This is a genomic window from Mesorhizobium sp. WSM4808 (assembly GCF_055811675.1).
The window spans coordinates 56,447-171,358 of record NZ_JBVVQX010000008.1 but is presented as its reverse complement, the minus strand read 5'-3'; the positions used below and the strand labels follow the sequence as shown (position 1 = coordinate 171,358).

General features: G+C 62.2%; 97 protein-coding genes and 3 pseudogenes (2 of these 100 only partly in view). 36 read left to right on the top strand and 64 right to left on the bottom strand.

The features are described from left to right. Together AC0L2U_RS16630 and AC0L2U_RS16625 are read right to left on the bottom strand one after the other, a co-directional pair. Positions 1 to 51: the 5' end (the start) of a DUF4142 domain-containing protein gene (locus AC0L2U_RS16630; RefSeq protein WP_473602235.1), read on the bottom strand. It extends 693 nt beyond the left edge of the window; 51 of the gene's 744 nt are visible here — the first part of the coding sequence; its start codon is at positions 49 to 51; its stop codon lies off the left edge, out of view. A gap of 803 nt (positions 52 to 854) precedes the next feature. Further along, positions 855 to 1,232: a low affinity iron permease family protein gene (locus AC0L2U_RS16625; protein WP_127320400.1), complete on the bottom strand. Its 378-nt coding sequence runs from the start codon at positions 1,230 to 1,232 to the stop codon at positions 855 to 857. Between the two features lie 510 nt (positions 1,233 to 1,742). Between AC0L2U_RS16625 and AC0L2U_RS16620 the strand changes: the two genes are divergently transcribed. Further along, complete coding sequence (locus AC0L2U_RS16620; RefSeq protein ID WP_127266845.1) at positions 1,743 to 2,042, top strand: DUF1236 domain-containing protein; 300 nt, start codon at positions 1,743 to 1,745, stop codon at positions 2,040 to 2,042. 189 nt (positions 2,043 to 2,231) lie between these two features. Here the strand turns inward: AC0L2U_RS16620 and AC0L2U_RS16615 are convergent, their stop codons facing one another. Both AC0L2U_RS16615 and AC0L2U_RS16610 read right to left on the bottom strand, forming a co-directional pair. Next, positions 2,232 to 2,549: an ArsR/SmtB family transcription factor gene (locus AC0L2U_RS16615; RefSeq protein ID WP_473602234.1), complete on the bottom strand. Its 318-nt coding sequence runs from the start codon at positions 2,547 to 2,549 to the stop codon at positions 2,232 to 2,234. 797 nt (positions 2,550 to 3,346) lie between these two features. Beyond that, positions 3,347 to 3,928, bottom strand: a complete 582-nt coding sequence (locus tag AC0L2U_RS16610) for an amino acid synthesis family protein (RefSeq protein ID WP_127332298.1) — start codon at positions 3,926 to 3,928, stop codon at positions 3,347 to 3,349. A gap of 163 nt (positions 3,929 to 4,091) precedes the next feature. Here AC0L2U_RS16610 and AC0L2U_RS16605 point away from each other — a divergent pair, with 163 nt between their 5' ends. The 10 genes and pseudogenes from AC0L2U_RS16605 to AC0L2U_RS16560 all read left to right on the top strand — a co-directional run bounded on the left by AC0L2U_RS16605 (position 4,092) and on the right by AC0L2U_RS16560 (position 16,193). Further along, a complete protein-coding gene (locus AC0L2U_RS16605; protein WP_473602232.1) occupies positions 4,092 to 5,885 on the top strand; it encodes a helix-turn-helix domain-containing protein in 1,794 nt (597 codons plus the stop codon). 176 nt (positions 5,886 to 6,061) lie between these two features. After that, positions 6,062 to 7,039 carry a flavin reductase family protein gene (locus AC0L2U_RS16600; protein WP_127322470.1) on the top strand — a complete coding sequence of 326 codons (978 nt, stop codon included), beginning with the start codon at positions 6,062 to 6,064 and terminating at the stop codon, positions 7,037 to 7,039. 22 nt (positions 7,040 to 7,061) lie between these two features. Then, complete coding sequence (locus AC0L2U_RS16595; protein WP_473602231.1) at positions 7,062 to 8,573, top strand: aldehyde dehydrogenase; 1,512 nt, start codon at positions 7,062 to 7,064, stop codon at positions 8,571 to 8,573. Positions 8,574 to 8,600: 27 nt separating this feature from the next. Further along, positions 8,601 to 9,677, top strand: coding sequence for an LLM class flavin-dependent oxidoreductase (locus AC0L2U_RS16590; protein WP_127332290.1), 1,077 nt, complete (start codon positions 8,601 to 8,603; stop codon positions 9,675 to 9,677). Between the two features lie 2 nt (positions 9,678 to 9,679). Next, positions 9,680 to 10,507, top strand: a complete 828-nt coding sequence (locus AC0L2U_RS16585; RefSeq protein WP_473602309.1) for an alpha/beta fold hydrolase — start codon at positions 9,680 to 9,682, stop codon at positions 10,505 to 10,507. 265 nt (positions 10,508 to 10,772) lie between these two features. Further along, positions 10,773 to 11,611 (top strand): annotated as a pseudogene (locus AC0L2U_RS16580) (transporter substrate-binding domain-containing protein). Between the two features lie 56 nt (positions 11,612 to 11,667). Next, the gene (locus AC0L2U_RS16575; RefSeq protein ID WP_127332355.1) at positions 11,668 to 12,642 is read left to right on the top strand and encodes an amino acid ABC transporter permease; all 975 of its coding nucleotides are present in this window, start codon (positions 11,668 to 11,670) and stop codon (positions 12,640 to 12,642) included. Then, complete coding sequence (locus AC0L2U_RS16570; RefSeq protein ID WP_127807823.1) at positions 12,639 to 13,382, top strand: amino acid ABC transporter ATP-binding protein; 744 nt, start codon at positions 12,639 to 12,641, stop codon at positions 13,380 to 13,382. Before AC0L2U_RS16575 ends, AC0L2U_RS16570 begins: the two co-directional genes overlap by 4 nt. A gap of 286 nt (positions 13,383 to 13,668) precedes the next feature. After that, complete coding sequence (locus AC0L2U_RS16565) at positions 13,669 to 15,156, top strand: ATPase domain-containing protein (RefSeq protein ID WP_127329067.1); 1,488 nt, start codon at positions 13,669 to 13,671, stop codon at positions 15,154 to 15,156. Then, positions 15,156 to 16,193: a sensor histidine kinase gene (locus tag AC0L2U_RS16560; RefSeq protein WP_473602229.1), complete on the top strand. Its 1,038-nt coding sequence runs from the start codon at positions 15,156 to 15,158 to the stop codon at positions 16,191 to 16,193. Before AC0L2U_RS16565 ends, AC0L2U_RS16560 begins: the two co-directional genes overlap by 1 nt. 86 nt (positions 16,194 to 16,279) lie before the next feature. Here AC0L2U_RS16560 and AC0L2U_RS16555 read toward each other — a convergent pair whose 3' ends face one another. After that, a complete protein-coding gene (locus AC0L2U_RS16555; protein WP_473602228.1) occupies positions 16,280 to 17,671 on the bottom strand; it encodes a phospholipase D-like domain-containing protein in 1,392 nt (463 codons plus the stop codon). A gap of 1,189 nt (positions 17,672 to 18,860) precedes the next feature. On the opposite strand from AC0L2U_RS16555, the gene AC0L2U_RS16550 reads away from it, so the two are divergent. The 3 genes from AC0L2U_RS16550 (at position 18,861) to AC0L2U_RS16540 (ending at position 24,366) form a co-directional block, all read left to right on the top strand. Beyond that, positions 18,861 to 21,410 (top strand): caspase family protein, encoded by a 2,550-nt coding sequence (locus tag AC0L2U_RS16550; RefSeq protein ID WP_473602227.1) that lies wholly within the window; start codon positions 18,861 to 18,863, stop codon positions 21,408 to 21,410. Between the two features lie 597 nt (positions 21,411 to 22,007). Further along, on the top strand, positions 22,008 to 23,114 hold the full coding sequence (locus tag AC0L2U_RS16545; protein WP_128287430.1) for an OmpA family protein: 1,107 nt from the start codon (positions 22,008 to 22,010) through the stop codon (positions 23,112 to 23,114). 7 nt (positions 23,115 to 23,121) lie between these two features. Continuing rightward, positions 23,122 to 24,366 (top strand): caspase family protein, encoded by a 1,245-nt coding sequence (locus tag AC0L2U_RS16540; protein ID WP_128287431.1) that lies wholly within the window; start codon positions 23,122 to 23,124, stop codon positions 24,364 to 24,366. Here the strand turns inward: AC0L2U_RS16540 and AC0L2U_RS16535 are convergent. Next, positions 24,348 to 24,980 carry a DUF6931 family protein gene (locus tag AC0L2U_RS16535; RefSeq protein ID WP_245486493.1) on the bottom strand — a complete coding sequence of 211 codons (633 nt, stop codon included), beginning with the start codon at positions 24,978 to 24,980 and terminating at the stop codon, positions 24,348 to 24,350. The genes AC0L2U_RS16540 and AC0L2U_RS16535 overlap by 19 nt on opposite strands. 161 nt (positions 24,981 to 25,141) lie before the next feature. Between AC0L2U_RS16535 and AC0L2U_RS16530 the strand changes: the two genes are divergently transcribed. Beyond that, positions 25,142 to 25,678 (top strand): OmpA family protein, encoded by a 537-nt coding sequence (locus AC0L2U_RS16530; protein WP_473602226.1) that lies wholly within the window; start codon positions 25,142 to 25,144, stop codon positions 25,676 to 25,678. A 37-nt stretch (positions 25,679 to 25,715) separates the two neighbouring features. Here AC0L2U_RS16530 and AC0L2U_RS16525 read toward each other — a convergent pair whose 3' ends face one another. The 8 genes from AC0L2U_RS16525 to tagH (AC0L2U_RS16490) form a co-directional block, all read right to left on the bottom strand. Further along, positions 25,716 to 27,329, bottom strand: a complete 1,614-nt coding sequence (locus AC0L2U_RS16525) for a caspase family protein (protein WP_127321071.1) — start codon at positions 27,327 to 27,329, stop codon at positions 25,716 to 25,718. 213 nt (positions 27,330 to 27,542) lie between these two features. Then, positions 27,543 to 29,900, bottom strand: coding sequence for a M23 family metallopeptidase (locus AC0L2U_RS16520; RefSeq protein ID WP_473602225.1), 2,358 nt, complete (start codon positions 29,898 to 29,900; stop codon positions 27,543 to 27,545). After that, complete coding sequence (locus tag AC0L2U_RS16515; RefSeq protein ID WP_164895545.1) at positions 29,897 to 30,307, bottom strand: DUF1036 domain-containing protein; 411 nt, start codon at positions 30,305 to 30,307, stop codon at positions 29,897 to 29,899. Before AC0L2U_RS16515 ends, AC0L2U_RS16520 begins: the two co-directional genes overlap by 4 nt. Positions 30,308 to 30,412: 105 nt before the next feature. Further along, complete coding sequence (locus AC0L2U_RS16510; RefSeq protein ID WP_128287433.1) at positions 30,413 to 32,890, bottom strand: serine/threonine-protein kinase; 2,478 nt, start codon at positions 32,888 to 32,890, stop codon at positions 30,413 to 30,415. After that, complete coding sequence (locus AC0L2U_RS16505; protein WP_128287434.1) at positions 32,887 to 33,669, bottom strand: PP2C family protein-serine/threonine phosphatase; 783 nt, start codon at positions 33,667 to 33,669, stop codon at positions 32,887 to 32,889. The genes AC0L2U_RS16510 and AC0L2U_RS16505 overlap by 4 nt, the downstream gene beginning before the upstream one ends. Before the next feature lie 159 nt (positions 33,670 to 33,828). Then, positions 33,829 to 37,344, bottom strand: coding sequence for a type VI secretion system membrane subunit TssM (gene tssM / locus AC0L2U_RS16500; RefSeq protein ID WP_473602223.1), 3,516 nt, complete (start codon positions 37,342 to 37,344; stop codon positions 33,829 to 33,831). Positions 37,345 to 37,366: 22 nt separating this feature from the next. After that, positions 37,367 to 38,860, bottom strand: coding sequence for a type VI secretion system protein TssL, long form (tssL, locus tag AC0L2U_RS16495; RefSeq protein WP_473602222.1), 1,494 nt, complete (start codon positions 38,858 to 38,860; stop codon positions 37,367 to 37,369). 303 nt (positions 38,861 to 39,163) lie between these two features. Next, positions 39,164 to 40,210: a type VI secretion system-associated FHA domain protein TagH gene (gene tagH, locus AC0L2U_RS16490; RefSeq protein ID WP_473602220.1), complete on the bottom strand. Its 1,047-nt coding sequence runs from the start codon at positions 40,208 to 40,210 to the stop codon at positions 39,164 to 39,166. 247 nt (positions 40,211 to 40,457) lie between these two features. Between tagH (AC0L2U_RS16490) and AC0L2U_RS16485 the strand changes: the two genes are divergently transcribed. Genes AC0L2U_RS16485 through AC0L2U_RS16475 form a run of 3 tightly spaced genes read left to right on the top strand, consistent with a single transcriptional unit; the run spans position 40,458 to position 44,392 of the window. Further along, a complete protein-coding gene (locus AC0L2U_RS16485; protein WP_128287438.1) occupies positions 40,458 to 42,785 on the top strand; it encodes a type VI secretion system Vgr family protein in 2,328 nt (775 codons plus the stop codon). Between the two features lie 7 nt (positions 42,786 to 42,792). Next, on the top strand, positions 42,793 to 43,218 hold the full coding sequence (locus AC0L2U_RS16480; protein ID WP_127383510.1) for a DUF6484 domain-containing protein: 426 nt from the start codon (positions 42,793 to 42,795) through the stop codon (positions 43,216 to 43,218). Positions 43,219 to 43,228: 10 nt separating this feature from the next. Then, positions 43,229 to 44,392 (top strand): hypothetical protein, encoded by a 1,164-nt coding sequence (locus AC0L2U_RS16475; protein ID WP_473602219.1) that lies wholly within the window; start codon positions 43,229 to 43,231, stop codon positions 44,390 to 44,392. 56 nt (positions 44,393 to 44,448) lie between these two features. Here the strand turns inward: AC0L2U_RS16475 and AC0L2U_RS16470 are convergent, their stop codons facing one another. The 18 genes from AC0L2U_RS16470 to tssA are packed head-to-tail and all read right to left on the bottom strand — an operon-like array spanning position 44,449 to position 64,500. Then, positions 44,449 to 45,501, bottom strand: a complete 1,053-nt coding sequence (locus AC0L2U_RS16470) for a hypothetical protein (RefSeq protein WP_128287440.1) — start codon at positions 45,499 to 45,501, stop codon at positions 44,449 to 44,451. Then, positions 45,489 to 46,577 (bottom strand): DUF2169 family type VI secretion system accessory protein, encoded by a 1,089-nt coding sequence (locus tag AC0L2U_RS16465; protein WP_128287441.1) that lies wholly within the window; start codon positions 46,575 to 46,577, stop codon positions 45,489 to 45,491. The genes AC0L2U_RS16470 and AC0L2U_RS16465 overlap by 13 nt, the downstream gene beginning before the upstream one ends. 3 nt (positions 46,578 to 46,580) lie before the next feature. Then, complete coding sequence (locus tag AC0L2U_RS16460) at positions 46,581 to 47,072, bottom strand: hypothetical protein (RefSeq protein WP_128287442.1); 492 nt, start codon at positions 47,070 to 47,072, stop codon at positions 46,581 to 46,583. After that, on the bottom strand, positions 47,073 to 47,501 hold the full coding sequence (locus AC0L2U_RS16455; protein ID WP_128287443.1) for a hypothetical protein: 429 nt from the start codon (positions 47,499 to 47,501) through the stop codon (positions 47,073 to 47,075). It lies immediately after the preceding gene. A gap of 25 nt (positions 47,502 to 47,526) precedes the next feature. After that, on the bottom strand, positions 47,527 to 48,426 hold the full coding sequence (locus AC0L2U_RS16450; RefSeq protein WP_128287444.1) for a DUF4150 domain-containing protein: 900 nt from the start codon (positions 48,424 to 48,426) through the stop codon (positions 47,527 to 47,529). Positions 48,427 to 48,429: 3 nt separating this feature from the next. Continuing rightward, the gene (gene tagF, locus AC0L2U_RS16445) at positions 48,430 to 48,954 is read right to left on the bottom strand and encodes a type VI secretion system-associated protein TagF (RefSeq protein WP_473602218.1); all 525 of its coding nucleotides are present in this window, start codon (positions 48,952 to 48,954) and stop codon (positions 48,430 to 48,432) included. Further along, on the bottom strand, positions 48,951 to 52,487 hold the full coding sequence (tssM, locus tag AC0L2U_RS16440) for a type VI secretion system membrane subunit TssM (RefSeq protein WP_473602216.1): 3,537 nt from the start codon (positions 52,485 to 52,487) through the stop codon (positions 48,951 to 48,953). Before tssM (AC0L2U_RS16440) ends, tagF begins: the two co-directional genes overlap by 4 nt. A 1-nt stretch (position 52,488) precedes the next feature. Next, entirely contained in the window at positions 52,489 to 53,811 is a 1,323-nt protein-coding gene (gene icmH, locus AC0L2U_RS16435; protein WP_128287447.1) for a type IVB secretion system protein IcmH/DotU, read from the bottom strand. Between the two features lie 4 nt (positions 53,812 to 53,815). Beyond that, a complete protein-coding gene (tssK, locus tag AC0L2U_RS16430; protein ID WP_023809148.1) occupies positions 53,816 to 55,150 on the bottom strand; it encodes a type VI secretion system baseplate subunit TssK in 1,335 nt (444 codons plus the stop codon). Between the two features lie 39 nt (positions 55,151 to 55,189). After that, positions 55,190 to 55,642 carry a type VI secretion system lipoprotein TssJ gene (gene tssJ, locus AC0L2U_RS16425; RefSeq protein ID WP_023809147.1) on the bottom strand — a complete coding sequence of 151 codons (453 nt, stop codon included), beginning with the start codon at positions 55,640 to 55,642 and terminating at the stop codon, positions 55,190 to 55,192. 3 nt (positions 55,643 to 55,645) lie between these two features. Beyond that, positions 55,646 to 57,118 carry a type VI secretion system-associated FHA domain protein TagH gene (gene tagH / locus AC0L2U_RS16420; RefSeq protein ID WP_473602215.1) on the bottom strand — a complete coding sequence of 491 codons (1,473 nt, stop codon included), beginning with the start codon at positions 57,116 to 57,118 and terminating at the stop codon, positions 55,646 to 55,648. After that, positions 57,115 to 58,182, bottom strand: coding sequence for a type VI secretion system baseplate subunit TssG (gene tssG / locus AC0L2U_RS16415; protein WP_127380217.1), 1,068 nt, complete (start codon positions 58,180 to 58,182; stop codon positions 57,115 to 57,117). The genes tagH (AC0L2U_RS16420) and tssG overlap by 4 nt, the downstream gene beginning before the upstream one ends. After that, positions 58,146 to 60,020 carry a type VI secretion system baseplate subunit TssF gene (gene tssF, locus AC0L2U_RS16410; protein WP_473602214.1) on the bottom strand — a complete coding sequence of 625 codons (1,875 nt, stop codon included), beginning with the start codon at positions 60,018 to 60,020 and terminating at the stop codon, positions 58,146 to 58,148. The genes tssG and tssF overlap by 37 nt, the downstream gene beginning before the upstream one ends. A 1-nt stretch (position 60,021) precedes the next feature. Then, positions 60,022 to 60,777, bottom strand: a complete 756-nt coding sequence (gene tssE / locus AC0L2U_RS16405) for a type VI secretion system baseplate subunit TssE (protein ID WP_128287450.1) — start codon at positions 60,775 to 60,777, stop codon at positions 60,022 to 60,024. Continuing rightward, positions 60,764 to 61,225, bottom strand: coding sequence for an Hcp family type VI secretion system effector (locus AC0L2U_RS16400; RefSeq protein WP_027035516.1), 462 nt, complete (start codon positions 61,223 to 61,225; stop codon positions 60,764 to 60,766). The genes tssE and AC0L2U_RS16400 overlap by 14 nt, the downstream gene beginning before the upstream one ends. Positions 61,226 to 61,272: 47 nt before the next feature. Next, complete coding sequence (gene tssC / locus AC0L2U_RS16395) at positions 61,273 to 62,778, bottom strand: type VI secretion system contractile sheath large subunit (RefSeq protein WP_023809141.1); 1,506 nt, start codon at positions 62,776 to 62,778, stop codon at positions 61,273 to 61,275. A 3-nt stretch (positions 62,779 to 62,781) separates the two neighbouring features. Continuing rightward, on the bottom strand, positions 62,782 to 63,321 hold the full coding sequence (gene tssB / locus AC0L2U_RS16390; RefSeq protein WP_128287451.1) for a type VI secretion system contractile sheath small subunit: 540 nt from the start codon (positions 63,319 to 63,321) through the stop codon (positions 62,782 to 62,784). Positions 63,322 to 63,327: 6 nt separating this feature from the next. Continuing rightward, positions 63,328 to 64,500 carry a type VI secretion system protein TssA gene (tssA, locus tag AC0L2U_RS16385; protein ID WP_128287452.1) on the bottom strand — a complete coding sequence of 391 codons (1,173 nt, stop codon included), beginning with the start codon at positions 64,498 to 64,500 and terminating at the stop codon, positions 63,328 to 63,330. Between the two features lie 312 nt (positions 64,501 to 64,812). Here tssA and tssH point away from each other — a divergent pair, with 312 nt between their 5' ends. Next, positions 64,813 to 67,593 (top strand): type VI secretion system ATPase TssH, encoded by a 2,781-nt coding sequence (gene tssH, locus AC0L2U_RS16380; RefSeq protein WP_128287453.1) that lies wholly within the window; start codon positions 64,813 to 64,815, stop codon positions 67,591 to 67,593. A 228-nt stretch (positions 67,594 to 67,821) separates the two neighbouring features. Here tssH and AC0L2U_RS16375 read toward each other — a convergent pair whose 3' ends face one another. Further along, positions 67,822 to 68,124 carry a hypothetical protein gene (locus tag AC0L2U_RS16375; RefSeq protein ID WP_128287454.1) on the bottom strand — a complete coding sequence of 101 codons (303 nt, stop codon included), beginning with the start codon at positions 68,122 to 68,124 and terminating at the stop codon, positions 67,822 to 67,824. 175 nt (positions 68,125 to 68,299) lie between these two features. Between AC0L2U_RS16375 and AC0L2U_RS16370 the strand changes: the two genes are divergently transcribed. After that, positions 68,300 to 69,646 carry an NAD(P)/FAD-dependent oxidoreductase gene (locus AC0L2U_RS16370; protein WP_128287455.1) on the top strand — a complete coding sequence of 449 codons (1,347 nt, stop codon included), beginning with the start codon at positions 68,300 to 68,302 and terminating at the stop codon, positions 69,644 to 69,646. A 57-nt stretch (positions 69,647 to 69,703) separates the two neighbouring features. Here the strand turns inward: AC0L2U_RS16370 and AC0L2U_RS16365 are convergent, their stop codons facing one another. From AC0L2U_RS16365 to AC0L2U_RS16340, 6 genes are all read right to left on the bottom strand, one after another. After that, the gene (locus AC0L2U_RS16365) at positions 69,704 to 70,972 is read right to left on the bottom strand and encodes a D-tagatose-bisphosphate aldolase, class II, non-catalytic subunit (RefSeq protein WP_128287456.1); all 1,269 of its coding nucleotides are present in this window, start codon (positions 70,970 to 70,972) and stop codon (positions 69,704 to 69,706) included. Next, complete coding sequence (locus AC0L2U_RS16360; RefSeq protein ID WP_127395308.1) at positions 70,972 to 71,958, bottom strand: tagatose kinase; 987 nt, start codon at positions 71,956 to 71,958, stop codon at positions 70,972 to 70,974. Before AC0L2U_RS16360 ends, AC0L2U_RS16365 begins: the two co-directional genes overlap by 1 nt. Positions 71,959 to 72,112: 154 nt before the next feature. After that, positions 72,113 to 72,742, bottom strand: coding sequence for an HAD family hydrolase (locus AC0L2U_RS16355; protein ID WP_128287457.1), 630 nt, complete (start codon positions 72,740 to 72,742; stop codon positions 72,113 to 72,115). Next, on the bottom strand, positions 72,742 to 74,262 hold the full coding sequence (locus AC0L2U_RS16350; protein WP_128287458.1) for an FGGY-family carbohydrate kinase: 1,521 nt from the start codon (positions 74,260 to 74,262) through the stop codon (positions 72,742 to 72,744). Before AC0L2U_RS16350 ends, AC0L2U_RS16355 begins: the two co-directional genes overlap by 1 nt. Before the next feature lie 162 nt (positions 74,263 to 74,424). After that, positions 74,425 to 75,225, bottom strand: a complete 801-nt coding sequence (locus AC0L2U_RS16345; RefSeq protein WP_023809131.1) for a BtpA/SgcQ family protein — start codon at positions 75,223 to 75,225, stop codon at positions 74,425 to 74,427. A gap of 39 nt (positions 75,226 to 75,264) precedes the next feature. Continuing rightward, positions 75,265 to 76,125 (bottom strand): DeoR/GlpR family DNA-binding transcription regulator, encoded by an 861-nt coding sequence (locus AC0L2U_RS16340; protein ID WP_127329125.1) that lies wholly within the window; start codon positions 76,123 to 76,125, stop codon positions 75,265 to 75,267. Positions 76,126 to 76,290: 165 nt separating this feature from the next. Between AC0L2U_RS16340 and AC0L2U_RS16335 the strand changes: the two genes are divergently transcribed. From AC0L2U_RS16335 to AC0L2U_RS16310, 6 genes are all read left to right on the top strand, one after another. Further along, positions 76,291 to 77,091 (top strand): SDR family NAD(P)-dependent oxidoreductase, encoded by an 801-nt coding sequence (locus tag AC0L2U_RS16335; protein WP_127318852.1) that lies wholly within the window; start codon positions 76,291 to 76,293, stop codon positions 77,089 to 77,091. Positions 77,092 to 77,265: 174 nt separating this feature from the next. Beyond that, complete coding sequence (locus tag AC0L2U_RS16330; RefSeq protein ID WP_128287460.1) at positions 77,266 to 78,441, top strand: ABC transporter ATP-binding protein; 1,176 nt, start codon at positions 77,266 to 77,268, stop codon at positions 78,439 to 78,441. Next, positions 78,438 to 79,268: a carbohydrate ABC transporter permease gene (locus AC0L2U_RS16325; protein WP_013530271.1), complete on the top strand. Its 831-nt coding sequence runs from the start codon at positions 78,438 to 78,440 to the stop codon at positions 79,266 to 79,268. The genes AC0L2U_RS16330 and AC0L2U_RS16325 overlap by 4 nt, the downstream gene beginning before the upstream one ends. A gap of 95 nt (positions 79,269 to 79,363) precedes the next feature. After that, entirely contained in the window at positions 79,364 to 80,659 is a 1,296-nt protein-coding gene (locus AC0L2U_RS16320; RefSeq protein ID WP_473602211.1) for an ABC transporter substrate-binding protein, read from the top strand. A gap of 113 nt (positions 80,660 to 80,772) precedes the next feature. Then, positions 80,773 to 81,687 carry a carbohydrate ABC transporter permease gene (locus AC0L2U_RS16315; protein WP_023809125.1) on the top strand — a complete coding sequence of 305 codons (915 nt, stop codon included), beginning with the start codon at positions 80,773 to 80,775 and terminating at the stop codon, positions 81,685 to 81,687. A 60-nt stretch (positions 81,688 to 81,747) separates the two neighbouring features. Further along, a complete protein-coding gene (locus AC0L2U_RS16310; protein WP_473602210.1) occupies positions 81,748 to 82,281 on the top strand; it encodes a hypothetical protein in 534 nt (177 codons plus the stop codon). 11 nt (positions 82,282 to 82,292) lie between these two features. Here the strand turns inward: AC0L2U_RS16310 and AC0L2U_RS16305 are convergent, their stop codons facing one another. From AC0L2U_RS16305 to AC0L2U_RS16260, 10 genes are all read right to left on the bottom strand, one after another. Next, positions 82,293 to 82,880 carry a hypothetical protein gene (locus AC0L2U_RS16305; RefSeq protein ID WP_473602209.1) on the bottom strand — a complete coding sequence of 196 codons (588 nt, stop codon included), beginning with the start codon at positions 82,878 to 82,880 and terminating at the stop codon, positions 82,293 to 82,295. Then, positions 82,877 to 83,467, bottom strand: a complete 591-nt coding sequence (locus AC0L2U_RS16300) for a L,D-transpeptidase (RefSeq protein ID WP_473602207.1) — start codon at positions 83,465 to 83,467, stop codon at positions 82,877 to 82,879. The genes AC0L2U_RS16305 and AC0L2U_RS16300 overlap by 4 nt, the downstream gene beginning before the upstream one ends. Continuing rightward, entirely contained in the window at positions 83,451 to 84,614 is a 1,164-nt protein-coding gene (locus tag AC0L2U_RS16295; RefSeq protein ID WP_473602206.1) for a CpaE/TadZ family protein, read from the bottom strand. The genes AC0L2U_RS16300 and AC0L2U_RS16295 overlap by 17 nt, the downstream gene beginning before the upstream one ends. Continuing rightward, positions 84,611 to 85,258: a TadE/TadG family type IV pilus assembly protein gene (locus tag AC0L2U_RS16290; RefSeq protein ID WP_473602204.1), complete on the bottom strand. Its 648-nt coding sequence runs from the start codon at positions 85,256 to 85,258 to the stop codon at positions 84,611 to 84,613. Before AC0L2U_RS16290 ends, AC0L2U_RS16295 begins: the two co-directional genes overlap by 4 nt. A gap of 2 nt (positions 85,259 to 85,260) precedes the next feature. After that, entirely contained in the window at positions 85,261 to 85,785 is a 525-nt protein-coding gene (locus tag AC0L2U_RS16285; RefSeq protein WP_473602203.1) for a TadE/TadG family type IV pilus assembly protein, read from the bottom strand. Positions 85,786 to 85,790: 5 nt separating this feature from the next. After that, the gene (locus tag AC0L2U_RS16280; RefSeq protein ID WP_473602202.1) at positions 85,791 to 87,335 is read right to left on the bottom strand and encodes a TadE/TadG family type IV pilus assembly protein; all 1,545 of its coding nucleotides are present in this window, start codon (positions 87,333 to 87,335) and stop codon (positions 85,791 to 85,793) included. A gap of 66 nt (positions 87,336 to 87,401) precedes the next feature. Then, on the bottom strand, positions 87,402 to 87,683 hold the full coding sequence (locus AC0L2U_RS16275; protein ID WP_473602201.1) for a hypothetical protein: 282 nt from the start codon (positions 87,681 to 87,683) through the stop codon (positions 87,402 to 87,404). Then, positions 87,670 to 89,115 (bottom strand): type II and III secretion system protein family protein, encoded by a 1,446-nt coding sequence (locus tag AC0L2U_RS16270; RefSeq protein ID WP_473602199.1) that lies wholly within the window; start codon positions 89,113 to 89,115, stop codon positions 87,670 to 87,672. Before AC0L2U_RS16270 ends, AC0L2U_RS16275 begins: the two co-directional genes overlap by 14 nt. A 48-nt stretch (positions 89,116 to 89,163) precedes the next feature. Beyond that, on the bottom strand, positions 89,164 to 90,186 hold the full coding sequence (gene cpaB, locus AC0L2U_RS16265) for a Flp pilus assembly protein CpaB (RefSeq protein WP_473602198.1): 1,023 nt from the start codon (positions 90,184 to 90,186) through the stop codon (positions 89,164 to 89,166). A gap of 93 nt (positions 90,187 to 90,279) precedes the next feature. Then, on the bottom strand, positions 90,280 to 90,507 hold the full coding sequence (locus tag AC0L2U_RS16260) for a Flp family type IVb pilin (RefSeq protein ID WP_473602196.1): 228 nt from the start codon (positions 90,505 to 90,507) through the stop codon (positions 90,280 to 90,282). Between the two features lie 532 nt (positions 90,508 to 91,039). Here AC0L2U_RS16260 and AC0L2U_RS16255 point away from each other — a divergent pair. From AC0L2U_RS16255 to AC0L2U_RS16235, 5 genes are read left to right on the top strand one after another with little or no spacing between them, the layout of a single operon-like run. Next, entirely contained in the window at positions 91,040 to 92,428 is a 1,389-nt protein-coding gene (locus tag AC0L2U_RS16255) for a CpaF family protein (protein ID WP_473602195.1), read from the top strand. Then, on the top strand, positions 92,428 to 93,399 hold the full coding sequence (locus AC0L2U_RS16250) for a type II secretion system F family protein (protein WP_473602194.1): 972 nt from the start codon (positions 92,428 to 92,430) through the stop codon (positions 93,397 to 93,399). The genes AC0L2U_RS16255 and AC0L2U_RS16250 overlap by 1 nt, the downstream gene beginning before the upstream one ends. An 18-nt stretch (positions 93,400 to 93,417) precedes the next feature. Then, a complete protein-coding gene (locus AC0L2U_RS16245; RefSeq protein ID WP_473602193.1) occupies positions 93,418 to 94,368 on the top strand; it encodes a type II secretion system F family protein in 951 nt (316 codons plus the stop codon). A gap of 52 nt (positions 94,369 to 94,420) precedes the next feature. Beyond that, positions 94,421 to 94,963: a tetratricopeptide repeat protein gene (locus AC0L2U_RS16240; RefSeq protein ID WP_473602192.1), complete on the top strand. Its 543-nt coding sequence runs from the start codon at positions 94,421 to 94,423 to the stop codon at positions 94,961 to 94,963. Between the two features lies 1 nt (position 94,964). Continuing rightward, entirely contained in the window at positions 94,965 to 95,504 is a 540-nt protein-coding gene (locus AC0L2U_RS16235) for a prepilin peptidase (RefSeq protein WP_473602190.1), read from the top strand. A gap of 183 nt (positions 95,505 to 95,687) precedes the next feature. Here AC0L2U_RS16235 and AC0L2U_RS16230 read toward each other — a convergent pair whose 3' ends face one another. The 6 genes and pseudogenes from AC0L2U_RS16230 to AC0L2U_RS16205 form a co-directional block, all read right to left on the bottom strand. Then, complete coding sequence (locus AC0L2U_RS16230; RefSeq protein ID WP_473602189.1) at positions 95,688 to 96,623, bottom strand: nucleoside hydrolase; 936 nt, start codon at positions 96,621 to 96,623, stop codon at positions 95,688 to 95,690. An 8-nt stretch (positions 96,624 to 96,631) separates the two neighbouring features. Next, a pseudogene (locus AC0L2U_RS16225) lies at positions 96,632 to 97,647 on the bottom strand (nucleoside hydrolase). A gap of 11 nt (positions 97,648 to 97,658) precedes the next feature. Then, positions 97,659 to 98,645 carry an ABC transporter permease gene (locus AC0L2U_RS16220; protein WP_473602188.1) on the bottom strand — a complete coding sequence of 329 codons (987 nt, stop codon included), beginning with the start codon at positions 98,643 to 98,645 and terminating at the stop codon, positions 97,659 to 97,661. Next, positions 98,633 to 99,673 carry an ABC transporter permease gene (locus tag AC0L2U_RS16215; RefSeq protein WP_127319584.1) on the bottom strand — a complete coding sequence of 347 codons (1,041 nt, stop codon included), beginning with the start codon at positions 99,671 to 99,673 and terminating at the stop codon, positions 98,633 to 98,635. Before AC0L2U_RS16215 ends, AC0L2U_RS16220 begins: the two co-directional genes overlap by 13 nt. After that, on the bottom strand, positions 99,670 to 101,199 hold the full coding sequence (locus AC0L2U_RS16210) for an ABC transporter ATP-binding protein (RefSeq protein WP_127811243.1): 1,530 nt from the start codon (positions 101,197 to 101,199) through the stop codon (positions 99,670 to 99,672). The genes AC0L2U_RS16215 and AC0L2U_RS16210 overlap by 4 nt, the downstream gene beginning before the upstream one ends. A gap of 136 nt (positions 101,200 to 101,335) precedes the next feature. Further along, positions 101,336 to 102,340, bottom strand: coding sequence for a BMP family lipoprotein (locus AC0L2U_RS16205; RefSeq protein WP_127267638.1), 1,005 nt, complete (start codon positions 102,338 to 102,340; stop codon positions 101,336 to 101,338). A gap of 255 nt (positions 102,341 to 102,595) precedes the next feature. Between AC0L2U_RS16205 and AC0L2U_RS16200 the strand changes: the two genes are divergently transcribed. Continuing rightward, the gene (locus AC0L2U_RS16200; protein ID WP_023809103.1) at positions 102,596 to 103,180 is read left to right on the top strand and encodes an amino acid synthesis family protein; all 585 of its coding nucleotides are present in this window, start codon (positions 102,596 to 102,598) and stop codon (positions 103,178 to 103,180) included. After that, positions 103,177 to 103,761 (top strand): amino acid synthesis family protein, encoded by a 585-nt coding sequence (locus tag AC0L2U_RS16195; protein WP_127329177.1) that lies wholly within the window; start codon positions 103,177 to 103,179, stop codon positions 103,759 to 103,761. The genes AC0L2U_RS16200 and AC0L2U_RS16195 overlap by 4 nt, the downstream gene beginning before the upstream one ends. A 3-nt stretch (positions 103,762 to 103,764) precedes the next feature. On the opposite strand, the gene AC0L2U_RS16190 is transcribed toward AC0L2U_RS16195, so the two are convergent. Genes AC0L2U_RS16190 through AC0L2U_RS16180 form a run of 3 tightly spaced genes read right to left on the bottom strand, consistent with a single transcriptional unit; the run spans position 103,765 to position 106,238 of the window. Continuing rightward, positions 103,765 to 104,958, bottom strand: a complete 1,194-nt coding sequence (locus AC0L2U_RS16190) for an amidohydrolase family protein (RefSeq protein ID WP_127399212.1) — start codon at positions 104,956 to 104,958, stop codon at positions 103,765 to 103,767. Positions 104,959 to 105,002: 44 nt separating this feature from the next. Next, the gene (locus AC0L2U_RS16185; RefSeq protein WP_127807798.1) at positions 105,003 to 105,545 is read right to left on the bottom strand and encodes a MarR family winged helix-turn-helix transcriptional regulator; all 543 of its coding nucleotides are present in this window, start codon (positions 105,543 to 105,545) and stop codon (positions 105,003 to 105,005) included. 48 nt (positions 105,546 to 105,593) lie between these two features. Further along, positions 105,594 to 106,238, bottom strand: coding sequence for a cysteine hydrolase family protein (locus AC0L2U_RS16180; RefSeq protein ID WP_127399136.1), 645 nt, complete (start codon positions 106,236 to 106,238; stop codon positions 105,594 to 105,596). A 232-nt stretch (positions 106,239 to 106,470) separates the two neighbouring features. Between AC0L2U_RS16180 and AC0L2U_RS16175 the strand changes: the two genes are divergently transcribed. Together AC0L2U_RS16175 and AC0L2U_RS16170 are read left to right on the top strand one after the other, a co-directional pair. After that, positions 106,471 to 107,325 carry an NAD-dependent epimerase/dehydratase family protein gene (locus AC0L2U_RS16175; protein WP_292701817.1) on the top strand — a complete coding sequence of 285 codons (855 nt, stop codon included), beginning with the start codon at positions 106,471 to 106,473 and terminating at the stop codon, positions 107,323 to 107,325. Then, entirely contained in the window at positions 107,322 to 108,128 is an 807-nt protein-coding gene (locus AC0L2U_RS16170) for an SDR family NAD(P)-dependent oxidoreductase (protein WP_127397087.1), read from the top strand. Before AC0L2U_RS16175 ends, AC0L2U_RS16170 begins: the two co-directional genes overlap by 4 nt. On the opposite strand, the gene AC0L2U_RS16165 is transcribed toward AC0L2U_RS16170, so the two are convergent. The 6 genes and pseudogenes from AC0L2U_RS16165 to AC0L2U_RS16140 all read right to left on the bottom strand — a co-directional run bounded on the left by AC0L2U_RS16165 (position 108,125) and on the right by AC0L2U_RS16140 (position 114,479). Continuing rightward, complete coding sequence (locus AC0L2U_RS16165; RefSeq protein ID WP_127807796.1) at positions 108,125 to 109,195, bottom strand: Gfo/Idh/MocA family oxidoreductase; 1,071 nt, start codon at positions 109,193 to 109,195, stop codon at positions 108,125 to 108,127. The genes AC0L2U_RS16170 and AC0L2U_RS16165 overlap by 4 nt on opposite strands. A gap of 1 nt (position 109,196) precedes the next feature. Beyond that, positions 109,197 to 110,105, bottom strand: a complete 909-nt coding sequence (locus tag AC0L2U_RS16160; RefSeq protein ID WP_473602187.1) for a carbohydrate ABC transporter permease — start codon at positions 110,103 to 110,105, stop codon at positions 109,197 to 109,199. Further along, positions 110,105 to 111,040: a carbohydrate ABC transporter permease gene (locus AC0L2U_RS16155; RefSeq protein WP_473602186.1), complete on the bottom strand. Its 936-nt coding sequence runs from the start codon at positions 111,038 to 111,040 to the stop codon at positions 110,105 to 110,107. Before AC0L2U_RS16155 ends, AC0L2U_RS16160 begins: the two co-directional genes overlap by 1 nt. Further along, a complete protein-coding gene (locus tag AC0L2U_RS16150; RefSeq protein ID WP_473602185.1) occupies positions 111,037 to 111,975 on the bottom strand; it encodes a sugar phosphate isomerase/epimerase family protein in 939 nt (312 codons plus the stop codon). The genes AC0L2U_RS16155 and AC0L2U_RS16150 overlap by 4 nt, the downstream gene beginning before the upstream one ends. Positions 111,976 to 112,085: 110 nt before the next feature. After that, entirely contained in the window at positions 112,086 to 113,438 is a 1,353-nt protein-coding gene (locus tag AC0L2U_RS16145; RefSeq protein ID WP_292701822.1) for an extracellular solute-binding protein, read from the bottom strand. A gap of 256 nt (positions 113,439 to 113,694) precedes the next feature. Beyond that, a pseudogene (locus tag AC0L2U_RS16140) lies at positions 113,695 to 114,479 on the bottom strand (SDR family NAD(P)-dependent oxidoreductase). Positions 114,480 to 114,577: 98 nt separating this feature from the next. On the opposite strand from AC0L2U_RS16140, the gene uxuA reads away from it, so the two are divergent. Beyond that, positions 114,578 to 114,912 carry the 5' portion of a mannonate dehydratase gene (gene uxuA / locus AC0L2U_RS16135; RefSeq protein ID WP_127396133.1) on the top strand. The gene runs 850 nt beyond the window's last position, so the window shows 335 of its 1,185 coding nt (coding positions 1–335); it begins with the start codon at positions 114,578 to 114,580; its stop codon lies off the right edge, out of view.

The following is a 114,912-nucleotide window of genomic DNA, read 5'->3' as shown; positions in this document are numbered from 1 at the left end:
GGTCATTACGGTCGCGATCGAGAGCGATGCCATGCGTAGTTTGGTTCTCATGCTGAGGTTCCTTGGTTGAGGAGGACGATGAACCCCAATCTCCTGGCGCTACCTTTGTTCCGGACGTTGACAAATGTCGGACATTTCGGGGCGCCGTTCCCGTCGTCGTGAAGCTGGCGGAGCGTCACCGATCCCATTGTCCGGGACCTCAGACCGATCGAAGAGTTGCCATTGCGCGCAGAGGGAGCCTGATGGCGAAAAATCCAACGGTGAAAAGTTCGGTGTGCGATCCGGCAAGAGCCTGAAGCAGACGCGCCCGGTCAGAAAAGCACCACAAAGGCGGAAAGACGTCGGTCGCGCCGCAGACTCCGCCTAACCGGCATGCCGGCGGGTAGGCAGGTCGACATGCGTGACCTCCGCCAAGTGATCGCGCGAACGGCCAAGGCACCCGCCGCTGCTCGTTTCTGATTATGAAAGCCCGCCGCCCCATTTGCGAAGCGGCGGGCTTCATCCGCCCCAACTTGTCAATGCAACTTTGATGCCAAACCTTTTTGGCTCTCTATAGGACAATGGGCCTGCCCGACAGCGATCAAACAGACATCCAAAATGCCAGCAGCAGGGCGCATATGGATGAGACGAAAGCAGCGGTGGCAAAAAGCACGCCCTGCCAATCTGGCGGTGGATCGGACACCAACTTGTCGGGGGGCGGATGATTGTCATTCATGATAAGCAATTTTGCGATGCCAAGTTTGGTCCCGCTAATCCTTCAGGTTGTCGGCGGAAATGGCCGCCCTACCGAAGGCCAAAGAAACTCAAAATCGCCAAGACGACGACCACCGCACCGACGAGCCAAATGATATTGTTCATGATCTCTCTCCTGTTGCTTTCGAAAGTTCGCGCCTGGCAGCGCCGATCGTTCGGGACGCCTCTGCTTCGAGTTCTACAAGCTTGTCCCTGATCTCCTCCGGCTCGGCGTGCTCCAATCCGACAACGTCATTTCTGGTTTCATTCAGTGAAACGATGATCTCATCGAGTTTGGCGTGAATGGCGGCGGTGTCGCGATAGCCTTGTAGAAGGACAACACCAGTGATCACGATGGCGGCAACCGACAGGGCGTAGGTAACCGCACTTGTCAGACCAAACGGCACCAGGGCGGTGCACAAAACCATTGCTATGAGAATGACATAGAAGCCCGGCGGCCGAGATAGGAAGTCGGAGGCCGCGAAAAGGAACCGATTCATATCCGGGCCAAAGTCATCAAGGCGACCAGTGCGGTAATGGCCACACAGATAGGCACTGCTGCCAGTAAGCCTGCCTCTAAGATCCGACTCTCTTTGTCGCGCAACATCAGGTCACCTACTCCAAGTTAAAGATATAGGGTTCGCGAGCAGCTGGGCGGCTCGCGAACCCTGCTATCGGCGTCGGAAGGGACGTTGCTGCGCCGATCCACCACATGTCAGCCAAGCACGAGTGCCATCACGAGAAAGGGGACAGCTGCGAATAACAGCGTGCTTGGCCAGCACTTTTATCCATCTGCTTTCTCCCAAATTCGAGAGACAACAGCCGCGGGGGGGCAGGCGTTCCAGTCGCTGTCTCTGACAGGACCAATGCGTGTTCTAGGACCAGACTTAGGCCCCAAAGGGACTAGACCTAAGTGCCTAAGGCGGAACGTTTAGGGCGGCTCCATGTTCAAGTTGCCGGGCGGCGCGGGACGATGATCGTGTTGCGCCCGTCCCCACGGGAGTGCAGATATGAACATGCTTCTAAAGAACACCGCAGCAGCGATGTTGCTCTTGGCTGGGATCGGCTCAGCCGCCGCGGACGACATCATTATCCAGCCGGAACAAGACACCGTCATCCGCGAATATGTGAAGCAGCAGCCCCTGGCGTCGGTCAAGCTCCCCGGCGTGGAACTGAATGTCGGGACAGCTCTGCCAGACACGGTTGAGATCCATGAGGTCCCCAACGTCAAATACCGCTATGTGGTGGTCGACAACCGCACGGTGCTGGTGGACCCGGGCACCCGAAAAATCATCAAGGTTTACGACTGAACGAACCAATCCAACCCCGCCGCCATCGCTGGCGGCGGGGCTGAAGCGTATAAATCTCCACGTCCGGACGAAGATGATGAGCCTTAAAGTCGCGACATCGCAAGCGCTCTTGGCACGCCTCTCCGGCACGAATGCGGGAAGCACGTTAGAACGAAGGCCGAGAGGAAACCCCTCCAAAGGTCTCGGGCTTTATGGATGATGGTCGCGGCCAGCCAGAGTTTTCCGCTCAGCAAGCCAGTCCAGGAGTTCAAGGACCTTCAGGGCACGATCTGTGCACGAGTAATACGCTTTTTGACGCTCCTGCTTCCGGGTGACCAGCCCAAATTCTCGCATTATGCTAAGGTGTTGGGAGAGTGCGGAGTTGCCAAGCCCTAATCGCGACGCCAGATCAGAAACGGATATTTCTCCGTCGGCAAGAATGATTAGAGCGAGAAGGCGCTTTTCATTAGCCATGGCAGCGAGCAGCTCGGCGGACGGCGCATAAATGCTGTGGTTTTCGGGATCCATGATGTCTCCCTCACTCACGCGTCGAGCGGGCCTTGCGCAGGCCAAATGTAAAGAACTCTGAACTCGCCTCCCATTTACCGCAGCGGCGGGCCAAGGATGACGTGCCGGGATCGTCGGGCGCTCCGGCGCGTTACAACTATTAGCGTAGCGTAATGTTCCATCAGAAGGGCGTCGCTGTCTGACGGCCGGCGTCGGCGGCTAAGCGCCTTAGCTCCTGGATCGCCCCTTCTTCGAAGCCTGGGAACCTCTGGCTTCGGCAGCAAGGCGTTGTTCTCGAAGTCGCGCAGTTTTTAAAAAACGCGCCTCTCTCTCGGCCGCGTTAGCAACTTTTGCCTCGCGGTCTGCGCGATCCAATCGGTCTTTGTCGATGCTTCGCTGGGACACTTTGGCCTCCTACCAGAAGACCGTTGAATTTACTTTTCGCTAAATTGTTCCCGTCAATTCGGCGACTGCCTTCCTGACGCTTGCGGCACCAACAAAGCAAAACACCGCCACCGGCGTAGCGGGCTCTTGAAGAGGCAGGCAATTGGAGGGTACTGACAAACTAGGTACCGCCACAGTGCTTCCGGCATCAAAGGTGCCGGATGCAACGCCGCATGCCGACAGCATCGATGGGCCGGAGATGAACGGCAAGGACGCCTGTGCAGTTCGCCAAGCACCTTCGGGTCCGGAGAGCCTGCACTGCAGCCTAGCAAGCTCTTCGAAACAGGCCGCGAGATCGTCATCAGCATTCGCCGGCTCTGAACATTGGTGATGTTGTGGAACCCACGGTGATGTTGTGGAACCCAGCGCAAGCCTCACATCGCTGCTTCCTGCTCCATCTCTTTCATGTCCTGAAAGCGGTCCGCAATCCGTGGGTGAACCCGGCCGCCGTCCGCAGCACCGATGGCAACGACAATCTCGTCGGCAGCCGGGCCGTCGGCGATCTGGAAGTTGGCGGTGATGAAATGCGAGCGGCGACCGTTCTCGCTCTTGTGCATCATCGGCAGCGATAGCAGCGCGCCCGGCGCGTTGCGGGTGTTACAGAATTCGAGATAGGTCGTGCCGCCGACGGCGTCGCGGAAGACATTGCCGAAGCGCAGCGTATGGATCATGGCGGAGGCATGCTCGATCTCGCCGGCGGTTCCGACGGCGGCCGCCTTGCCGTAGCTTTCGATGCGTTCCGCCTGCATCAATCCAATCAGGCGGCTCGTGAGTTCCTGCCCCAGCCGGGGCGCTATGGCGACAATCTCCGGCTGCAAATCCTCGACGAAGCCGCGCCCGGCCCATGGGTTGCGCAGGACGGCTGCCACCACGATCGACGTTACCGGCCTTGCACCCGCTTTGCCGCCTTCGATGTGCACTTCCTCGATGAAGGTGCTGACTTTTCGCAATTCCATGATTTGGCCTCTCCAGGTGGAAGCTCAAGCTAATGCACGCCAACCATCGGGTATTCCTCCGGTTCGTAGGAAGAAACGGCGTGCGTCCCGCTTGGAAGCGGTGTAGCGTTCGTATATCCGCGACGGCTTAAATTCGCCCTTCGCGAGCGGCGGAAGATCAGGCGTGGACCACGAGTCGCAAATTCTCTCCTTGCGGGATGCCGCCAGCCTCATCAATTCGGGCGGCGATCTCCAGTCCGTGCTGCGCCATCTCGTGCTGGCGGCCTGTCGTCATGCCCAATGGACTCTAGGCTCGATCATGGGCATCGACGCCCCCCACGGCCACGCCTATGTCATCGTGCGCCACGACCCGACGCTCATTCACCGCACGTTGCCGGACCGTTGGGAGCTGGCCACCAGTCCCTCGATCGTCGCGCTCAACCGCAACGAGCCGGTCTACATCAGGGACGCGCGCGTATCGGAGGAGTTCCCGGGCTACCGCCGAGAAGCCTTCGAGCGCGACTACCGCAGTGTTCTGGTCATGCCGATGAACTGCGTCGACGAAGACGGCCGGCCGATGGTGCTGACCGTCGTTTCGCGCGAGATCACCGAAGTGACGGCGCAGGATATCGCCTTCATCGGCATGATCGTGCATCTGGGTGAGATCGCGGTCGAGAAGCAGCATCGGCTGCGCCAGGAGAAGCAGGCCGGCGAGCGTCTGCAGCGCGCCCTCTCGGCGCACACCTCGCTTCTGCAGCAAGCCTTGTCGGACGGATCGGTGGCCTCGCTCGCCGAAAAAGTCAGCGAGCTGCTACCCAATCCTGTGGTGGTGATCGATTTCCATGCCAATCTGGTTGTCGCCGGCCGTTCCCCGAGCGAGGCGCATTTCGACACCGCCTCCTGGCAGCAGGCGGTGAGCGGAACGCTCAGCCGGCAAATCTTCAAGATAGCTCGCGGCGCGTCCGACGGGCGTCACACCGAGACGCTGTTCGTCGATGACGGCAAGCGACAACTCAAGCTTTCGGTGCGCATCGAGCCGCTTAGCATCGACGCCGAAGCGGTTGGCGCACTGATGATTTTCCCGACGCCTCACGAGTCTGGTCAACTCGATCAGATGCTGCTCGACAGCACCAAATTCGCCCTCAGTGTGCAGATGATGCGCAGCTTCGTGCGCTTCCGTTTCGAGACGCGCTCGCTGACCGAGCTTTTCCTGGAGGTGGCGGAGCGCCGCTGGCGCGACGAGGCCGATATCGTCAATCGCGCCCGCCGGCTGGGGCTCGACTTGACCGTTGCACAGAAGATGATCGTCGTCGACCTCGCCGAACAGGACGGTGCCATCGGCCTTGCCGATCCGCATCATGAGGTCATGCGTCTGCTGCAGCAGGCCGGCATTGCCGGCACGGCAATCGCGGTGGAGGATGGGCTTGTCTGTCTTGTCCCGGCCGATACCGGGCAGGATGGCGCGCGCTTCGCGAAATTGCCGCACAAGATTGCGGCCGGGCTTGGCCGCTATTTCGAAGGTGAGCCGGTGGTTGTGCTTTCCGAGGCCTGTGCCGCGCTGGTCGATTATCCCATCGCCTGGGAGCGGTGCCGCCGCATGATCCGGATCGGCCGTTCCTTCGGACGCACCGGCGTTTTTGCCGGCCAGGATTTCGGTCCGTTGCCGATATTGGTCGCCGCTGCCGACGCTCCGGACGTGCGCGGCTTCGTCGACGAAAGTGTCGGCGCCCTGATCGCGCATGACCGCGAGCACGGCACGCCCTATCTGGAGACGTTATTTGCCTATCTGCGCGAGGGCTGCCGCAGCCAGGCCTGCGCCGACGCCATCGGCCTGCATGTCACCACCTTACGCTATCGCCTGTCGCGCATGGAGGACCTGTTCGGCATCCGTCTCGACACGCCCGAACAGCGCTTCGCGGTTGAACTCGCGATCCGTCTCAGCGGCATCATCGACAGCCGCACGCCGACAGCCCGTTAGACTCTGTTGACCTCGCCACCACTGTTTCGACGCGGCAGCCGCCGCAAGTGCAGGCGCGCTGCGCCTGCACTTGCTCGGGATGGCAGCAGCACGCCCCGACATCTTTCCTATAGACCGGAGGAAGAAGCCCGGCCTTCTCTTGCCTAGCTTTCATCCGACACTATGGGAGGAAAGCAATGGCGGACGCGGTGGTACACAGGACGATCGACCCGATCGCCTTGCGTCGTGCCTTCGGCACCTTCGTCACCGGCGTGACCGTCATCACCACGCGCGACTGCGACGGCAATCCGCGCGGCATGACCGCGAACTCCTTTACCTCGGTCTCGCTTGACCCGCCGTTGCTCCTGGTCTGCGTCGCCAAGGCGGCGGCGAGCTTTCCCGCATTCAACGAAACACGGTCCTTCGCGGTCAATTTCCTCCATGAAGGCCAGGTCGATGTTTCTTCGGTGTTCGCATCCAAAGCGGCGGACAAATTCCAGTCGGTCAACTATGACCGCGCCCACACCGGCGCGCCGATCCTCACCGACAGCCTGACATGGTTCGACTGCACCGTTCACAACCGCATCGAGGCCGGCGACCACATCATCCTAATCGGCCAGGTCCAGGCTTTCGGAACCAGCCCATCGGCGCCGCTCGGGTTTTGCCGCGGCCGTTACGCCAGCGTAAAGGATCCGCTGCCTGCCGGCTGGCTGGCCTCGCAGGACATGATCATCGGCTATCTTGTCGAAGCCGGCGACCGCATCCTCTTGCGCACCGATGGCAAGGGAAGTTGGGTGCTGCCGACGGCGCGGCGCCGCAAGGCCGACAGTCAGCTCGTCCTCGATGGCGGCGAGGCGCTGACCCTCGTCCCTGAAAACACCTTCCTCTATTCGGTCTTCGACGTCGCCGACAGCGACCCGGGCTATCTCATCTACCGCGCCGAACTGAGCCGTGAGAGCGCTGAAGCAGCACTTCCGGATGGCCACGCCTTCTTTTCCGTCGACGCGCTGCCCTATGAGCGGGTCGCCACGCATGAACTGCGCGCCATGCTGCGCCGCTATGCCCGCGAGCGCCAGGACAAACGCTTCGGCATCTATATCGACACCGGCGATGGCGGCCGTGTCGCCATGATCGACGGCCAGTCGCAATCGTGGACGCAAGCCGCATCCGAATGATGCTTCACCCAGGACAGACAGCATGAAAACGACGGTCAAATCGCTCGAAGGCTCACGCCAGAACCTGTTCATCAACGGCGCGTTCGTGGCGCCGAAAGGTGGCCAATACATCGACAGTTTCGATCCGACCACCGGCAAGCCCTGGTACCAATTCGCAGAGGCCAATGCCGAGGATGTCGGCGCGGCCGTGGAGGCGGCGCGCCTAGCTTTTGCCAATCCAGTCTGGCGACGCATGACCCAGACCGACCGCGGCACGCTGGTGCGCCGTTTGGGGGAACTGGTGCTGGAGCACGCCGACGAGTTGGCGCTGATCGAGACCCGTGACAACGGCAAGCTGCTCAAGGAAATGCGGGCGCAGATGCGCGCCATGCCCGACAGCTACACCTATTTCGCAGGGATGGCCGACAAGCTGCTCGGCGACACCATTCCGGTCAACAAGCTCGACATGCTCAATTTCAACCTGCGCGAGCCGATCGGCGTCGTCGGCATGATCACGCCATGGAACTCGCCGCTGATGCTGCTCACCGGCACGCTGGCGCCATGCCTGGCGCTCGGCAACACGGTGGTCGTCAAGCCGTCCGAGCATGCCAGTGCCTCCACGCTCGCGCTGGCCGAGCTGATCATGGAGGCCGGCTTCCCGGCCGGCGTCGTCAATGTCGTGACCGGCACCGGCGCCGTGGCGGGGGACGCGCTGACCCGGCACCCTGGCATCGCGAAATTCGTCTTCACCGGTTCGACGGCGACGGGCCGGCGGATTGCCGCCAATGCGGCTGAGAACCTCATCCCCTGTTCGATGGAACTCGGCGGCAAGTCGCCACATGTCGTCTTCGACGACGTCGACATCGACCATGCCGTCAACGGCGTCGTGTCCGGTGTGTTCGCGGCGGCTGGGCAGACCTGCGTCGCCGGTTCGCGCTGTTTCGTCGAGGCCAGCGTCTACGATCGGTTCGTCGAGGCGCTGGTCGAACGCACGCGGCGCGTGCGGGTCGGGCTGCCGATGCTGGAGGAAACCGACGTCGGACCGCTGGCGCTGTCGGTGCAACTCGCCAAGGTGGAAGGCTACGTCGCCTCGGGCGTGCGCCAGGGCGCGCGGATTGCGGCCGGCGGCAAGCGGCCGCAGGCGGATGAGCTTGCAGGCGGCTGGTACTTCGAGCCGACCGTGATGACCGATGCCGACAACGGCATGGACTTCATGCAGGAGGAGCTGTTCGGTCCTGTCGTCGGCGTCATCCCGTTCTCGTCGGAAGACCAGATGATCCGTCTCGCCAACGACACCCGCTATGGCCTCGCCTCCGGCATCTGGACCCGGGACATCAACCGCGCGCTGCGTTTCGCCAGGAATGTCGAAGCCGGCACCGTCTGGATCAACACCTACCGCGCCTCGTCCTTCATGTCCGCCAATGGCGGCTTCAAGGAGAGCGGCTACGGGCGGCGCGGCGGCTTCGACGCCATGGAGGAGTTCTCGCGCCTGAAGAACGTCGTCATCGACTACTCGGGCGCCATGCAGGACCCCTTCATTATCCGCCTTCGCTGACCAACCCGACGCACTGGGGAGACCGACATGAAATTCGCCGTTTCGCTGACCATGGAACGCTTCTCGCCCGACATGCCAATGTCGAAGGTGAAGAGCAATCTCCTCGAGTTGGCGCGCCTGGCCGACGAGGGTGGCTTCGAGACGCTGTGGACGGCGGAGCATCACACGATCGAATGCACGATCTCGCCCAACCCCCTGATGACGCTGACCTGGCTTGCCCAGCATACCGAGCAGATCCGCCTCGGCACCTCGACGCTGGTCGCGCCCTACTGGAGCCCGATCCGGTTGGCAGGGGAGGCGGCACTTTGTGATCACCTGACCGGCGGGCGGCTGGAGTTCGGCATCGCGCGCGGTTCGTACCAATATGAGTTCGACCGCATGGCCGGCGGCATGCCGCAGCAGGAAGGCGTTGCCTATCTGAAGGAGCTGGTGCCGGCGGTGAAGAAGCTGTGGGCACAGGATTATGCCCATGACGGCGATTACTGGAAGTTCCCGCTCGCCGCCGGCGTGCCGAAGCCGCTGCAGACGCCGCATCCGCCGATCTGGGTGGCCGCGCGGGACCCGGGAACCTTCGACTGGGCGGTCGGCATCGGCGCTTCGATCCTGTCGACGCCCTTGTCGGCGCCGGCGGCCGAGATCGCCGTGCTCGGCGAGAAATTCCGCAAGGCCGTCGCCGATCATCCGGAGGTGCCGCGCCCGCGCCTGATGATGCAGCGGCGCACCTGCGTCTACGAACGAGCGCAGGACTGGGAGATCGCGGTCGGGCATGCCATTGACTATGGCCGCGCGTTCGAGAACCTGTTCCAGAACATCGGCACCGTGCAAAACGGCTTTCCCGAAGCTATCCCCTACGAGAGCGTCAAGGGCAAAGACAATTACAATCCCGAGAACATCCGTCGCAACCTGATGTTCGGCACGCCCGACGAGGTGATCGAGAAGCTGCTCGACTATGAAGCCGCGGGCGTTGACCAGTATTGCCTCGGCCTGACGTTCAACCTGCCGTTCGAGCTGCAGAAGAAGACGATCAAGCTGTGGGTCGACGAGGTGATGCCGGTCTTCGCCGCGCGCGAGCGCGACAGGGCGCGCCAGGCGGCGAGGGCGTGACCATGGCGCGCTCCGGCCAGCTCGATGTCGAGGGCGTGCTGCTCAACTGGCGCCTTGAGGGTGAGGGTGGGTTGCCGCTGGTCTGCATCCATGGAGTCGGCTCCTATCTCGAAGCCTGGAGTGGCGTGGCGGGCCAAATGAAAGATCGCTTCTCGGTTCTCACCTTCGACCTGCGCGGCCATGGCCGCTCCAGCCGGATCAAGGGCCGTTACGAGATCGATGATTTCGTCAAGGAAACGCTGGCGCTGGCCGACCATGTCGGGTTTGCCACCTTCCATCTGGCCGGGTTTTCACTAGGTGGCCTGATCGCACAGCGCCTGTCGCTGACGCATGCCGAGCGCCTGAAAAAACTGGTGTTGCTGTCGACGGTCGCCGGCCGCACGCCCGAGGAACGGCACGCGGTGCGTGGCCGGCTGGCGGCGCTGATGGCGAGCGATGCCTCAGTGCATCATGCAGCCTCGCTGTCGCGCTGGCTGACGGAGGATTTTCAGGACAGCAACCCGGAGGTCATCGCCGAGTTGCGCCGGCGTGACGCTGAAAACGACCGCGACTGCTATGCGGCCGCCTATCGCGTTCTGGCCGAGACCGATTTCGGCGGCATTCTCGACCGCATCACCTGCCCGACGCTGATCGTGACCGGGGAGGACGATCAGGGCTCCAGCCCGCGGATGGCACGGCTGATGCACGAACAGGTGCAAGGGTCGCAACTCGCCATCCTGCCCGGACTTCGTCATTCGATCCTGATCGAGGCGCCGGCTCGGGTTGCCACCCTGATGGGCGATTTCCTGATGGACGCTGACCGCGGGAAAGGGGGCGGCGCCGATGAATAGCAGCCTTCGCGATGCGAAAGCGAACGCCGGACACCACTGGCTGCACGACACCTCGCAGGGAGCGGGCCGAGACCTTCCCTGTGATCGGGGGAATGGCGACGGCTAACATCCTCCGCGACATCGGAAGACCGGACCGGCCACGACGTCGCTAAATCGGCGGGCCTTTGGGAGAGGACGCCGACCAGGTCGGCACGAAATTGGGACGTCACGACCGGCTGAACGGAAGTGACTGCAAGGAACTGAACAACAACAGGGGAATACGGATATGACATTCTGGAACAGACCACAGCTGACGTTGGCCGCGATGGCGCTTGCGCTTGGCGCATATCCTGCTCACGCAGGCGCGGTGCTCGACCGCGTTTTGGCGGCCGGCACGCTCAAGGTGGCGACCGATGCCAACTGGGCGCCGCAGTCCTTCGTGAATTCCAGCAACGAGCTGGACGGCTTCGATGTCGACGTCGCCTCGCCAAGGCCATCGGCAAGCACCTCGGCGTCAAGGTCGAGTTCATCACGCCCGGCTGGGACATCATCACCGCCGGCCATTGGGCGGGGCGCTGGGACATGCATGCCGGCTCGATGACGCCGACCAAGAAACGCGCCGAGATCTTCGATTTTCCGGCGGTCTACTATTACACGCCGGCGGCCGTTGCCGTGCACAAGGACAGCAAGGCCAAGACGCTGGCAGATCTCGACGGCAAGGTGGTCGGCGCCACCAGCACCTCCACTTTCGAGGCCTATGCCAAGAAGGATCTGACGCTCGACGCCGCCGGCGCGCCGCCATTCGAGTACAAGCTCAACCCGGAGGAGGTCCGCTCCTACGGGAATTCGACGACCGCCTTTGACGACCTCCGCCTCGGCGACGGCGTGCGCCTGGACGCGGTGGTCTCTTCGCTACCGTCGATCCTCGACGCCGAGAAGGCCGGCTACCCGATCAAGCAACTAGGCGATCCGGTGTTTTACGAGCCGCTGGCGATTGCCATCGAACGCGGCGATCCCGAACTCTCCGCCAAGATCGGCGACGCCGTGAAAGCGATGAAGGAGGATGGCACGCTGAGCAAGCTCTCCGAAAAGTGGTACGGGCAGGATTATTCGAAGACCAACTAGCCCCTTTCAAAGGCGGCCTGCCCCCCGGCAGGCCGCCGAACAGCCGGTGCTCAAAGATGCTCTATCCCGATACCGTCGAAGCCGAAATCCTCGTCCACAAACCCTGGTTCGTGGCTACGATGTTCGGCGTCGTTCTGCTTCTCTTCATGGCTTTCAACATGTCGAGCACCAGCTTTGCCGAACTGATGCGCCCCGTGATCGGCGAACCGTCGGTGAGTGGCTTCTACGGCCGCTTTGCCATTGCTTTCGCCATAGCGGTGATCTTCACCTTGAACGTCGTGCTGATCGGCTTCGCGCCGCTCAAGTTCCAGATCGGCATCGTCTGGCTCGAACTGCTGCTCCTGTTCATCGCCTTCTTCGAAACGTTCCATCTCAGCCTGCCCTTTATCAGGGAGAAGCTGCCGTTCCTGATTAGCCAGGGCGTTGTCACCACACTCTACGTCTCGGCCATTTCGATCGTTATCGCTTCCGTCATCGCCGTCGCCGGTGCGGTGGCCAAGCTTTCCAGCAATGGCTTCGCCTACGCCATCGCCAGCTTCTACACCTCCTTCTTCCGCGGCCTGCCGCTACTCATGCAGGTCTATCTGATCTATCTCGGGCTGCCGCAGCTCGGCTTTGTCATTGATGCGGTTCCGGCCGGCATCCTGGCGCTATCGCTCTGCTACGGCGCCTACATGACCGAGATCTTCCGCTCCGGCATACAGAGCATCGATCGCGGCCAGTGGGAGGCGTCGCGCTCCATGGGCTTCGGCTTCACGCTGACCATGCGTCGCATCATTCTGCCGCAGGCATTGCCGGTCATCATTCCGCCAACGGGCAACCAGTTCATCTCGATGCTGAAGGATTCCTCGCTGGTCTCGGTCATCGGCGTGTGGGAGCTGATGTTCCTGGCGCGCACCCTCGGACAGAAGACCTTCCAGCACATGGAGATGCTGATCTCGGCAGCCATGATCTACTGGATGCTGTCGATCTGCCTCGAACTGGTCCAATCGCGGATCGAACGGCATTACCACAGGAGCAAGGTGCGATGAGCGCTCCGGCCATCATTGAAGCCAAGTCCGTTTCCAAATGGTACGGCAAATTCCAGGCGCTGAAGAACATCAACCTGATCGTCCACAAGGGCGAGCGGATCGTGATCTGCGGGCCCTCGGGTTCCGGCAAATCAACGCTCATCCGCTGCTTCAATCGCCTGGAGGCGCATCAAGAGGGCGACATCGTCGTCAACGGCGTTGCCTTACATGGCAAGATGACCAACGTTGCCGCCGTGCGCTCCAACGTCGGCATGGTCTTCCAGCACTTCAACCTGTTTCCGCACATGACGGTGCTGATGAACTGCATGGCCGGCCCAATGTGGGTGAAGGGCGTATCGGAAAAGCAGGCGCGCAAGACCGCACTGAAGTTCCTTGAGCGGGTCCGCATTCCCGAGCAGGCGAACAAGTTCCCCATCCAGCTGTCCGGCGGACAGCAGCAGCGCGTGGCGATTGCCCGCAGCCTGTGCATGGAACCGGCTGTCATGCTGTTCGATGAGCCGACCTCCGCCCTCGATCCGGAAATGGTCTCCGAGGTGCTAGAGACGATGACGGGATTGGCTCGGGACGGCATGACCATGGTGTGTGTGACGCATGAGATGGGTTTTGCGCGTGCGGTTGCCGACCGGGTGATCTTCATGGACGCTGGGCAGATCGTCGAGGAGGGCACGCCCGACGGGTTTTTCGGCCACCCGCGCCATGATCGAACCAAGTTGTTCCTCAGCCAGATACTGAAGCATTAAACTTCCAGAAAAAAGCTGCGTGGATGCGCTGGACGAACGGCCCGTGCCTTTCCTCAACCAGCAGCGCGCGGGTGCCGCCGATCCTTGCGGATCGTGTCTGCCAGCGCGACGCTGACGTCGGACGCTTTGCTAGCCTCAATGCCAATCACCAAGCTGCTCAACAATATCGATGCGGTAGGCGCCGGATTTTGCGTACCCACAGTGTTGCCGATGCCTTGCAAGTCAGCCGGGGAACCATTGAAAATCCTGGCCGTTACGGTGGTCCTGGTCCGCGCGAGAGGGCACTTTGGAAACAGATGATGCATCACCGATCACTTCTGGCGTCGAGGGTCTCGATTACATCCTGAGAGGTGGTTATGCCAAATATCGGTCACACCTGATCGAGGGCAGGCCTGGATCCGGCAAGACGACGCTCGGGCTGCAGTTTCTGATCAACGGCGCGCAGAACGGAGACAGGTGCCTTTACATCACACTTTCCGAGAGCAAGCGTGAACTTCTGTCGGTCGCCAATCGTCATGGGATGTCACTAGACGGCGTAGACATTCTGGAACTGGTACCCCCGGAGCTCAGCCTCGATCCGTCTCAACGCCAGACACTGGTGCACTCCTCCGACCTTGAACTGGGTGAAACGGTCCAATCCGCACTGGATGAAATAGGCCGTCTTAAGCCGGATCGTGTCGTTTTCGACTCCCTGTCGGAGATACGCCTCCTATCCCAGGGCTCCTTGCGCTACCGGCGGCAGGTGCTGGCGTTGAAGAGCTTCTTCCTTCTTAACGACGCAACGGTTCTGCTCCTTGACGACCTGACCGCCGAATTTGACGATTTGAACCTGCATTCTATCAGCCATGGGGTCATTCGCATGGAGCAGCTGTCACCCGTGTATGGGGGGGAACGCCGCCGCTTGCGGGTCATCAAGATGAGAGGTGTGGAAATTCGTGGCGGATACCATGACTTTGTCATCCGGCCAGGTGGGGTATCGGTCTTCCCCCGGCTCGTGGCCGGCGAACACGACGAAGGGAAGCAGGGCCCGCCAGCCCTAAGTGGCACTTCCCTCGACAATCTATTGGGCGGCGGGCTGTCACGAGGCACCAGCACCTTGTTGATCGGGCCATCAGGTGTAGGCAAGTCTACGATTGCTTCAACATTCTGCCACGCAGCGCTTTTGCGCGGCGAGACGGTGCTGGTGCTTCTTTTCGATGAAACGAAGCGTATCTTCCTGGCGCGCGCAGCCGGGCTTGGATTGGACCTGGAACCGTTCATCAAGAGTGACATGCTTCTCCTGGAGAAAGTCGAGCCTGCTGAACTGTCACCCGGAGAGCTGTCGTCTCGGATCCAAGCCGCCGTGGACCATTCGAATGCGCGGCTTGTGGTGATCGACAGCCTAACCGGCTACTTGAATGCGATGTCCGAGGAACAGCATCTGGTGTTGCAAATGCACGAGATCCTTACCTACCTCAATCAAAAAGGCGTCGTCACAATCCTTCTGCTCGCCAACCACGGATTGCTCGGGCAAATGGTGGCGCCCGTGGACATGACATACCTCTGCGATTCGGTCATGTTGTTGCGCTTCTTTGAGAATGATGGGAGGTTGAGGCGCGCGATCTCAGTAGTGAAAAAGCGCGTCGGCGCCCACGAAGACACCATTCGCGAATTCAAGATCAGCCCCGCCGGCCTCGCCGTGGGGGAACCTCTTGAACAGTTCCGAGGCATCCTGACGGGGGTGCCCTCCTATCAGGGCAAGCAGGGCGATCTTCTCAAAGATAAATCATCGTGATGGCAACGGATCCCGGAGTGCTCATCCTCTCACCGACCGGCCGTGATGCAAAAATCGCGGCATCAATCCTCGCGTCGAAGGGCATTGTAACGCATATCTGCAGCACTCTTGCTGAGACGTTGCCGCTGCTGGATATGGCACAGTGCCTAGTCGTTGCAGAAGAAGCATTGCTCACTTCGGATCGCAATCCATTCGCCGCCTGGCTTGAAAGCCAGCCGGCCTGGTCTGATTTTCCGATCGTTCTTCTCACGATGCGTGGCGCTGAGTTCGACGAGCGGCTGAGATTTCTCGACCGCTATCTCATCGTTCTGGAGCGGCCGTTTCTGGCATCAAGTCTAGCCAACTCCGTGCGTTCCGCGCTGCGCGCCCGCACGCGGCAGCTCGAAGTCAAATCCTTGCTCGAGCACAAAGAGGAAGTGGCGCATCGTCAGAAGCTGTTGATCCGGGAGCTTCATCACCGCGTCAAGAATACTCTCGCTAATGTGAGAGCGATGATGGGGGCAACAGCCCGCTCAAGCAGCAATGTGGATGATTTCGTGCGCAATTTCTCGGCCAGGCTGGTATCTCTGGCTGACACCCATTCGATGCTGACAGATGATTATTGGCAGACCGCATTTCTGCACAAATTGCTGGAAACCGAGCTTCGGCATTACGACACGACGGACAGGTCACGCATTCTCTTGGAAGGGCCTGATGTCGCGCTTGTCGCGGATCTCGCAATACCCGTGGGCATGGCTTTCCATGAGCTGGCGTCGAATTCGTCGAAATTCGGAGCGTTGTCCTGGCCTCGGGGACGGCTTGAGGTACGCTGGTCGGTGGCGCAATTCAAAAATGCTCAAGTGGTTCATCTTGACTGGCGTGAACGCGATGGCCCTGAGGTGCACCCGCCCCAGCGAAGTGGTTTTGGCACAACCTTGCTAGAGAGGGTTGTCGCCGTGCAGTGCGACGCAAAGGTTGAGCTGCAATACCACCCCAAGGGGTTAAGATTTGCAATGGACTTGCCCCTTCGGGACACCAGGCTTGTCCCTGCCTACTAGTCTGCGCGGGCCGTTTCGGGGGCGCCCTATTGGCGGCAAAAGGCCTATCTGGCGAGCAATCGCGGGGACTTTGCATCTCCACACTATTAGAGCTGGGAGCGTAGCCCGCTGGCAAAGTAGTCGGTGACCTTTTCGCTCACCGGACGTGCTTGCCACTCTTCCAGCCTGACTTGCCTTGATCGTTTCAGGTCCTCGTTGAAGATGTCTATTTGCGTTCGCGCGAATTCCATGCCGTAGACGTTCAGACTGGCCTCATCGTTGAGGCGCAAGGAACGCTCATCCAGATTGGCCGAGCCAACGCTCACCCAGACATCGTCGACGATCAAAAGCTTGGGGTGGTACATTGTGGGTTGAAACTCAAAAATGCGCACACCGGCTTTGAGCAATTCGCCCCAGAAATAACGTGAACCCTTTCGCACTATGGGCACATCCGTCAGCCAATTGGGAACGATGACATCGACCGAGACGCCTCGCTTCCTTGCATCAAGAATCTGCTGCAGGGCTATGTCGTCGGGCACGAAGTAGGCCATGCCGATGCGCAGATGATCCTTGGCCGCGGCTATTGCTGCCAACATCATCAACTCCATGTTCTCCGAGCCGTTTGGCTGCGAAGAAAGTATCAACTGGGCATCGAGCCCACCAGCGGGCGCAACTGCAGGGTAGAACTTTCCGCCCTGCAATGTCTCGCCGGTCGTCTCGAGCCAGTTTTCCGCGAACGCCGCTTGGAATGCGGACACGGCGGGTCCTTCGATCCGGTAGTGCGTGTCGCGCCATTCATTTGAGTTGCGTGCGTTCCCGCGCCAATTATCGGCAATGCCGGCGCCGCCAGTGAATGCTATCCGGCCATCGACGATCAGCAGCTTGCGATGAGTTCGGTTGTTTACACGGTCCAACGTATACCAGCGTAAAGGCCGATAGCGTTCGAACCTCACACCGGCAGTGGTCATGATGTGGATCAAGTCCTCGTCGAAGGGAAGGCTGCCAACCCAGTCGACGTTCACACGGACTTCGACGCCTTCGCTGGCTTTCGCCGCCAATGCGATCGCGAACTCGTAGCCGATGGCTCCTGACCAATAAATATATGTCTCCATGTCGACGCTGGATCGAGCCGCCCCGATTGCTTGCAGCATTGAGGGAAATATTTCGTCTCCGTTGATGAGAGTTTGGACCGCGTTGGAATCGAACATCTGCCCTTGCGAATAGCTGCTCATCGTCTCGGAAAATTGGGGATCCGTAGCGTCGAACCGATGGGGGACGATTGATCGTAGAACGCGCGGCTCTGGAGTAAGATTTATGATCAACACCGTGAGCAGGCTGGCCATGGTGGCGATGGCCAGATAGATGAGCACCTTTCGCCAAAGCTCAATGCCGGAGGTCTTCTTGCGGGCGCCTGACGCGACGGAACCGAAAGGCTGCACGTCAATCGCCCCGCTGCTGGCGATGGCGATGCTTTTCGATCTCCTCGGGCTCTTCATCATCGATCCGCGTGATTGCGGCTCCGTGCCAATCCAAGCTCTGTCGCTCGAAGATCATCCAAAGAATTGCGTAAGCCAACAAGATCAGGAACGCAGCGGGACGAGAGGTCAATGTGCCAATTGAGTTAAGCACGCTTGTGACCGTATGATTTGCCATTCCAAAGAACTCGCGGCAGTGCCCCTGGTTCCCATGAGGCATCATACCGCCCCGCCGTGCCTACAGTGGCTTATGGGTAGGCCACTTGAGTACATCGCCTCTGGCCAGTCGTTACTTTCGATCGAGCACCTTTCGGACCTTCTCGGCCAACTTGTCGATCGTGTAGGGTTTCGTCAAAAGCTCCGTTCCAAAATCGAGCGTGCCATTGTGACAGCGATACATTGTCCTGCCCATTCGTTCGAGCATCAAAAATCCCGGAGCATTCTGGCAGCCTGGAAAATGCGAAAATGAATTCGTGGTCCAATGCCGTCGGTATTTAACTTGGGCGATGCAGCTATGTTCCTGCTTTTGCAAAAATTGCGCAGCCTCGTACGCGATGCAAGGTGCGTCTGTCCGTGTCGCCGGCGGAATATCCGCTGCCGAGATCGTGTTACCTATTGTGATACAAACGACACCCCGCAAGATGGAAAATGTAACAAAAACAGCTAGTGACGGGCTGAGTGATCCCAGCCAACGGTGCCATCGGTTTTCCAGTAAGTAATTGAATTTATTGTGAAAGTTTACCCTTGGCGACAAAATTTGTATCACAGTAGGTCTCACAATATTTATCATAAATAGTAATTGGGCGCGCTCGGAACGCGACGCGAAGTGATTGATACCAAAAAGTTTTTTGCGACACGCGATGATCATTGTCGGAAACCGCCAGTCTTGGCGAAGAAATCGCACCGGAAAGGCTTCGATGGGCCGCTTCCCGTCTACCGTGGGAGCCGATGGATGGCATCAGGCGCACCCGTCGCTGGATTGGGACTTGGCGGGTGCGTCCCATCCAGACAGCCATGCCGGTGCCGTTTGACACTCATTGCGGATGGCTCGGCTCTGAGGTAATTTAGATCCTGATCGGATGGGAAAGTGCCTGCTGTCGCGACGGTTTTTTGTTTTCTGTTCCTGTCTCGGCTGATTGTGAGCTCTTTAACAGCCTTGATACCGCAACCTTGGGGGCTTGTGGTCATCAGGTAGCGACGGTGGAAACAGGCCATGCTCCGACTTTGCGGATTCATCGCGGTCTTCTTCGTAGCGGCCCTTACGACCTTCGATGCGTCGGCCGATCGACGGGTCGCCCTGGTGATCGGCAATTCCGACTACCGGCAATTCCCGGCGCTGAAGAACCCGGTCAAGGATGCCGAGGACGTCTCCAAGACGTTTCGACTGGCAGGGTTCGAAGTTTTCGTTGCAAGCAATCTCACCAAGCTGCAGTTCGAAGAGCAGTTCCGCAATTATCTTGCCGCGATCGATGGCGCCGACCTCGCCGTCGTCTACTATTCCGGTCACGGTTTCCAGATCGGCGGCGAAAACTTCCTGATTCCCGTCGATGCCTCGTTGAAGCAGGCTGCGGACATCGAGGTCCAGGCCATCAAGCTCAACGATGTCCTGGAACAGATGCGTTCGAAATCGAAGATCCAGGTGATCGTCCTCGATGCCTGCCGCAACAATCCGTTCCCGCGCAAGAATTACTGGCTGAGAGACCAGCTTATCACCGGAGGCAACGCCGGGCTCGCGCAGGTCAGAAGCTCGCTGAACACACTCATTGCCTTTGCCACCGAGCCTGGGGCGGCGGCCTATGACGGCAGCGGCGACCTCAGTCCGTTTTCGGCGGCGTTTTCCCGTCGCGCGCTGGCCCCGAACCAGGAGATCCGCACGGTCATGGCGGCGGTGCGCCGGGATGTGGTGGAGGCAACAAAAGGCCTGCAGGTTCCCTGGGAGAACTCGTCGCTGATCGACGAAGTGGTGCTGATGCGCCGCAGCAACCGCCCCTCGCTGCCGCCGGTGCTTGAAAAGGTCGTGTTGTCGGGGGTCGGCCCGGTCGATTTAGGCCTGCCGGAACCGGTCGATGTCGACGGCGGAACGATCACCGTGAGCATCGAGAGACCACCTGCTCTCGGCCGCCTCATGCTGGACGGGAATCCTGTCGAGGTTGGCGAACCGATCCAGGGCAAGGACCTGCCGCGTTTGCAGATGGATGTGCCCAAGGGGGTCGACGCGCAGGACGAGGTGGATATGCTGGCCTACGCCACGCATGACAATTGGGGCGGTCAAAGCCAGGGCATCCTGGTGTTCCGGGTCAAAAGCGGCGAAGGGGCCCATGGCGAACAGGTCATGGCCTCGCTCGCGGCCGAGCAAAAGCAACAGGTGGTGGAGCGCGGCATTCATATCACAGGTGCCGCCGAGGCGATCGAAAACCGCGACATTGATGTTCCCGTTGGCGTGGGCCCGGTTGCGCTTAACCTGGATTTCCCGACCGACGATCCCGCGGTCAGTCTCAAAGTTTCGGCATATCCCGCGACAGGAACCCTTTCGCTCCCCGACAGAACCCTGTCACCTCAGTCCAGCCTGATGGCCGCTGAAGTCGAACGGCTGCGCTACGAACCTCAGATCGGAGTCGTCGCGCCGGTCGAGGTCGGCTTCGAAATCCGTGCGGACAGCGCTTCGTCCAAGCCCGCCACGATGAAGCTGTCGCCAAGCGTCGATCCGTGCGACTCCGCCGCCGGCGAGCCTCTGGACCTGCAAGGCGTCGTTCCCGGCCTGCTGCCGAACGAAATCGGCGCCAGCGCCGTGGAGGTTTGCGAAGCCGCTGTGAAGGCTTACCCCGATGTCCCACGCTTCCGCTACGAACTGGGGCGCGCGCTGCTTGCAGCCGGCAAGGTCGAGGAAGCGAAGACAGCCATCGAGGAGGCCGCCAAGAAGGGACATGTGCGCGCCGTGTTCGAGCTCGGCTACATGTATGCGACGGGAACCGGTATGGCCATCGACCGCACGCAAGCCAACGCTCTTTACGCAGCAGCATCCGACAAGGGCGATCCCTACGGCATGACGTCCTGGGGCCGTATCTTGTTCAACGGCAGGGGCGTCAAGCCCGATACCGCCAAGGGCCTGGACCTGCTGCTCAAGGCGGCGGCGATGGGGCACACCTATGCCATGAACGATCTCGCCGCGATCTTCACCGAGGGCCGCAACGGCGTGCCCGCCGATGCGACCCGGGCCGTTGCTTTCCTCGAGGCCGGCGTGCAGCGGCAGGACATGTATTCGATGAACCTGCTCGGGCGCAATTATCTCAACGGTCAGGGCGTTGAGAAGGATCCGAAGACGGCGCTGGGGCTCTTCCAGAAGGCCATGGACCTCGGCCAGCCCTACGCTCCGGGCAGCCTTGCGCGCATGTACCGGGACGGCGTCGGGGTCGAGCAGAACGTCGCCGAAGCGCAAAGGCTGTTCGAACTGGCGACCGCGCGGGGCGACCAGTCGAGTGCCTATGACCGCGCGGCCCTCGAAATGCAAAAGGCCGACAAGGCCGACCAGGCCGTCGCCGTGCGTTTCCTTGCATTCGCGGTCGCGCTCGATTTTCGCAAGGAACTGCCGGACGCCCAGAAGATACTGGCACAATTCGGGGCGAAGCCGAAAACGGCGGCGTTGAAAGCGCTGCGCCAAGAACTCAAGTCGAAGCTTCCCGCGTCCGGTTCGCTGGACGCACAACTGGTCAGCGTGGCCAGGCGAGTCTGGGAAGAAGCCAATCCGCGTCGGGACTTGTTCTGATCAACTGGGAGGCAAAGATGGGCAGGATATCGAAGCAAGCAATCATCGGAACAATTCTGTCCGGCGTCCTGGCGGGGCTCATGGGCTGCACGTCCTTGGTGCCCCAGCTTGAACCTACGCCGCTTGTGGCGAAGCCCCAGCCGAAGGTCGTTCGCACGGCGCCGCCGCGAAAGGTCGTCAAGAAGAAGATCGTCAAGAAAGTGGTCCAACCGGTTGAGGAGGTCCAGCCGGTTGAAGGGGTCCCTGTAAAGCCGCCTGTCTTTCCCACTGCGGGTGGAGGCGGAAGCGGAGGGGGAAGCAGCGGCGGTGGCGGCGGCTGGGGAGGAGGTTAACCAGTAGGTGTAAAGGGGGAGGCGTTTCCGCCGCAATCAGTAAATCCAGACGCCAAATCACACCGATCCGCCAACAAGCGCTGCTACCCCGGATGCAGCCTCCGCATCCCTGTACCCGCCTTAGCGCACCATCCCGCAACTTGAGCGCGAGCGACATTTTCACGCTTTCGCGACGACCGGCGCACCTGCTCGCCAAGCGGGTGCAAGTACTCTATGCTCCTGCCAGGTGTCGTGTCGATACGGTGGTCCTGGGCAGGGGCATTCCATGTTCGAAGTCGTCGCATTCTGGTGGAAGACGAGGCTGAAAGACCCCGCCACACGAGGTCTAGGCCTGATCGTCGCGCTTTCCGGCTTGCTGCTGCTCGGATCGCAAACCGCCAACGCCGCGCCGAACTGGACGCTTGATCCCACAGCATCAGTCATCACCTACCAGTCGGTTAAGAAGAACACGATCGTCGAGACCAACAAGATCAGGAACATCACCGGCACACTTAATTCGGCGGGTGATGCCAAGGTCACATTCGACCTCAATTCGGTCGATACCGGCGTCGACTTGCGCAACGTCCGCATGCGCTTCCTGTTCTTCGAGACATTCAAGTACCCGACGGCCGAGCTGACGGCCAAGGTGGATCCCGCCGCATTCGCCGATCTCGCGACAAAGCGCAGGGTGAAGTCGACGCTGCCTTTCCGTCTCAATCTGCACGGCGTCGACAAGGACCTCGAGGCCAGCATCGTCGTCACCATGATCAGTGACAACATGGTCTCCGTCGCTTCGGAGGCTCCGGTCGCGGTTCATGTGGAGGATTTCGGCCTGCTGCCGAATGTCGACAAGCTTCAGCAGGCGGCCAATGTGACCAACATCGTTCCGACCGCGTCGGTGTCCTTCGATTTCGTCTTCACCGCTGACGGCAGCAAGCCCGCCGCCGCCCAGACCGTCGCTGCAAGCACAGCCGACGTCGGCCCCGTTGCCACCGATGCCGCGAAGGCGAATTTCAGCGATGAGGAATGCCTGAACAGGTTTACCGTGCTCTCGCGCACTGGTGCGATCTACTTCCGTCCCGCCAGCGCGCGGCTCGATGCGAAAAGCCGGCCGTTGCTGACGGAGGTCGAAGGTGTCGTCGGCAAATGCCCAAGCTTGAAGGTCGAGGTCTCCGGTTACACCGATTCCGACGGGTCGCCGGACGCGAACAAGCTGCTCTCGGAGCGGCGAGCCCAGGCGGTTGCCGACGCCCTGATTGCCGAGGGCATTCCGCGCAATCAGATCAGCGCCGCCGGCTATGGCGAAGATCGGCCGGTTGCCGCCAACGATACGCCGAAGAACAAGGCGCTCAATCGGCGGATCGAGTTTTCCGCCTCCAAGCTCGTGAACTGAGGTTCCGGTGAGGTCCGATCTGATCGCCTGTTGCGGTGGCCTCTTTCGTGCCGCCGGGCTTGCCGCGCTTGCCTTGCTTTTGACTGTAACAGCCGCCAGTGCCGAGCGCCGGATCGCGCTGGTTCTGGGCAATTCCCAGTACCAGCACGCGGCGCCGCTCGCCAATCCGGTGCGCGACGCCCAGGCCATGGCCGAACGCTTGAAGAAACTCGACTTCGAGGTCTTTTCCGGCTTCGACCTGCCCAAGCTGCAAACACAGGCAACGATCGCCCAGTTCGCAAAGCAGGGGCGCGGTGCCGACATCGCCCTGTTCTTTTACGCCGGCCACGGCTTGCAGGTTTCGGGCAAGAACTACCTACTTCCAGTCGACGCCACGCTTGAGGACGAAACCTCCCTCGACTTCGAGGCCGTGTCGGTTGACCTCATTTTGCACCAGATGTCGCGAGAGACCAGCATCAGGCTGGTATTTCTCGACGCTTGCCGCGACAATTCCCTCGCGGAGATGCTGGCCAAGACCGCTGGCGGCAAAGGCGCAAGCAGCGGCCTTGCCGAAATCCCGATAGAGAAGGGCGGCGCCGGCACGCTCGTCGCTTTCGCCGCCAGTCCCAATCAACTCGCCTACGACGGGTCGGGCGAACATTCGCCTTTCACCTCGGCGCTGCTCAAGCATATCGGCGCACCGAACGTCCCCATCACCGAGGCCATGAACGGGGTCACCAGCGACGTCTTGAAGGCAACCACCGGCAAGCAACATCCCTGGATCAGCGTCTCGCTGACCACGGAGGTCGTTCTGCACAAGGTCGATCTCAATGCGCCATTGATCGTGGGCGAGGCGAGCGCGCCTCAGGCCGAAGGCGGATCCGACGCGCGCAACACCGGCGCTGCAAGCGCATCAGGCCAAAGCGACGACCAGCTTGCGCTCGATGTGCTGCGTCAGAAGATCCCTAGGCTGGGGTCGGACGCCCCGATCTTTTTCGACCATCCGATCGATTTCGGCGATCCGGCAATCGACGGCAAGAGCATCGCCCAGCTAATCAAGGGCAAACCCCTGTTCAGCCCGGTGGAGGGATTGGACAAGTCGGTATGGGAGGACAAACGCTGCGACGGCTGCCATGAATGGGACGAGGCACGGCTATGCGAACAGGCGAAAAATTTCGCCACCAACGATGCTTCCGTTTTGCGCCTGCAACATCCACTTGGAACGCGCTTCAAGGTGGCGCTTGCCAAATGGGCTCAAGGTGGCTGCAAGTAAGCATCCGCCGATTGGCGCAGCGCCTCGATCTCGGCCATCTGGATGCCCATTTCGACAAACGCGGAAAGAACGGCAAAGCGGTCCACCAGTGCGACACGCGCCAGCCCGGCCAGAACACCGGCATTGACTGCATGGGCGGCAGGAAACGTTAAGGCCGATGGTGCTTCTGCGCCGACAACAGATCCGACAATAAAGGAACCGTTGTCACGCCATCCCGCCGCCCGGGCAATCCAGGCTCCCGGGGTTGTTGGCGGCGTTGCCTCTGCCTGGCTCACTGCGGCGCGATGGTGGGGGCTGTCCGGTTCACCAACCCAGTCGCGAACATAGGCGAGCAACTCGTGATCAGTCCCATCGAGCAACTCGCTCAGATGGCTCAGGCATTCATGCGCCCACCAGACCGCAGCCCGATCGGGAAGCAGGTAGGCACAGAACGTGATCGCCTCTTCGGGAACGCGCCCGGCGAGCAGGTCGCGGCAAAATTCGATCGATTGCTGTTCGGTTGGAAGGGCTCTCATGTCCCGGGCAATAGCGGGACAAGCCATGAAGAGATCCTGTGCCGTTTTGAATCGGAGCTCATTGGCCATGACCGCCACGCCTTCATCGAGAAGCTCCAACCACTCAAGCCCCAGGCGCGGCGCGGGTCAAGTCTCAACCGGTGACGCTGCAACAACTGCCGGCACCGCCGCATCCCCTGGCGTTTATCGACAGACAATTGCCCCGGAATTTGGTATGATCACCACCATCGAAATCGGATGCTCAAGCAGGAGTAACCGCTATGCAGTGGGGCAGTTCAGCCTTGGTGTTGGCAGTCGTGTTTTTCTCGACTCACGCTTCCGCCGACCCTGTTCAGAAATCAGAAGACATCGTGAAGTTTTTTGCCGGCGCCGCCGACCTCGGTAAGTCGCGAGGAATTTGTGTAGGAACCGAGGAAGAGTGCAAGAGCAAGACCAAGGCAAAAGACGCGCCGGCCGAAAAATCCAGCCTCGATATGCTGATCAATTTCGGGTTGGATTCGGCCGAACTCGACGCGACAGCGCGCAGTGAACTCGACGAGTTCGCCAAGGCCTTGAAGGACAGGCGGCTGAGCACATTCAACTTCGTTGTCGAAGGCTACACCGATGCCACCGGCACGGTCCACTACAACGAAGGCCTGTCGCAACGGCGAGCGCAATCGGTGGCAGCCTTCCTGACGGCCAATGGTGTCGAGGCCCCCCGCATCAACCCGATCGGCATGGGCGAAAAGAATCCGCGCAGCCCCAACCCGTACGATCCGGCTAACCGCCGCGTGGAAATGCGGATAAAGACGCAATAGCACCTACCGCGTGCCACTGTTCCAGGAACGCCGGCGGTCAGTTCTTGAGCACGCCGCCCACAGCCACACCGGTGCCGAAGATCAGCGCCTTGGTGAGGAAGTCGTTGTTATCCCGGGGCGGCGGAAGATCATCATCCTGCCGCACCACTGTGTCCCGGTTGCGCCGCTTCTGAACGACCTGCTGTTGTTTGCGGGGTTTCTGTGCCACCGGTCTCTGCGTGCGGACCTTCTTTACCACCTGTTTTTTCGGCTGCGTCGCACGGGCCTGATCGGCAGCATATCTGGCGCGCACGGTTTCCATCATCGGATCAGTCTGGATCACCAGGAATGCAAGTTGCTCGCGTGTCAGATAGCTGGTCTGCGGCAGGCCGTTCTCCACCTGCCAAATACCGATCGCCTGGCGGGTCTGTGGGCCTATGTTTCCGTCGACGCGGCCAAGCTCGTTGCCCAACGCTTCGATGCGCAATTGCAAGTCGATGCGACCCTGGCGGTCGAGGCCAATGGCATTTTCCGTCAACTCGGTGCCCGGTGTTTGCTTCACCTCGTCGGGGACGCCGACCGAGGTGCGCACTGCGGAGCCGGAACTGGCGTTCGCCTGGTCCGTATCGAGTGCCGCGACCTGCCGGTTCTGGGCTTCCGGGTCGTTCAATTCGTCGATGTTCAGCCGCGCCACCGTGGCGAAGCGGCCGTTTGGGAACTGCTCGAGATAGGCCTCGTAGAACGGCACCGAGTTGCGCTTGGAGGCTTCATCCCAGAGCCGCTGCTCGACTTCCCAGGAAGGCGGGTCACCAACCACCAGCGTGGGGGCGGTTGCCGCCCCGGCATTGGCAGGCTGTGCTTCAGGCGCCGCCACGACAACGGGTTTTCCAATGAAGACCTCGCGCCCCAGCGACGCGTTGTGCCAAGGCCTCTGGCGACCTTGCGTCGTCTCGGTCACTTCGCCGCGCACGCGCGTCAGCGCGCTCTGGATCTCAATGCCGGGTTCGGTCAGGTGCCTGGCGAGCGCCGTGGAGTAAGGGCTGTTGACGCCGTTGCCGTCGAAAGCGATGGCGCCCGGATCGGTTGCATAGGCGATCAGGATGCCGCCCGTGCCTACGCCGTCCGATCTTGCTTCGATCGGTGCCAGACCGGACCCCAACGAACGCGACTTCGGCAGCGAGGCGGCCAGCGTCCTGGCGAGCGGATTGTCGCGGCAGGCATCGAGTATGATCACGCCGACCGCCGGATCGGGCGGCAGCGCCGCCAAGAAGTCGTCGACCTGAATGGTGCGGGTCTTGAGATAGGCCGGCGACGTCAACTCGGCGTCGACCGGTATCACGAAATTCTTGCCGTCGACCTGCATGCCGTGCCCGGCATAAAAGATGACGGCGAGGTCGGCATCGTAAGACTGCTCTGTGAACCGGCTGATGAGGCTGTGCATGCCGGCATTGTCCTGATCCATCCCCTCGATCACCTCGAAGCCGGCATTGCGCAGCGTGGAGGCGATGAGGTGCGCGTCGTTGGCGGGGTTGGGCAAAGCGACAGCATGAATGTATTTGCTGTTGCCGATGACCAGCGCAACGCGCTTGGCGTCGGGCGTGGCTGCCTCGGCGCTGAACGCGGCAAGGACAAAAAGGAAAAATCCCCTCAGAAATACGGTCAACGCTTTCATGGACCAGCCCTCCGCCCACCAGGGCGCACTGTTGATGTCTGCGCATGCTAAATTTCGTCAGCGACAAGGTCGCTTATGCCAAAATGGCTCTTGGGCTTTTGTGATCCTGACCACAGTCTTGGTTCACAAAGGACCCGAAAAAGTTTGCTATTGTAACACTTGGCAGCAGGAACACCAATGGTCTGGAGCGAAACGCGCGCCGCGCGGGGCGGGTCAAATCGAGCCTATTAGAGTCGTAATCGCCTGCTTGTATTTTTCGAACTCCGGCGATGTCTGGCGGACTTCCGTCGTGGTCGATACCGGTTGGCCTGCGCCGGTCCCCGCGGGGCTGAGCTTTCGGCCCATTTTCCTTTCGGCCCAGTCCACGACATAGCCGGCGGTCTTGCCGGTGAGGAACGGGTTGGCCTGAATGACGGCCGACCCGAGCACGGCGCTCAATTGCGCCGAACCCGACGCCGACAGCACCTGATGCGCGCCTTCCATGCCCAGGAAATGGCAGAGATAGAGCCGGCCGGCTGTGATCTGGTGGCCTCGCGCCCGAAGATAGGCCTCACCCTCGCGCGCAAGATTGCGCACCATCTCGCGCGAGATCGTGTAGTCGTAGCGCAGAGCAAGGAGATCCGCATTTGAAAGTGTGCGCGCCAGTTCGGGACGGTAGGTGTTCATCATCCTGATCCAGGTCTTCGATATGAATTGGCCGGCACCGGTTGCTGAAGAAAGCGGGTTCTTGGCGCGGGCGCTGCCACCACTTTCGACATGAACGATACGGTCGGTCAGTGTTTCGACAGCAGGATCGCTCGTTGCGACCGCGGCGGTCACCGTGCCCAGCGGGTCGATCGCCCCGCCATTCTGATAGAGCTCGAAATGCAGATGCGGCCCGGTCGACAGGCCGGTGGTGCCGATATAGCCAATGATGTCGCCGGCCTTCACCTTTGTGCCGACACCGCTTGCGATTGCGAATTTCTGCATATGCGCGTAGCGCGTCTCGCGTCCGGTGGCATGCGCAATCTTCACCAGGTTGCCGTAACCACCGCCGTCGCCCTGGAAGGCGATCTCGCCGTCGAAGGCGGCTGCGATCGGCGTACCCGAGGGGGCTGCCCAATCGACGCCCTTGTGGATGCGAACCACGCCCAGAATTGGGTGCTTGCGCGGACCGAAGGTGGACGTCATGACCCCGTTGACCGGCGTGACCATGCCGTTGGTGACCGTCAGCGAGCGAACCTGATCGTCGCCGGTAACGCACGCAAACTGACTGTCGCTCTGCTGGAAGACGAAGCATTCGAGGCTCTTTTCAGTACCCTGCACACCGACATACAGCACGCGTCCGTCGGTCTCGCCCTTGCCGCGGGGCGTTTGCGAATAGAGCAGGACAAGGCGCTGGTCCTCGCTGGCGAAGGCGTCCAGATCCTGTCCTCTCGACAGGTACATGATCGCTTCGCCGATCACGCCGGTCGGAACTTTGTTGCGCGCAGCCGTCGAATAGATTGCGTCGAGCAGGCGATATTGCCGCTTGTGCGTGCCTTCTTCCGGTGCACCCGAATAGTTGAACAGATCTTCGCGGACCCAGGGATCGACACCCGATACGAATGCACCCGCGGCGTTGCGCGTCAGCGTGCCGACAAAGACGTTCTTGGCGTAGATCGACACCTGCATGAGCGACATTGTTGTCGTCTCGCGCGTCGGCCTGAAACCACGCATGGCGACGACATAACCCGGTTCCAGGCCTTCGCGGTTGAAAAGCGCCTTCAGCGCTTCGCCCGCCCGCCTGGCGTCCTCGACGGAGAAATGCGCATCGAGCGCAACGCTGTCCAGGCTGCGGTCGTTGAGGATTTTCACGAACGTGTCTTCGGTCGCCTCGAACCGCTGATACTCATTCGTGACGGTTGCGACACTCGTGTTGTTTTCGATCTGTGTCTTCTGGAATGCGGGCAGGGCTGCTTCGCCTGCATCGATTGTTTCACCCCAGCCGGCTTCGGGATCGTCGGTGCCCATCTGCTGCCCCGAAGCAGCCGGAGCCTCGTTGGGGGCAGGCGAGGGCTGAAGATCGTTCTGCAGATCCCCCGCCGGCGGCTGAAGATCGTCCTGCAGATCGTTGGACGGCGGCGGGGCGGTCTGCCGTTGCGCCTGGAAGAATGCGAAGTCTTCCTGCGTCGACGGTATCGTCGTCATGAATTTTTCGCTGGCGCTGAGCATCACATCCGACAGGATTTCGATCTGCGGAGAAATCCCGGCCTGATCGAGATCCGCCGGCTTCGCGATCGAACGGCCCCTCGACGTGGCGTCGGCGTCGGGGGCAGGGGTGATCCACATCGGGTCCCCGGCAAGGTCGATAATGGCAGGCACATAGACCGATGCATCGGCCGGCACGTCGTCCACCCCTTCGACCGCGTGAAGCTCTTCGTCTTCGTCGCCGAACGACCAATAATCGGCGGTGAGGTAGAAGCCCACGGCGATCGACAGCATGATGATCGCGGCAAGACCGGCAAGCAGCCGGCGCCAGAGCTTGCGTCTGCGAAGCGCAAGGCGCTCCTGCTTCTTCTGTCTGAAGCTCATGTCGATACTGTGCGTCACGGGCTGCTTCCGGTCAGGAAGAACGTCCACCGCACCTGTTCGAGCGTATCGACTTCGAGAAATTGCGCCGCGATATGGCCGCGCTGCCAGCATTCGTCGATGCCGCGGACCGAGAAACGCCGCCGCTCGATGCACATTTCGGTCGATCCGGTGAGGATCGCATGGCCAAACACGTCCGTGGCATAGATGTAGATGTAGCGGTTCGTCAGTTCCTCGCGGATGACGTTCACGCATTGATTTGCGCCGATGGTCCACCAGCCGTCGGTCTGGTCCGCATTGTCGATCTTCTGGCCGACTGCGAGATTGACGACGTCGAGTGTCTGATTGCAGACCGTGAATTCGGCTCGCGCTTCGCCCGATGACAGCACGGCCAGCAGCGCGGCGCCCGCGATGACCGCAAGCTTCATGCGGCCCGTGAGCGCAAGCAGGGCTCGAACCGGATCACACTGCTTTATGGGCAGGTCGGCGGACGAGTGGGGCAAACACGAGCAGCGTTCCATCGGGCGCCCATGCTATCCGCCGAGCCGGAAATACTTGGCAGTGGCTGAGAACTGAGATCCGTCGGTCTCGATTTCCTCGAGAATCTTGGGCAGCAGCACTGAGGCCGACGTCGGCGTGGAGAACGCAGCCGCCTGAATATCCTGGGGCCCCGTGATCACCATTATGATCTGCGGCACAGCCTTTCCGGCGGCCTTGTCGGCGGCGCCGAGGCCGATCGGGATGCTGAAGGTAGCCTTGTCCGATTGTGCGACGATGCGGTCGTCGAGATTGAACACCATGCCTTTGTGATCGATCAGCAACACGCTGGAAATGAGCCCGCCACGCGTCACCAGCGTGCCGCTGATCGGCGTACCGTTCGGCACCGATGTCCGGTCGAGAACAAGCTGCGGCTTGTCGGCCGCGGTCTGCCCCAGAAAGCGCAGAAAATTGGTGACTTCGCATTGGCTCGGCTCAATGAGGCGGACGCTGATGTCCGGCTCGACATGGAATTTTGCCTGGAAATCGCCCAGCATGCGTTCGAATGGCTGGACCGCCGTTCCAAAGCCTTCGATCGCGGCGGCCGTGTCGGTTGCCGAATTCATGCTCGCATAGAAACAGTCGCCGCCGCCGAAGTCGCGAACCCAGGAGATTCGTTGCGCGATGTCGTCGACGGCCGGGGGAACCGTCGGTTTGGGCACGTTCAACACGACGACAGGTTGGTCCGGCTGTTTGGCCGCCGGTGGCACGGTCTTTTGGCTCTCGGCGTCCGCGATATCCGTCTGGCTTGCAGTGGGTTTGGGGGCCGGCGCGGCCACCTGGGGCGCTGCCGGCTGGCTGATCTTTGGCTCGGGCTTTTGGCTCTCCACAACCTCCGGCTGGGCCGGCGGCGCCTTTTCGGACGGCTGCTGCGCGTCCGTTGCCGATGACTTCGGGGGGGCCTCGACCTGCGAGGGGACAGTGGGCTTCGCCGGCTCCGGCGTTTGCACTGCCCTGGCATCAGCCTGGCTTCCAGCCGGCGGCAGGCTCGCCTCTGTTTGCGGTTGCGCTTCCATTGCCGGTGGCTTCGCGGGTTCCTCGGTCTGCGAAGGGAGTTCGGCCGGCTTGGCCGGTTGCGGCTTTTGAGCCGCCGCGGCATCTGGCTGGTTTTCAGCCGGCGGTACGCCGACCTCCGGCTGCACGGGCGGAACTGGCTTTGCCGGCTCAGGGGCGTTCGCGACTTTGTCGGCGGAGGTCGGCTTTGACGTTTCCGGTGCAGGCTTTGATGGTTCGGGCGCGGAAAGCGATGTCTCGCCGGCAGTCGGCGTCGCCGGCGTCATGAACCCGCTCAGATACAGGCCCGCGCCTGAGGCGACAGCCAGCGTCGCCAAGGCAGCGATCGCGATGGTTCGGGTCTTTGTGGATTTCTTGGGCATATCCGCCGTGACCGCGCGTGGCGGGCCGGCGACCGGCGAAGGCTGCGGTTCGGACAAATGCGCGGGCCGGACATGCGGGACGAAGCGCTGCTCGCCCGGGCTCGTTGCCGTCGGCGCGTTATGTCCCGCGACATTGGATGGCTGGGGCTGGCCCTTGGGATCAGTAGCAAGGGTTTGCCCGGCTGGCGGCAAAGCCGGCCGGTTGCGGGGTGTGATGGACGTCGGCGGCTTTGTTTCTTCGTCTTCGCCACGCGTCATCCTGGCGATATCAGCCATGCTGACCGGCCGGTCTCGCGGATCCGGTTGCAGCATGGCTTCGACAATGTCACGAAAATCGTCGTCGATGTCGGAGAGGTCAGGCACGGCCCGGCGCTTTTCGATGATCTCGAGCTGCGATCCGCTCATGTCGATCGGCTTCCCGCGCAGAGCGGCAGCCAGCACCAGTCCAAGGCTGTAGATGTCGGACTGTTCACTGACGTCGCCGCTGTACAGCCCGAGCTGTTCGGGTGAAACGTAGTTGTACTTTCCCGCGAACTTCCCGCCGATCAGCGTCTCCCCGCCTACGGTCGCTGATCGCGCTATGCCAAAATCGATGATCTTTGCGCGGTCGACCCGGCCCCCTGGCAGGATGATATTGTCCGGCGAGAGGTCGCGATGGATTGCTCCCGCTTGATGCACGGCGCTCAGGCCGGATGCGAGGCGATGGCAGAGCTTGCGCACCTCTTCCGTCGGCATCGGGCCACGTCGCATGATGTCGTACAGCGACGCGCCGTCGACGAATTCCATGGCAAGGTAGGGACGGCCGATCCCGGGATCGATGGTGAAGACGTGGTATCGCACGACTGCGTCATGCGACAGGTGGTTGAGGATCGAGGCCTCCTTGCGGAACAAGGACAAGATCGTCTGGTCACGGGCAAACTCGGGCAGGACGATCTTGATCGCGACGTGGTCTCCGGTCTGGATGTTGTGGCCACGGTAGACCTCGCCCATGCCGCCGAATGCGATCCGCTCGTCAAGTTCATAGATGCCGCTGAGCTGCGTGCCTACGGCGGTATTGGCCACCTGCGGCGATATTCGCGTCTTGTCGTCGGCGCTCATCGGCCTCGGCCCTCCGCTCCGGACAAATCAGGGTGGAGCGATTGTCCGTTGCGCCCTTTTTTGATCTTCACCAGCACGATGGTGACATTGTCTGTTCCGCCCCGCGTCAGCACCGTTTCGAGCAGATTTTCGCACGCCGCCTGAGGGGGCGCCGATACGACCGCGGCCTCGATTTCAGCGTCGGTGACATGCGCCGTCAGCCCATCGGTGCTCAACACAAAAATGTCCCCTGGCATCAGTTCGCCTTGTTGGAAATCGATGACGAATTCCTCGCTGACGCCGACAGCATGCGTGATGACATTGCGGCGTGGCCAGGTGAGCGCCTCGGCTGCACTGATCATGCCTCGATCGAGGAGTTCCTGCACTTCGGTGTGGTCTTTCGAAATCTGCGAGATCGAGGCGTTGCGGATCAGATAGATCCGGCTGTCGCCCGCCCACAGGCAGGCAAACCGTCCGTCCATCGCCAACAGGGCGGCGACCGTGGAACCGATGGTTATGCCGCGAGATTCCGATATGCCGCGGATCTCTGCATTGGCGCGGCTCAGCCGGTCCTCGAAGCGCGCCCTCAGATCCGGAGCGGAGCTTGCGATGCCGATCGTGGCCAGATGGTCGACAATGCTGGCTGAGGCGACCTCTCCGGCCTCATGCCCGCCCATTCCGTCGGCCACCGCCCAAAGGCCGGTTCGTGGCTCGAGCAGATAGCTGTCCTCATTGAGCTCGCGGACACAGCCTTTGTGGCTCACGCCGAAGCTCTCGAAGAGAAGGGCGACATCGTTCAATTTGCCACCAAGCGCTTCTCAAGCGCCCTCCACGGCGCACCGCCGGGTGCCCGCTCGAGCCACTTTGCCACAGGCACGAACATTAGAGTATCGAAATTAAGGTCCGGGCGCCTGTGGCTCATGCAGGGTGTCACCGCATTGAAAAACTCGAAGCCCATCTCAAAATGCCTTCGGACAGCTGAATCCGGAAAGTGCGGAAAGGAAGAAGGGGCCTGAGCCACTCTGGATCGTATAGGTGACGTCGCGCCCGCCGATCACGAAGCGCGCTTCGACATTGGTGTCGGTGCCGGTGATGGTCGCCTTGTCCATGAGCCGCTTCAGCGCCCATGGCCCTTCGAACTTGATGGTGGATTCGCGGCCTGGCATTTCCGGCGTCAGGCTCAGGCTGGCGGAGCCGGAGGCCGAGCCGCTCGGCCAGGTCACGGTGCTTGGCGCGTTGCCCGCCTGGTTGCTCTGGACGGTCTGACCGTCGACATCGAGCACCGCCGCATCGGCATCGCCATGCAGCGAGAACGGCGTGAAGGTCACGCTGACCGAGGGCACCGAACCGCCCTTGGGAAAAAAGGCGCTGCGGATTTCGGCCGCCAGCTGGAAGTTTTTCAGCGTCGACTTCGACAGGTCGCGGCCGAAGCGCGCATCCTGTTTCCAGCTCCAGTCCTGACCGGTCATATCGATCAACGATGCGAGGTTCTGTGCGAAGAACCGGTCCATCAGCCCGCCCGGAGCGAACAGTTTGGCAAAATCCGCCATCGCGATGTCCTCGGTGCCATTGCCGGCGAAAGGATAACGGCCGTTGACCGCCGCCTCGCAGGGCTGTGTGACCGTCTGGTCGAGCATCTGGTTCAAATTTGCCACCGAGGTCTCGGTGACGTTGCCTTCAAACTCGTCCGCCGTCGCATTGACCATCCGACCGAGCTGCTTGGGTAGTCGCGAGACATTGGCGCGAAGGGTGGCTATCTGGAGCTGCAGGTTTGCGTTGACGCGTTCCGTCTGGGAGGGAACGTCGGTCGCCAGTTGCAGGCTCTGGTAGATATCGCGGAAATTCTGGGTCAAGGCATCGATCGGGCGGTGTCCGGCAGGACCGCTCACCAAGGCCTGGAATGACCTGAATTGTGCTTCGATGTTGGCCCCGGGATTCTGGTTTTCCGCGTTTGCGGATCCTGCGCCGGCACGGCTTTGCGATTTTCCGGTGGCGATTTGAATGCCGATGCGAGCCAGACCCTTGGCCATGTTTGCGGCGTCTTGTGACTGGCCTTGAACAGCGTCCCGCGTCAGAGCTGTTTCGTCGGCGATCGCCGTAAACAGCTGTTCGATCGGCGAGGTTGGCGAGGCGACGGCGGAAAGCGCGATATAGTGCGGCTTGTCCTTCAGCATCGCCTTGAATTTCAACCCGTCGAGAACGCTGTTCCACGCCGTTGCGAACTCCTTGCCATAGCGATCGAGAAGTTCGGGACCGAGCTTGGGCAACTCCTGATCGATGCCGCCTTGCTCGCCGCCGCCACCGAGGACCCACTGGTCGTCGACGAGCGTCTGGGCAATGCGGGAGAGTTGCCCGAGATAGAAGGTATTGAAGCCGGCATAGGTATAGAGGCCGGGAACACGAAGGCTCGACAGATCGCCGCCATCGACACGCTCGAACAGCAGCTGCGCTTCCGGGCCGCTTTTCAGGGAAACAGAAAAATCATCCAGCGCTGCCGCGTATACTGCGGACTTGACCAAAGCGGAGGCACGGTCGGCAAGGCTCATGCGCCCGAGCGACCGTTGGGCGGCTTCGACGAGCGGCTGGTTGAGTTCGAAAACCGGATCGTAGGCATCGTCCAAGGCAAGCATGGCGCGCAGGTGCTTTTCGAGCTGCTCGCGTCCTTCGCGGTTGTTTTCACCTGGATACCGGTTCTGCTCCCAATCCTGCTTCATCCAGGAGATGATCAACGCGTCGTCGACCTTCGGCGCCTTGCCGCCAAGCATCAGATAGATTTTCAACGGTTCGTAGAGCGCGGCGGGATCAGCCATCCTGGCCTGGATCGTCCGCTCGGCCTGGATCAGCAGGCGCGATCGGAACATTCGTTCCAGCGCTTCCCGGTAAGCCGTCTTGGATGCCGAAAGAAGTCTCTCCCGCTGGCTGAGGCCGAACGTCTCCTCGATCGTTGTCGGCGCGTCGCCGGTTTCGAACCCAGCCGGCAGATTGCGCAACTGGTCGAGCGGGCCAATAACGTTTTCGAGGTCGACATCGGTGACCTCGGTGCTTTTGAGCAGCGCGTCCGCCGTCTGGCGATACTGGCTCACGGCCTGCGTGGTGGAGGCGATCAGCGACCTGTTGGCTGTGAAGCTCAGGGCCAGGGTACCGAGGGCCGCCGCAGCGATCAACGCGATGGCGCCAAGGCCAGCGAACCTGGCGATCGTTGCACGTCTTACGGCTGATTTGTCATACGAAACCCCTCCGGATTCGGCAAAAATGACGTCCGTCAGCAGATCGTGCAAAAAGAAGCTCTTGCCGGTTCCGGAAAGATGGGCGCGGGGATTGCTGCCAAAATTGCGGCCGATCGCGCCCAACACCTGATCGATTGGCGTTCCCTCTTGCGTGCCTGAAGAAAAATAGAGTCCACGCAGGCTGACATTCACCTGGCTGCGGGTCGGATCGAACAGGCTGGCGATGAAATTCGTAATTCGCTCCTTCAGTGCGCCAAACTGCGCCGGAAAGCCAAAGACGGATATGCGCGCGACCGGATCAGCCTCTTCCTGAAGGCGGTCAGGTATCTCCTCTGCCAGGCGTCTTGCCAGTGTATCGAATTCGGCCGGAGCCTCGGCGGCCATATTCTTGTTGCGATCCGTGGTCTGGAATGTCGCACCCCAGACCTTGCGTCGGCGGGGCTCGTCGAAGCCGCCGAAGTAATCCATGAACCCTGAAACCAGGTCGGCCTTGGTGAACAGCAGGTACACCGGAAACTGGATTTTCAGCGTCTCGTGGATTTCCCGCAGACGACTGCGTATCTCGACGACGTGAGCGTCAAGCTGCTGATCGTCGAGGCTGACGAGGTCGGCGAGGCTGATGGCCAGGATGACGCCGTTTATCGGTTGCCGCGTGCGGGCTCTCTTGAGCAGTGACAAGAAGGCAAGCCAGCTCTTTTTGTCGGTCTCGGCATTGGAATCCTGCGTCGTGTAGCGTCCTGCTGTGTCGATCAGGACGGCCTGGTCGGTAAACCACCAGTCGCAGGAGCGTGTTCCGCCAACGCCCGCAACTGGCTGGGCATCACCCGAACCGGCCAGCGGAAAATTCAGACCCGAATTGACCAGCGCCGTTGTCTTGCCGGCGCCGGGCGGGCCGATGACGATGTACCAGGGGATCTCATAAAGGAAATTGCGTTTGCCGCTCGACCGCTTGAGCGCCGCCACGGCCTCATTCATGCGGGCTTCGAGCACACGCGAGTCGTCATCGCGGTCGTCATTGCGCGCGACCACGGTTTCCAGCTCTTTTTGCGCTTTTCTCGCTTGCCAGAAACGCAGGCCGTAGAAAAGCGCGAGCGCTGCCACGATCACCCCGATGATAGTCGCGCGCAGCCAGGCTGGCCCGAGAGGACGGGTATCGGCGAAGCGGATCAAGGGTCCGGCAAACCACACTGCCGCCGCAAAGCCGGCCAGCGCGATCATGCTGAATATCCGCAGCAGCCAACGCGTCATGGCCGCTCCCGACTGGCCGTGCTCACAATGTTTCCTCCTTGGCGATCATCACATCGACACGGCGGTTTTTGGTGCGGCCTTCCGGCGTCGCATTGTCGGCGATTGGCTCGTCCTCGCCCTTGCCGTCCACCGTTAGTCGCGAAGGATCGCTGAACTTCGGTGCCATCAATGTTTCGACGGCCTTCGCCCTGGCGACGGAAAGATCGAAGTTGGACTTGAACGGGCTCGATTTTCGCGGCTTCACATTGTCCGTATGGCCGACGATCCTGATTGGTCCGCGCTCGGGCTCCAGGGCCGCGGCGATATCGGCGGCAATGGGCTGGAACTCTGGCTTCGCCTCGGCCCTGCCGGACTGGAACAGCAGGAGATTGTTGATTTCCACAACAATGAATTCGCCCTTCGTGCCGATTGTCAGCCCGCCGCCTTCGACTTCCTTGGCCAGTGCCGAACGGATGCGATCGATCTGCGTGGTTGTGGCGACGGGTGGGACGACTTTCGCCGGCTCCGCCAACGGCGCCACGCTGGCCCGTTCGATGGCGATCGGCGTCGATGGGGTGAGCGCCAGCAATTCACCAGCGGTGGCGTCGCCTTCGTTGGTAATGAAGACCCGCAGTGCGAAGAATGCAGCAGTCACCAGCGCCGACGCAGCTGCCGCGACGACCCAGAGCGGCACGCGTGTCGACGATTGCGTCATGGTCGACGCCAGGCCCTGCCAGCGGGGCGAGATGTCCGCGTCCGCACGTGCCTTGAAGTAGCGAAGCGTTTCGTAGACGTCGCGCCGGACGCGTTCGAGATTGCTGTCTTCGCGTGTCAGGCCCCGGTACTGGCCCTCGAAGCCCAGCGACAGGCAGGCATGCATCAGTTCGAGCAGATCGTAGTGTGCCTCGGGACTGGCCAGGATCTTGTTCAGCGCTTCGAAAAAGCCCGTGCCGCGGGGCTCGACGTGAAAGAACTGCGACAGCATGCTGTGCTGCGCCCAAGCGTCTTTCTGTGGCCAAGGCAGGTTGCCGATGAGATCGTCGGTGGCTTCGCAGAGGACGAATTTCGCAATCCGCGCATCCTCTTCGGCAACGCCTGATTTCTCCAGTGCCCTGTCGCATCTATCAATCGCCTCGGTGACATGTTCGGCCAACGGCTCGGCTTGTCTCTCGATGGCAATAAGCCTGAACTGGCCGAACAGCATCAGCAACGGTGCGGCCGCGGCAAGGATCGGGTTTGTCGTGGAATATCTGACACGGTCCATGACATTGAGCAGGGTCTCCTGCCGCAGAGCTGACGCCGGTGCCGCCGCGGGTGCGGAAGGAACTCCCGGATAGATCACGGTCCCGGATGTCCAGCCCGGCGGTGTGTGCCGGCCGACGCCGGGATCGAATACGGTCGAATTCTTAATCAGCGAGGTTTGCCCGTCATCCGCGACGGGCACTTGAGGGACCGGCGCCGGTTTTCGCTCACGCCGTGGAGGGGCGCGAATGACGGTCTTGCCCGCCGGGCCGAAAGGATCGTCCTTCGAACTCATGGACGATCGTCCGTGCAGGCGGTGTGCCCGCGACTGGGTGAGACAGGCGCAAAACGGTTTCTCGTCAGGTGAAGGAAACGCAACCCCTGCCGACCCTGACCGTGTCCGGAGGAAGGTAGGCCATATCTTACTATCCCGCCGAAAGATGACATTTGCCGCAGACCCCCAGGTCGATCAGCCTTAGCCGCTTAGCGAATTGTCGTATGCGATCGTAATCTCACAAACTCGCGATTGGAACCGGATGCCGCGCACCAAAGAGGTTTTCTTCGTCGACTTCAGCCTCGCATCCCCCTTTGGGCCTGTCTATTTCTGCTTGTCGGCCTTGGCATAGGCCTCGCTGAAATAGGCCAGGAATATGTCCAGCATGCCGTTCTCGTGGGCTTCCTCCATGGTTCGCCAGGTCGCGACAAAAGCGTCCCAGGCCTGGCTTTTCTTCGACGAGAACGATGTGGGGGGGAGTTTCTTTCCGATCGCCTCGGGCGACAGATCGTCGAGCAGCCGCGACAGCGCAGCTTGCATGGCGGCATAGGTGGCGAATTCGTGCGTTTTGAGATCGCGGAATGCATCTTCGATGCTGCGCCTGGCATCCAGATAGCCGGCCCTGCGGCGGGCGAACATGATTTCGAGGATGTCGTCGGTTCCCGGGACGAACTTCAGGGGGTTGTTGTCGGCGGCGCTGATCATCGTCCGTTGTGTGCTCTTGGCCAGTATTTTCGCGGCCGCGCGCGCTTTCAAAAGCATGGTCAGTTCCTCGACCACAGTCCGCAGGACCGTGCCGATTTCGGCGGCAACTTCATGCGGATCGCGCGATTGAAGCAATTCCGGCGAGATGCCGGCCGCGATCGCGATTTCCCGCAGCACTTCGTCTCTGGTCGAGGGGAGAGGCGGTTGCGACGAGAACGCCGGAGCCGGAACCCGCTGCCCGGACTGTTGCTCCGAAGGAGTGAAGAACGGCTCGGCGGCGAATTCGAGCGGCCGGCCTGTCGCGGCCGGCATTTCTCGTTGTGTCGAACTGATATGGCCTGTCGTGGCGCGCTCATCGTCGATCGATACAAAGATGACATAGCGGCCGATCAGCACCCGGTCGCCATGGCTCAGCCGATGCGGGCCGGTCATGCGCTGGCTCGATCCGTTGATGTAGGTTCCGTTGCGCGAGACATCGTGCAGCCAGAAAGCGCCTGCCTCGTAGCGAACCTCGCAATGCCGGCCGGAGATGAACTTGTCGGGGTCCGGCAAGGTCCAATCACAAGCCTCACGACCGATTTCGAAGCTGCGATCGCGCGCCGCGTAACCGGTCGAGATGCCCGCAGGCAGGGCGTCGACATTGTTGATTTGCAGACTGATATACATCGAGGATCGCCGTCGAACGCTGATCGATACTCCACATTCTAGCAGTTTGCACATCCCACAGGACAGCGGCGTTTCGAGCCGATGCATCGATAGGGCAAGGTTTTCCGCTGTGCATCCTCTTTGGTCGGCCGGACAACATGTGGTAGGCTCAACATAGTCTGGTGCGGCGGGCCTAGAAAGTTCCTGGACGGATGTGGGAACTTCAAATCCACCGCGCCGGCGGCCGCGTCCAGGAGGGGCACGACCCATGCCGAACGAACGTGCCACGCTTGTGCAGACACCGGTTGGCGCCGATCTGTTGACCTTCACGCATCTTGTCGGTCGCGATGAGATCAGCCGTTGTTTGGCTTATACGGTCGGGTTCGTCAGCCCCAGCCCCGATGTCGATCCGTTGAAGATGCTGGGGGGCGTCGTTTCGGTCGAAGGTGAATCCGATCCGAAACGTTGGTTCAGCGGCCTCGTGTCCGAGTTTCGCCTGACCCGCATCGAGGATCGGCTGGCCTACTACGAAGCGGTCGTCAGGCCATGGCTCTGGTTTCTCGGCAACACCACCGATTGCCGTATTTTCCAGAACAAGAGCGTCGTCGACATCGTCAAGGACGTTTTCAAGAAATACAGCACGGCGGAATTCGATCTGCGTCTGCAGGGATCCTACCCTCCGCGCGAATACTGTGTGCAATATGACGAGACCGATCTGGATTTCGTCCAACGGCTGCTTGAGCATGAAGGCATCCTGTATTTTTTCGAGCATGACGAGGGCAAACACACGCTTGTGCTGACCGATGCGATAAGCAAGCTGAAGCCCGCGCCGGGCTACGAGAAAGTACCCTATCATTTTGAAGGGCAGGGCTCCCGGCGCGATGTCGAATACATCACCGAATGGATCCCGGGCAGTTCGGTGCGCCCGGGCGCCTATGCCCACACCGACTATGACTTCAAGAAGCCGGGCGCCGACCTTATGGCCAAATCGGCCCAGCCGTTCAGCCACAAACTGGCCGCCGGCGAAAACTATCGCCAGCCCGGCGCGCATCTCGAAGTCGGCCGGGGCGACAACCTGGCCGCGATCCGGCGCGAGGAAATCCAGGCCGTCCACCAGCGCATCGCCGCGGTCGGCACCGTGCGCGGCCTGTTTTCGGGCTGTACGTTCAAGCTGGATGGCTTTCCGCGCGAGGACCAGAACCAGGAGTATCTGGTGGTCAGTGCCGAATACAGGCTGTTCGATCCGGGATACAGAAGCCATGCCGACGTCGACAGCGAGAACTTCAAGGTGATTCTCGGCGTGGCCCCGACCGCCTTGCCCTATCGTCCGCCGCGGATCACGCCACGGCCGATCATGCGTGGGCCGCAGACGGCAACGGTGGTCGGTCCGTCAGGCCAGGAAATATTCACCGACAAATACGCCCGGGTGAAGGTGCAATTCCACTGGGATCGCCTGGGCAAGAAGGACGAGAACAGCTCCTGTTTCGTGCGGGTCTCACAGACCTGGGCCGGCAGCGGCTGGGGCTTCATCCAGATACCGCGCATTGGCCAGGAGGTGATCGTCGACTTCATCGAAGGCGACCCTGACCTGCCGATCATCACCGGCCGGGTCTACAATGCCTCGCAGATGCCGCCATACGGGTTGCCGGCGAATGCCACGCAATCCGGCTGGAAGTCGAACTCCTCGCTCGGCGGCGGTGGCTACAACGAGCTGATGTTCGAGGACAAGGCCGGCTCCGAACTGGTCAATTTCCAGGCGCAGAAGGATCACAACCTTCTGATCAAGCATGACCGCACCAAGCTGGTGCAGCACGATCAGTCGGACCGCATCGACCACGACGCCAAGCATTCCGTCGGCCACAACCTCGACGAGGACGTCGGCAACAACAAGACGGTCAAGGTCGGCGTCGACCAGACCACCGACATCGGCAAGAACGATACCGAGACGGTGGGCGTCAACCGCTCGCTGACGGTCGGCTCGAACGAAACGATCGGCATCGGGGCGAACTCGACGGAGACGATCGGGTCCAATCACACGCAGACCGTCGGGTTGATCCAGACGATCACCGTGGGCGCGGCGCGAGTGGATTCAGTGGGCGCGGCGGAAACCCGAAGCGTTGGCGCCGTTCAGACGAATCAGATCGGCGCATCGCGCTCGGTGACAGTGGGGGCCGGACAGACTCACACCATCGGAGCGGCGGACAATTGGACAATCGCCGCCGCGCAGAGCGTGAAAGTCGGGGCGGACCAGAGTTTCGCCATCGGCGGCGCGCAGTCGTCGCAAATCGGCAAAGGCAGGTCGGCAAAAATCGGCGCTGACGACGCAACCGATGTCGGAGGCGGGCACGCGCTCAAGGTCGGCAAGGGCAGCGGAATCCAGATTGCGGACGACAGCTCGATCAAGGTCGGCAAGAACCTGGTGATCGAGGCGGGTGACTCGATCACACTCAAATGCGGCTCGGCGTCGATCACGATGAAAAAGGACGGCACCATTGTTGCCGACGGCAAGGACATAACGCTCAAGGGCAGCGGCAAGATTACCGTCAAGGCCGACGGCGACGTGATCGTCAAGGGAAGCACCATCAACAACAACTGAGGGCGTCATCATGGAAGTGCTGGATCGTATCGACGGCGTCGTGATCGGCCTGCTGATCGGTTTCGAGGGCGGGGCGCCGCTTGTTGTCTTCGTAGGCAATCCGCACGAGACGGCGATTGCGGCGCGCAGCCTGACCGAACTGGACATTTCGGCGATCGGGTCAGAACTGGCCCTTCTGTTCGAGGAGGGTGATCCCACGCGACCGTTGGTCGTTGGACGCATCGTCGATCCGGCGCACAAGAACAAGGAGCTGAAAGTCGCTCGCGAAGGCGACCGTGTCGTCATCACCGGAGACGAGCGCATAGAACTGCGCTGCGGCCTTGCGTCGATCATTCTGGAAAAGAATGGCCGCGTGACCATTCGCGGCAGCCAGTTGACGAGCCAGGCCAGCGGGACCAACCGTATTCGCGGCGGGGCCGTGCATCTCAATTGAGGCATTGCCGATGCACAGCATCGCGACCATTGCGGCGATCGTGGATCAGCATGCCGAAGATGCCGCTTTCCTCTGGCTTCGCCGCCGCCGGGAAATCGATGGTTCAATTCTCGATGAGACGGACATCGGCCGCATTGACCAGCGTCTCGACGCGAACATCGAAGGGCTCATGGCTGCCGGCAAGGCCGGCTGGGATGCGGCCCAGGCCCGTTTCACAGACTATGCCGAGCCGGGGGAGCTTTTCGCGCTTGGCACGCTGGCATTGCATTGGGGCGATGCTGATCTGGTAGCGATCGCGATCGACGCCGCGGCGAGCCTCGGTGAGGCCGGCCTGTCGAGCCTGTCCGCCGCAGTCGCGCGCACACCGCGTGAAAAACTGCGGCCGTTTGTGGCGAAATGGCTGGACACCCACGATGCGCCACGGCGTTGCCTTGGGCTCTCTGCGCTCTGGCACCATCGCGTCGATCCGGGGCCGCGTCTTCATGATTTAGCGAACCATTCCGATGCAAGAGTGCGCAGTCGAGCCGTCAGGCTCGCCGGCGCGCTCAAGCGACGCGACCTTCTTCCCGCGGTGCTGGCCGGCCTGGATGGCGAGACGCCCAAGGAGCGTTTGACGGCGGCCCTGGCATGTTGCCTGCTTGGCGAGACGCGGTCCGCCCACCCCGTGGTCGACAAGATCGTACTGACGGAACCGGGGCTTGCCGAGGCAGCGATCGAGATACGCTTGCTGACGACTGCGACGAAGGCCGGCAAGGGCTGGCTGCAGAAGCATTTGGAACAGCCGGCGCTTCGCGGTCTGGCAACAGCTTCGGTCGGTCTGTTCAGCGACCGCGCGGTGATGCCCTGGCTGATCGAGAAAATGCGTGAACCGGAACTTGCCGGCGCTGCCGGTGCGGCACTTCGCGATCTGTTCGAGGTCGATTTCGGTGACACCGACCTTTTTGTCGTCGACCCGGCTGTTATCGGCAAGGACTTCGCGCATCTGGACGACAGTTCGCTGCCAGTGGCCGAACGCGTCGAGGCATGGTGGGACGCGGGGCGGGGCGGGCGCAGTCACCGTCCTTTCCGGTCGATGCGCCGATTGCGGCTCGACGCAGTGCGCGCGGCATTCACGACGGCCGACGCGCCACTCGCCGACTGGCGTGTCACGCGCCGCTTTCCGGCTTGGATTTAAATTCGGAAGCATCGGATCCAAAAGCGGCGACCGGTTCAACTGGAGGGCTTGACACTCTATCGCCGGGTCATGCGGGCCATCACGGCAGCCGCGCGTAGGCCGTTTTCGGAGGCGAGTTCACATATGGCGGTCGGGCCAGGTGCATAGCCCTTGAGAAAACTGTCGGTTGCCAGCATCAGCGCAAGTGCCCCACCGGCCGCTCCGACATCGCCGATCGTCATGGCGGGATAGGCGGTGGGCAGGATTTCCCGGCGCGTGCGATAGAAGCGCGGCCGTGCGATCAGCTGCTCCCAGCCGCTGTAGCGTTCGCCATTGCCGTTGCTGACGACGAAATCGATATCGGGTTCGGACGGACCCGATCCGTTCACTGCATCGCGCAGGGCGCCGAGCAGGGCGCGGCCTTGGCTGTAGCGGTCCGACAGCACGCTGTCCTTTTCCTGGGCCAATCCCACACCATGGATGGCCGCATGGACATGTGCTTTCCCTTCCGGGCCGCGGGTCAGCCGGACAAAGGCTGCCGCCTCGCCCGGAACAAGTCCTTGCGCGTTGTCTGCTCCCTTGAGGCGCCCCGCCTGCCCCAGTCGAGCGAAGTCCGTGTCATTGACGAGACTGTCGACCCCTCCGAGCAGAACCTGTTCGACGCCCTCCTGTTCCATCAGCTCCAGCGCGCGCTCCAGCATGGAAATACTTGCAGCCGCGCCGCCGTCGATCGCTCGCGATGTGGCATGGAATTTCTGGCCGGTCGCCTTGATCACCGCGGCGAGGAAGTCCGGTGGCGCGATGTCGCGATAGGCCGGGTGATTGCGAAAGCTTTCGGGCGGGGTGAGCAGTATCGCGCTGGCCTCGGCAGAGACCGTTCCTGTCCGGAGCGCCTCGCCGATGGCACGCGCCGCCATGTTGATCAGCCATTCGCCGTCGTTGCGGCGCAACTGGTAGTGCGTAGGAATGCGCGCGACAATCTGAACGGCACCAAAGGGCTCGGTCAGGATCTTCTCCTCGAAAGCCGAAAGACCCGCCCTGATCGCCGCGATGGTTTGCGGCGCGTTGAGCCCGGCAGGTGTCACCGCGCCGGCGCCGGCGACATAGAGCGGCCGCCTCACGGCTGCCACACGGGCAGGTCCTGCAAGGTGCCGTCGCCGCCTCTTTGACTGAAATAGTCCTTGCGTTTGCGCCTTGCGACCAGAAGGGCCGGCGAAACATGGCCGAAAACGATCTCGCGCAGAGCCGGCGCATTGCGCCTGGTCACGAAGGAAAGGCGCGCCTTGAGCGTGATGCGCCAGATATCGGGCTCGATGATCACGGTATCTGCCCGAAACGCGCGATCCTCAATGCGATCCTCGTAGATCAGCCGCAACGGCGCAACGACATGTGGCAGCCGAAAATCCCAACGTCCGGTCGGAGTGAGGCCGACCAGGGATACGTCTTCACGACCGCTGAACTGTGCCAATTGTTGGTCTGCCGGGGTACAAAGACGATATCGCGGATCGAAATCCTTTGGTGGCAACGGCCACTGCGTGTCAATCCACGCTTGATCGTAGGTGCCGGCAAAGCCGATGCGCGGCTGCCAGCCGCGACCGAGCACGCCAAACCCGGCAGGCTTCGGTCGGTCGGAGGGACTCAGGAAAGGTTCTCCCGGATAGGTGATGTTGGGTGCCTGCGTCTTGACAGTCGGATCGGCCGAACGGGCATGGTGGAACCCGACGCCGACCGGGTTTCGCTGATCCATCTTGCCGTCCGCTGCAGTTCCGCCATAGGCGCGCTCGTAGACGATCGGCATGGTCCTGAAAGGATGCGGCGCGCTGTAGCTGCCGGCGTCATAGATACGGTCGCCGGCGACGTTGAGCACTTTGCGAATGCCGCCGATGCTCAGCCCCACCTGCATTTCGCGGACCGGCTTGCCGTTTGGCGCATAGGCGGTGCCGTTGACGATCACTTCGGCGACTGGTTTCTCAGCAACGATGTCGGCTTCGTAGCGGTTCGACGACAAAGCCGGATCGCCGAAAGGCACGTCGCCAAAGGTTACCGGCAGCTGTTCATCGGCAGGACACAACTCGGCGCTCTGTTTCGGCGCCTCGAAGCTCGCCGAAAACATTGCGACGAGCACCTCCTGCCCCTCCGCGTCCGGCTGCACATGCGTGGCAGCAGCGAAAGGAGTACGGTTTTCGACCCAGACGTTGAATGCCATCGCTCAGCACCAATTGCCGTTCTCGTCGAGCCCGACAGGCCAATAAGGCATGCACGCGATCAAACGGACAAGTTCGGTCTCGCCGGCATCGATCAGCCATTGAAGCAGGAGATATTCTGGCCGAATTTTCTCCGTGTCGGGCATCATCGCATTGCGGTTGGCACATTCCAGCCAGATGACGCGAACGATCCACACAACGCGCGGGTCGGATGCGGGGCCGGCCATCCGATTGTTGAAGGCCGCTTCCAGCGCATCCTCCTCCGAGAGACCCTTGTTGCGCTCGGCCTCGACTGTCCCCTCCCACCACGGGGCGGCTTCGTTGTATGCCTGCTGAATGAGCTGGCGATAAGCGTCGAACAACTGCTGATAGTCTGCTGCGGCTTCGTCATGCGACTTGTCCGTTGTGTGCCAGCCAGAATGACCGTCCACATCGAACATCGCGGTGAGCAGGCGCTTGATGCCGGCCTGGGTATCATGAAGCGTGAGGAGAGCCATCTACACCGCCTCCTCGAACTGATTGAGGCCAACAGGGATATAGACGATGCCGGAGACCAATTTATGCAGGTCGGGGGCCTTCGTCTTAATGTCCAGGATCAGCAGATCGACCGGGCGGCGATAGTCGACCGGCTCGCCATTGTCATTGGTTCCCCAAAGCTCTTCCGGATGCTTTTCGGGCGGCGGCTCTCCGGCGACTTGAAGAGCGTCGTGGTTAAGATCGTCGATTTCCAGATAGTAGTTTCGAAAGACGGCCAGGACGCGCGGATGGCCCGAATAGCCGGTTGGCCACCGGTTGGAGATCTCGGCCGGAACCGGATCGCCCAATTTCTTGATGCCTGCCAGCTTCTTCCACCATTCCATCAGTTCCGGTTGCAGAAGCCTGAGCTCATCGATGTAAGCCTGCTGGATCTCCTCAAACGAACGCATCACATCTCCCTCTCAACAGGCTTGGCTATGCTCCAGGATATTTTGACCGGGCATATGCGTCGGCTTGGCTGCCCTGGCTTTGCGCATGCTTGCGACAATGCGGTTTAACGCGATCCGTCTCGCCCATGTGTTTGAGAAACGCATCCGGCGACTTTTCCATATGGCATCCGCCCATTGCCCAGGCGACGGACAATGGAGGCTGGTGATCAGGTGTGAAGGCTTCTTGCTCCACGCTGCCATCTTCGGCGAATTTCGATTCCTGGTGCACCCTGCCGCGTTTGCGGTCGACGACAATCAAAGTGCCATTGGAGTACTGGTTCGCGCCATTCACCTTTGAGATCAACGTGTCCCAGACACCGGGATTGGTCGGAAGCTTCGCGCACTCCCAGCAAGGCCCGCCCATCGTCTTATCATAGTGCGGTTTGTTCAGCGGCGCCCGGTGTTTTTCTTGATCGTAGGGTACCGTACAAGGTACTCCGGCCTTGTCTCCCAGAACCTTGTTGAAATCCACGATTGCCTGCGCATCGACGCAGTTGGGCGGGTCGCTCATCTCGTTCTGACCCATGGTATCGCCATGGCGCGCGACACCCTTGCCTTCGACCTTTACGACAAACGACCAAAGCTTGAACGTACCCTTTCCTTTGGTCTTGTGGGTGATAACGCCACCACCTTGAGTGCCGGCTTCGTCGCCGGTGCTGGTAGCGACTTCGGACGCATTCTCGAGCGCTGTCGGATTGCCTTGTATCTTGACGCTCTTGCTGCCTTTGGTCAGGTCGCTGGCGGAAAGCATGTTGACATAAGGCACAGGCACTGGACCGGTTGGCGGCGGTGGCGGACTGAGACAAACGTCGCCGGGCGCGACGCCTTGACCGCCGCTTCCCTTGTGGAAAAATCCCATGCCTTCCGCGTAGACGCTGTTGCCCATGGCCTAGCGCGCCTCTGTCTCGCGTCTTGGGGCGCGCATCGCGAGCAACCCGCTCGCCGCCAGATCGTGAATATCGGTGAACCTGAATTCGTTGACTTCCCAATCCTCGCACCAGAAGACGGTTTCGCACGGAGCGGACCCGGTGCCCGGCTGCGGCACTTCGGCAAGACGCTCAAGCAGCCGCGCTTGAAGCCAGTGCTTTTCCACGCAACCGTCGATGAGATTGACCACCGCATCGAACCACGGATCGCTGAGATCTGGCGGCGGGCCCAGCCGCACAATGGCGAACGGATAACGGCGGCCGACGCGATCCTCGCTCATGCGCCAGACGCCGGCACAGGGCTGGTCGCCGAAAATGCCGCCCTTGACGATGAAGCGCCAGACACGCGAATCCAATTCCCCCTCGTCTGGCCTCTCGCGCAGTTCCATCGACATCCACCGGTCCCAGCGGTCGATGAACGCTCGCGGCAAGTTCGCGGCGACAAAATCTCCGGTCGCCGGAATCTTGCCGAAGAAGCCGGTGCTCATATCTGCGGCGGACATGAGAATTTCTTGAACATTTGCAGGTTGTAGGGATTTTCGACGCTGGCGGCCTTGAGCTCGAAATCGGCGTACATGCCTTTCGTCCCCAGGCGCAGGCTGTAGACATCCGACAGCGAAGTGCCGGTGAATCGGCCGCTGCGCAGCATCCTCAGCCACGCCCAGCTGCCGGTCTCGTTGAGCATGATTTCGGGCGAACCATCGATGGGCTGGAAGGCGAGCGAGATGACCCCGGTGCCGTCCTTGCCGGGCCAGGTCATCGGTTGCGGCCGCGTCGCGTTGTTGAAGTAGACGAGGGTCTGGCCATCGAGATTGAGCGTTACGCGCGTGACGTTCGGAGACAGGTCCTTGGGTTCCAGCGTGAAGCTCATCACCGGTCCTGTACCGCCGGGAAAGAGATCGTCGCGTATCCGCCTGGCCTGCTCGAAAGCCGCCAGCGCCGAAGGGTCGAGGCCGAAATCGGCACGCCATTTCCACGGCTGGCTGGCGGTGTCGACATAGCTGATCAAATGGTCGTTGGTGAACGCGTCGATCAGGCCCGCCGGTCCGAACAGGCGGGCGAAGTCGCGGACATTGACGTCCACCGCGCTTTCGGGACTGAACGGATAGCGGTCGTTGAGCGCCGCCTGGCAGAAGGGCAGGATGTCGGCGCGCCAGATGGCGTTGAGCTCCGAGGTGACCGCCTTTTGCGTCAACCCGCTGGTGTCGCCGGCGACACCGCCGAGCCAGTCGTCGACCGGGTCGGGCAGGATTTGCGCTTGCCTGGCGACCGCCCCCGTCAGTTCGGCGAGGCCGCCTTGCTTCTTGATGGCATCCTGGGGATCGGGATTGGCCGTGACCGTCTGCAAAACGTTGGACAGCGCCGTCAGAGCCACCACCGCGGCGTCGAGTGCTGGCGGCTGGCCGTCGACCTCGGCAATAGCACCTTTGAGCGGCTTGAAGTGTTCGGCCACCAGGTTGCCGGTAAGATCCACCTCGTCAGCTGAGCCCGCGCGTGGAAGCAGCTTTGCCCCCGTTTTGACGATCTTGCCGAGCTTGCCGAGTTTGCCGAGCAGTTTCGAGCCGCCCTTGGCCGCCGCCTTGTCGTCGGCCGGCGCTTCATCGGACCGGGTAAGCTCGGTCTCCTGAACGACCGCCGTGAGCAGGCGTTTCAGCGCTGAATCGGCGCTGGAAAGATCCTTCAGATTCTCACTGGCGATATTGAGGTCGCTCAACGGCGCCAGCCTCATATCGCGCAGGAAGCTGTCCCACTGTGCGATATAGTCGTCGTAGTAGAGCTTCAGGATGTCCTCGGACAGCGCCGACACGGACGTTTCGGAGTTCTCGGAGCAGCCCCCGGCGAAGACCGCCCGATCCAGCGCCGCTTGTGCTGCCACATCCTCGATCCGGTCGAGAACGGCGTCATGGAAGCCTGCATAGGTGAATGCTCCCGAAATGCCGACGCGAAGCGTCTTGCCGGAGCGACGCGCAAAAACTTTGGCGCCGTTGGGACCGGCGAAATTCGCCGGAATCCATTCTTTGAGCCCGGCTACTACCGGATCGGCCAGCAATTGCTTGTAGGCACGCGCCGGCAATGAAATCGTGCATACCGTTTTCAGCGCTTCGGCAACCAGCGCCTGGTCGGGCTCGATATAGCTTTCGTCGACCGTCATCCGGCGGATGGCCGCAAGCTGATGCTCTTCGGCATCGGCGGTTGGAAATGGTGCTGCGGCCGCGAATTCGGGAAGGCTGTTGACCCACCAGTCCTGGGTGTAGTCGGGATCCATCTGCGACAGACCCGTCATCATACGATAGGTCTTGAGAGCGCCGAGCATGAAATCCGGATCGCGGATCTGCCGCCACATGGTGGCCTCGAGAAGGGCCACCATGTGCGGCTCAAGCACGTTGCGCAAGGCGTGATCGTAGGTGTCGGCCTGAGCCCGCACCAGTTCCGCCGAGGCCGATGGCCCCAGCAGATCCTGGACAGCGGCCGGCGGTGCTGTCCGGGCATTTGAGACCGCGTCCATTGCCTCGAGCGCGCCGTCGATGGCAGGCTGCTGCACCGATGCCGGGTTTGCGGCAGCCGAGGTCAACGGCGTCTGCAGCGCTTCGAACTGGCTTGCCTGGGCCGAGATCGCATTGCGGTTGTCGTAGTAGGACCAGGCAAACACCGCACTGGCCAGCAAGCCCGCTGTGGCACAGGCAGCCGCCGCGCCCCGCCAGATCCAGGCGCGGCGGCGTTGCGCCAGCGGGTCGAACGTACCCAGGCCTGCTTCCTTGAAGATGACTTCGGTGAGCAGGTTCTTCAGGAAGAAGCTGCGTTTCTCGACCCTTGGTGCGGGCAGGACCCGCCGTGGCGGAAGACCGAAAGACGACGACAGCGCCGCGGTCAGTCGGTCGATAGGCGCCCCCTCCTGAGTCGCCGATGTCAGGTAGAGGCCGCGCAGCCATGCAGCCTCTTCATACCGGCTTTCGCCGAACATCGCCTCGACCAGCACCTGGATCGGTTCGGACAGGCTTGCGAGTTGGGCAGGAAACCGGAAGATCTCTGCACGGGCGGCGAGTTTTTCCTCATCCTCCAGGCGCGGCACCAGCCGCCGCTCGAGTTCCGTCGCCAGCGTCGAAATTTCGCGTTCGATGGTCTTGGCATCCACGCGCGCATCCAGCGCGAAGGTCGTTCCCCACACCTGCTCGCGCGAGGCGGTGGACAGACCGCCGAAGAAGGCTTCGAAACCCTTGATCAGATCGGCCTTTGTCAGCATCAGATAGACCGGAAGGCGGATTTCGAGCCGGTCGTTGAGCTCGGCCAACCGGCGGCGGATCTTGCGGCCGTGCGCCTTGATGGCTTCGTCGCCCTCCGAAAGCACGTCGATCGAAAGCGCCACGATGACGCCGTTGAGCGCGCGGCGGCCGCGATGCTTCTTCAAAAGGTCGAGGAAGCCCAGCCATTCCGCCGCGTCCACATCGGGCTGGCTCTCCTGCTGCACATAGCGGCCGGCGGTATCGATCAGAACCGCGTTTTCGGAAAAGAACCAGTCGCAGTTGCGGGTGCCGCCGACCCCTTGCAGGTCGTCGGTGAGGTCGATCGGAAAATTCAGTCCGGACTGCCGCAGAGCCGTGGTCTTGCCGGTGGCCGGCGGCCCGACGATCACATACCACGGCATGTCGCGCAGAAACTTGCGGCCGCCCAGCTTGCGGCGCTTCAGTTCGGCCATCACCTCGGTGAACTTGGCACCCACGGCGGCGACGTTCTCTTCGCCGGGGCTCAGCGGCTTTTCCACCGCAGGGGCGGCAATCTCAGCGACGAACAGGCGGTTGGCGCGGATCGCCCGGCGCTGGGCGACGATCAGCCAGATCAGCCAGAAGATGACCAGCAGCGCGATGATGACGATGCGCACATTTTCAGAGACAAACGGTTCGTAGGCACCGACCCTGACGATCGGACCGAACACCCAGATGACCAGGGAAAGCAGCGTGATGCCGATCAGCGTCCACAGCCAGCGCGATGTCAGAACCGCCCAGAGGAAGCGCAGGATGAACATCTCACAGCCTCTTTTCGACAAGCACCTCGGCGCGGCGGTTCAAGGCTCGCCCCTGGCGCGTGTTGTCGCTGGCCACTGGATCGGTGGCCGCGCGGCCCTCGGAATGGACGCGGTCCCGTGGCACTCCGTTCTGGACCAGCATGTCGGCAATCGTCTGGGCGCGAGCCTCGGACAGCCGCTGGTTGGTCGACAGCGGATTGGTCTTTTGCAGAGGAACGCCGTCCGTATGACCGATCACCGTGATGTTTCCGATCAGCTCCTGATTGGCGAGGATCACCTTGGCGATCGAACCGATCAGGGGCTCGAAACCTTCGGTCAGTTGTGGCCGCGACGACTGGAACAGTTCGGGGTTGGAGGCCTGGATGATCAGCTTGGCCAGCGAAACGCTCTCGGTGCCGCTGAGGGCGGAACTGAGGTCGGCCGGCGCTCCGGCCTGAAATTCCGGCAACAGCGCAAAATCCACCTTCTCCGGCGGCGGGGCATCGACCTTGGGCGACGTACGGCTGATGTCGCCGCGTGCAGGCGGCGGCAACGTGCGCACAAGTGCGGAAAGCTCGACCGCCTGGCTGCTCAGTCCCATCGAGAGTCCGATATGGATGGCAGTGGCAACAACCGCCGCACCGAGCGCCATAACCCAGATCGGAACGATGAAGCGCTGCGGTTCGTCGGATGCGATCACGCCCTGCCAGTTTGGTGACAGTGGCGCGCCTTCAGCGTCGGCATCGCGCAGGAAGCGTGCCGCCGCCACTCGTACGGCATTGAGTGATCGGTCGCCTGACCGCCCAGGCACGCGATATTTGCCGCGGAAGCCGAGCGCCATGCAGTCATATTGCAGTTCCAGCAATTCGCGATCACGGTTGGGATGGCGTTCCAGTTCGTCGAGACGCGTGAAGAACTGCGTGCCGGCATCGACGTCGCCGTGCAGCATGACCACGAGCGGCTGCCGCGGCCAGGCGCTGGCCCCGCCCCATGGCGTATTCAAAGCCAGATCGTCGAGCAACGCCGCCACGCTCCAGGCTGCCTGGTCGGCCCTCTCCATCGAGGATCCCGTCGACATTGCCATGTCGCGTGCCCGAACCAGTTCTTCGAGCAATCGGGTGCGCAACGTTTCCGGATTCTCCGGCGGCAGCGCGCTTTCAAGCTCGGGAGCGAACTCGAGCAAGGGCGCGAATGCGTTGACAAGCGCGTTCGGGTGGGTGCGAGACCGCTTTACCACTGCGCCCGGCAAGAGCGGCGCCATCGGTCGTGGCGTTGGCGCGCCGGTCAGTCGTATGCGGGTGCGTTCGCGATCATCCGACAGTCCGAACGGATCATCGCGGCTCATGATCTCACCTGTTCACCGAATAGCAGTCCACCTGCGGCTCGCTTGGCAACACGCCCGAAACGCCGATGACAAAGCCGGGAGCATCGAGCAGCGAGGCCCAATGCTCGCTTTTCTGGTCCAGCTCGAGGCACAGCCGATCGCCATCGTAGGGGATCTCGCGCGGCTGGGAATGAAGCGGTTTCAGCGGAATGCCGGGCAAACGCGATTTCCACAGGCCCTCGAACTGGTCGGCCGAGCCGACAGTCGCCTGATTGACGAAGATCTTGCGCAGCGCGTCCTCCGACAGCTCCGAGCCGACCCGGATGACGATCCGGCTGGCCACCAGCAGCTTGGGGTTGTCGATGCGGATTTTCCAGACATTGGTCGAATGCCGCATGACAGGCAGCGCACGCGATTTAGGCTCGATGTAACGCAGGCTGAGGATGAGCGAGCGCAGCGCATCCGCCAGCGCCGAATAGGCGGGGCCTGGCGCCATGTGATCGTAAGCGGGTAATTCGCCCAGGCGCCGCGCGCTCGATCCGTAGGTCGCCATCGAACCAGCGAGCCCGGCAAGTTCCAGGTAAAGCTCGGCCGGATGGAAGACATCCTGCGCCAGCATGTGGGCGAGCCGCGGACGCGCCGCATTGGCGAGATTGAGCATCAGCAGATCTTCGACGCTGCGCCCAGGCCCGCCCATGACCATCTTGCCATGCGCCTCGGCGATCTGCTCGAGGCCTGTGACAACTTCCAGAAGCAATTGCCGATACCAGGCCACCGCGCCGGTAATCAGTGTCGGCGGCAGGAAGGTCTCGTCCAGAGAGACGCCACCATCGGCTCGAACCCCCTTGAGGTCGGCTATCGGCAAGGCTGTGTAGCCACCGACCGACTTGCCGGGTGCAAGCAGCAGCGCCTGCGGACGGGCGATCTCGATTTCTTCAGGATCTGAACCGCCCTGGACGGCGTCACGCACCGAAACAACCCGCCCGTGATAGCGTGCTCCCGAGGCGGCTGCGTGTGCCGGATCGAAGCCGACACCTCCCGGAGGCTCCAGAGGCAAGGCCACCAGCACCGGCCCGGCGCTCGTGTCCGGGGTGACCGGCAATGGTCGCGGCGCGTCCATCATGTCTGGAATGGAGAAAGGTGTTCCGTCCGGAAAGATGCCCCGTGCGGACAGGATCGAGATTTGGCCGGCCTCCAGCAATGCCTGATCCAGCGTCAGCTGCTGGAAGCCGAACGTATGCAACTGCCCGGCCTGCAACGCGCCGCGCACCGTCGCCTCGAAAAAGCGATCCTGCTGCTGGAAATGCTGGGTCCGGAGAAACAGACCTTCGGACCACAGCACCCTGTTTGCATCGCTCATGCCGCTACTCTCTGCATCGAGCTCCCCTTGCCCTGGCCGTTAGGCGGAAATGCCGCCGCTGCCAAGCGAGACGTTGACCGTAAATTGTGATCCCGCCGACACTGACTTGGTCGTCCGCCAGTTCCGGCCGCCGGGCTCGCGGATCAGTGCAACGAAGCCCAGCGCCGTCGCGTCCGGCTCGACCGTGATGGTCTTGGACGCGGTCTTTCCCGGCCCGACGGCTATCTGGTCGGATCCGATGAGGTCGCCTGCGAGTGCCGAACCGGCATCCCCCTGCAAGGCAAAGTAGTCGGCGGAATTGAATTTGCCGGTGCTGCGCAGCCGCATGACGAGGACCGTCACCGGCCGGTCGCCGCCGCCCGGTCCCGGGTTCATACCGGCCCCGCCGGTCAGTTTGACGGTGATCACCGATGGTTTCGGCGGCCCGCTCTGGCAAGCCGTAAGCAGCCCGGTTGCGCCCAAGGCGACAATGAATTCGCGTCGATCGATCATGTCTCACTCCTCCTCATATGCATCCCGAAAATCAGCGCCGATTTCGCCCAGAAAGCTTTTTTCCGCGCTCTCGGCGATTTCACGGTGGCGTTTCTGGTAAAGCTCCCACAGCTTGGCGCTACGCCCGCCCGAAAGCAGCGTGCCGATCGCGGAATTCGATTTCAGCTCTTCCTCGATCGCTGTCGGGTCAAAACGGTCAATCATCCGCCGCAAGGCGCCCTGTACGCCGCGCCAGGCGCGCACGTGATGTTGGGCGAGGTCGCGAACCGCGTCGGCGATTGCCGCTTCGCCGGCGAGAAATCCGGGGCTGCGCTCGGCGAGAAGCGTGACGATGGCGTCGTCGACCGTCGGCAGAAACTTGAGCGGATTGACTTCGGAAGCCCCAACCATGGTCTGGGCGACCCGAGCGTTTCCCTTTTCCTCGGCCCGTTTGCGCAGAAGCTGCATCAGGCCTTCCATCATCAACCGATATTCGCGGCCAAACTTCTCCATTTCCGCAATGCTGTCGCGCTCGGGGAAATCGGCTTCCTCGACACCCATGCCATGCAGGAATGCGGAGCGGAGCGCCATGTTCCCCAGTTGCGGCGCTGCCGGCAGGCGGGCGGGTTTGGCAGCAGCACCTGCCCGCGCCGGAGGCGGGACGTCAGCCGCTTGCGCGGGCAAATCCCAGGGATTGGCGGATTGTGGTCGTTGGGCGATGCGCTCGCGCTGTCCGGCCGAGCCGGTGCCGTTTGCCGAACCGGGCGCCGCGGCCGATCCGAAACCAAAATCATCCTTGAAATCGGACGGCTTTCCATGAGCGGGTTCGGCTCCCCGGCTGGGAGACGGCACGGGGTCGGGGCCGAAGGGGTCCGCCTGGTTCGCCGCGCCGCCCGGTTCGCGGTAAGAGGCGGCATTTTTCGACACAGGCGTTGAAACCGGATCGAGGCTGAACGGGTCATCGAAACCAGGCGAACTGCGCTGGCCGGAGGTGGCACGCTCGAACGCGCTTGGAACCGGCCGTTCGAACGGGTCCGGCAAATCCGCCGGACGTGGCCGTCGCGGCTCTTCTTCGACCGTGGCGGAAAAGAAGTCGTCGTGGCCGATGCTCACCGGCGCCCGGGATGCCGGCGGCAGGCGTTCCGGAGCCGGCTGGCCGGCTGTGGGTGCTTGGGCGGTTGGCGTCTGCAGATCGACATAGACGACGTAGTCGCCCAGTCTTAGCCGCATACCGCTTTGAAGACGCGTCGACTTGCCGGCGCCGAGCGGGCTGTCAGAATCGTTTATGAACAATCCGCTGCTTGACGTGTCGGTGACGAAATATCCATCTCGCCCACCCGAGATCCTGCAATGAGCTCGCGAAACGAACATGTCGGGATCGTCGATCTGCCAGCCTGCGTCCGCGCTGCGGCCGATCACCAGCTCGCCTTCGTCCAGCCGGGTGTGCCGTACGGCCTGGGTGCGTGGCCCTTGCTCCAGCGTCAGCAGCAGGCTCATGCCGCGACCCCCGCCATTTCCGGCTGCCATCCGACGATTGTGCGCAGCCGCAGATCGTCAGCATCGCCCCTTTCAACAGGCCGCGCAAGCCAGGCAGTTCGGCCGAGCTGTACCGCTCCGAGACGGGGCGGCGGCACGGCTTCCCGCGCAAGCACGATGCGCAGATCGACGTCGAGCGATTCCCCGACCATGTCGCGAACGGCTTGCTTGAACAGTTTGAACCGCTGGCCACCGGGCAGGAACGCCTTGAAGTCCTCGTACCCCAGCGGGCCGACACGGAGCTCGATTCGGCTTTGGCGGTTGAAAACGCGCGGGCCGATCGTTGCTCCTCGGCCAAGCCCTGCATAGGCTTTTGCAAGACGGGTCTGGAGCCCGGTTGGGATGGTTATCCAGGCGGCGATGAACTCCTTAATCTGAACCGGCACCTTGAACGCTTCCGCTAGGAACAGCGTCAGCCGTTCCGGGCCGTCGACCTGGCTGGCGAGCGAAGCCGCCTGGCGAAGCTTCACCGTATCGAGATCGGTGTTCTGGGTGCCCGGAAGTCCTATTCCCGCCATGGCTTCGAGCATGGCGCGAACGCGCCCGCCGACCGCGCGTTCGACCTGTACGGCCGGATGCGCATCCGCCCATGCCCGATAATACAGGGCGATCATGCGGTGCTGAAGAATGTTGACGAAGTCCACGAATGTCGTGTCGCTGGTTTGCTGGGCATCGGCGCCGGTGAACCAGCGCTGCGACAGACGATCGAGCACCCAGCGTGTCAGATGCAGCGGCAGCGGACCTTCGGGTCCCATCAGGCCGAGATTTGCGACGGTGACCCTGGCCGGAGCCTTGTCCTTCGCGTCGTGGAATTCAACCACGTCCCTGGCCGAAAAGCTAAGACGCACATGCTGTCCGAGCCTTGCAGGCTCGCGCTCTGGCGAGCCGGAATAGCCGAACAGCCCGCCCCTCCGTTCGAGTCGGCGCAACAGTTCGAAGAAGTCGAAGGTCCCGGACAGCGCCTCGGCATGGTTCGGGTCGACTGTGTCTAGATCAGGTAGCGATTGCCGGGCGTCATCGGCCATGGCACATCCTCCTGCTTCTGCAGCAGCCGCGTACGGGTTCGCACGAAGCCGTTTATTCCGGCGTGCCGGGCAAACAGCCGTGCCAGCAGGGCCGAAAGCAGCAATGTGCTTTGCCCTGCCAGGACCGACTGGTCGACATGCAATGTTACTTCCGTGCCACGTCCAAAGCACATCGGGCCGTCGATCTGCAGCCGTTCGATGACCGACCGCGAGTCGATGCGAACGATCGAATGCACGTTGCGGGCAAGGCTCGGATCTCCCCGGTCGGCGTAAAGATCAAGCAGCGCATGCAGCGGATCGACGCCGCGGCCTTCCTTGGCAAGGCTGAGAAAATTGAGCGCCAGTTGCGCCACCAGCCGCCAGGCGAGATTGTCGTCGCGCGATTCGCCCGCCGCGCCCGAAGGCAGCGCCGCGGGGATGGCCGGGCGAGGCGGACGCAACGCGCCGAGAAGCCGCACCGTTTCGACCGGGTCGCCGGCCTCCAGCGTCAAAGTGGGATTGTCATCGAGGATCGGCAGATCGCGGTTGGTGCAAAGCGCCACGATGTCGACACGCCTCAGCGACCGGTTCGCCTGGCTTTCCACCGGGCGTGAAATTGCCAGGAAAACATCGTCCCCTGCGTAGGAGGTGCGGGTCAGCCCGTCGCGCCGCTCGTCTTCCGTCGCGCGACGGGGACGCCGCTCGGTCGAGTAGACCCAGCCACTGCCACGATTCTGACCCAGGCTGAAGAGCTCCGGAATTTCGGCATCGCTGCCCCCGGTGTCGGCGTCCTCCACGCGGATGACCCGATAGATTTCGAAGTCACGCGCCCGCGTTCGGTCGGCATGCAGCACCTGGCGCGTCCTGCGCGGATCAAGCTCGATGACGTTGCACTCACGCTCGAAGAGATTGATGATCGGCGTTGCGAAAAGTTCGAAATCGGCCGGGGTCAAGTCGGCAAGCTCGGGCACTGGACGCCTGAACATGAAGATGATCTCGAGCCCGGCGGCGCATCGGCGCACGACGGGCTGCAGTCCGGAAACCCGCGCATAGTGAAAGCGCTCGGGCATCATGAAATATTCGCGCAGCAGACGGTACCCCTCGAATGTCGGACGGGTCCGAGGCATCAGGGCTTCGTCGTCGCTGATGCCGATCATTTCGGGTTCCGGCAAGGGCGATGCGAGGTTGGTCTTGCCTTCCGCGCGTGCGCCAACGGCCGAACAAGCGCCGAAAATCGCGTCGAAAATTAACGGTGCCTTGGTGCGCCCGGAAAAATAGAGATCAAGCTTGTCGAGCGACAATTCGTCGAGCCTGCCTTTTCCGGTTCGGGCCAGCACGATGCGGAGCGCCGCCTCGCCGGCCACACCGCCGATCGGCCCTATGCCGGCCGCCGCCAGCGCGCTGCGATCTTGAAAATAGCTTACCGAAGTCACCGCTATCGGCCACAGCGTGACGTCCTGGGCGGTGGTGAAGGTGCAGCGCGTCGAAAGGCCGGGCTGCAGGCCGGAGACCAGCCGGGTGTTGCGCTTGACGACATGGCCGGCAACCATCGTCTGGACCTGCTGGCCGGGTTTCAGCACCACCATAGCCGTTGCCGGCGCCGGCGTGACCAGATCGGGATAGAGGACATCCAGCACGCTGCGTGAAAACCGCGAGCGCTCGGCATCGACTTTCAGCCGGGTGCGCGCCGCGAGAAAAGCGACGCCGTCAAGCAACCGCTCGACATACGGATCCGGACACGGCACCGTGTCGAGCGAGAGATTGCGCGCCACCGCCGGATGCAGGTCGGCAAATTCCGCCGCCAGCGCACGGATATGGGTCAGTTCCTCCTCGTAATATTCTACGAAGACCCGATCCATCTCAGGCCTCCCTAAATTCGGTCCGCGCCAAGCCGTTGTCGAGATTGATCGTGGTGCGCAGGCGCATGCGTTCCGGCGTCGGCGTCATGATCAGCACCGCGTCAATCTCGATCTTCAAACCCACGCTCTTGTCGCCAAGCGTCACCGTGACCTTCGTCGTACTTTCCTTGAGGCGTGGCTCGAAGGTAGCAAGCACCGAGCGGATCTCGCGGGCGAGCGCCTCGCGATCAAAATCGCGGGAGGAACGGCCCGAAAAGGAGGGCACGCCGTAGTTGATCACGCTTCGGCGCACCTCCGGGAAATCGGCGAGCGACGGCGGGTTGTCCGCTGCCTGCTCGCTTTCGAGATCGGAAAGAAGCGGAACAGCCTCGAAACGTTCGGTGTTGAACAGGGCCTCGATATCGCGCCGCACGGCCTCCCGGAGCACGCGGGCCGACACGACCACGCCGCGGCTTTCCATCTCCACGCGATGCTGGATCTGAAAGGCCAGGCGGTGCAGGCGCCGCTTCTGATCGGCCGTCAGCTCCGCATCGGCATCGATGAGCCGCGCGCTGCCCGCAACCAGACCCTCCAGCTGGTCCGCGCCGAGTTCGTCCTGCAAGGCCTGGCGCAGCCCGTCTATCTCGGAGGTCATGCCCGGCAGGTCGTTTACGAGGCGGTCCCAGAGAGAGGGCTGGACCGCTTCGCGTTTTGCTCGCGAACCAGCGGTAACCTGCAGCTTGTCCGCGTCGGGCCGCCGGCCCTCACTTGCCGACATAGACATCCATTTCGATTTCGTCATTGCCATCATAGACGAACTTGATCTTCTTGTAGGCGAAGCTGACCTCTTCCTCGATCAGGTCTTCCTCATCCTCCGCCTGCGACAGGTCGTATTCCATGATCGAGGCGTCGGTGAGGGTGACGACCAGGTAATCATTCGTCTCGCCATCGATGGTCCGGCGAGCCGAGAACACCACTTCGTCCAGCGCCTTGTTCTCGAACAGTGCCTTCTTCAGATAGGGCGAGGACTTGTCGTAGTGCTTGGTGAACTTGATCATTCCCAAGGAGACACGGCCGCGGCGCGAGAGCGAATTCGGATCGTATGGCGCGACTATCTTGTAATCGACCCCATGGATTTCGATTTCGTCCTCGTGGCCATCACGAACGCTTGGGCCTTTGATATCCGGAACTTTTAGAAAGCCATCAATCTTCGTACCTGTGGGCATTGTCTTTCTCCACCGCTTTCAAAAAACCAAGATGGTGTTGCTGCAATTCAAGTCTTCACGGACGGTAGTTCCGAGACCAGTCGGAGCGAGGCATTGATGCCCTCGAGCTGGTAATGCGGACGCAAATAGAAGCGGGCGTTGTAATAGCCCGGCCGCCCCTCAACGCTGTCAACCTGAACCTCGGCCGCGGCAAGCGGGCGCTTGGCGCGCGCCTTGTCGTCGGCGAAGGCCGGGTTGGCCAGCACATATCGGTTGATCCATTCGGTCAGCCAGATCTGCATGTCGGAGCGCTCTTTGAACGAGCCGACCTTGTCGCGCGCAATGGCCTTGAGGTAATGCGCAAAGCGCGAGACCGGGAAGAGATAGGGCAGGTTGGCACTCAGCCGCTCATTGGACTGCGCGTCGGGGTCGACCAGCCGCCCCGCCCGCGTCTCGTCGTCCTGCAGTGAGTGTGCGCCGATGAAGGCCGCGAGATCGGTGTTCTTTCGATGCAGGATCGGCATCAGGCCCAGCTTGGCCAGTTCCGCTTCGCGCCGGTCGTCGATGGCGACTTCGGTCGGACATTTCATCGCGATCGACCCGTCATCGGTCGGGAAGCTGTGCACCGGCAGGTTAAGCACCGTGCCGCCATTCTCGACGCCGCGGATCTGCGTGCCCCAGCCATAGAGCTTGTGGCTGCGGTTTATGTTCACGCCCATAGGGAAGGCGGCGTTCATCCAGACATATTTGTTGTGATCGCCCTGCACCTCTTCCTCGAAGGTGAAGCCCTTCACCGGAACGGTATCCGTGCCGTATGGCAGCCGCGCCAGAACACGCGGCATGGTCAGGCCGATATAGCGAGCGTCCTCGCTCTCGCGCAGCGACTGCCACGAGGCATAGGCCGGGTTGGAGACGATCTGCTGGAGATCTTGCGGGTTCGGCAATTCCTGCCAGCTGTCCATGCGGAACAGGCGCGGCGAGGCGGCTGCGATAAACGGCGTGTGTGCTGAAGCACAGATGCCGGAGATGTTACGCAACAAACCGACGTCGCGCGGGTGGTTCGAGAATTCGTAGGCGCCAATCACACAGCCGATCGGCTCGCCGCCAAGCATCGAATACTCGTCCGTATAGACTTTCTTGAAGATCGGGCTCTGATCCCACATCTGGCCTTCATAGTCTTCGAGCGTGTCGGCCAGTTGCTCCTTGGAGATGTTCATCACCCGGATCTTCAGCTTCTGATCCGTCTCGGTGTTGTTGATGAGATACCAGAGGCCGCGCCATGTGCCTTCCATCTCACGCACCTCGGGCGCGTGCAGGATCTCGTTGACCTGTGTCGTCAGCATCTTGTCGATGCCCGCGATCAGCGACTTGATCGACTTGATCGCATTGGAGGAGATGGTGGTGGTCTCGGAACGGGACTGCGCCGCGAGTGCGAGATTGCGCACGAGTTGCTGCAGTTTCTCGCTGTCGTCCTTCTTGACCTTGAAATCCTTCTCGAGAAGCCCGCTGAATTCTCCAAGATCTATGGCTTCCGCCTCGGCGGCGACGGCGGCGGTCTTTTGCTGTTCGGCCATGATTTACTCCCCAACCTTGTCGTCGTCGGCCAGCGCCTGGCTGGCGATCTTGCCAAGAAGTGGTTCGTTGTTCAGAAGTTGCGCGATGCGTTTTTCGGCGTCGACGCGGCCATCCATGAAGCCAAGCAGCTCCTCGAGCTGGCGCCGCATATTGAGGATCTCGGCCAGTTGCGGAACTTGCTCGGCGATCTTGTCCGGGGCGAAATCGCCCATTCTGGAAAATGTAAGGTCGAGCGCCAGTTCCTCGTCCCGCTCGGCGCCCTCAGCCTGAGGCAGCGTATTCTTCACGCGGGCTTTCACTCGTGGTCCGAGCGCCTCCATGAATTTGGGGAAGCGGTTCGCGTCGGTCTCGACAAAGGAACGGTCCAGCACTGACTTTGACGCTTCCTTGGTCTGCGAAGCACCGGAAAGGTCGGCCATCACGCCCATGACAAACGGCAATTCGATCGTCGTCGGGCTACCGTAGGTTTCCACGTCGTAGGCGATCTGCACCCGCGGTGCGCGATTTCGTTCGATGACCTTCGCTTTGCTTTCGGCTGGCATGTGCTGTTACCTTTCATCCTTCTGAGCCGTCTTCTTGACATCGGGAACGCCGGCAAGGAGCCGGAATTCCTTCAGCCCCGACGGGGCGAGATCTTCCATCAGTTCAACGAAATCCATGTGCACCATCCGGCGCACGCGCCGCGCTAGGTGCGGAATCGGGCTCGACGGTTCAGTGCGGTCATAAAAGGCGACGACGAGGTCGAGGCATTTCACCACGTCGTCGCGCGAGGAAATCCGGTCGGGAAGCCCCGTGCTCGAGTCCGCGTAGCTTGCCGCACTTGCCATAGTATCGGCTCCATGACCGTTTCGAGCAGGCGTTGCCGGTTCTGCCGGCGTGGGCGGCTTGGCCGCGCCATTCGCCAAGGCGCCGGCTGCCGAATTCCGTTCGAGAGTCGTCAGCAGGCGCTGCAGAAACCGCTTCAATTCCGGAACAGGAGCGCCGCCGCCCTCGAGACGGGCGTTGAGAGCGGTCTCGACCGCATCAAGGGCTGCGATCGCTGCCCGGGCGTCGGCGACGAGCAAGACCATTTCTGCGTTGGCTTGATCCATCTGTGCCGCACATCCGGCACGCACCCGGTTCAACAATTGTCCGTGCGCACTGACCAGTGCGGCCTTTTCTGCCGCGTTCAATCCCGAGGCGGCTTCCTGGAGCATGACACGGTCGTCGAGCGCACACCTTTCCAGATCCTTGCCCCGGATCGGGCCGATCGCACGTGGCGCAAAGAACGTCATTTGCCGCAGGTTCGCCAACAACCCCTCCTGACCATTCTGGAGGTCGAGCAGCGCGTTGATACGGCGCAAGGCGGCATCGCGTGGCAAAGCGTTGGGCCGCAGTGCCGGATGCATTGTTTCCCAATGCTGATCGAAGGTCTGCGCAATAAGGGCCAGCCCCTGCGCGAGCCCGGCCAGTCCTTCTTCATTGGCCAGCGCGCGCGTGACGACGACGAGCAGGCGCAGGTCCCGGCCATGCGCACGCAATTCCTCCGCCTTGGCGAGCACCGCGGGCCAGTCGACCGGAATGGTGCTTTGCGAGGCGGGTTTGTTCTGGCCGTCGTGGACGACCTTGATCTCGGGTTCCGTCAGGCGCTCCAGCTCATGAAAAGCCGGGTCGTTGCGCAAATCCTCCCCTGACGGATTTTCACCGTCGAGCGGAGCAAGCCAGAGTGCGACATCAATCACACCAACCCCCAGCGATCGGCCCTCAAACCGTACGTGACCCTACGGTATCACACGGTTGCACTTTACCACAATTCAAGCACTGCTCAAAAAATTAACGAAAGCTGACCAAGCCGCGTCTTGGGTGCTGGAACCCTTGGCCAGAGTGCTGACCCTGTATGTGAAATGCATTACACCGAGGCGGACAATTGCGTGGTTGTTTGCATCTGATGGTGCGGCACTCTCCACAAGTGGAAGGGGCGCTGTTCATCGCGCTTTGTCAAGTGACGGCTTATGTGGCAGGTTATCGGCTGGCAGATTGCAGGAGCACGTTCGATGGAACAGCGCCGGTCATCGCAGACCTTCAAACGCAAGGAACTGGTCGGCAAGCTCAATCCTGTCGGTGTGCGCGCCTTCAAGGCTGCGGCCGACACCGCCAAACTGCGCGGCAATCCTTACGTCGAGCTCGTCCACTTCATCGAGCAACTGGTACTTTCCGACCGTTCGGATGTGCAAATGATAATCGCCGATGCGGGCCTTGATGCGAGCCGGCTCACGGCCGATATGACCCGCGCCGTCGACAAGCTGCCTTACGGCGCAACGTCGATCGAGGAATTTTCCGACCATATCTTCCATGCCATCCAGGAAGCCTGGAACCTGGCCACGCTGGAGTTCAGCGTCGAGGAAGTCCGTAGCGCCCACATTCTCCTTGCCTGCCTGAAGACGCCGGTCCTGGAAGGCCTGCTGTCGAAGATCAGCGGCGAGTTTGACAAGATCGACGCCGCCGCGGTCATCGCACGATTCGCCGATGCCATGGAGGGCTCGCTGGAAGCCGGCGCCTCGACCACGGTCTCCACCGCAGAGGCGCCGCGGCGGCCTCCGGGTGGGGATTCGGCGCTGGCGAAATACGCCACCGACCTGACCCAGCGCGCCCGCGACGGTAAGATAGATCCGGTTGTCGGCCGCGATCCAGAGATCAGGCAGATCGTCGATATCCTGATGCGACGCCGGCAAAACAACCCGATCCTGACCGGTGAGGCCGGGGTCGGCAAGACCGCGGTCGTCGAGGGCTTTGCCTTGCGTATCGCTGCGGACGACGTGCCGCCGACACTGCAAGGGGTCAGTGTGCGCATGCTCGATGTCGGATTGATGCAGGCGGGTGCAAGCGTAAAGGGGGAGTTCGAAAAGCGGCTGAAGGCAGTCATCGATGAGGTGCAGTCTTCCGAAACGCCGGTCATCCTGTTCATCGATGAGGCTCACACCTTGATTGGCGCTGGCGGCGCGGCTGGAACAGGCGACGCGGCCAATCTGCTGAAGCCGGCGCTGGCGCGCGGCGAACTGCGCACGATCGCGGCAACGACCTGGGCCGAGTACAAGCAGCACATCGAGAGGGATCCGGCGCTGACCCGCCGTTTCCAGGTGGTCAAGATCGACGAGCCGTCCGAGGCGGTGGCCGTTCTCATGTTGCGCGGTGTCGCCGGCGTTCTGGAACAGCACCACAAGGTGCAGATATTGGATGAGGCGATCGAGGCGGCGGTTGGTCTCTCGCATCGCTATATCCCGGCGCGGCAATTGCCTGACAAGGCGGTGAGCCTTCTCGACACCGCTTGCGCCCGTGTCGCCATATCGCAGCACGCCACGCCGGCGGAGGTCGAGGACATCATGCGCCGACGCCAAGCGCTGGAGGTCGAGCGCGGCATCATCGGTCGCGAGGCCGCGATCGGCATCGAGGTGAGCGACCGGCAGGCACGGGTCGACACCGGGTTAGCCGAAACCGAAGTCATGCTCGCCGCCGCACAGGAGCGTTGGGACCGGGAAAAGGCACTCGTTGCCGAAATACTTGAACTGCGCGCCAGGCTGCGCGGCGAAGGTGTGCCGCTCGATGCGGTGGAGACGCCGGAGACCAATAGCGAAACAGCAGGCGCGGACTCGGTTGAGACTCCGCTGCCCAAGGTCGAAACGCCCAAGACCAAAACGGCCAAAATCAATATGGAGGCACCGGCGGCTGCCAATGCCCCTCCACCCGATCCGGCCGCCGATCTCACCCGGTTGCGCGAACTGATGGTCGAACTGGCCGAGGCGCAAGGCGAGACGCCGCTGATCCTGCCGTCGGTCGACCGCAACGCCGTGGCGGCGGTCGTTCAGGACTGGACCGGCATCCCGACGGGGCGGATGCTGTCGAGCCAGACCGAAAAAGCGCTGCGGCTGGCCAGCACTCTGTCCGAACGCGTGGTCGGCCAGGATCACGCCATGGAGATGATTGCCAAGCGTGTGCAGACCAGCCGCGCCGGGCTCGGCGCGCCGGAAAAGCCGGTGGGCGTGTTCCTGCTCTGTGGCCCCTCGGGCGTTGGCAAGACCGAAACCGCATTGGCCTTGGCCGAGACGCTCTACGGCGGCGAGCAGAACCTGATCTCGATCAACATGTCCGAGTTCCAGGAGGCGCACACGATCTCTACCTTGAAGGGGGCGCCGCCCGGATATGTCGGCTACGGCAAGGGCGGCATCCTGACCGAGGCGGTCCGCCGCAAACCCTATTCGGTGATCCTGCTCGACGAGGTTGAGAAGGCGCATCCTGACGTGCACGAAATCTTCTTCCAGGTCTTCGACAAGGGGATGATGGACGACAGCGAGGGCCGGCGCATCGATTTCAAGAACACGCTGATCCTGCTCACCTCGAATGTCGGCTCCGAAGTCATCATGGATCGGACCAGGAATGGCACGCTGCGGGCAGGGCTCGACGATCTGGACACCGCGCTGCGCAGCCCGTTGCTGAAGGTCTTCCCTGCGGCCTTTCTTGGCCGGGTGGTGACCATTCCTTACTATCCGCTCTCGGATTCGATGATCGAAGCGATCACCCGTCACCAGTTTGCCAAGATCGCTCGCCGGCTGCGTGCGACCAACGACGCAGAATTGGTGATCGGCGATGGCGTCATGGACCTAGTCAAGGCCCGCTGCACCGAGATCGAATCCGGCGGGCGGATGATCGATGCCATCCTGACAAACACGCTGCTGCCGGAATTGAGCCGCGGCGTGCTGAACCGCTCGCTCGAGGGCGAAAGGATGACAAGGGTAACCGTCGGCGCCTCCAAGGAGGGCTTCACCTATTCCTTCGAGTAAGGAATGTTGATGACGGTTTGCTTCGGCTTCTTCGTGCATAGGCAAGCTGAGCGACTAGCCGGGGAGCGGCCGGTGGCGGTGAACTCGTATGACGCAATCGGTTAGAAGAATGACGGTATTCTTTTACCTGCCACGACACCGGATTTGCGAGTGGGCGTCAAACGCGCTGCGGCCGCTGTGGGCGAAGGCATCCAAGGGTCGCGGAGAAGGTGCTACAGATTGTGATACCTATTGTGATACAAATCGGACGTTGGAGCAGAAAAAAAATAATAAAAACAATAGCTTGATGCGGGGATAGATCCCAGCCAACGGTACCATCGGGTTTTTCCTGTAAGTAATTGATTGGTTGGACGATTTTACGGAATTGCTCTGGCCCTTGAGCCATTTTGGCGGTTTTGTGATACCTATTGCATTCCGGCCTTCGCGCTCAAGGTTCAGACCAGTTGGGCCGGCCTGCGAATAAGCATGCTCGCCAACGATTTCTCGGGAACTGCTTGCAACACTCGCCAGGCCGGCGGTTTCAGGACTCATTGTCCAGGGCTCTTCCAAACCCGCGATCTGCCGCCGTCCTTGTCGGCAAGCACTAGCTGACGATCAATCTCCTCGCGTGGTATCGACATTTCACGGCGGCCAGATATCGCTGCCCAGATATCGCTGCCAGCGTGGACCGGATGTCGCCGCAGCATACCAAGAAGGACGGTGCTCTTTGACAATCTTCCCCTTCACCGAAGCCACCTCGATCCAGTTCCAGCATCCCCTGCCGAAGACTTCGGACGTCGTGATCATCGGCGGCGGGGTCATTGGCGTGAGCACGGCACTGTTCCTGGCGCGACGGAACGTCTCGGTGACGCTGCTGGAAAAGGGCCGCATCGCCGCCGAGCAATCCTCGCGCAATTGGGGCTGGATCCGGCAGCAGGGCCGCGATGCCGACGAACTGCCGATCGTCATCGAAGCGCAGCGCCTCTGGCGGCAACTGGCGCAGGAATGTGGCGAGGACATAGGACTGAAGCAGACGGGCGTTACCTATCTTGCGCGGACAGACAAGGAGATGGCCGGTTTCGCGAAGTTTCTCGAGATTGCCCAGGCTCATGGCGTCGACACGCGTCTCCTCGATCAAGGTGAGTTGGCAAGCCTGATCCCTGCCATGTCGCGACCGTTCAAAGGCGCAATGATCACCCCATCGGACATGCGGGCGGAACCTTGGGTCGCGGTGCCCGCGCTTGCTCGCCTGGCGGCCCGCGAAGGTGTGACGATCATCGAAAATTGCGCGGCACGTATGCTTGACATCTCCGCGGGACGCATCAGTGGCGTCTGGACCGAGAAAGGGCACATCGCGACCTCGAGCGTCGTCGTCGCCAGCGGCGCGTGGACGTCGCTCTTTCTGCGCGCCCACGGCATCTCGATTCCACAGCTCAGCGTCAGGGCGACCGTCGCCGCGACAGCACCGATGCCGGAAATCCACACCGGTGCCGCCGCGGATGAACGCATCGCTTTCCGGCGCAGGCAGGATGGCGGGTATACGCTCGCATCGGGAGGCAGCAGCCAACTCTACATAGGGCCGGACGCATTTCGCCACGCGGGCAAATATTTCAGCGCCCTGATGGCCAATCCCTTCGGCACGCGCTACGTGCCGGCCGCGCCGCGAGGATACCCGGATGGCTGGTCGACGCCGCGCAGATGGAACGCGGATGAAGAAAGCCCTTTCGAACGGATGCGGGTCCTCAATCCCGCTCCCGAGACGTCGGCGCTTCGCGCCATCGACCGCGGGTTCAGGGAGCTTTTCCCTCAGTTCACGACTGTGCCGATCAAGGCGAGCTGGGCGGGCATGATCGATGCGATGCCCGATGTCGTGCCCATCGTCGATCGCGCCGCTGCGATCCCAGGTCTCGTCATAGCGACCGGGATGAGTGGTCACGGCTTCGGCATCGGACCCGGCATCGGCCGTGTGCTGTCCGACCTCGTCCAAGGCAACGAGACCGGGCACAATCTCTACAGGTTCCGTCAATCCCGTTTCAGCGACGGCAGTCCGATCCGATTGGGGCCATCGCTGTAAGCGTTCCTGCCGCCCGCCAGGCCATCCGCTCTGGCCTTGAAGTGCCGGACGAGGATCTCAGGTGCCGCATGCCCCGGCGTAGGCCTCGATGCTCCGCCGGACGTGACCGATCGCGATCTCCTCGACGTCGCAGGCGCGGTCAGCCCATGTGACTGCAGAAGGCAGGTGCTGGAGAAACAGCGTCACCGGCACCTTGCGGCCGTACAAGGTATCGAAGAGACGGTTGCAGGCGGCACGGGCTTGCGGGATCGCCCAATAATATCGGACGCGATCGGAATAGGAGTAGTGGCGCAGCGTCCGCTTGTCGGCATCGCTGCCATGATAGTGGCTTGCCCAATTCTTGGGGGCGCCTTGCATCAGCTCTTCCATTGCGTGGTAAAGCGGCCGCTCGCCATAGCCAGGCACCAGGTCGGAAGCGATCAGGTCGAGCGCGTACAGCGCCTCGCGCAGCTTGAAGGTCAGCTCGGGTCCGACCTTGAGGACGGCGAAGCCGTCCTCGACGAGTTCACGCAACGGCCTCTCACCCTGATAGTCCGTCGAATGGGCTTCGAAAATGAGCGACGGCAATCTGTCGAGGGTTGCCGCCAGGTCGCGGGCCTTTGCCCGATCGTAGAAAATCACATTCTGGTTGCCGAACTCCACGCCCGGCTGCACCACAAGCCCGATGACGCGGGAAAATGCGCTTTCAAGCCCGGCGGTGTGGAATGCCTGGGCATGAACGGCATGTGTCTGGCGAGCCGCCTCCGGACTGGTCGGGGTGATCGCATCCAATGTGTGATCGGCGCCGCCGGGCGGCGGCACTTCCGTGCCGATGATGTAAACCGGGCTTGCCCCGCTGCTCTGCGCTGCCGCCTGCTCCGCGACGCCTGCCAGCCTGGCCGCGCGCCCGGCCACTGTGTGGTCGTCTAGCGCCGCCGGTTCACCCGCGCAGCCCATCGAGGCATCAAGGTGGATCTTGCGGAAGCCGGCGCGGACATAGGCATCGATCATCGTCCCGGCCTGCGCCATCGCCTCCTCGGCGGGCCGGTCTTTCCAGGGATTGGGGCCGAGATGATCCCCGCCAAGCACGATCAGCTCTTGCGGGCACTGCTCGGCTGCCGCGAGCGCTTCCACCATCGCCGCGAAATCGGCCGGCGTCATGCCCGTATAACCACCCAGATGATTGACCTGATTGCACGTCGCCTCGATCAGGACGGTGGTGCCGGTTTCCCGCCCGTGGCGCAGTGCGGCTTTCAGCACCAGCGGGTGCGCCGAGCACACAGAGGTCACCCCGATTTTCTTCCCGTCCCTGTGCAGGGCCGGCAAATCTTCGATCGCCACACGCATCAATTTCTTCTCGCCGTTCTTGCCATGAAATCCTCCAGCTCGGCCGGCGTGCCGGCTCCCTCCATGGGACCGAGGCGTGTGACGTTGCGCGCCCCTGCCGCGTTGGCGAATTCGAGCGCCGTCTGCAGCGCCATCCCCAGCCGCCGGCATGCGACATAGGCTCCGCCGAAACAGTCGCCGGCGCCGGTGGGGTCCGTTTCCTCGACGATGAGGCCGGGGCAATCGGCGCGGGCTCCGGTGCTTTGACGGGCTGACGCGCCATGTTCGCCGCGCTTCACGGCGATCTCCTTGACCCCTCGTCTGAACAGCGCCTCGATCGCGCGTTCCTCCCCGTCCGTGCCGGCGGCCAGGAACAATTCATTGCCCGACGGCAGCAGCAGGTCCGCTTCGTCCACCAGACCGGCGAATTTCTCCTCGGTCTGGCCGTGCGCCAGCAGTTCCTTGCGCAGGTTCGGATCGAGCGACATCGTGCCGCCGCGTGCCTTGATCAGCGGGATCGCGCGTTCGGTGATCGCCCAGGCTGCGGGACTTGCGAACACCGTTCCCATGACATGGATATGCCCGCAACGCGCGATCAGCGCCTCGACCTGCGGGCTCCATTCCAGTCGGGCGGCGGCGGATTTGGCGATGTTGTAGACGAAATCGCGGCTTCCGTCCGTGCGGTAGCGAACAAAGGCGCTGCCCGTCGGATAATCCGGGGAAACAGCGATGGCTGAAGTGTCTACGCCGTCCCGCTTCAGGCGCTCCATGTTGACGACGCCGAAATCGTCGTCGCCGACCACGCCCACCATTGCGGCCGCTCCGCCCATACGTGCGCATTGATCGATGAAGATGGCGGGCGCGCCGCTCGGAAAGGGACCAATGAGGTCGATAGGTTCCCGGAAGCCGGTGCCCGTCTGCCTCGCGACGATCTCTACCAGGATTTCTCCAATCGTCACGGTTGGCCCGAGCGAGTCCGCTGCAAGTGTTTGGGGGAGGTCGTTCATCAAGCGTCCAATCCTGGGTGTGGTGTCGTTCGCGGTTTCACGACGCCGAGGCGCAAGAGGAGTTCCTACCGGATCGATGTGAATCGATCAGCTGCCATCACGCTACAAACCTGCATGCATGGTCAAGCGCACACTTGGAACGACGCGCAAACCCTCAGCCGGGAAACAGGTCCAGGATCGACGACAGGCGGTTGGTGCTGAGATCGACGTCGCCGAGCAGGACGCCGCTGGGGAGATAGCCGACCACGAACAGACCGGCGGCCCGTGCTGCCTTGGTGCCGGTGCGGCTGTCTTCCACGGCCACCACCGACCCTGGAGCTATGGCGAGCTGCCGGCAGGCCTCGCGATAGGGCGTGGGGTCGGGCTTGCCGGCCGACACGTCGTCGAGGCTGATTGTGAGACTCATATGGTCGAGCACGCCGAGCGCATCGAGATTGGCATTGACGACTTGCCGGCCGGAATTCGAGACGCAGACCTGCGGGACGCCGCGGTCAGCCAGGGTCCGAATCGTCTCGACCGCCTCGGGGATCGGGACGGCGTTCGCCCGGTTAGCGACGTAGTGGGCATTGATAGCGGCGAGCCACTCCGCCTGGTCGAGCCCGCCCGGGAGACGCGGACGCAGCATTGTCCAGACGTCGCCCATATGGATGCCGCGAAAGGCTTGGTCGGGCAGGTCGTCAAGATCGACGTTCCAGTTGCTGCAGCCGGCGAGGAGAGATTGATGATGCAACGGCTCGCTGTCGATCAGCGTTCCGTCGATGTCCCAGGCGACGGCGCGATACATCACGATGACGATCCCGCTCTGGTCGCGCCATGAGCCGACAGGCGCGCATAAAGATCGCGATAGCGGCGATAGCCGTCGCGGTAGATGTCAGCCTTGCGCAGGTCGGGATCGAGCCGGTCGGCGAAGCTGACGAAACCGGAAACGCCCGACCAGTCGTCGGTCAGGCCGACGCCGATCGCCGCCGTCCAGGCAGCGCCGATGCAAGAACCGGGGTGCCCGGTCAGGCGTTGGACCGGCTTTTGCAGGACATCCGCGACAATCTGCATCCAGACCTTGCTGCTTGAGCCGCCGTCGGAGGCGAGATAGCGCTCGGTCCGGTGGCCCATGTCGTTGAGCACCTCGATATGATGCGCGATGGCGAAGGCATAGGCCTCGAGCAAAGCGCGCCAGACATGGCCGATATCGTGCGACAGCGTCAGCCCATCGATCGCGCCACGAGCCGCTGGATCATGAATCGGCGTCTTCTCGCCGAGGAAGTAGGGCAGGACGGTGAGGCCGTCGGCACCGGCGGGACGCTCTGCCGCCAGCGCATCGAGCCGCTGGTGTATCGAAATACCATCGGCCTGTGCCGTGGCCATCTCGCCGCCGGCGAAATTGCGTACGAACCAGTTGAGGCCCGAGCCGCCGGTCGACATACAGCCATTGGGCATGAACAGGCCCGGCACCAGGTGGTAATCAAGATACATGCGGGGATCTGGCTTGATCTGATCGGTGGCGATCAGGATATCGACCGAGCCGCCGAATTTCAGGAGGACATCGCCTGCTTTGGCAACTCCGGCGCCGAGCGCGGAAGCGATCATGTCGGCCGCACCACCGACGACAGATGTTCCCGCCATCAGGCCGGTCTCATCCGCGGCCTTCGCCGAGACGGAGCCGAGGATCTCATGCGAGGCGATCTTTCGTGGCACGGCCGAGCGCGGTATGTGAGCGAGCGCCACCAGATCGTCGTCGATCCGGTGCGTCGAAACATCGACGAAGCCGGCCTCCAGCGCCCAGTTCTGCTCGACCGCACGTTCGCCGGTGAGGCGCCAGTTGATATAGTCATAGGAGCCGAAAACGGTGGCGATGCGGCTGAACACCTCCGGCTCGTGACGCTCTATCCAGCGCAGCTTTGCGGTGACCAGCTGTTGGTTGATGCCGTTGCCGGCCTTGGCGATGAAAGCCGCCTCATCGCATTCGGTCCGCAGTTCGGCCACTTCGGCGCCACAGCGGCCGTCGCTCTGCTGAATGCTCGGTCGCAGCACCTCGCCCTGCTCGTCCAGAAGAACGACCGCCGGCAGCATGCCGGTGGTGCCGATCGCCACGATCTCTTCGGCCTTGATGCCGCTGGTCCTCAGCAACTCCTGCACGATGTCGCGGACATTGGTCCACCATTGCGCGGGATCTTCCTCGGCCCAGCCCGCATGCTCGGAATGCAGCGTGACGGGGCGCGAGGCGAGGCCCAGCACCTGATCGGGAAGCCGGATCAGAATGCCGATCGTCGAGGTGGTGCCTATATCGAGACCGAGAACGAACGCCATGTCGAATCCATTGAAATGCCGGGAAGGGCAGGCGGGCGAACCTGTCTGCCTCGTCGTGTCCCGCTGCTCGATACCAGTCGATCATTCCGGACGCCGGCCCGCAACGATCGATATGATCACCGCGAGCCGGCGCGATGGCCGGCATCGCCGTGGAAGCCGTCCTCAGCGCAAAGTGGCGACAACGTCCATGAAGCGCTTGACCCGATCGCCGTCGACGGCGTTCCAGGTATTGCCATCGATCTTGAAATGGGTCCCGATCACGACGCCGCTCGCCAGCGAAAGGACATCGCGGACATTGTCGATGTTCACGCCGGTGTTGGCGAAGACCGGCACGTCCTTGATCGTCTCGCAGACGCTGCGCAGGTGGGACTGGTCGGCCGGCTGGCCAGTGATCGGACCGGAAACGAGGATGGCGTCGGCCATCGACGAGAACACCGCGCTCTTGGCGCGCAATTCAATAGGACGCTGGTCGAGCGAGTGTGCGAACTCTGCATTGATGTTGAAGAGAAGCTTCATGTCGTCGCGGCCAAGATTGTGCCGCAGGCGCGAGGCGGCGGCGCAATCGGGCTCCCACAGGCCCATGTCGGAAGCAAACAGGCCGGTGAAGATCTCGCGCACGAAACGGGCTCCGGTGGCCGCCCCGATCGCGACGCTGGCAGTCGGGTCCCAGAGATAATTGACGCCAAACGGCACCTTCAGCTCGGGTTTCACCGCCTGGACGATCGCGGTCATGGCGGCAATGCCTTCGGGCGGCGCCTTGAAGACATAGGGGCGGTCGTTCTCGTTGCCGAACATGATGGCATCGACGCCGCCGCTCTGCAGCTTGCGGATGTCGGAGAGCACGCCATCGATCAGCTTGTCGAGGCCGCCATCGGCATCATAGAGGGGCGTTCCCGGCAGGGCACCGATATGTGCCATCGAGATGACAGCCTTCTTCTTGTCGCCGAAAAATTCAAATACCATCGAGTCGTCTCCTTGGGGATAAAGTGAAAATGTTGCGCCTCAGTCGCGCGTCAGCGGCGGCGCGATGCGCAGGTCGACCTTGGCCGCGGCGAGCGCTGCGGCGATCTTGGCCGGCGGCTCGGCATCGGTGATGAGGATGTCGACGTCCGACAGTGGCGCTATCCGCACCAGCGACATGCGCAGGAATTTGGCGGAATCGCAGAGCACGATCTTGGTGCCTGAGCGTCTGAGATAGGCGCGCTTCATATCGGTATCATCGAAGGAATAGTCGAAGAGGCCGTCCGCCGTGATGCCGGAGACGCCGATCACGGCGACATCGAACCACAGCGCCTCGAACTGGGCGATGGCCGCGGGTCCGCCGGTCGACATCTCGTCGGCTCGTACGCGGCCGCCGGCAACATAGACTTCGGGCACACCGCCGTTCAGCGCCGCCGCGATCCTGAGGCTGTTGGTGAACACCTTGGCGTGCGGAAGGTCCTTGAGGTGCTCGGCCATCAGATAGGTGGTGGTGCCGACATCCAATGCGATCGTGCGGTATCCCGAAACCAAGGCGGCCGCGGCGGCGGCAATCGCGGCCTTCGGGTCACGGCGCTGGCGCAAGCGCGAATCGAAACTCGGCTCCTCACTGTCCATGGCGACCAGCGGCGGGTTCTCGGCCTCGATCGCGCCGCCATGGATTCGCACCAGCCTGCCCTCGCGTTCCAGTTCGACGAGATCGCGGCGGATCGTCATGTCGGAAACGGCGAGTTCGGCCGCTGCCGCAGCGACGGTGAGCGACCCCGTGCGGCGCAGGAAAGCCAGGATGCGTGCCTGTCGATCGTGCGCGAGAAGGCGCTGACGGTCGGCATCACGCGGTGCGCCATGCGTGGACGATAGAGGAGAGGCGGTGTCGTCGGCCATCGATGTATCCGGTGGGTAAGCCGCTGACGAAGCGGTCTGCAACTTCAACTCTACCGCATGATCAAACATTTTCAAACAAAAATATGTTTGCAGTGTTCGAATTTATTGGTATGCATCTCGATATTAACAGAACGCGTTCCGCCACCAAGCAGAGAGAATACGACCATGCCGGCTGCCTCCGTCATTCCTCCAGTGCTTGCCGAACTCGCGGGCAAGCGTGCCTTTGTGACGGGTGGCGGCGCGGGGATCGGTCGCGCGATCGCGACCGCCCTGACGCGGCAGGGTGTCGCCGTGGCGATCGGCGATCTGGATCCCGACGCGGCGCGCAAGGCGGCCGAGGAGATTGGCGGCGGTGCCGCCGCCGTCACGGTCGATGTTCGCCGTCGCGATTCCGTCGAGGCGGCCTTTGCCACTGTGCTGGAAGCGCTAGGCGGCTGCGATATCCTGATTGCCAATGCCGGCGTGTCCACCATGCAGCACGCGCTCGATCTGACCGACGAGGAGTGGGACTTCAACTTCTCGGTCAATGCGCGCGGGGTATTCCTCGCAAATCAGATCGCTGGACGGCATTTTGTCAAGCAAGGCACGGGCTGCATCGTCAACACCGCCTCGCTTGCCGCGAAGGTCGGTGCGCCGCTCCTGGCGCATTATTCGGCATCCAAGTTCGCCGTGCTCGGCTGGACGCAGGCCTTTGCCCGCGAGCTCGCGCCAAAGGGAATCCGCGTCAATGCCGTCTGCCCGGGGTTCGTCAAGACCGGCATGCAATCGCGCGAAGTCGAATGGGAGGCGCATCTGCGGCAGGTCACGCCCGAACGGGTGGTCGCCGACTATATCGCGCAGACGCCGCTCGGCCGGCTCGAACTGCCGGAGGATGTCGCCGACGTCGTCGTGTTCCTCTGCTCGGATCAAGCCCGCTTCATGACTGGCCAGGGCGTCAACGTGACCGGCGGCGTCTACATGACCTGACGGCTTTTGGCGGCTGTAACCGGATCCTGATGCTGGCACGCGCCATCCAAAAAAGTGAACACATATGATCAGAAGGCAGGCTTTCAATGTTACATTTTGTTCTCTAAGATGACCGTTCGCTCGACTTCGGCCTTCGGCGTACAGCCGGGTCAGACGGGTTCATGAGGAATGTCTATGGCGTCTATCGAGCTCGATCGCGTTTCCAAGCTCTACGGCAATGGCAATTACGGGGTGCATGAGGTCGATCTCACCATTCCCGATGGCGAATTCGTGATCTTTCTCGGCCCGTCGGGATGCGGCAAGTCGACGACGCTGCGGATGATTGCCGGCCTGGAGAGTATCTCCTCCGGCGATCTTCGCATCGGTGGCAAGAGCGTCGCCAATGTCGCGCCGCGCGACCGAAACGTCGCGGTGGTTTTCCAGAGCTACGCGCTCTATCCGCATATGTCGGTGTGGCAGAACATGGCTTTCGGGCTGAAGATGCGCGGCACCGACGCAGCAGTGATCGATGCCAAGATTGCCGACGCCGCGAACCTGCTCGGTTTGCAGAATCTTCTCGGCCGCAAGCCGGCAGCGCTTTCGGGCGGCCAGCGTCAGCGTGTCGCGCTCGGCCGGGCGATCGTTCGCGAACCGGCGGCCTTCCTGCTTGATGAACCGCTGTCCAACCTCGATGCGCAGCTGCGTGCCGAGATGCGGCTCGAACTCGTCAAGCTGCACCGACGCCTCGGCCGCACCATCGTCCATGTCACGCACGACCAGGTCGAGGCCATGACCATGGGCGATCGCATATGCATCATGCGCGATGGTCGCCTGGTCCAGGCCGGCCGGCCGCTTGAAGTCTATGCCGACCCGGTCAACACCTTCGTCGCGCGCTTCCTGGCGACGCCGCCGATGAACCTCATTCCGGCCACGCTTCAGGCCGCACCTGGCGAAGGGCTCTCCGTCCTGACCGATAGTGGTGCCGTGCTTGCCGTCCCCGCCCGCCACCGCAACGCTTATGGCGAGCGTGTCGGGCGCCGCGTCATTCTGGGCGTGCGGGCCGAGGATTTCCACGAAAGCCCCGACAAGCCGGACTGGCAAAAGATTTCCGTACGGGTCGTGGCCGTCGAAGCTCTCGGCGCCGAGAACGTCCTGATCGGCCAGATTGCCGGTCAGGCCACCGGCACGGACGATGCCCACCCCGCCGGAGGCGGCAAGCCGTTGGAGATCGCCGCCCGCCTGAGCCGTTATTTCACGGCGCCCGTCGGCTCGATCGTCGAACTCTACATCGACCCGCTGCCGATGCACCTGTTTGATCCCGAAACCGAACTGGTGATCGCGCGGCCGAGCCTCATGGGGGCCACTCGATGACCAGCATGGACAGAAACGAGCGGCCGGCCTTTCGTCGCCGCTTCGGCCTGCATTTCGGGCTGATTGTCGTTTGCGCCATCGTGCTGCTGCCGCCGCTCTGGGTGCTGCGGACGAGCTTCGTGCCCGAGCAGCTATCCTACAGCAACGAGCTGATGCCGGCCTTTACGACGGACAATTATTCGGCGCTCCTGTCGAGCCGCTTCGGTCAGTCCTACCTCAACAGCCTGATCGTCGCGCTCGGCTCGGTTCTGCTCGCATTGCCTTTTGCCGCCACCACCGGTTATGCCTTCGCCCGTTTCCGTACGGGCGGTCGGTGGGCGCGTTTTGCCGTTCTGGCGACGCAAATGCTGCCGCCCGTGGCGCTGGTGCTGCCGACCTTCACGCTGTTCCGAAGCCTGGAGCTCAGCAATTCGCTGACCGGGCTGATCATCGTCTATGCCGCGCTCAACCTGCCTTTCCTGACCTGGATCCTGATGGGCTTCTTCGAAGGCATTCCAGTCGATCTGGAGTGGGCGGCGATGACCGACGGCGCGACCGCCTGGGGCGCCTTCTGGCGCATTGTGCTGCCGGTGTCGATGCCCGGTATCGCGGCCGCCGGCGTCCTCGGCTTCATCCTGGCGTGGAATGAGTTTCTGTTTGCCCTGGTTTTGAGCGGGCCGAAGACGGCGACCATACCGGTTGCGCTCGCCGCGTTGCAGACCTCGAACGGCGTCCAGATCGCCAAGGTCTCTGCCGGCGTCGTCCTTGCCATCCTGCCGCTGGTCGTGGCTTCCCGCTTCATCCAGCGTTTCATCGTCCAGGGCTTGACGTTCGGCAGCGTGAAATAGGCCGGCCGCTCCGAGAGCCGACATGGCTCGCTAGCCGGTTATGAAATCGTGGCGGGATCACCGCCGCGTCCAGAGGGAAAGAGGAGTAGAGAGTTATGACTTGGAACAAGCAGACCTTGATCAAAATGCTGATGACGGCCGTGAGCGGGGCAGCTGTTGTCAGCGCATCGCTTCCGGCCAGGGCGGCTGAGCCCATCACCTTGCACGCCTTGATGGAGGACGTGCCGGAAACCAAGATCATCGAAGCGCTGTTGCCCGAATTCGAGAAGCAGACCGGCATCAAGGTCGAGTTCGAGAAGATCGGCTATCCCGACATGCACGACAAGCTGGTGTCCCAGCTGACCGCGCCGCAGAGCTACTACAATGTGCTCGAGGTCGACTTCCTGTGGGCCGGCGAATTTCCGGCCGCCGGCTGGCTCGTCGATCTGAAACCCTTCGTCGAGAAATCCAAATACGATCTAGGCCCCTTCATTCCCTCGACGCTTGACCTGCTCGGCCGGACCAAGGACCAGCTGTTCCTGGTGCCCATGTACAACTACTCGATGGGCCTCCTCTACCGCACGGACCTGATCGGCGACGAGAAGCTCAAGGCCGCCTACAAGACGGCAACCGGCAAGGAACTCGCTTTGCCGACGACCCTCGAAGATTATGTGGCGATTTCCAAATTCATGAAGGCCAATGCCGGCGTCGCCGGAGCCGCGATGCAGGGCCAGCGCGGCGATCCCAACAGCATGGAATTCTCCAATTACCTGTTCTCCGCCGGCGGCAGCTATCTCAATGCCGACGGCAAGGCGAGCCTCGACACGGCAGAGGCCAAGAAGGCGCTCGATCTCTATGTCGACAACATCCAGCATGGCGCCCAGCAGGGTGCCATATCGGCGACACTCGATGACACCATGCGCCTGATGTGCAGCGGTTCCGCCTTCAGCATGGTCACCTATTGGTGGATGCTGCCGCAGATGGACGATGCCGTGAAGTGTCCGACGGTCGCCGGCAAGGTCGGCCTGTCGGTGATGCCGGGTGGCCATGGCGAAAGCGGCGGTTGGGGCTGGGGCATTCCCAAGAACACGTCGCCGGAAGAGCAGGAAGCCGCATGGACCTTCATCCAGTGGGTGCAGAGCAAGGATGTTTCGGTGAAGCGCGCGCTCGAGGGACACGCGCCGGTGCGCAGCGATGTCTATGCCGATGCGGCGGTGCTGGCGAAATATCCCTTCTATAAGACCGCCGAGGATGTGGTGGCGACCGGCAAGTCGTTTCCGATCTTCACCTATTCGGCGCAATACGAGGATCTGCTCGGTACCCAGCTCTCGCTGGCGGCTGGCGGCCAGGCGACATCGGACGCGGCGCTGAAGGCGGCTTCCGACGGCCTGCAGGGGCTCCTCGACAAATAGCGGTCCGGCTCGGCAAGGAGATCCGGCGCGGCGGTGTCAGCCGCGCCGGATCTTGTCCAGACCCCGGATCTTGACGAGATCAGCAACGCCACCCCGACCAAGGCTCGGCTACGATGCACAATGCGATCAAAAAAGGATGGGCTGCCCGTGGCCGCGAGTGGCGGACCGGCTGGGCCTTTGCCTTGCCCGGCCTGCTGCTGCTGGCGATCGTGATGGGCTTTCCGCTGGCCTATGCCTGCATCCTGTCGATCTCCTCGATGACCTTGATCAAGCCGCAGCTTCTGCCGCTTGTCGGGTTCAAGAATTTCGCCTCGATGATCGGCGATGAGCTGTTCTGGAACGCGCTCTGGCTCACCGTGCGCTATTCGGCGGTGACGGTGGTCGGCGAATTCGTGATCGGGCTCGGCATCGCCCTGATGCTCAACCGGACGGTCCGGATGAAGCCGGTCTATTTCGCGGTTCTGACCATTCCCATGGCGATGTCGCCGATCAGCGTCGCCCTGATCTGGCGCATGCTGCTCCAGCCCAATCTCGGCATCGCCAATCATCTGATGGAAACGTTTGGCCTGCCGCGCCTCGACTGGCTCGGCACGCCAGGCATGGCGCTCTGGACGATGGCGGCGATCGACATCTGGCAGCAAATGTCCTTCGTCGTGCTGATCCTCGCCGCGGGGCTCGCCGCTTTGCCGCGAGATCCCTATGAGGCGGCTGAAGTGGATGGCGCGCGCGGCTGGCAGCAATTCGTCTACATCACCCTGCCGATGCTTCGGCCGGTCGCGGCGATCACCATCATCATCCAGCTGATCAACGAGTTCCGGACCTACGATCTGCCCTATGTCCTGACCAAGGGCGGGCCGGGCAATGCGACCGAAGTGCTGAGCTTCTTTGCCTACCGCCGTGCCTTTCTCGGCCTTTCGCTCAACGAAGGCGCGGCAGCCGCCTTCGTGCTGCTGCTGATCGTCCTTCTGCTCACCGTGATCTTCTTTGCCGTCCTCGAACGCTCGCAATCGGGAGAGGGCCGGAAGTAGGGCCGTTAAGCCTTGAGCAATCTATACGGCCTATCCTGGCTTGCAGATTGTCGAGGGAACATGAAACGCAAGCCGCTTCTGCTTTTCGCCTTTCCGTTTCTCATTCTGGCGGTCCTGGCAGGGGAGCGCATGGCGACCTTGTTGCTGGGCACCTATCCGGCCAGCCCCACCGCATGGTGGCTATGGCTTGAACTGCGCCCTTTGTCGGCGATGTTCTGGCAGCAGGTGGATGTCTATCTGGGCAGCTCCATGGCTCTCGACGCCGCCATCCTTGCCGCGGCATCGATCGTCTGCTGGATAGCGTGTCACGCCAAACGGTCGGCTTTCTTCTTCCTCGCCAACCACGTCGCCTTGATTTTCGCTGGCCTGATGATCGCCGTCGGCAGCCATTCGGAAACGGCGAGCACGATCGCCGCATTCACCTCGCCCCGCGGCCTTCAGTTTTCGCTTGCGGTCGATTTCACCTTGAAGAACAGCCTGGTGCTGCTTTTGGGCATCGTGGCCTGTGCCTACTGCCACATCGCCTTCCTCACTGAGGCGCGGGAGCGGTCCGTCCGGGCCATCCGCATCCTGGCGCTGCAGCGCGATCTCTAGAGCAATGGCGTCTAGTTGATCCGGCGGTAATAGACCTTGCCGTCGGGCTGCTGGATGCGCTGGTAGTTGGAGCTTGGGGCAGGGGGCGAGGCCGACGCGATTCTCCTCCTGGGTGCGGGCGCTTCGATGACGCCGGGTTCGCTCTCGCCGTCGAGCGCTTCGGGTGCTTGCGCCAGCGTGCTGGTGGCGATCTCGGACGGTTCTTCCGCACCTGGCATGGCCTCGCCGCCGGCGACCGGCATAGTCTGCCCCAGCCGGGCAATGCCGGCATCGATCTCGTTGAAGCTGCCTTGCAACTGGCTGTCCAGTTTCTCGAACCGGCTCTGAAAACCGTTGTTGACCGTGTCGAGCCGGGCCGCGATCCGCTGCTCGAACGCGCCGAGCTGCTCCAGCCGCGCCTCGACGAAGCGCAGGTCGCTCATGCCCCGATAGAGATAGACCGCGGCCGCCATGTTGACCGCGGTGATCAGAAGCGCGCCACCGGCGACGATGACGCCGATCGTCTTTGCCTTGCTGAATTTCTCGGTGGCAACCGGTTCGCGCTGTTCCTGGTTTCCGATATCGATCGCCGGCATGTCCGGTTCGCTGATCATCGTCATTGGACCACCACCTTTGCGCCGACCGCGACGCGTTTGAAAAGATCGATCACATCCGTGTTGGTGAGACGAAAACAGCCCGATGTCCCGTCGAAGCCGACACCCGACGGGTCGTTGGTGCCGTGTATGCGGTAGAGCGTGTCGCGCCCGTCCCGCGACAGGTAGAGCGCCCTTGCGCCGAGCGGATTGTAGGGGCCGGCGGGCACCATTTTCGGCAGCTCGGGCTGGCGGGCGCGCATTTCCTGCGGCGGGCGCCACTCCGGCCATTCGGTCTTCGCCCCGACCTTGACGGTCCCGGTCCAGCCGAACCCGTCGCGTCCGACGCTGATCTGGTAGCGCAGCGCCTGGCCCTGGCGGGTCACCAGGTAAAGCGCCTTCTCGTCCTTGCGGATGACGATCGTGCCCGGCTGCTCGGCGGTTGCGAAGGCAACGGCCTTGCGCAGGCTGGGTCCCATCGCCGGCAGCGGCGGCCGCTCCGAAAGCGCCGATCGCGCTTCGGCGAAGTCGTGGACGGACAGCGCCAGCGCCATGCCGAGCACGCAGGCGCCGGCGAGCTTCGGGGCGATCCGATTTCTATCGGGCAGCGTCATCGAGCCGCTCTTTGAACATCCGCTTCAGATCCTTGTTGAAGCGCGCCCGCCCATCCACTTCGGAAGGCGGGATGGCCCGGTTCAGCGCATCGGTCAGAAGCGCGTTGTCGAGCGCGACCGACTTGATGTGCGGCGCCTTGAAGATCTTTTCGAGCTCGCTGCGCGAAAAATGGTTCCCGAACCATTTGCGCTTGTGCTTGTTGGCGACCAGCGTGATGCTGACCGCATTGCCGCGCAGCTCGCGGATTTTCTTGTAGAGCCGCTTGCCTTGCCGCAGCGAAGCGACATTGAGTTCGAAGACGATGAAAATCTCGTCGCTCGTCGACAGCACGGAATTGTGCCAGGGCGTTTCCAGATTGGGCAGGTCGATGACGATGTCGTCGAAGCGGTAGGCAACGAGGTCGAGCAGCCGGAAGACGAAATCGCTGCCATGCGGCTCGAACGGCAGTTGCGGCCGCTCGAATGCGTAGAGGGTGAGGCCGGACGGGCGCGACAGCTTGATGACGTCCATCAGCTCGACATCGAGCCGCTCCGGCTGGCCGATGATGCCGGCAAGGTCGAACTGGTTGAACAGATTGAGATAGGCGCCGCAATTGGCGCTCTGGAAATCCAGGTCGACGAGACAGGTGGACGCCGCGCGCTCAGCCGATTTCGACGCCAGGAATTCGGCCGCCGACAGCGCCAGCGTCGTGGCGCCGGCGCCGCCGCTGGCGCCGATGAAGGTGATGATCCGGCTCTTCGTTCCCTGGTTGCCGGTGTCGTGGAAAGTCACCGCATTGAGCAGCTCCTTGCCGTCGAGCGGCTTGTGCAGCCAGTCCGAGGCGTTCATGCGCACCAGCACACGCGTCTGCTCCGAGCTCAGCTCGTCGGAAACCGCGATCAGCGGCACGCTGGCCCACAGCGCGCGCGCCTCGACGATGCCGGCCCTGCCGAGCAGCTCGCCATTGCCGAGATCGAGGATGACGATGCCCGGGCGCGTATCGGCCGGCGGCCCCTTGAGGAAGTCGCTCGTCTCGGAAACCCGGACGTCATAGATCGCCAGCGCATCGAGCCGCGTCGCCACATCGCGCTTGAAATTCGGATCCGACGAAAACAGCGCCACCTGCTTGCGCTTGGTCGGCGTAACCTTGGTGTTGATGGCATTCATGACGCGGTGCTCTTCAGATCTTCGCCCGTGACCGTGCTTAGCATGGAGGGCATGGTAAGGTTGTCGAATCCAAGCAGACCACCCAGGAAGAAGAATTCGAAGGTGATGGTCTTCAGGCTGACGGTGATTGTCGGCACCGGCCCTCCCAGCCGGGTCTGATAGCCAAGGCCCGTGGCGCTGTAGGTGACCACTATGTTGTCGCGGTGCAGGCGCGGAAAGAAATGACACATGCCGGGCCGCGTGGTCGGTCGCTGGGCCGCAGTAATTGCCGGACAGGTATCGTCATTGGTGTAGGCCGTGTCGCCGCGGAAGATGCGGCTGAATTTGACGGCATCGAAGGCGCCGCCATTGCTGCAACCTCCCGTGCCGGCGGTATATGTACATTCGAACGGGCCATAGGCGGCCGCCACCACCGGCGCGCCCGGTGCCGAGATTGGCGCGGCTGTCGCAAGCGCGGTTGCAACCGGGTCGGAAATCGACGCCAGACGGGCGCCGAGCTGAACGGCTTTTGTCGCCGCGTTCCATTGATACAGCGCATAACCGAAATCGACGAAGCCCAGCACAAGCGTGAACAGCAGAGGCGTTACGATGGCCATCTCTACCATCGCCGCGCCGGCGTCTGATTTTGTGAAACGCTTGATCATGATCAGAACCGGATCAACCGCTCCTCGTGAAAGCCGTTGAGCGTGATCGGACCGATGCTGAGAAGCGACAGCATTCCGACGTCGCTGTAGTCCAGGGTGCCAGCGGCCCTGACAATGCAGACCTGTGCGGTGGTCGAGCGATACTGTGTGACGCCGGCGACAACGGCGTCATGACAGGAACCGGAGGCGGCGATGGTCACTGTAACATCCGCCTTCTGCCAGCCGCTGACGCGGGCGTTGCCGGTACCGGCGGCATTGCCGAACACCGCGATATTAGTAGCGACGTTGGCGCAGTCGATGGTCAATCCAGCATTGGTATACAACTGACTGTTGCAGCGCGCCGCAAAGCGGGCACCGTCTGAAAGTCCTGCCTCCATCAGCAGCTTTTCGTGGATCAGATTGCCGAATTCAAAGACACCCGCCGACAGGACCAGCATCAGTGGGGCGATCAGCGCCATCTCGACAAGCGCCGTCCCACTCCGATCGTGTCTAAATCTATGCAGATGGTGGTAGAGCTTTGCGATCATAGCCGTCACCGATAGAGCTGGGCTTCGTCGCGAAGGAAATTGTCGAGCGTGCCCTGGCCGCCGCGTCCCGTTATGTCGACAAGCTCCACCATGACCGACGCTCCGGTTGAGGCGCCTCCGACTGGCTCGGTAATGAAGAAACTGGCAAATGCTTTGACAGGAAGATTCGTGCTGTTGCCGTTCAGATTATTTCCAGCCGCTTGTAGTGCACTACAGTCTAGGAGCGCGCCATACAGAAGGCGGCGATCGACAGTTGTAACCGGTGGCTGGCAAGAACTCGGTGGCGTCCCTACCTCGCCACCTGCCGAAGCCGTTCCGACCAGCCCCGCCGACGTTTCATATTTATAAACGTCGTAGCGAGTCGGCTTGTTCGTGGCCCATGAAGAGGGATAAGAAGCAGAACCGAAGTTGGTGCTCCAATAGGTGGAAAAGTTCCAGTTTCCATCGCCCATCCGCCCGCCCATGTAAGGCGTGGTGGAATCCCTGGGCAGGCCCATATTGGGAGTGCCGAACGTCAGCTGGTTATATTGAGGGCACTGATTGCCGCCTCCATTCCCATTCCCACCCCCTCCGGACGATGCGCCCTTCCGGACGTTGGCCGCAGGCCCATATTCAGGGCTGTTGAATTGGTTGCCGCTCGATCTGATGCCAAAGCGGACATTGAACGCATCCTGGACCGGTCCTGTATTCTGGCCGGTCTTGGTGCTTACGCCCTGCGCCGAATAGCATCCAATGGGCGTCGATGTGGCGATCGTCTGCGCGAGCGCTTGCGCCCCGTTACCTACACCCGCTGGCGGCTCCAGGAAACCGAAATTACCCGGGCCGTACGCAGCGTTGTTTCCTACCGTACGCAATTCGATAAGCCGGCGACGGACTGCCGGATCCGCCGCAGCCTGCTCGAGCGTAACGCCGCCTGCTGAGTTCGTCCCGTTCACCATCTCGTATGGGTTACACATGAAGACTGGGGTGTAGTTGCATACACCGGAGGTGAAACCTGCGACGGCGACTGCATCGACATTGAAGCTGCCGCTTGCACCGGCTGTGACAAAAGAGGCTGGGAAGATCGCGGCAAAGCCAGTGGGAACGACCGTCACTTGGATGAACCGCGTCTCAAGCTCTCCAGCCGCAGGACTAGCATTGGCTAGATAATTGGCCTGATTGGCGGTTGTTATCCTGGTTCCGTCATTCGCGGGAATAGCTTTCAAGAAGCACCAGGAGATGCTCCCGGCGCTATTGCACACCTGCGTGCCGCCCGGTTGACCGGCAGTCAGGCCAATCCGGCCTGCCGTCGAGAAGTTGCTCTCGTTGTCGACCAGCATGGCCATGGCACGCTCTGCCCGCGCCCAGGAACCGCTCGACCCGTCCAGCTCCGCCGCCGCCGCAAGAGCAAATGCATCCGCGCCCTTCTGGAGATCGTTGTGGAGGTTGTTGACGCGGCTCATGTCTATCGCCAGCAGCGAAAAGCCGATGATCGCCGGCAGCGTGATGCTGACGAGGATCAGCGCTATTCCTCTCTGGTCGTGCCAGAACGCGCGAATGGTCCGCAGCATGGCCTTACTCTTTGCTCCCCTGACGCCAGTCGTCTTGCCTGGCGCACTGAAACCGCATCCTTCTATTCAGTTCGTGTTGCCGACATTGACCGTGATGGCCGGCGGCGGTGGCGGTGGCGGTGGAAATTTGTAGCTGTTGGCTACAGCGGCCGCGCGCGCGCCGTCGCCTTCGATCCTGGTGTTGTTGGACGCCGGATTGAGCGGATCGACCGTCTGCAGCATCGAATTGAATTTCTGCGTGTCGCCGGCGGCCAGCGTCACTGAATCATAGTGGTTCAGATAGTCCGCGGCGCAGCCTGTCAGCGCGCCGGCGCACAGAATGAGGATCAAGCCGCTATTTCTTGACATAGAGCATCTTGTCCTTCGATTTGAAGTCGAGCATGTGGCCATAGGGGCCGGTGACGCCTTCGCCCAGTTCATATTTGCGGACCATGTCCTTGGTCACTTCAAGCTGGCCGAGCACGAAGAATTCGGGATCGTTCGCGGGCCGTGTCTTGTCGAACGGCGTCGCCAACTGCTCGCCGGGCTTCACCGGCCGCACGATGTGCGGCGTGACGATGACGACCAGTTCGGTCTCTTCCTTCTGGTTGCTCGAATTGCGAAACAGCGTTCCGATGACAGGCACCTGGCCGAGCCACGGCACCTGGTCCTGGAGCTTGGTGGTCTTGCTCGACAGAAGCCCGCCGACGGCGAAACTCTGGCCGTCGCGCAGTTCGACGACGGTTGCCAGCTTTCGGTTGGTGAAGATCGGGTCGCCGGCGGTGGTGAAGCCGGTCAGGTCGCTGACTTCCGGCGCCAGCCTCATATGGATCTTGCCGTCGTCGAGTACGACCGGCGTGAACAGCAGGTTAACGCCGAATTGCTTGTACTCGATGCTTATCTCGCCGTCTTTGTTGAGCGTGCGGATAGGCACTTCGCCGCCGGCGTTGAAGCTGGCCTGCTCGCCGGAAAGAGTGGTGAGGTTGGGGTTCGCGAGCATGCGCACCGCGCCTTTGGACTCGAGCGCCTCAATGATCAGATCGACCTTGATGTTGCTGTCGATGACGCGGGTGATCAGGGCTCCGAAGGGACTGGAGGTCGACAGGAGGCCGCTGAGCAGACCGCCTGGCCCGAGCACCACTCCGTCCTCGTCGACGGCAGCAACACCGGTACCGGTACGGGTCGTGCCACTGCCGTTCGTGCTCTTGATCGACACGCCGAGGTCGCGGCCGGTGTTGCGCTTGGCTTCCAGCACGCGCACTTCCAGATTGACCTGCTGGCTGTCGTCGACGATGACGGAGTTGATGACGGCGTCGGGGCCATATTGCTGCGCAACCGCCAGGATAGCCGCCAGCGTGGCGCCGTCCTTGACATGACCGCCGAGCCTGACCCTGCCGTTGACCGAGCCCACTTCGATGCGCGACTTTGGCGCCACCTGCCGGATCGCCTGCGCCATGTCGCTGACGTCGACGCCGACTTCGATCTGGAGGGCGCCGAGCGAGCGCTTGTCGGTGGAGAACAGGTTGACCGTGGTGGTGCCGGCGCCCTTGCCGATGACATAGAGCGTGCGGTCGGTCATCGGCTGCGCATCGGCGATCTTCTCGTCACCGACGACGATATCGCCCAGATTGGCACTCACCTGGATCGTTACCGATTGTGACATCGGCAGGAAAATCCGGTGCACGGCAGGGGTTGACACATCGATGAAGCGGTCGGCCGCACCGGCCGCCAGGCTCGACAGCAACAGCGCCGCCAGGCACGACAACGCGGCCGTCGCTATCCCTAACCAAGAACCCCGCATCCCCGTCTCCCCACTCGCTGCCGGTGGCAGCATCCGTTTTGCCGCGCTTTATTGTTGTCGCGGCACGTCGTATGTCTCGAGCTTCACACCCCGGAAAACGCCGACCGTTGCCCGTGCGGGCGGCTCGGGCTGCACATATTTGACCACTTCCTTGGTCGCCGGTGCCGCGACAGGAACCGGTTTGGCCCGGCCAAGTTCGTCGAGACGGCTTCCCACTTTTTCCACGGCCTGGGTCAACCCGGCAATCTTGTCCTCGGCGCGCTTGCGCTCGGCTGCTGCTGCCGCTTCCGCTGCTGCCCTCTTGTCGAGCTCCGCCTGCCTGGCGGCGACATCGGCCGGCGTTTCGCCGGTCAGGTCGGAAAGCGTCACCCGTTCTGTCGTCTCGCCCTTGCTGGCTGCGGCCTGGCGCAGCGCCAGCGACAATTGGCCGGCGCCTGCCGCCAGCGTCAGCTTTTGCGCGTCCCTGGTGCTGGCCTCCAGCGTCACGGACTTCACCACCGTCGGGCTGTCCTTGCTTTCGTCGGCCACCTGGTCGATGGCCAGCACCTTCATGCTCTGCAGCAGCACGTCGACGAAACTCTTATCCGTGCCATCATCGCCGCGCGCCGTGCGGGTGAGTAGAATATCGACTCGATCGCCCGGGAAGACGAAGCCCGCGACACCGAGCACGTCGTTGACGCGGATGGACACGGCCTTCATGCCTTCGCCGAGCACCGCCGAAAGCGTGGCGCGCTGGCCGGGGCCGGTGATCTTGGTAGCGAGAATCGGCTCATTGACGCCGATCGCTTGCAATGCCTGCTTGGCACCGTCGCCAGCTAACAGGTCTTTCGTTGACTTGAATGCCCCGGCTGGAACCGCGCCCGCAGGCCAGGCAACTTCGCGCAGTTTATCTGCGCTCAGAGCGTCACCGAACTTCAGCGGCACTGCCGCAACCACGACCGTGCTGCCTTGTACGACGCCCGTTTGTGCCATGGCGCTTCGCTGGCCGGCAAGCCAGATATTGGCCAGGACAACCGCCAGGACACCGAACACGCCTGCGAGAACGATCATGATAAGCGTGTTGGCGCGCATCAGTCCAAACCCCAAAAATAGACAGCAGAACGGCAGAGTAACTTGGGTGAGTTCAGGCCCGGACATGATCCGGGCCTGAAATCCGCTAGCTGATCAGGAACCCACGCCGGTAGGGAGGCAACTACCATCGCCGGTAATCGCGCTGGCTGCATTCAAGTCGGCGCAGAGGTCGGTAAACCGGCCGGTCACCCAGAGGCCAATGGCGATAACGACCAGAATAGACGCCGTTGCGATGATGCCGATAAGGATGGAGTATTCGACCATGGCAGCGCCGTTTTCATCGTCGCGGAACTGCCGGGTCATCGTCATGAGCTTCTTCATGTCAATTTCTCCCTTTGGAGGTTTGAACCCGACGAGACAGAGCAAAGGATGAAAACCATACCCAAGCATCCCCCGTCATCTCGATCCTAGGTCCCGAGAAAACGCAGAGTCAAACGAGATTAAGAGTTCCTTAACTTTCCTGTACATGATTCGGCAAGAAAATCACAGCTCTGAATTTTGACAACAGCTTGATTCTTTTCATTTTTCAAGGATTTTAACCATTCATTCACAATTTGGCCGCGGATGCGGCAAGATTGTGGAAGCATTAGCAGAAATGCATATTCCTTTATATCTAAGGGTTTAGCAGCGTCTTCCGAGCGGTTTGCCCCCCCCAAAATCGGAAGAGCCTGGAAAGCAGGGCCGACGCCCTGACCACGAACCGGCAGCGGTATCAAATAAGCGCGTTATTACAGGCCTCTGATCTTAACTATGTAGAAAGTATTGAGGGCACGCCTACCACTTGGGCGCTTGTGCCTCCCGTGGTTAACAGTTAGTTTCCGCTAATGAGGGACCAAGGGGAGTATAAGCCACTATGCTGGGGCGGTTCATCAAGGGGACAAGCGAACAGCAGGTAGCGTCAAAGACCGATCAGCTGGCGGTGCAGCCTGTTGCTCCGGCTCTTTCGCCAGCCGCTGATATTGAATCGCATGGCAATGATTTTCTGACGCTCAAAGTCGAGCTTCATCGCCACTTGATTGATCGGTTCAACCTGACCGCGCTTGAAAGTGCCTCCAAAGATGAGATCCTGAATGAGATCCGTCCGATCGTGCGCGAGTTCGTGCGCGCTCGTGCGGTGCCGCTAAACGCACGCGAACTTGATCAACTGACCAGCGACACCGCCGACGAGATGCTGGGCCTCGGCCCGATCGAGCCATTGCTCAAGGACGATTCTATCACCGACATCATGATCAACACCCACAAGCGCGTCTTCATCGAGCGGCGTGGCATGATCGAAGAGACGGCAATCCGTTTCCGCGACGAGGCGCATCTGTTGCGCGTCATCAACAAGATCGTTTCGGCCATCGGCAGGCGTGTCGATGAATCTTCGCCTATGGTCGATGCCCGGCTGGAAGATGGATCACGCGTCAACATCGCGGTGCGGCCGATCTCGGTCGACGGCCCGCTGGTGTCGATACGCAAATTCTCGAAAAACCCCTATTCGCTCGAGCGTTTGATGGCATTTAATTCGATCCGTCCGCCGATGATCGAACTGCTGCGGATCGCCGTGCAGGCGCGCAAATCGATCCTGGTTTCAGGCGGCACCGGCAGCGGCAAGACCACCCTGCTCAATGCATTGTCGAGTTACATTCCCTCGAAGGAACGCCTGATCACCATCGAGGATGCCGCCGAGCTGCAACTGCAACAGCCGCATGTCGGCCGGCTCGAGACGCGGCCGCCCAATGTCGAAGGTCGGGGCGAAGTTCGCCAGCGCGAGTTGCTCAAGAACGCACTGCGCATGCGCCCGGATCGCATCATCGTCGGCGAGGTTCGCGGCGAGGAAGCCTTCGACATGCTGCAGGCGATGAACACCGGCCACGAGGGGTCGATGACCACCATCCATGCCAACACGCCGCGCGATGCGATCTCGCGGCTGGAACAGATGGTCGGCATGGCCGGCATGCCGATGACGCATGAGTCAATCCGTGCGCAGATTGCGTCGGCCATCGACATTATCGTCCAGACACAGCGCCTTTCGGACGGCGGCCGGCGCGTCACCTCCATATCTGAACTGACTGGCATGGAGGGCAATGTCGTGCAGCTGCAGGAAATCTATCATTTCGTTCGCCGCGAAGTCACAGCCGAAGGCAAGGTGATCGGCGACTTTCGCGCGACCGGTGTCCGTCCGCGCTTCGCTCCGGAGGCCGCTACGCTTGGCCATCATTTTGCCAAGGACGCCTTCAACCCGCAGGTCGCCCTCTGATGCCGACCGGTCAAGCTCTGCTCTACTTCATCTACATGTTGGCGGCGGCCTCGCTCATTCTCGCCGGCGAAGCATTTTATCTTTCCTTTGCCGGCCGCCGCTCCCGGTCTCTAGCAGTCAATCGCCGATTGAAGCGGCTCGCTGGCGACGTCCCGGCCGAACAAACGTTACAGGGATTGCTGCGGGAGCGTGGCCTCACGGACTCTGGCGATTTTCTTTTCGGTATGGTCTGGTTGAACAGGCTCTATACCCAGTCCGGCATCACCGGAAATCCTTTGACCTTCGCCGCGACATTCCTGCTCGTCGGACTGGCGATAGCATTGTTGATGGCGCTCCTTTTCAATTTTTCCGCCTTGGCGTCGCTCATCATCTTTTTAGTCGTTGGGCTTGTCTTGCCGCTTCTCGTCCTCCGGCGCGCCCGCAACAAACGAATCCAGAAATTTGCCAAACAGCTGCCGGATGCGCTCGACATGATCGTTCGTTCGCTGCGCGCCGGACACCCGGCTTCGATCGCGATCGGTCTGGTCGCGCGCGAAATGCCCGATCCGCTCGGCACCGAGTTCGGCATCGTCTCCGATGAGATCACTTTTGGCCTCAGCATCGAGCAGGCCGTGCGAAAGCTTTCGCAGCGTGTCGGCTTCGAGGGCCTTCAGCTGCTGTCGGTGTCGCTGTCGATCCAGGCCAAGACGGGCGGTAATTTGACCGAAATTCTGGCCAATCTTTCCTCGGTTCTGCGTGAACGGCAGAAATTGCGAATGAAGATCAGGGCACTTTCGGCCGAAGGTCGCTTCTCCGCTTGGATCATCTCTTTATTTCCTGTCGTGATGTTTCTCATACTTCAACTCATTGCCCCGGCCTACTACGGCACCATTTGGGGCAGCCCGCTCATTTTTCCCGTGTTCCTGATCTTTGGGCTGTGGGCGCTGCTTGGCGACTTCATCATGTACCGGATGGTTACTTTCGATTTTTGACTGGAGGGACGAACAAACTTGCTTCCGAACATTCAGGACCTGGGTTACTTGGTGTCTATCGTCGTCTTTGCGGCGGCGGTGTCCCTTTTTCTTTTCGGTGCGCTTATCTTCTTGCCAGCTCTGCAAACTCGAAAGCTTGTCGCGCAGAGCTTGATCGGCGAAGAAGTTGCCGATCGCCGATCGATTCTCGGACAAGACCAGCTTGCCAAGATTGCGGCGCAACGGCCGGTCGATGCCTACTTCAAGTCGATCGAGAAGGAGCGCGACGAATCGAACGCTCTGGAAGCGAAGCTGTTTCGTGCCGGCTTTTATCAATCAAGCGCGCCGCTGATTTATACGCTATCTCGTCTGGCCGCAGTCTGCGTTGGTTTTTTGGCCATCTACGCAGTCCTGTCGCGGGTTCTGCCGCCGCATCTGCCAGGCTTCATCACCTTTGCCGGTTCTGCCTTATTCGGCCTCGCCTGCATCGTAATTCCCGGCATTCTGCTCGATCGATTCGAGAATGGCCAAAAGAAGATCTATCGCCGGGCATTCCCCGATTTCATGGACATGATGATCACTTGCGCCGATGCCGGCATGAGCCTGGAGGGGGCGGTCGAACGCGTCAGCCATGAAATGGCCGCCACCCACAAATGGCTAGGAATACAGCTGTCGATCATGAATTTGCAACTACGCGCCGGCAAGCCGTTGCGGGAAGCGCTACGCGAACTCGCCGATCGCATTGGGCTGGACGAGGCGCGGGCACTTGCCGTGCTGTTCCGTCAATCGGAAGAACTCGGCACCAGCCTCACCGATGCCTTGCGTGTTTATAGTGCCGAAATGCGTGGGCAAAGAATTGTCAGTGCCGAGGAACGCGCCAACTCTCTGCCCGTGAAGATGATGATTCCGTTGGGCCTCTGCATCTTCCCGGTCGTTATGATGGTGATCATGCTGCCGGTCATCATTCGCATGAAGGGCATTTTCTTCTAGTTTGGTATATCATTTGGTCCTAATGTGAGTCGGGGACCCAGGGGACGGACGTATGAAGAGGGTTATCGCGGCCGCGGCCTGTCTGCTCATGGCGGTGCTTGCCGGTTGCCAGACGGCGGACACAACCGACGGTGTCGTCCGCACCAACGAGCCGTCGAAGGGCGACGTAACGTCTTTTGGCGATGCTTTCGACGGGCTGAAGACGGTCAGCGACGTCGAATACTATGCCTCGGACCAGGCCGTTGCCGAAGCCAAGAACCAGTTCCGCGCCGAAAATTACGGCAATGCCGGCGCGCTGTTCTTCAAGGCGACGCAGCTGGCGCCCAATGATGGCAACGCCTGGATGGGGCTGGCCGCCTGCACCGACCGGATCCACCGCTTCGACCTGTCCGACAAGGCCTATGCCAAGGCCTTCAAGCTGGTCGGCGCGACGCCCGAATATTACAACAATGTCGGCTATTCCTTTCTCCTGCGCGGCAAGCTGCAGGATGCGCGCTCGAACTTCCTCAAGGCTTACGAACTGGCGCCCAACGACCCGACCGTCGCCAACAATCTGAAGCTTTTGTCGTCAAGCGTGCAGAACGTCGAGCGCTAGCATGCTGCTCGTCGAAGCGCTGCTGCTGAAGGTGCTCGCCATCCCTCTGCTGGCAAGGATTGGCTGGCTCGACTTCAAGACGCAGAAGATTTCCAATCGCGACGTGCTGCTGCTGCTCTGCCTGGGGGCTGGGGGCTTGCTGCTGCTGTCGCTCCAGTCCGGCTCGTGGTGGGACATGGGGCTGAGCGCCGGTGCAGGGCTTCTGCTGTTCGTCGTGTTCTTGCCCTTCTGGGTCTTGCGCAAGATCGGCGCCGGCGACGTCAAGCTGATAGCAGTCGTGCCATTCCTGATCAGCGGCGGCGCCCTCGCGGTGTTTTCAGTGCTGCTTCTGGTTTTCGCCTTGGCCACCGCGGCGATCGTGAAAAACCCCTTCCTGCTGCCCGCGGGTGCTTTTCGGCTCATCGTCCAGCATCTGGACCGCAAGGGCGTGGTGCCGTTCGGCGTGCCGATCTCGCTGGCCGCGATCTGTACGCTGGCGTTCCTGATCTACAGGAGTTTGACGGTCGCGAGCAGCTCTGGAATCCTCAACCAGCTCAACTGACCCTGACATCTCACGCGGCTGTGTCGCGCGGGAGATTTGACGGAGCATCAAACGAAAAACCCGCCTGTGCGGCGGGTCACGGCGCAAATCTGCACCATAGGCAAATATGTACCATAGCTGAGTGCAGCGAGTCAAGAAAAAATTCCTATCGTGAAGCGCTGCCAGGCGCAGCTTGCGTTCCGTTCAGTCCCGCAGCAGATCGAACATCAGCTTGAAGAAGCGGTCCGCGTCGACCTCATGGGCGATGCGGGCATTGTCCCTTTCGCCGCGCTCGCCCCAGTAATCGGCGATGGTCGCGCCGAAGGCGTAGGTGCCCGACAGATCGACGCCGATATGGGCAGGGCGCGTCCGCACCAATGTCGGGTCGATGGCCAGCGCCAGCGCCAAGGGATCGTGCATGGCGCCGCCGACGCCCATCGAGTTTCGGTGCAGCTTCTCGTAGAACAGCAGCCAGTCGTTGACGAGCCGGCCGAGCGGCGTGTCGATGGTGGCGAGTTCGGCATATTGCGGCGCCTCGACCAGCACCTGCATGGTGACGTCGAGGCCGACCATCAGGATCGGCACGCCGCTGTCCAGAACGATCCTCAGCGCTTCGGGGTCGCAGAACGCGTTGAACTCGGTCGGCGTGATGATCTCGCTCTTGCGGTAAAACACGCCGCCCATCCAGATCAGTTCCTTGATCTTGGGCAGCACGTCGCGATGCTTGAGGATCATCAGGCCGATATTGCTGAGCGGGCCGGTGGCGACGACCAGGATCGGTTCGGGCGCGGCGCGCAGTCTGTCGGCCAGGAAATCGACGGCATGCTGGTCGACCGGCTTGATCGTCGCCTGCGGCAGGTAGGGCGAGCCCTCGAGGCCGCTCGGGCCATCGGCGGTGCCGAGCACCAGCGGGCGCGCCAGCGGACGGTGGCAGCCCTGCGCGACAGGCACGTCGCCGGCGCCGATATACTCCAGGATGCGCAAGGCATTGGCGGTCGTCTTCTCGACCTCCGCATTGCCGCAGGTCGTGGTGACGCCGATGAGTTCGATGGCCGGCGAGCGATGCGCCATGACCAGCGCAATGGCGTCGTCGTGGCCGGGGTCGCAGTCGAACAGGATAGGAGTTGGCTTGGTCATCATGTCGTCTTTCAGGCCGCCCGCTCGTAGCGCGCTATGGTTTTCTTGAAGCCCTCGAGGAAACGCCGGCCGTCCAGGCCGGTGCAGATGCGGGTGGTCTTGGGCCCGCCGCCGGGCAGCAATTGCCGGCCGCGATAGGCGACGGTCTGGCCGCGCGCCAGCCTGCCGTCGAGCACGACGTCGGCGAACAGCGGCTCGGTCATCGTCGCCAGGCCCGGATCGAAAGCCAGCGCCACGGTGATCACGTCGTCCATCGGGAACCCGACGAGGTCGAAGAATTCGCGCCAGATGTCGATGTAGATCGGGAAGCTGTCGGCGATCATCTCCAGGACGGGATTGTCCCTCGCGACGGCCTGCATGTCGGCGATGTCGTCGCGTGTCAGCATCGAATCGGCGACGCGGTTGTCCTCGCAGATGTCGAGCGGCACGAGGATCTTCTCGACATCGGCGTTGAGCACGATGCGCGAAGCCTCCGGGTCGGCCCAGATGTTGTACTCCGACAGCGGCGTGATGTTGCCCGGCGTCTGGAAATTGCCGCCGAGCACGATCAGCCGCTTCAGTGCACCGGTCAATCGCGGCTCCTGCAACAGCGCCATCGCCGCGTTGGTCAGCGGGCGCCGGTGGTCACCAGCGTGATCTCGCCCGGATTGGCCATGACCGTGCCGATGATGAAATCGACCGCATGTCCCGACGTCGCCTGCCGCACCGGCGTCGGCGCCGGCGGGTTGAACTTCTTCAGGCGATCGCCGAAACGGGCAACGAGCCGTTTTTCGAAATGCACCGGCGCCTCCATGTCGGCCTTGGCGTTGCCGACGATCGGCCGCCACGCGCCGGCGTGAACCGGGATATCGTCACGCCCGGCGAGCGTCAGTGTGTTGAGGACGACGTTGGTGACCTGTTCGATCGGGCCGGCCGCACCGGTCACGGTGGTCACGCCCTCGAGCCGCAGCTTCGGATTGACCGCCGCAAACAGCACGGCGAGAATATCGTCGCCGGCCGAATCCACGTCGAGGATTATGCGTTCCATAGAGGCTTCCTTCACTGGGGATTTTTGCCGCCGGCTTCAGTGTTCTTGTCGACCGACAGCAGCTTGCGCATCGATTCCAGCGTCTCGGCGATGATCCTCGGACGCGCCCGGTAGGACAGCGCGAACAATGCGATCAGCGCGACGACATAGGGGACGGTGAGAACCAGGTAGGACGGATAGCCGAACGTCTGCAGGCGCAGCGAAAAAGCATCGGCGAAGCCGAACAGCAGGCAGCCGGCCAGCACTTTCAGCGGATCGCCATTGGAGAAGATCAGGATTGCCACCGCCATGAAACCACGGCCCGACGACATGTTTTCCGTGAACATGGTGATGTAGCCGAGTGACAGGTGAGCGCCGGCGAGGCCCGCCAGCAATCCGCAAAGCAGCGACGCGATGTAGCGGACGCGGGTGATCGAGACGCCAAGTGCCTCGGCGGCTTCCGGTTTTTCGCCGACGACGCGGATATAGAGGCCGAGCCGCGTCCTGGTATAGCAGACGACCAGCAGCGGCACCGCGATGAAGGCGACATAGACGAGCGGCGTGAAGCCGGAGATCAGCGGCGCCCACGAGCCGAGAAGGTCGCGGGCGCCGGGCAGCTGGACTTTCGGCAGGCCGACGATGCCGTGACCGACGATCGAGCCGCGCGTGCCGAAGATCGCTTTCATCAGCGAGATCGTCATGCCGCCGGCCAGGATGTTGAGCGCCAGCCCGACGACCACTTCATTGGCCTTGAAGCTCACCACCAGGACAGCAAAAACCAGGGCGAAGACGAGCGCCGCCGCGACGCCGCAGGCGACCCCCGCCAGCGCGGAACCGGTCCAGATCGACCCGAGGACGGCGAAGAAGGCGCCGATCAGCATCTGCCCCTCGAGGCCGATGTTGAAGATGCCGGCCTTGGTGGTGAACGAGCCGCCAAGCGCGACCAGAAGGATGGGCGCGGTGGTGCGAAGCGTCGCCGCGATCAGCGCGACGTTGATGAGCTTGTCTAGAATTTCCATCGCCGCTCCCCTGCCTGGCTGTCGCCACGCTTTCTCACCAGCACCTGGGCCGACACGCTGAGGATGATCAGCGCCTGGATCACGGTGATGATTTCGCGCGACGCGCTGGTGTCGACCTCGAGCAGCAGCGATCCGTTGCGCAGGGCGCCGAAGAACAGTGCGGTGAAGATGGTGGCGACCGGCGAGCCATTGGCGAGCAGGGCGGCGATCAGCCCGTCGAAGCCGAAACCGGGAGCAAATCCTTCCATGAAGCGGTGATGGACGCCGAGCGTCTCGACGCCGCCGGCCAGCCCGCCGACGGCCCCCGAAAGCAGCAGGACCAGGAAACCCTGCCGTTTCACGTTGACGCCGCCATATTCGGCGAATTTCGGCGCCGAACCGACCATCGTGACGCTGTACCCCCATTTGGTGTAGCGAAAGACAAGGGCTGCGCCGACCGCCAGCACCAGGCCAATGACCAGGCCCCAGTTCAACCGCGAAAAGGTGAAGATCTCCGGCAGATAGGATGTCGCCAGGATCGGCGGCGTCTCCGACCAGCCACCCGGCCGCTTGAACAGGAAGATGGTGAAATAGGACGTGAGCAGCACCGCCACGTAGTTCGACAGGATCGTCGAGACGACTTCGTTGGTGTTGTAGCGGGCGCGGAAGTAGGCGGGGATGGCGACCCAGGCCGCGCCTGCCACGACCGCGAGCGCCAGCGCGGCCAGCGTGTGAATGCCCGCGGGCAGGGGCATGGCAAAGCCGACCCACGCGGCGGCGAAGCCGCCGAGGAACAGCTGGCCCTCGATGCCGACGTTGAACATGCCGCCGCGCAGGCCGATGCAGGCGGCGACACCGCAGATCAGGATCGGCGTCGTCTGCAGCAAGGTCCCGGCGATCTTCTCCTGATCGCCGAAGGCGCCGCGCAACAGCGTCATGAACACACGCACCGGGCTTTCGCCGACCATGAGGATGATGATCGCGCCCATCAGCAGCGCCACGCCGATGGCGATCACCTGGCCGGAAACGGCACGCAAATGGTCTGTCATGATGCGGTCTCCGCGGCGAATTCCGGCGTGGCCACGCCTGCCATCATCATGCCGATGCGCTCCTCGTCGGCCTCGTCGCCGGCGACCTCGCCCATGATCCGCCCGTTGAACATCACCAGGATGCGGTCGGCAAGGGCGGCCAGTTCGTCGAGCTGCACGGAAATCAGCAGGATTGCGCGGCCGGCGGCGCGCTGGCGCATGATCTCGTCATGAATGGCCTCCTGGGCGCCGATGTCGACGCCGCGCGTCGGCTGGTCGATCAGCAGGAAATCGGCGCCGTTGGTGAATTCGCGCGCCAGAACGACCTTCTGGATGTTTCCCCCCGAAAGCCGCTTGACCGCATCGCCCGGTCCGCGCGCGCGAATATCGAAGCTCTTGATCAGCGTTTCGGCGTTTTGATTTATGGCATTCCAGTTGAGCATGCCGGCGCGGCTCCATGGGGCGCGGTGCTGGCGGCCCATCAGGGTGTTGGCTGCTATCGAAGCGTTGCGATCGACCCCGCGCACCATGCGGTCGCCTGGAACATGGGCGAGGCCTGCCTGGCGGATCGCGGCGGGGGAGAGCGCGGTGAGATTCCGGCCCTTCAGCCACGCCCCGCCATGGCTTGCCGGTCGCAAGCCCGAAAGCACTTCCGCCAGCTCCGTCTGTCCATTGCCGGCCACACCCGCGATCCCCACCACCTCGCCGGAGCGGACGGTGAAACTGGCATCGCGAAGAGCCGGCAACAGGCGATCGTCGCGCGCCCACAGATCCTTGACTTCGAGCACCACGTCGCCGTGCAGCGAAGCGCGCGGCCGGCGGTCGAAGCTCACCTCGCGGCCGACCATCATGTGCACCAACTCGTCCTTGCTGAGCTCGGCCGTCGGTCGGGTCGCCACCTTCCTGCCGTTGCGCAGCACCGTCACCGTGTCGGACACTTCCATCACCTCTTCCAGGTGGTGCGAAATGAAGATCACCGTCATGCCCTCGGCCACGAAGCTGCGCAGTGTCTGGAACAATTCACGGCTTTCCTGCGGCGTCAGCACGGCGGTCGGTTCATCGAGGATGATGGTGCGCGCGCCGCGCACCAGGACCTTAAGGATTTCGATGCGTTGCTCTATGCCGACCGAGAGCAGCCCGACGCGCTCGGTCGGATCGACCTGCAGGCCGAAGCGCTTCGACAGGTCGCGCGTGCGCGCAATTTGTGCGGCGTGGTCGATCAGCCCATGGCGACGGATTTCCATACCGAGAAAGACGTTGTCGGCAACCGAGAGCGAGGGAACCAGCTTGAAATGCTGGTGAACCATGCCGAGGCCGGCCTTTATCGCCACGGACGGGTCGGCGATCACGATCTCTTCACCGTTCAGCCGGATCGAGCCTTCGTCCGGTTGCAAGAGGCCGAACAGGATGTTCATCAGCGTCGTCTTGCCGGCACCGTTCTCGCCGATGATGGCGTGGATCTCGCCGCGGCGGACCGCAAGGTCGATGCCGTCATTGGCGACGAATGCGCCAAAACGCTTGGTGATGCCGGTCAACTCGACGGCCATTGCGGCATTGCTGTGGAGGGTCGGCGACCCCGGCGTGTTCGACAACGTGGCTCTCGCAGATTGGACACTGATCCGCCGCGGCAAGCCGCGGCGGATCAGTGTAGCGCTTTCTTGGGAGGGAGGCGCTGTTGTTGGCTTACTTCGCCTTGGCGATCACGATCTTGCCGTCGACGATGCCCTTTTTGATCTCGTCCAGCTTGGCGGTCACGTCAGCGGGGATCTTTGGGGCAATATCATCGCAGACCTTGACCTCGACACCGCCCGAGGCGAGGTCGAAAGTGCGGGTGCCGGCGGTGATCTTGCGGCCCTCGACCTCGTCCTTGATCAGCGTGTAGACGGCGATGTCGCCGCGCTTCAGCATGCTGGCGAGGACATTTCCGGGAGCCGAGCCGCACATGTCGATATCGACGCCGATCGAATATTTGTCGACTGCGGCACTTGCCTGCATCACGCCTTCACCCGTCGGGCCGGCGACGTTGTAGACAATGTCCGAGCCCTGGCCGTAAAGCGCCTGGGCAAGTTCGCTTCCCTTGGCCGGGTCGTCGAAGGTTCCGGCGAAGACGGAGTTTACCTTGACGTCGGGCGCGGCATATTTGGCGCCTTGCTCGTAGCCGCCCAGGAAGTTGCGGATCACCGGAATATCGCGGCCGCCGACAAAGCCGATCGCCTTGCCGTCGCCGATCTTGTCGAAGGCGGTGCCCTTGGCTTCGATCATGCCGGCAAGTGCACCGGCCACGAAGGATCCCTGCTCCTCGGCGAAATTGGCGTAGATCATCTTGGGGTTGTCGAGGACGCCATCGATGAACACGAAGCGCTGGTCGGGATATTCGGCGCTGACCTTTTGCAGCGAGTCCACCAGCTCCCAGCCCATCACGAAGATGAGGTCGTACTGCTTGCCCTTGGCAAGATTCTCGAACTGCTGCTGGTAGTCGAGCGCGCGATTGCCGGTGTCGACAAGCTTGAGGTCGATGCCGAAATCGGTCTTGGCCTTGTTGAGGCCGTTGACGATCGAAACGCCAAAACCCTGTGCAAAATATCCCGAGATGGCGGCCACGGAAACCTTGGCCTGTGCGGCGGCCGGTCCGAACGAAATGGCAAGCATCGTGCCGGCCAGAAATAAACTCTTGAGCGCCCTTTTCATGTCATTCCCCTTCAGCTTTTTTCAGCTTTTGAAGCCACGCTTTGACCATCCCCCACATGTCGCCGTAATAACGGCGAGTTCGTTGATGATCATATGAGTTTAGGAGCGGCTTAACAGGCTGTCAATCGTCATCCGATGCAGTTTTCTTGGCCCTTCGCCCACGTGCTCGACGTCTGCGCTTGACAAATGTCGACGGGCATAATTGTTGATACTCTAATGAGTTTTCATGAACGACGGGATGAAGGAAGCGAAACAATGCCGGCTGTGGTGGTCAGGAAATTTCTGGTTCAGGTCGAAGAGATATTCCATGAGGGCGGACCCCACGCGGCACGCCCGCTCAAGCGAGGCGCGGTCGTCGCGGTCATCGCCAACCCTTTTGCCGGACGCTATGTCGAGGAGATCACCGGCTTCATGGAAGACCTGAAGCCGCTCGGTCTCGATATGGCCCGGCGCCTGATCGACGCCATTGGTGAAGGCGGCCAGGCCATCGAAGGCTATGGCAAGGGTGCCATAGTCGGCGCCGCCGGCGAGCTTGAACATGGCGCGCTCTGGCACAATCCGGGCGGCTATGCGATGCGCGAACTGCTCGGCAATGCCAAGGCGATCGTGCCTTCGACCAAGAAGGTCGGCGGCCCCGGAACGCGCATCGACATCCCGATCACGCACATAAACGCCTCCTATGTGCGCAGCCATTTCGATGCGATCGAGATAGGCATTGCCGATGCGCCGCGCGGCGACGAAATGGCGGTCATCCTGGCGATGACCACCGGCGCACGCGTCCATGCACGGGTCGGCGGCCTTGCTGCCGCCGACATCAAGGGCGAGGACGGATTGCGATGAGCCCGGAAATTCGCCGCATCATCACCATCGTCGAGGAAACCCGGATCGAAGGCGGACGGCCCGTCGATCCGCCGACGCGGCGTGCCGCAGCCATTGCGGTGATCCGCAACCCCTATGCGGGTACCTATGTCGAGGACCTGTCGGCACTGAGCGCCATAGGCGAAGCCCTGGGCGATATCTTGCCCAGGCGCGCGGTCGCTGCTCTGGGCATTGCCGGCGACCGGGTCGAGAGCTTCGGCAAGGCCGCCGCCGTCGGCGCCGATGGCGAGCTCGAACATGCCGCCGCCATCCTTCATCCAAAGCTCGGCGCCCCGTTCCGCGATGTGCTTGGCAAGGGCGCCGCGCTCATTCCTTCATCGAAGAAGCGCGGCGGCCTCGGCGTGTCGCTCGATATTCCGCTCGGTCACAAGGATGCGGCGCGGGTGCGCAGCCATTTCGACGGCATGGAGGTTCGTGTTCCCGACGCACCGCGTGCCGACGAGATCGTCGTCGCTATCGCCGTCACCGATTCCGGCAGGCCGCACCCGCGCGTCGGCGGGCTGACCAAGGACAAGATTGTCGGGATTGACGGCGTCGGCTGACCGTCAGGCCGCCAGGATTTCCGGCACCCGGAGCGCCGGAGGCGTATTTCTGCTCCGGCCGGTCCGCACCACGCCGTCGATGACGACCATTCCAATGCCTGGAAGATTGCCGAGCGCCACGCTGTCGAGCAGCCCGTCGCCGGCGCCGCCGATCGCCTGGTCCATGAAGATCAGGTCGGCGGCGCGACCGACCTCGATCAAACCGCGATCGTCCAGTCTGCGCACGCGCGCCGTGTTGCCGCTGGCAAGACAGAACGCCACTTCCGGCGCGATGCCGCCCAGCGAAGCCAGCATGGTGAGCGTCCGCAGGATGCCGAGCGGCTGCACGCCGGATCCGGCCGGGCTGTCGGTGCCGAGGATGACGCGCGAAAGTTCGCCGCGCTGCCGTGCCAGGTCGAGCACGAACAGTCCGGTGCGCAAATTGCCGTTATGGACGATTTCAAGCGCCCTCGAGCCCTTCTCGCAGATCTGCCGTATTTCCGCGTCGGGCAGGGCGGTTGGCCCGCCATTGACGTGGGCGACAATGTCGGCGTCGACCTCCAGCACGACATCCGCGCCGATGCGGCCGGAGCCGGGCAGCGACGGGCCGCCCGTGTGGGTCATCGAGGTCATGCCGTATTTGCGCGCCCAGGCGATCATCTGCCGGCCGGTCGGCCCATCCTTGACGCCGCCAAGCCCGACCTCGCCGACAAGCGTCACGCCGGCCTCGGCGAGACTGCGGAAGTCTTCCTCGGTAAGGCCGGGTTCCAGGATCGGTGCCCCGGCCAGGATCTTCATGCCGTTCGGACGGAAGTTGGAGAAGGTGCGTTGGGCAGCGATCGCCAGCGCCTTCAGCCCGACCAGGTCGCGCGGTCGGCCCGGCGTGTGGACTTCCCCCGCCGAGATCATGGTGGTGACGCCGCCATGCACGGTCGAATCCATCCAGCCGATCTGGTTCTGCCGAGGCGTCCAGTCGCCGGCCACCGGATGGGCGTGGTTGTCGATAAGACCCGGCGCGACCGCGCAGCCCATCGCATCGATGACCGTCGCCGCGCTGCCGCCATCAATGTCGCCTGCCTTGCCAATGCCGGTGATACGTCCATCGGTCACGACGATGGTGTCGGCGTCGATGATCGGTTGTGCTAGATCGCCACTCAGCATGAGACCGATATTGCGGACGACGAGCGTGTTGGCAGACGACTGGAGGTCGGACGACATCGGTTCTCACTTTTGCTGTTATGGAAAAAAGGACTGGACGCAGCTTATTTGCCGCCGTCGCCATTCGATGGGTCGTCGTCGTTGATGCGCTGGAGCAGGCGAAGCAGCGTCGCCTGCTCGGCCGGTGAGAGCGGCGACAGGAACCGCCGCCCGACCTCGACGCTGCGTTCGAGCCGCTCCAGCGTATAGTCGGTCCCTTTGCTGGTCAGCGCGATCATCGTCAGGCGTTGGTCGGTTTCGGAGGCGCTGCGCGTGATCAGCCCGTGTTTGAGCAGTTTGCGCATGACGATGCTGATGGTCGATGGGTCCATCGCCGTCAGCCGGCCGAGATGGTTCTGCGAAACTTCGCCATGCTTGAGGATCGTGGCGAGCGCCGCGAATTGCGTTGGCGAAAGGTCTTCGCCGGCCATGACCTGCTGGAAGCGCAACGTCGCGCGCTGATGCGCCCGGCGGATGACGTGCGCCGGGTGGCGGTCCAGTTCATAGCCGGTCCCGGCGTACTGCTGCAGCACCTGCTCGCGGCTCAGGGGTGCATCGCCTCCCGGCGTTTCGCCTTTTTTGGATTGCGGTTTCTTTTCAGTCGTCACACCGGACTCCTATCGCCGCTGTCTTGGATGTCGCCGGCCGGAAAAAGCTCAAGCCGCAACCCTCGCTGGTTGAAGCGATGTCCCGTCGCGGAGGGCTGCGACGACATCAGCCGAATCGCTGATCACGCCGAAATGGGTCGCTATGTCATACAGCGAGCTTTCCTGCTCGCGTGGTCCCGTTGCCGCGCAGCAATCGCTTGGCACTACCACCTCATAGCCCTCGAAAAAGGCATCGTGGACGGTCGAGCGCACACAGATATTGGTGACCACGCCGAAGATGATCAACTGATCGATCTGCATGTCTTTCAGCGTCAGGTCGAGGTCGGTTTGGAAGAAGGCCGAGTAGCGCCGCTTGATCACATGGATCTCATCATCGCGGGCGCCGAGATCCTCGATGATCTCCGGCCCCCAGCTTCCGTCCAGGCAATGCGGCGTGCGCTTCAGCCATTCGCGCTCGCGTCGCATGCCCGGCCGGTGGCTGTCATGGACCCAGATCACCGGCACGCCGGCGGCGCGCGCGGCCTCGATCACGGCCAGTTGCGGCCCGACCAGCGTCTCGTACCCAGGCAGGACCATGGCCCCGCCGGGCTTGCAGAATTCATTGATCATATCGATGACGACAACGGCTGCACGGCGTGAATCGAGACGCACCGCGTCATCGTGCCGATGTGAGGAAAAACTGTCCACGGACATGGCGAGCTCCTTTGACCGATCGTTGATGCTCATACAAAAAACCCTAGTGGATGCCAAGTCAATCCCGTTCGACGCAAAGCGTGCTGGTCGGCCTTGCGCACCGCGCTCCGACAAGCGTATGCGCTATTTGTCCATCGCGAAATGGCCTTGACAACGCTTGTCAGGCATGTGCTCGATTTGTATGACCATCAATGATATTCAAGCCGCTTAATTGCGGAGCCGAGGTCGAGATATGAAAACCATCGTCACCGGAGCCAGTGGCCTGCTTGGCCGCCATGTGGCCGAGGCTCTGGTTGCGGCCGGCCACGATGTGCTTGGTGTCGATGCCGTAGTGCCGGGTGAGGTCGCATGGCGCCACGCAACCGCCGATTTGACCGATCTGGGGTCGACGCTGCAGCTGGTGCGCGATTGCGATGCGGTTGTGCATGTCGCGGCCATTCCGCGGCCGACCGGCCGGGCCGGCGGCGAGGTGTTCAAGACCAACATCGCGACCGCCTACAATGTGGTCGAGGCAGCTGCCATGGCCGGCGCCAGGCGCTTCGTCTATGCCTCGTCCTTCAGCGTTTTCGGCAATCCCTTTTTCGAGAAACCTGTTCGACCGCCCTATCTGCCGGTCGACCTGAACCATCCGGTCGGCGCGCAGGACCCGTACGGCCTGTCGAAATGGCTGGGCGAGGAAATCGTCGACGCGGCGGTGCGCCGCGGCGCCTTTTCGGCGGTCAGTATCCGCATGCCGTGGATCCAGACGCCGGGTTCTTTTTTCGAGGGCGTCGCGCCGCGCCGCGCCACTGCCGACAGTGCCCGTGACCTGTGGGCCTATCTTGATGGGCGCGACGCCGGTCAGGGCTTCCTGCGGGCGCTTGAATGGCAAGGCGACGGCCATCTGCGCGTCCTCCTCAGCGCCGCCGACACATTCATGGAAGAGGAAACCGAAGCGCTTTTGCGCCGGGTCTACCCTGATGTCCCCCTGTCACGGCCGATCGCCGGTTTCGGCGCCGTGCTCGACACGATCCATGCGCGCGAAACGATCGGCTTCGAGCCAAGCCATTCGTGGCGTTCCTATCCGAAGCCGGAGGCCGGACAATGAAACGGTTCGACAAACAGAATGTTCTCGTCACCGGCGGCGCGGGCGCGATCGGCAGCGCAGCGGTGCGGCGTTTCCTTGACGAAGGCGCACGGGTCGCCATTGTCGACCGCAATGGCGCGGCGGCGCAGCAACTGGCTCGCTCACTGGGTGAAAACGCCATTGCCATCGAAGCCGACGTCACCGACGAAGCGGATGTGCGGCGCGCCGTCGAGGCGATCGTTGAGACGTTCGGCGGCCTCGACGTGGTGTTCAACAATGCCGGCATTTCCGGCGTCGTCGCTCCCGTTCACGACCTGCCGGTCGAGGACTGGGATACGACCATCCGCATCAATCTGCGCGGCATCTTCCTCGTGCTGCAGGCTTCGCTTCGGGCGATGATCAAGGCCGGGACCGGTGGCTCGATCGTCAACATGGGCTCGTCCATGGCCGGTTGGGACGTCCTTTCGGGGGGAGCTGGCTATGTCGCTTCCAAACACGGCGTGGTCGGCCTGACGCGGGTCGCGGCGCTCGATGCCGCGCCCTATGGCATACGCGTCAATGCCATCTGCCCCGGCGTGATCGAGACGACGCTTGGCGTGCCGGCTTCCGGCGACGGCGAATTCAAGAGCAGCGTCCAGCATTTCGCCGACCGCATTCCGTTGCGCCGCATCGGCCAGCCGGACGATGTCGCGGCCGCCCTGGCTTTCCTGGCCTCCGACGAGGCGAAGCACGTCACAGGCGTGGATTGGCTGATCGACGGCGGCCAGACCTTGCAGAGCTGGGCCAACGCGCCGGCCGGCGGCGCGTTTCCGAAATTTCGCTAAAGTCTTTTCGGCGGCATTGCCTGGATGATCCGGACGGCAAGATCGAGATCGGCGAGCCCGCCCGAAAGCGGCGTGCGCGGCTTAACACCGGCAAGGATGCAATCGGCGAAATGCAGCCACTCGCGGCGGAACGACGTATCAGGAACGCCAGGCAGAACGCGTTCGGATGCAGCCTCGCCTGTCGTTTCACGTAGCCGGACAGTCGCCGAGGCATTGCGGAAATAGGGGTTCTGGAATTCGATCCGCACCTCGTCGCGCTCGCCATGCACATGGATCCACTCGTCCCACCATTCATACTGGGCAAGTGCCATGTCGAAGAGGCAAGGGACGCCGCCATAGTCGAGCACGGCCAGCAACTGGTTCGGGCCGGTCTGTTGCGCATGGACGACGCGGTCGGGCGTGCCGAAAGCACCGCGCATGACGGCAAGGTCGTGGCTGGCGAGGCTGAGCAGTACAAGATAGAGATCGCGATAGCCGGCATGGTCCACACCGAGCGCCGCCTCGATGCGCCGAGCGACCGTTTCGCGCCCCGCCGCCAACACATCGGCCGGCACGTCGGTGACCCTGGTCTGGGTGTAGAGTTGGCCATAACGGTCGAAGCGGCCCGCGAAATCGTGGACATGGATCGACTTCGGCCGGCCGATAGCGGCGATGCGCTCCAGCCCGGTCTCATAGCCGGGATCATAGAATTTCATGTAGCCGACAAGGGCGACGAGGCCGCTCCGCTCGGCCTGCTCGACAAGCGGGCGCGCCTCCTGCGGCGTGAAGGCAAGCGGCTTCTCGACGATCAGGTGTTTGCCGGCTCGGATTGCATCGGCGACCATCTCGCCATGATCGTAGGTGCAGATCACGACCGCATCGACATTCGGGTCGGCAAGCAGCGCGCGATGGTCGGTATATCTGGCAGTGACGCCATAATGTTCCGCGACCTTGTCGACCGTGCCGGGAGAGATGTCGCACAAGGCGGCGATGCGAAACGCCGGTAATTCCATGAGATAGGGCAAGTGCATCAGCTGGGCGATCTCGCCGCAGCCGATGACGCCGACGCCAATAACGCGATCCTGCATGTCAACCCTTCACGGCGCCGGCTGTCAGGCCGGCGATGAACTGCCGTTGCATGGCGACAAAGACGACGATCACCGGCAGTGTCGTGATCGTCAACGCGGCGAAATAGAGCGTCCAGAGCGAGTCGTATTGCTGGAAGAAGCTGACCAGTCCTAGCGGGATGGTCTGCACCAAAGGGTCGCGCAACAGCAGGAAGGCCAGGAAGAAATCGTTCCAGATCTCGATGAAGCCGAAGATGAGGATCAGCGCCACGCCCGGCCGCACCAGGGGCAGCATGATGTGGATCAGGATCTCGAGCCGGCTGGCGCCATCGATGCGCGCGGCATCTTCGAGGTCGGCCGGCAATGTGATGAAGAAGCTGCGCAGGATGAAGACCGAAAGCGGCAGCGACGTCGCGGCATAGATGAAGGCAATGCCGAGCCGGCTGTTTATCAGGCCGAGATCGCGCGCCACCAGGAACAGCGGAATGGCCATCACCTGCGGCGGCACCAGCATGGCCGCAACCGCGACTGCGATCACAAGACCGCGTCCGGGGAAACGAAGACGCGCCACCGCATAGGCGCACGGCGTCGCGACGGCCACCAGGATGATCAATGCCGAGCCGGTGACGAAGATGCTGTTGACGATGCGCGATCCCATGCCGGCGATCCGCCAGGCATCGGCATAGTTCTGCAGCACCAGGCTCGATGGCGGACCCCAGACATTGCTGAGCATTTCCTGCTTGGTCTTGAGCGAACCGAACAGCACCCAAAGCAGCGGATAAAGGGTCTCGAAGAGCACGAGAATGAGCGCGGCATAGATGCCGCCAATTTCGAGGATGCCGCGCATGCCGAGGCGCTGCATGAGCCCGCGGCGGCGAGAGCCGGCGGCGCCATCGCCCAGCGAAATTGGAGGGTTGGCGGCTGCTCTCATCAGACGTCGAGCCTTTGCCTGCGCATCAGGGCCAGCAGGCCGACACTGGCCAGCCCGACGATCATGAACAGCACATAGCCGATCGCCGCGGCGTAGCTCATGGCGCCGTCCTGAAAGGCCTTGCTCATCATGTAGGTGAGCACCACTTCGGTGGCGTGGTTCGGGCCGCCCTTGGTCAGGACATAGACGATGTCGAAATTGCGCACGAAGGCGCCGGAAAGGCCGAGGATGGTGTTGATGAAGATGATCGGCATCATCATCGGAACGGTGACGTGCCGGAAGCGCTGCAAGGGGCCGGCGCCGTCCATTTTCGCGGATTCATAAAGCTCCGAGGGAATCGTCTGCAGCCCGGCCAGATAGATGACGGCATGGAAGCCAAGCCATTTCCAGACATCGACGACGATGATCGAGTAGAGCGCGATGTCGGCGTCGCCAAGCCATGATCGTTTCAGCCCGGCGAGGCCAATGAGATCGAGCCCGCTGTTGAGCAGGCCGAAGACCGGATTGTAGATCCAGGACCAGAGCAGGCCGACGGCGACGAAGGACATCGTCACCGGGACGAAGGCGGCGGCGCGGAAGAAGGTGCGGCCAAGCAGCGCCCGGTTCAGAAGCAGCGCCAGCCCGAGGCCGAGCACGTTCTTCAGGACGACGACGGCACCGACGAAAATCAAATTGTTGCGCAGCGCACCGAGGAAGATCCGATCGTGCACGAGGCGCTTGTAGTTGGAAATACCTGCCCAGGTCGGGTCGGAAAACCCGTCCCAATTGTGCAGGCTGAGCCAGAAGCCGTTGACGAACGGCCAGAGGTAGAAAAGACCGAAGAGGATCGCGGCGGGCAGGATCATGACGAAGGCCGTAGCCCCGTCTCCGGCATCGAAACGCCAGGTGCCGGATCGGCTCGAAACAGGAGCCGCCTCTTGCGGTCGCGTGCTCATGTGGCCTTCGCGCCTTGCGGGGTCAGCACCAGCCCGAGCGTGTCGCTGACATAGGCGATGCTCTCGAGCGTGCTTTGCTCTGCCGTTTTCTTGGACGCATCCAGCTCGATGATGGCGAGGCCATCGTAGTTTGCATCCAGCAGGACGTCGACGATGCCGGCGAGATCGACGACCCCGGCGCCGAGCTCGCAAAAGGCGCCATAGCGGTCATAGCCCTTCAGCGCCGGATCGACCCTGGTGTCCTTGAAATGCATGTAGCGCACGGCTGAAATGTAGGTCTTGACCGCGTCGACCGGATCGGAATTGGTGTGGGCAAGATGCGCCGGATCGATGCACAGGCCGGCCAGACCGGTATCCAGTTCATCCATCATGCGATCGAGCTGGTCGCGACGCTCGATGAAGGTGTCGAGATGCGGGTGATAGACCGTCTCGATGCCAAGGTCCTTCGTCCGCTTGCCGATATCCTCGAGCGCCCGGCAAAAGGCCCGGTAGTCGTCGGCCGTGTGCGCCCCGGCAGCGGCTTCCGATGGACCGCCGCCGAGAACCAGCACCGGTGAGCCGAACCCCTTCAGCAGCCTGGCCAGCGCGACGAGAACGTCCCGTTCATAGGTCCAGGCGACAGGGTTGGTGAAAATCGCATTGACGTAGAAGGAGGAGAGCTTGATGCCATACTCGCTCTGGCCTTCCGACAGCAGCGCATAGCGCCGCAAGATGTCGGTGTCGGTGGTCACTCCCATCGGCGCCTGGTTGCCGAGCTGCATGTATTTGCGGGCGTACTGGTCCGACAGGCTGGTGAAGGCGAGGATTTCGAACCAGCCGAAGCCCTGGTCGGCGAGAAACTTGATGGCCGGCCTGAGCGGAAGGCCGGTCAGGTCCCAGCTGTTCAGATGATAGCCGATCGAGAAGCGCTGCCGTTCGGCGCGATGTATCGTCATGTGTTTTCTCCGATGGGCGAGGCTGCCCGAAGCAGGCAGCCTCTGTTTTTCTTGCCTGGCACATCAGCCCGGCTGGATGGGCGCTCGCTTGCAGGCGCTACTTCAGGGCCTCATTTGGGCGGCCAGTTGCCCTGGGCCTTGAGGTCATCGAAGATGGTCTGGATCGATGCGGCGGCGTCTTCGGGCGTCGTGGTGCCGCCGACGATGCCGGCGATTGCCGAAGACGTGGCGCTCGCGACCTCCGAGGGCCAGATCCAGTCGAGGAACTTGATCGTGTTCGGGAAGGCTTGCTTGCGCAATTCGACGGCATAGGCATCGTCGACCTGCGGCACGCCCTTGATCGAGGCCGCGATCGGCTGTTCCGGCGCGAGGTAGAGCGTCGCGACTTCAGGCCGTGTCAGATATTCGATGAATTTGACCGCGGCATCGAGCTTCTCGGGCGGGATCGAGGAGGCGACGCACATGCCGTTGTCGGCACCGCCGCCATGGCCGGGCGCTCCCGGCGTTCCGTCCATTTTCGGAAAGGCGAAGACGCCCCATTTGAAGTCCTTGACGCTCGACTGGAGCGACGGGATTTCCCAGGTGCCGCCATAATACATGGCGCTCTTGCCGGCGGCGAACGCCGCACGCATGCCGTCCTGGTCGACGGAAAGCGAATCCTTGGAAAGGATGCCGTCATCGACCCACTGCTTGATCAGCTTGAATCCCTCGACATCGGGCGCGTCGGTGAATTTCGCCGTGCCTTCGAGGTTCTTCTGCGTCTTGCCGACCGGGTCGCCCGATGCCTGCGAAAAGGTCTCGAAGTACCACATCGGCCACATCACGGTGTTCGAGCCCTGATGCAGCAGAGGGATCACGCCCGCAGCCTTGAACTTCGGCACGGCTGCCTTCAGGTCGTCATAGGTTGGCGGGACAGGAATGGCGAGCTTTTGAAAGAGATCGACATTGTAGAAGATCGTCGATGTCGACAGCGTCGAGATCGGCACGCCATAGACTTGGCCGTTGACCGTAAAGGCGCCAAGAGCGGCGGTATCGATCCTGTCCTGGAACGGCTTGATCTTGTCGGTAATCGGCATCACCAGTTTGCGCCTGACATAGGCGCCATTGGTGTAGAAGGCCGGGCAGGCGATCAGATCCATTTCCTGGTTTGCAAGTTTTGCGGTCATCACGCGCTGGATGGAATCGGTCTGCGGCCCCTGGGCATCCCACTCGACCGCGGCGACGTCGGGGTTGGCCTTGAGGAAGCCGTCGATGACCTGCTGCTGGATTTTCTTCTGCTCGTCCGGCGGTTGACGCGGCGCGAGTTCGTCGAGCGCCGAGCCGCCGAAAATCTTGAGCGTGATCCCTTCGGCGTGGCCGATACCGGGCAGTGTGATCAGGCCGAGGCCTAGCAGCGCGGTGGCAAGGATGGGAGCGGCGGGACGTTGTTTCGGACGATGGGTCACTCTCTGCTGAAGGGGCATCTGGCTCTCCTTTACGCCAATGCCGAGGGGCAACCTCGGGACCAATATCGTTGATGGTCATATGATCTTGGTCGCCTGTTGATGTTTTTGTCAATCGGCAAGAATGCCTATTAATTCATCGATCGAACGCCCCTTTCATGTCGGCGTGGCCCGTGCGGTGTTCAATTTGCTTGGGCATTGATCTGCAAAAAGATCGGCAAACCAATGGTCGGATGCTGGCTGCTCCCGGTAACGGACAAGCCCCAATCTTCGCGATCTACTTCACGCCGATGCCGGCGGTCAGGCCGCCATCGATCTTGTAGTCCGCGCCAGTGCAGAAGCCGGCCTTCGACGAACACAGGAAAGCGATGAGTTCGGCCACTTCCTCCGGCTCGCCGATGCGCCCGATGGGGTCGCTTCGCCGAAGCGCTTGTAGGCGGCCTCGACATCGGCATCCGTGCCGTTCTCGCCGCGGGCGGCCTTCTCCAGGATCGGGGTGCGGATCGAGCCGGGGCTGACGGAATTGACGCGGATGCCGGAGCGCGCATGGTCGAGGGCCAGGGCACGCGTCAGCGTGTGGATGGCGCCCTTGGTGGTGGCATAGGCGGCGACGTTTTGCTGGCAGGCAAAGCCCTGCACCGAAGCGACGTTGACGATGGCGCCGCCGCCCCTGCGGACCATTTCCGGAATGCCGAAATGCGCGGTCAGATAGATGGACCCGACATTGACCGACATCGCCCTGTTCCAGGTCTCGAAATAGGTGCTGGTCGCGGTTCCGTACGGATGCACCGCCGCCGAATTGACGATGATATCGAGGCCGCCGAACCGCTCCACGCCGGCCGCGACCGCGTCGCGAACCTGATCGGGCACGGAGACGTCGGCGTCTATGACCAGCGCCCCGGCTCCGGAGCTTTCCAGTTCCGCTTTCAGCGCAGCGTTGGCCGCGCGGTCGATGCCGCAGGCGACGATCGCAGCACCCCCTGCAGCGAGGCGTCTGGCGGTTGCGAGGCCAATCCCGGTCGTCCCCGTCACCAAAGCCACCTTGCCGTCGAAATCCTTCATTGGGAAAACTCCTTCATTCGCTGTCCGAAACCGTTCCTAGTTTGACACCCATTGTGGTCCAACAATAGGTTGCCGTTCTCTCGCAGAAGGAAGCGGCAATGGAACAGTGCTGGCGCTGGTATGGACCGAACGATCCGGTAACGCTCGATCATGTCAGGCAGGCCGGTGCGACCGGCGTGGTGAGCGCCTTGCACGATATCTATGACGGGCGCGCCTGGCCGCTCGAGAGCATTCTGGAGCGCAAGCGTGTCATCGAGGCCGCCGGCCTGACATGGTCGGTGGTCGAGAGCATTCCGGTCCACAATTCATTCAAGATCGGCGCGCCGGAACGCGAGCGCTATGCCGGCTATTATCGTGACTCAATTCGCGCGCTCGCCAAGGCCGGCATTGCGACGGTCTGCTACAATTTCATGCCGGTGGTCGACTGGACGCG

Excerpts from the sequence above, each read along its gene's own strand:
- tssE (WP_128287450.1), bottom strand. The coding sequence starts at position 60,777 with ATGTCGGCAAGTGAGGGCCGGCGGCCCGACGCGGACAAGCTGCAGGTT.
- AC0L2U_RS16610 (WP_127332298.1), bottom strand. The coding sequence starts at position 3,928 with ATGGAATTGCGAAAAGTCAGCACCTTCATCGAGGAAGTGCACATCGAA.
- AC0L2U_RS16150 (WP_473602185.1), bottom strand. The coding sequence starts at position 111,975 with ATGACGATACATCGCGCCGAACGGCAGCGCTTCTCGATCGGCTATCAT.
- AC0L2U_RS16195 (WP_127329177.1), top strand. The coding sequence starts at position 103,177 with ATGAGCCCGGAAATTCGCCGCATCATCACCATCGTCGAGGAAACCCGG.
- AC0L2U_RS16220 (WP_473602188.1), bottom strand. The coding sequence starts at position 98,645 with ATGGAAATTCTAGACAAGCTCATCAACGTCGCGCTGATCGCGGCGACG.
- AC0L2U_RS16350 (WP_128287458.1), bottom strand. The coding sequence starts at position 74,262 with ATGGCGTTCGTTCTCGGTCTCGATATAGGCACCACCTCGACGATCGGC.
- AC0L2U_RS16240 (WP_473602192.1), top strand. The coding sequence starts at position 94,421 with ATGAAGAGGGTTATCGCGGCCGCGGCCTGTCTGCTCATGGCGGTGCTT.
- AC0L2U_RS16465 (WP_128287441.1), bottom strand. The coding sequence starts at position 46,577 with ATGGCATTCAACGTCTGGGTCGAAAACCGTACTCCTTTCGCTGCTGCC.
- AC0L2U_RS16525 (WP_127321071.1), bottom strand. The coding sequence starts at position 27,329 with ATGAAAGCGTTGACCGTATTTCTGAGGGGATTTTTCCTTTTTGTCCTT.
- AC0L2U_RS16280 (WP_473602202.1), bottom strand. The coding sequence starts at position 87,335 with ATGCTGCGGACCATTCGCGCGTTCTGGCACGACCAGAGAGGAATAGCG.
- tssG (WP_127380217.1), bottom strand. The coding sequence starts at position 58,182 with ATGGCCGATGACGCCCGGCAATCGCTACCTGATCTAGACACAGTCGAC.
- AC0L2U_RS16155 (WP_473602186.1), bottom strand. The coding sequence starts at position 111,040 with ATGAGCACGCGACCGCAAGAGGCGGCTCCTGTTTCGAGCCGATCCGGC.
- AC0L2U_RS16210 (WP_127811243.1), bottom strand. The coding sequence starts at position 101,199 with ATGGCCGTCGAGTTGACCGGCATCACCAAGCGTTTTGGCGCATTCGTC.
- AC0L2U_RS16335 (WP_127318852.1), top strand. The coding sequence starts at position 76,291 with ATGCCGGCTGCCTCCGTCATTCCTCCAGTGCTTGCCGAACTCGCGGGC.
- AC0L2U_RS16400 (WP_027035516.1), bottom strand. The coding sequence starts at position 61,225 with ATGCCCACAGGTACGAAGATTGATGGCTTTCTAAAAGTTCCGGATATC.
- AC0L2U_RS16160 (WP_473602187.1), bottom strand. The coding sequence starts at position 110,105 with ATGAGAGCAGCCGCCAACCCTCCAATTTCGCTGGGCGATGGCGCCGCC.
- icmH (WP_128287447.1), bottom strand. The coding sequence starts at position 53,811 with ATGAGCCGCGATGATCCGTTCGGACTGTCGGATGATCGCGAACGCACC.
- AC0L2U_RS16590 (WP_127332290.1), top strand. The coding sequence starts at position 8,601 with ATGAAATTCGCCGTTTCGCTGACCATGGAACGCTTCTCGCCCGACATG.
- AC0L2U_RS16200 (WP_023809103.1), top strand. The coding sequence starts at position 102,596 with ATGCCGGCTGTGGTGGTCAGGAAATTTCTGGTTCAGGTCGAAGAGATA.
- AC0L2U_RS16360 (WP_127395308.1), bottom strand. The coding sequence starts at position 71,958 with ATGAACGACCTCCCCCAAACACTTGCAGCGGACTCGCTCGGGCCAACC.
- AC0L2U_RS16290 (WP_473602204.1), bottom strand. The coding sequence starts at position 85,258 with ATGATCAAGCGTTTCACAAAATCAGACGCCGGCGCGGCGATGGTAGAG.
- AC0L2U_RS16600 (WP_127322470.1), top strand. The coding sequence starts at position 6,062 with ATGGCGGACGCGGTGGTACACAGGACGATCGACCCGATCGCCTTGCGT.
- AC0L2U_RS16595 (WP_473602231.1), top strand. The coding sequence starts at position 7,062 with ATGAAAACGACGGTCAAATCGCTCGAAGGCTCACGCCAGAACCTGTTC.
- tssJ (WP_023809147.1), bottom strand. The coding sequence starts at position 55,642 with ATGATCGATCGACGCGAATTCATTGTCGCCTTGGGCGCAACCGGGCTG.
- AC0L2U_RS16455 (WP_128287443.1), bottom strand. The coding sequence starts at position 47,501 with ATGCGTTCGTTTGAGGAGATCCAGCAGGCTTACATCGATGAGCTCAGG.
- AC0L2U_RS16305 (WP_473602209.1), bottom strand. The coding sequence starts at position 82,880 with ATGACGATGATCAGCGAACCGGACATGCCGGCGATCGATATCGGAAAC.
- tssM (WP_473602223.1), bottom strand. The coding sequence starts at position 37,344 with ATGACGCGTTGGCTGCTGCGGATATTCAGCATGATCGCGCTGGCCGGC.
- AC0L2U_RS16485 (WP_128287438.1), top strand. The coding sequence starts at position 40,458 with ATGCCGAACGAACGTGCCACGCTTGTGCAGACACCGGTTGGCGCCGAT.
- AC0L2U_RS16375 (WP_128287454.1), bottom strand. The coding sequence starts at position 68,124 with ATGAGTCCTGAAACCGCCGGCCTGGCGAGTGTTGCAAGCAGTTCCCGA.
- AC0L2U_RS16270 (WP_473602199.1), bottom strand. The coding sequence starts at position 89,115 with ATGCGGGGTTCTTGGTTAGGGATAGCGACGGCCGCGTTGTCGTGCCTG.
- tssB (WP_128287451.1), bottom strand. The coding sequence starts at position 63,321 with ATGCCAGCCGAAAGCAAAGCGAAGGTCATCGAACGAAATCGCGCACCG.
- tssF (WP_473602214.1), bottom strand. The coding sequence starts at position 60,020 with ATGGATCGGGTCTTCGTAGAATATTACGAGGAGGAACTGACCCATATC.
- AC0L2U_RS16450 (WP_128287444.1), bottom strand. The coding sequence starts at position 48,426 with ATGGGCAACAGCGTCTACGCGGAAGGCATGGGATTTTTCCACAAGGGA.
- AC0L2U_RS16275 (WP_473602201.1), bottom strand. The coding sequence starts at position 87,683 with ATGTCAAGAAATAGCGGCTTGATCCTCATTCTGTGCGCCGGCGCGCTG.
- AC0L2U_RS16340 (WP_127329125.1), bottom strand. The coding sequence starts at position 76,125 with ATGGCCGACGACACCGCCTCTCCTCTATCGTCCACGCATGGCGCACCG.
- tssL (WP_473602222.1), bottom strand. The coding sequence starts at position 38,860 with ATGAGTTCGAAGGACGATCCTTTCGGCCCGGCGGGCAAGACCGTCATT.
- AC0L2U_RS16310 (WP_473602210.1), top strand. The coding sequence starts at position 81,748 with ATGAAACGCAAGCCGCTTCTGCTTTTCGCCTTTCCGTTTCTCATTCTG.
- AC0L2U_RS16515 (WP_164895545.1), bottom strand. The coding sequence starts at position 30,307 with ATGAAGCTTGCGGTCATCGCGGGCGCCGCGCTGCTGGCCGTGCTGTCA.
- AC0L2U_RS16190 (WP_127399212.1), bottom strand. The coding sequence starts at position 104,958 with ATGTCGTCCGACCTCCAGTCGTCTGCCAACACGCTCGTCGTCCGCAAT.
- AC0L2U_RS16585 (WP_473602309.1), top strand. The coding sequence starts at position 9,680 with ATGGCGCGCTCCGGCCAGCTCGATGTCGAGGGCGTGCTGCTCAACTGG.
- tssM (WP_473602216.1), bottom strand. The coding sequence starts at position 52,487 with ATGTTCATCCTGCGCTTCCTCTGGGCGGTTCTGACATCGCGCTGGCTG.
- AC0L2U_RS16555 (WP_473602228.1), bottom strand. The coding sequence starts at position 17,671 with ATGATGAAGAGCCCGAGGAGATCGAAAAGCATCGCCATCGCCAGCAGC.
- tagF (WP_473602218.1), bottom strand. The coding sequence starts at position 48,954 with ATGAGCACCGGCTTCTTCGGCAAGATTCCGGCGACCGGAGATTTTGTC.
- AC0L2U_RS16175 (WP_292701817.1), top strand. The coding sequence starts at position 106,471 with ATGAAAACCATCGTCACCGGAGCCAGTGGCCTGCTTGGCCGCCATGTG.
- AC0L2U_RS16180 (WP_127399136.1), bottom strand. The coding sequence starts at position 106,238 with ATGTCCGTGGACAGTTTTTCCTCACATCGGCACGATGACGCGGTGCGT.
- AC0L2U_RS16165 (WP_127807796.1), bottom strand. The coding sequence starts at position 109,195 with ATGCAGGATCGCGTTATTGGCGTCGGCGTCATCGGCTGCGGCGAGATC.
- AC0L2U_RS16570 (WP_127807823.1), top strand. The coding sequence starts at position 12,639 with ATGAGCGCTCCGGCCATCATTGAAGCCAAGTCCGTTTCCAAATGGTAC.
- AC0L2U_RS16250 (WP_473602194.1), top strand. The coding sequence starts at position 92,428 with ATGCCGACCGGTCAAGCTCTGCTCTACTTCATCTACATGTTGGCGGCG.
- AC0L2U_RS16255 (WP_473602195.1), top strand. The coding sequence starts at position 91,040 with ATGCTGGGGCGGTTCATCAAGGGGACAAGCGAACAGCAGGTAGCGTCA.
- AC0L2U_RS16145 (WP_292701822.1), bottom strand. The coding sequence starts at position 113,438 with ATGCCCCTTCAGCAGAGAGTGACCCATCGTCCGAAACAACGTCCCGCC.
- AC0L2U_RS16530 (WP_473602226.1), top strand. The coding sequence starts at position 25,142 with ATGCAGTGGGGCAGTTCAGCCTTGGTGTTGGCAGTCGTGTTTTTCTCG.
- AC0L2U_RS16510 (WP_128287433.1), bottom strand. The coding sequence starts at position 32,890 with ATGAGCGCCGACGACAAGACGCGAATATCGCCGCAGGTGGCCAATACC.
- AC0L2U_RS16355 (WP_128287457.1), bottom strand. The coding sequence starts at position 72,742 with ATGTATCGCGCCGTCGCCTGGGACATCGACGGAACGCTGATCGACAGC.
- AC0L2U_RS16300 (WP_473602207.1), bottom strand. The coding sequence starts at position 83,467 with ATGACGCTGCCCGATAGAAATCGGATCGCCCCGAAGCTCGCCGGCGCC.
- AC0L2U_RS16575 (WP_127332355.1), top strand. The coding sequence starts at position 11,668 with ATGCTCTATCCCGATACCGTCGAAGCCGAAATCCTCGTCCACAAACCC.
- AC0L2U_RS16315 (WP_023809125.1), top strand. The coding sequence starts at position 80,773 with ATGCACAATGCGATCAAAAAAGGATGGGCTGCCCGTGGCCGCGAGTGG.
- AC0L2U_RS16460 (WP_128287442.1), bottom strand. The coding sequence starts at position 47,072 with ATGGCTCTCCTCACGCTTCATGATACCCAGGCCGGCATCAAGCGCCTG.
- AC0L2U_RS16625 (WP_127320400.1), bottom strand. The coding sequence starts at position 1,232 with ATGAATCGGTTCCTTTTCGCGGCCTCCGACTTCCTATCTCGGCCGCCG.
- tssC (WP_023809141.1), bottom strand. The coding sequence starts at position 62,778 with ATGGCCGAACAGCAAAAGACCGCCGCCGTCGCCGCCGAGGCGGAAGCC.
- tagH (WP_473602215.1), bottom strand. The coding sequence starts at position 57,118 with ATGAGCCTGCTGCTGACGCTGGAGCAAGGGCCACGCACCCAGGCCGTA.
- tssK (WP_023809148.1), bottom strand. The coding sequence starts at position 55,150 with ATGAGCGATGCAAACAGGGTGCTGTGGTCCGAAGGTCTGTTTCTCCGG.
- AC0L2U_RS16170 (WP_127397087.1), top strand. The coding sequence starts at position 107,322 with ATGAAACGGTTCGACAAACAGAATGTTCTCGTCACCGGCGGCGCGGGC.
- AC0L2U_RS16285 (WP_473602203.1), bottom strand. The coding sequence starts at position 85,785 with ATGATCGCAAAGCTCTACCACCATCTGCATAGATTTAGACACGATCGG.
- AC0L2U_RS16295 (WP_473602206.1), bottom strand. The coding sequence starts at position 84,614 with ATGAATGCCATCAACACCAAGGTTACGCCGACCAAGCGCAAGCAGGTG.
- AC0L2U_RS16345 (WP_023809131.1), bottom strand. The coding sequence starts at position 75,225 with ATGGTATTTGAATTTTTCGGCGACAAGAAGAAGGCTGTCATCTCGATG.
- AC0L2U_RS16475 (WP_473602219.1), top strand. The coding sequence starts at position 43,229 with ATGCACAGCATCGCGACCATTGCGGCGATCGTGGATCAGCATGCCGAA.
- AC0L2U_RS16325 (WP_013530271.1), top strand. The coding sequence starts at position 78,438 with ATGACCAGCATGGACAGAAACGAGCGGCCGGCCTTTCGTCGCCGCTTC.
- AC0L2U_RS16235 (WP_473602190.1), top strand. The coding sequence starts at position 94,965 with ATGCTGCTCGTCGAAGCGCTGCTGCTGAAGGTGCTCGCCATCCCTCTG.
- AC0L2U_RS16260 (WP_473602196.1), bottom strand. The coding sequence starts at position 90,507 with ATGAAGAAGCTCATGACGATGACCCGGCAGTTCCGCGACGATGAAAAC.
- AC0L2U_RS16545 (WP_128287430.1), top strand. The coding sequence starts at position 22,008 with ATGTTCGAAGTCGTCGCATTCTGGTGGAAGACGAGGCTGAAAGACCCC.
- cpaB (WP_473602198.1), bottom strand. The coding sequence starts at position 90,186 with ATGCGCGCCAACACGCTTATCATGATCGTTCTCGCAGGCGTGTTCGGT.
- AC0L2U_RS16365 (WP_128287456.1), bottom strand. The coding sequence starts at position 70,972 with ATGCGTGTGGCGATCGAAGATTTGCCGGCCCTGCACAGGGACGGGAAG.
- AC0L2U_RS16615 (WP_473602234.1), bottom strand. The coding sequence starts at position 2,549 with ATGGATCCCGAAAACCACAGCATTTATGCGCCGTCCGCCGAGCTGCTC.
- AC0L2U_RS16560 (WP_473602229.1), top strand. The coding sequence starts at position 15,156 with ATGGCAACGGATCCCGGAGTGCTCATCCTCTCACCGACCGGCCGTGAT.
- tagH (WP_473602220.1), bottom strand. The coding sequence starts at position 40,210 with ATGTATATCAGTCTGCAAATCAACAATGTCGACGCCCTGCCTGCGGGC.
- AC0L2U_RS16550 (WP_473602227.1), top strand. The coding sequence starts at position 18,861 with ATGCTCCGACTTTGCGGATTCATCGCGGTCTTCTTCGTAGCGGCCCTT.
- AC0L2U_RS16205 (WP_127267638.1), bottom strand. The coding sequence starts at position 102,340 with ATGAAAAGGGCGCTCAAGAGTTTATTTCTGGCCGGCACGATGCTTGCC.
- AC0L2U_RS16320 (WP_473602211.1), top strand. The coding sequence starts at position 79,364 with ATGACTTGGAACAAGCAGACCTTGATCAAAATGCTGATGACGGCCGTG.
- AC0L2U_RS16330 (WP_128287460.1), top strand. The coding sequence starts at position 77,266 with ATGGCGTCTATCGAGCTCGATCGCGTTTCCAAGCTCTACGGCAATGGC.
- AC0L2U_RS16620 (WP_127266845.1), top strand. The coding sequence starts at position 1,743 with ATGAACATGCTTCTAAAGAACACCGCAGCAGCGATGTTGCTCTTGGCT.
- AC0L2U_RS16230 (WP_473602189.1), bottom strand. The coding sequence starts at position 96,623 with ATGATGACCAAGCCAACTCCTATCCTGTTCGACTGCGACCCCGGCCAC.
- tssH (WP_128287453.1), top strand. The coding sequence starts at position 64,813 with ATGGAACAGCGCCGGTCATCGCAGACCTTCAAACGCAAGGAACTGGTC.
- AC0L2U_RS16215 (WP_127319584.1), bottom strand. The coding sequence starts at position 99,673 with ATGACAGACCATTTGCGTGCCGTTTCCGGCCAGGTGATCGCCATCGGC.